Source organism: Amycolatopsis australiensis, assembly GCF_900119165.1.
Lineage (GTDB): Bacteria > Actinomycetota > Actinomycetes > Mycobacteriales > Pseudonocardiaceae > Amycolatopsis > Amycolatopsis australiensis.
Map to the genome: position 1 here is coordinate 2,420,761 of NZ_FPJG01000006.1, position 110,646 is coordinate 2,531,406.

Annotated in this window: 114 protein-coding genes and 4 pseudogenes (2 of these 118 cut by a window edge); 58 read left to right on the top strand and 60 right to left on the bottom strand. The window is 70.9% G+C overall.

Features of this window, described 5'->3' with window-relative positions; translation table 11 throughout:
• The 4 genes from BT341_RS12870 to ald form a co-directional block, all read right to left on the bottom strand.
• On the bottom strand, positions 1-104 hold the beginning of the coding sequence (locus BT341_RS12870; protein ID WP_072476516.1) for an ABC transporter ATP-binding protein. Its footprint begins 3,646 nt before the window's first position; only the first 104 of its 3,750 coding nucleotides appear in the window; the start codon lies at positions 102-104; its stop codon lies off the left edge, out of view.
• Between the two features lie 96 nt (positions 105-200).
• Positions 201-1,082, bottom strand: coding sequence for an ABC transporter permease subunit (locus BT341_RS12875; protein WP_072476517.1), 882 nt, complete (start codon positions 1,080-1,082; stop codon positions 201-203).
• Positions 1,082-2,134 (bottom strand): ABC transporter ATP-binding protein, encoded by a 1,053-nt coding sequence (locus BT341_RS12880; RefSeq protein ID WP_072476518.1) that lies wholly within the window; start codon positions 2,132-2,134, stop codon positions 1,082-1,084. Before BT341_RS12880 ends, BT341_RS12875 begins: the two co-directional genes overlap by 1 nt.
• Positions 2,135-2,620: 486 nt before the next feature.
• Entirely contained in the window at positions 2,621-3,736 is a 1,116-nt protein-coding gene (gene ald, locus BT341_RS12885; protein ID WP_072476519.1) for an alanine dehydrogenase, read from the bottom strand.
• Between the two features lie 158 nt (positions 3,737-3,894).
• On the opposite strand from ald, the gene BT341_RS12890 reads away from it, so the two are divergent.
• The gene (locus BT341_RS12890) at positions 3,895-4,830 is read left to right on the top strand and encodes a zinc-binding dehydrogenase (RefSeq protein ID WP_072476520.1); all 936 of its coding nucleotides are present in this window, start codon (positions 3,895-3,897) and stop codon (positions 4,828-4,830) included.
• 62 nt (positions 4,831-4,892) lie between these two features.
• Here the strand turns inward: BT341_RS12890 and BT341_RS12895 are convergent, their stop codons facing one another.
• The 3 genes from BT341_RS12895 to rdmE all read right to left on the bottom strand — a co-directional run bounded on the left by BT341_RS12895 (position 4,893) and on the right by rdmE (position 9,092).
• Positions 4,893-5,804 carry a zinc metalloprotease gene (locus BT341_RS12895; RefSeq protein ID WP_072476521.1) on the bottom strand — a complete coding sequence of 304 codons (912 nt, stop codon included), beginning with the start codon at positions 5,802-5,804 and terminating at the stop codon, positions 4,893-4,895.
• A 153-nt stretch (positions 5,805-5,957) separates the two neighbouring features.
• The gene (locus BT341_RS12900) at positions 5,958-7,508 is read right to left on the bottom strand and encodes a PucR family transcriptional regulator (RefSeq protein WP_072476522.1); all 1,551 of its coding nucleotides are present in this window, start codon (positions 7,506-7,508) and stop codon (positions 5,958-5,960) included.
• A gap of 45 nt (positions 7,509-7,553) precedes the next feature.
• Positions 7,554-9,092: an aklavinone 12-hydroxylase RdmE gene (gene rdmE / locus BT341_RS12905; RefSeq protein ID WP_072476523.1), complete on the bottom strand. Its 1,539-nt coding sequence runs from the start codon at positions 9,090-9,092 to the stop codon at positions 7,554-7,556.
• A gap of 166 nt (positions 9,093-9,258) precedes the next feature.
• On the opposite strand from rdmE, the gene BT341_RS12910 reads away from it, so the two are divergent.
• The 3 genes from BT341_RS12910 to BT341_RS12920 all read left to right on the top strand — a co-directional run bounded on the left by BT341_RS12910 (position 9,259) and on the right by BT341_RS12920 (position 12,383).
• The gene (locus BT341_RS12910; RefSeq protein ID WP_072476524.1) at positions 9,259-10,569 is read left to right on the top strand and encodes a bifunctional o-acetylhomoserine/o-acetylserine sulfhydrylase; all 1,311 of its coding nucleotides are present in this window, start codon (positions 9,259-9,261) and stop codon (positions 10,567-10,569) included.
• Positions 10,566-11,684: a homoserine O-acetyltransferase MetX gene (gene metX / locus BT341_RS12915; protein WP_072476525.1), complete on the top strand. Its 1,119-nt coding sequence runs from the start codon at positions 10,566-10,568 to the stop codon at positions 11,682-11,684. The genes BT341_RS12910 and metX overlap by 4 nt, the downstream gene beginning before the upstream one ends.
• A 75-nt stretch (positions 11,685-11,759) precedes the next feature.
• Entirely contained in the window at positions 11,760-12,383 is a 624-nt protein-coding gene (locus BT341_RS12920) for a DUF2306 domain-containing protein (RefSeq protein ID WP_072476526.1), read from the top strand.
• Between the two features lie 30 nt (positions 12,384-12,413).
• Here BT341_RS12920 and BT341_RS12925 read toward each other — a convergent pair whose 3' ends face one another.
• A complete protein-coding gene (locus BT341_RS12925) occupies positions 12,414-12,914 on the bottom strand; it encodes a hypothetical protein (protein ID WP_072476527.1) in 501 nt (166 codons plus the stop codon).
• Positions 12,915-12,960: 46 nt separating this feature from the next.
• A complete protein-coding gene (locus BT341_RS12930) occupies positions 12,961-13,551 on the bottom strand; it encodes an SACE_7040 family transcriptional regulator (RefSeq protein ID WP_072476528.1) in 591 nt (196 codons plus the stop codon).
• Between the two features lie 195 nt (positions 13,552-13,746).
• On the opposite strand from BT341_RS12930, the gene BT341_RS12935 reads away from it, so the two are divergent.
• From BT341_RS12935 to BT341_RS12950, 4 genes are all read left to right on the top strand, one after another.
• Positions 13,747-14,517 (top strand): SGNH/GDSL hydrolase family protein, encoded by a 771-nt coding sequence (locus BT341_RS12935; RefSeq protein ID WP_072476529.1) that lies wholly within the window; start codon positions 13,747-13,749, stop codon positions 14,515-14,517.
• Between the two features lie 131 nt (positions 14,518-14,648).
• Positions 14,649-16,262 carry a carboxyl transferase domain-containing protein gene (locus BT341_RS12940; protein WP_072476530.1) on the top strand — a complete coding sequence of 538 codons (1,614 nt, stop codon included), beginning with the start codon at positions 14,649-14,651 and terminating at the stop codon, positions 16,260-16,262.
• 5 nt (positions 16,263-16,267) lie between these two features.
• Positions 16,268-18,253: an acetyl-CoA carboxylase biotin carboxylase subunit gene (locus BT341_RS12945; protein WP_072476531.1), complete on the top strand. Its 1,986-nt coding sequence runs from the start codon at positions 16,268-16,270 to the stop codon at positions 18,251-18,253.
• Complete coding sequence (locus BT341_RS12950) at positions 18,250-19,404, top strand: acyl-CoA dehydrogenase family protein (protein ID WP_072476532.1); 1,155 nt, start codon at positions 18,250-18,252, stop codon at positions 19,402-19,404. The genes BT341_RS12945 and BT341_RS12950 overlap by 4 nt, the downstream gene beginning before the upstream one ends.
• Positions 19,405-19,429: 25 nt before the next feature.
• Here the strand turns inward: BT341_RS12950 and BT341_RS45255 are convergent, their stop codons facing one another.
• From BT341_RS45255 to BT341_RS12965, 3 genes are read right to left on the bottom strand one after another with little or no spacing between them, the layout of a single operon-like run.
• A complete protein-coding gene (locus BT341_RS45255) occupies positions 19,430-20,872 on the bottom strand; it encodes a WXG100 family type VII secretion target (protein WP_072476533.1) in 1,443 nt (480 codons plus the stop codon).
• On the bottom strand, positions 20,869-21,174 hold the full coding sequence (locus BT341_RS12960; RefSeq protein ID WP_072476534.1) for a type VII secretion target: 306 nt from the start codon (positions 21,172-21,174) through the stop codon (positions 20,869-20,871). Before BT341_RS12960 ends, BT341_RS45255 begins: the two co-directional genes overlap by 4 nt.
• Positions 21,171-21,653: a YbaB/EbfC family nucleoid-associated protein gene (locus tag BT341_RS12965; RefSeq protein WP_072476535.1), complete on the bottom strand. Its 483-nt coding sequence runs from the start codon at positions 21,651-21,653 to the stop codon at positions 21,171-21,173. Before BT341_RS12965 ends, BT341_RS12960 begins: the two co-directional genes overlap by 4 nt.
• A gap of 107 nt (positions 21,654-21,760) precedes the next feature.
• Between BT341_RS12965 and BT341_RS12970 the strand changes: the two genes are divergently transcribed.
• From BT341_RS12970 to BT341_RS44240, 5 genes are all read left to right on the top strand, one after another.
• Positions 21,761-22,273, top strand: coding sequence for a GNAT family N-acetyltransferase (locus BT341_RS12970; protein WP_072476536.1), 513 nt, complete (start codon positions 21,761-21,763; stop codon positions 22,271-22,273).
• 59 nt (positions 22,274-22,332) lie between these two features.
• Complete coding sequence (locus BT341_RS12975; protein WP_072476537.1) at positions 22,333-23,178, top strand: SDR family oxidoreductase; 846 nt, start codon at positions 22,333-22,335, stop codon at positions 23,176-23,178.
• Between the two features lie 116 nt (positions 23,179-23,294).
• Positions 23,295-24,350, top strand: a complete 1,056-nt coding sequence (locus BT341_RS12980; protein WP_072476538.1) for an alpha/beta fold hydrolase — start codon at positions 23,295-23,297, stop codon at positions 24,348-24,350.
• A 686-nt stretch (positions 24,351-25,036) separates the two neighbouring features.
• Positions 25,037-25,963, top strand: coding sequence for a hypothetical protein (locus tag BT341_RS44235; protein ID WP_143168542.1), 927 nt, complete (start codon positions 25,037-25,039; stop codon positions 25,961-25,963).
• 75 nt (positions 25,964-26,038) lie between these two features.
• Positions 26,039-26,617, top strand: a complete 579-nt coding sequence (locus BT341_RS44240; protein WP_143168543.1) for a hypothetical protein — start codon at positions 26,039-26,041, stop codon at positions 26,615-26,617.
• Here the strand turns inward: BT341_RS44240 and BT341_RS12995 are convergent.
• Positions 26,605-27,075 (bottom strand): NUDIX hydrolase, encoded by a 471-nt coding sequence (locus BT341_RS12995; RefSeq protein ID WP_072476540.1) that lies wholly within the window; start codon positions 27,073-27,075, stop codon positions 26,605-26,607. The genes BT341_RS44240 and BT341_RS12995 overlap by 13 nt on opposite strands.
• A gap of 8 nt (positions 27,076-27,083) precedes the next feature.
• A complete protein-coding gene (locus BT341_RS13000) occupies positions 27,084-27,827 on the bottom strand; it encodes a DUF5919 domain-containing protein (RefSeq protein WP_072476541.1) in 744 nt (247 codons plus the stop codon).
• Positions 27,828-28,064: 237 nt separating this feature from the next.
• Between BT341_RS13000 and BT341_RS13005 the strand changes: the two genes are divergently transcribed.
• The 9 genes from BT341_RS13005 (at position 28,065) to BT341_RS13045 (ending at position 34,831) form a co-directional block, all read left to right on the top strand.
• Positions 28,065-28,289 (top strand): hypothetical protein, encoded by a 225-nt coding sequence (locus BT341_RS13005; RefSeq protein WP_072476542.1) that lies wholly within the window; start codon positions 28,065-28,067, stop codon positions 28,287-28,289.
• Between the two features lie 22 nt (positions 28,290-28,311).
• Positions 28,312-28,764 carry a hypothetical protein gene (locus BT341_RS13010; RefSeq protein ID WP_072476543.1) on the top strand — a complete coding sequence of 151 codons (453 nt, stop codon included), beginning with the start codon at positions 28,312-28,314 and terminating at the stop codon, positions 28,762-28,764.
• A gap of 246 nt (positions 28,765-29,010) precedes the next feature.
• On the top strand, positions 29,011-29,277 hold the full coding sequence (locus BT341_RS13015) for a hypothetical protein (protein ID WP_072476544.1): 267 nt from the start codon (positions 29,011-29,013) through the stop codon (positions 29,275-29,277).
• Positions 29,258-29,509, top strand: coding sequence for an AMED_5909 family protein (locus tag BT341_RS13020; RefSeq protein ID WP_072476545.1), 252 nt, complete (start codon positions 29,258-29,260; stop codon positions 29,507-29,509). The genes BT341_RS13015 and BT341_RS13020 overlap by 20 nt, the downstream gene beginning before the upstream one ends.
• 335 nt (positions 29,510-29,844) lie before the next feature.
• Positions 29,845-31,398, top strand: a complete 1,554-nt coding sequence (locus BT341_RS13025; RefSeq protein ID WP_072476546.1) for an FtsK/SpoIIIE domain-containing protein — start codon at positions 29,845-29,847, stop codon at positions 31,396-31,398.
• Positions 31,395-31,781, top strand: coding sequence for a hypothetical protein (locus BT341_RS13030; RefSeq protein ID WP_072476547.1), 387 nt, complete (start codon positions 31,395-31,397; stop codon positions 31,779-31,781). The genes BT341_RS13025 and BT341_RS13030 overlap by 4 nt, the downstream gene beginning before the upstream one ends.
• Entirely contained in the window at positions 31,781-33,376 is a 1,596-nt protein-coding gene (locus BT341_RS13035; RefSeq protein ID WP_072476548.1) for a replication initiator, read from the top strand. The genes BT341_RS13030 and BT341_RS13035 overlap by 1 nt, the downstream gene beginning before the upstream one ends.
• A gap of 16 nt (positions 33,377-33,392) precedes the next feature.
• Positions 33,393-33,581, top strand: coding sequence for a helix-turn-helix transcriptional regulator (locus BT341_RS13040; RefSeq protein WP_072476549.1), 189 nt, complete (start codon positions 33,393-33,395; stop codon positions 33,579-33,581).
• Complete coding sequence (locus BT341_RS13045) at positions 33,581-34,831, top strand: tyrosine-type recombinase/integrase (protein WP_072476550.1); 1,251 nt, start codon at positions 33,581-33,583, stop codon at positions 34,829-34,831. The genes BT341_RS13040 and BT341_RS13045 overlap by 1 nt, the downstream gene beginning before the upstream one ends.
• Positions 34,832-34,923: 92 nt before the next feature.
• Here the strand turns inward: BT341_RS13045 and BT341_RS13050 are convergent, their stop codons facing one another.
• The 3 genes from BT341_RS13050 to BT341_RS13060 form a co-directional block, all read right to left on the bottom strand.
• Entirely contained in the window at positions 34,924-36,129 is a 1,206-nt protein-coding gene (locus BT341_RS13050) for an acyl-CoA dehydrogenase family protein (protein WP_072476551.1), read from the bottom strand.
• Positions 36,130-36,149: 20 nt separating this feature from the next.
• On the bottom strand, positions 36,150-37,445 hold the full coding sequence (locus BT341_RS13055) for an acyl-CoA dehydrogenase family protein (protein WP_072476552.1): 1,296 nt from the start codon (positions 37,443-37,445) through the stop codon (positions 36,150-36,152).
• A gap of 126 nt (positions 37,446-37,571) precedes the next feature.
• Entirely contained in the window at positions 37,572-38,342 is a 771-nt protein-coding gene (locus BT341_RS13060) for an SDR family NAD(P)-dependent oxidoreductase (protein WP_072476553.1), read from the bottom strand.
• 100 nt (positions 38,343-38,442) lie between these two features.
• Between BT341_RS13060 and BT341_RS13065 the strand changes: the two genes are divergently transcribed.
• Positions 38,443-39,267, top strand: a complete 825-nt coding sequence (locus BT341_RS13065) for a helix-turn-helix transcriptional regulator (RefSeq protein WP_072476554.1) — start codon at positions 38,443-38,445, stop codon at positions 39,265-39,267.
• Here the strand turns inward: BT341_RS13065 and BT341_RS13070 are convergent.
• Positions 39,262-40,467, bottom strand: a complete 1,206-nt coding sequence (locus BT341_RS13070) for a low temperature requirement protein A (RefSeq protein WP_072476555.1) — start codon at positions 40,465-40,467, stop codon at positions 39,262-39,264. The two genes, BT341_RS13065 and BT341_RS13070, sit on opposite strands and share 6 nt — an antisense overlap.
• 120 nt (positions 40,468-40,587) lie before the next feature.
• Here BT341_RS13070 and BT341_RS13075 point away from each other — a divergent pair, with 120 nt between their 5' ends.
• On the top strand, positions 40,588-41,481 hold the full coding sequence (locus tag BT341_RS13075) for an effector-associated domain 2-containing protein (protein ID WP_072476556.1): 894 nt from the start codon (positions 40,588-40,590) through the stop codon (positions 41,479-41,481).
• A 7-nt stretch (positions 41,482-41,488) separates the two neighbouring features.
• Here BT341_RS13075 and BT341_RS13080 read toward each other — a convergent pair whose 3' ends face one another.
• On the bottom strand, positions 41,489-42,667 hold the full coding sequence (locus BT341_RS13080) for a TetR/AcrR family transcriptional regulator (RefSeq protein ID WP_072476557.1): 1,179 nt from the start codon (positions 42,665-42,667) through the stop codon (positions 41,489-41,491).
• 149 nt (positions 42,668-42,816) lie between these two features.
• Here BT341_RS13080 and BT341_RS13085 point away from each other — a divergent pair, with 149 nt between their 5' ends.
• On the top strand, positions 42,817-44,028 hold the full coding sequence (locus tag BT341_RS13085; protein WP_072476558.1) for an acetyl-CoA C-acetyltransferase: 1,212 nt from the start codon (positions 42,817-42,819) through the stop codon (positions 44,026-44,028).
• An 8-nt stretch (positions 44,029-44,036) separates the two neighbouring features.
• Complete coding sequence (locus BT341_RS13090; protein ID WP_072476559.1) at positions 44,037-46,208, top strand: 3-hydroxyacyl-CoA dehydrogenase NAD-binding domain-containing protein; 2,172 nt, start codon at positions 44,037-44,039, stop codon at positions 46,206-46,208.
• A gap of 42 nt (positions 46,209-46,250) precedes the next feature.
• On the opposite strand, the gene BT341_RS13095 is transcribed toward BT341_RS13090, so the two are convergent.
• Positions 46,251-46,838: a flavin reductase family protein gene (locus tag BT341_RS13095; protein WP_072476560.1), complete on the bottom strand. Its 588-nt coding sequence runs from the start codon at positions 46,836-46,838 to the stop codon at positions 46,251-46,253.
• A 110-nt stretch (positions 46,839-46,948) separates the two neighbouring features.
• Here BT341_RS13095 and BT341_RS13100 point away from each other — a divergent pair, with 110 nt between their 5' ends.
• Positions 46,949-49,282 carry a GH92 family glycosyl hydrolase gene (locus tag BT341_RS13100; RefSeq protein WP_072476561.1) on the top strand — a complete coding sequence of 778 codons (2,334 nt, stop codon included), beginning with the start codon at positions 46,949-46,951 and terminating at the stop codon, positions 49,280-49,282.
• Here the strand turns inward: BT341_RS13100 and BT341_RS13105 are convergent.
• From BT341_RS13105 to BT341_RS13115, 3 genes are all read right to left on the bottom strand, one after another.
• Positions 49,279-51,330, bottom strand: a complete 2,052-nt coding sequence (locus tag BT341_RS13105; protein ID WP_072476562.1) for an MMPL family transporter — start codon at positions 51,328-51,330, stop codon at positions 49,279-49,281. The genes BT341_RS13100 and BT341_RS13105 overlap by 4 nt on opposite strands.
• A 114-nt stretch (positions 51,331-51,444) precedes the next feature.
• Positions 51,445-52,113 carry a response regulator gene (locus BT341_RS13110; RefSeq protein WP_072476563.1) on the bottom strand — a complete coding sequence of 223 codons (669 nt, stop codon included), beginning with the start codon at positions 52,111-52,113 and terminating at the stop codon, positions 51,445-51,447.
• Between the two features lie 7 nt (positions 52,114-52,120).
• Positions 52,121-53,188 (bottom strand): sensor histidine kinase, encoded by a 1,068-nt coding sequence (locus tag BT341_RS13115; protein ID WP_072476564.1) that lies wholly within the window; start codon positions 53,186-53,188, stop codon positions 52,121-52,123.
• Positions 53,189-53,267: 79 nt separating this feature from the next.
• Here BT341_RS13115 and BT341_RS13120 point away from each other — a divergent pair, with 79 nt between their 5' ends.
• The 4 genes from BT341_RS13120 to BT341_RS47270 all read left to right on the top strand — a co-directional run bounded on the left by BT341_RS13120 (position 53,268) and on the right by BT341_RS47270 (position 55,705).
• Complete coding sequence (locus tag BT341_RS13120) at positions 53,268-53,720, top strand: DUF3761 domain-containing protein (protein ID WP_072476565.1); 453 nt, start codon at positions 53,268-53,270, stop codon at positions 53,718-53,720.
• Between the two features lie 91 nt (positions 53,721-53,811).
• A complete protein-coding gene (locus BT341_RS13125) occupies positions 53,812-55,218 on the top strand; it encodes an MFS transporter (RefSeq protein ID WP_072476566.1) in 1,407 nt (468 codons plus the stop codon).
• Positions 55,218-55,532, top strand: coding sequence for an NUDIX domain-containing protein (locus tag BT341_RS13130; RefSeq protein WP_072476567.1), 315 nt, complete (start codon positions 55,218-55,220; stop codon positions 55,530-55,532). The genes BT341_RS13125 and BT341_RS13130 overlap by 1 nt, the downstream gene beginning before the upstream one ends.
• Before the next feature lie 44 nt (positions 55,533-55,576).
• Entirely contained in the window at positions 55,577-55,705 is a 129-nt protein-coding gene (locus BT341_RS47270) for a hypothetical protein (protein WP_281255980.1), read from the top strand.
• Here the strand turns inward: BT341_RS47270 and BT341_RS13140 are convergent.
• The 4 genes from BT341_RS13140 to BT341_RS13155 are packed head-to-tail and all read right to left on the bottom strand — an operon-like array spanning position 55,702 to position 60,351.
• Positions 55,702-56,508 (bottom strand): SAM-dependent methyltransferase, encoded by an 807-nt coding sequence (locus BT341_RS13140; RefSeq protein WP_072476569.1) that lies wholly within the window; start codon positions 56,506-56,508, stop codon positions 55,702-55,704. The genes BT341_RS47270 and BT341_RS13140 overlap by 4 nt on opposite strands.
• A gap of 40 nt (positions 56,509-56,548) precedes the next feature.
• Entirely contained in the window at positions 56,549-57,364 is an 816-nt protein-coding gene (locus tag BT341_RS13145; protein ID WP_072476570.1) for an SAM-dependent methyltransferase, read from the bottom strand.
• Between the two features lie 42 nt (positions 57,365-57,406).
• Positions 57,407-58,960, bottom strand: a complete 1,554-nt coding sequence (locus BT341_RS13150) for an acetolactate synthase large subunit (RefSeq protein WP_177329054.1) — start codon at positions 58,958-58,960, stop codon at positions 57,407-57,409.
• A gap of 5 nt (positions 58,961-58,965) precedes the next feature.
• The gene (locus BT341_RS13155) at positions 58,966-60,351 is read right to left on the bottom strand and encodes an FAD-binding oxidoreductase (RefSeq protein WP_072481925.1); all 1,386 of its coding nucleotides are present in this window, start codon (positions 60,349-60,351) and stop codon (positions 58,966-58,968) included.
• A 96-nt stretch (positions 60,352-60,447) separates the two neighbouring features.
• On the opposite strand from BT341_RS13155, the gene BT341_RS13160 reads away from it, so the two are divergent.
• Positions 60,448-61,299 carry a LysR substrate-binding domain-containing protein gene (locus BT341_RS13160; protein WP_084742844.1) on the top strand — a complete coding sequence of 284 codons (852 nt, stop codon included), beginning with the start codon at positions 60,448-60,450 and terminating at the stop codon, positions 61,297-61,299.
• On the opposite strand, the gene BT341_RS13165 is transcribed toward BT341_RS13160, so the two are convergent.
• A complete protein-coding gene (locus tag BT341_RS13165; protein ID WP_084742845.1) occupies positions 61,191-61,949 on the bottom strand; it encodes a PE-PPE domain-containing protein in 759 nt (252 codons plus the stop codon). The two genes, BT341_RS13160 and BT341_RS13165, sit on opposite strands and share 109 nt — an antisense overlap.
• Positions 61,950-62,102: 153 nt before the next feature.
• Here BT341_RS13165 and BT341_RS13170 point away from each other — a divergent pair, with 153 nt between their 5' ends.
• Entirely contained in the window at positions 62,103-62,924 is an 822-nt protein-coding gene (locus tag BT341_RS13170) for an aldo/keto reductase (RefSeq protein ID WP_072481927.1), read from the top strand.
• A 537-nt stretch (positions 62,925-63,461) separates the two neighbouring features.
• Here the strand turns inward: BT341_RS13170 and BT341_RS13175 are convergent.
• Complete coding sequence (locus BT341_RS13175; protein ID WP_072476572.1) at positions 63,462-63,959, bottom strand: DUF3830 family protein; 498 nt, start codon at positions 63,957-63,959, stop codon at positions 63,462-63,464.
• 2 nt (positions 63,960-63,961) lie between these two features.
• Positions 63,962-65,218, bottom strand: coding sequence for an aspartate aminotransferase family protein (locus BT341_RS13180; protein ID WP_072476573.1), 1,257 nt, complete (start codon positions 65,216-65,218; stop codon positions 63,962-63,964).
• A 92-nt stretch (positions 65,219-65,310) separates the two neighbouring features.
• Between BT341_RS13180 and BT341_RS13185 the strand changes: the two genes are divergently transcribed.
• The 3 genes from BT341_RS13185 to BT341_RS13195 are packed head-to-tail and all read left to right on the top strand — an operon-like array spanning position 65,311 to position 68,354.
• On the top strand, positions 65,311-66,774 hold the full coding sequence (locus BT341_RS13185; protein ID WP_072476574.1) for an NAD-dependent succinate-semialdehyde dehydrogenase: 1,464 nt from the start codon (positions 65,311-65,313) through the stop codon (positions 66,772-66,774).
• On the top strand, positions 66,771-67,829 hold the full coding sequence (locus tag BT341_RS13190; RefSeq protein ID WP_072476575.1) for a tartrate dehydrogenase: 1,059 nt from the start codon (positions 66,771-66,773) through the stop codon (positions 67,827-67,829). The genes BT341_RS13185 and BT341_RS13190 overlap by 4 nt, the downstream gene beginning before the upstream one ends.
• 60 nt (positions 67,830-67,889) lie before the next feature.
• The gene (locus BT341_RS13195; protein ID WP_072476576.1) at positions 67,890-68,354 is read left to right on the top strand and encodes a DUF4262 domain-containing protein; all 465 of its coding nucleotides are present in this window, start codon (positions 67,890-67,892) and stop codon (positions 68,352-68,354) included.
• 226 nt (positions 68,355-68,580) lie between these two features.
• On the opposite strand, the gene BT341_RS13200 is transcribed toward BT341_RS13195, so the two are convergent.
• From BT341_RS13200 to BT341_RS13210, 3 genes are read right to left on the bottom strand one after another with little or no spacing between them, the layout of a single operon-like run.
• Positions 68,581-69,300, bottom strand: coding sequence for a GntR family transcriptional regulator (locus tag BT341_RS13200; protein ID WP_072476577.1), 720 nt, complete (start codon positions 69,298-69,300; stop codon positions 68,581-68,583).
• 1 nt (position 69,301) lies between these two features.
• Positions 69,302-70,048 (bottom strand): maleate cis-trans isomerase family protein, encoded by a 747-nt coding sequence (locus BT341_RS13205; RefSeq protein ID WP_072476578.1) that lies wholly within the window; start codon positions 70,046-70,048, stop codon positions 69,302-69,304.
• 59 nt (positions 70,049-70,107) lie between these two features.
• The gene (locus tag BT341_RS13210) at positions 70,108-70,848 is read right to left on the bottom strand and encodes a maleate cis-trans isomerase family protein (protein ID WP_072476579.1); all 741 of its coding nucleotides are present in this window, start codon (positions 70,846-70,848) and stop codon (positions 70,108-70,110) included.
• A 101-nt stretch (positions 70,849-70,949) separates the two neighbouring features.
• Here BT341_RS13210 and BT341_RS13215 point away from each other — a divergent pair, with 101 nt between their 5' ends.
• The 3 genes from BT341_RS13215 to BT341_RS13225 are packed head-to-tail and all read left to right on the top strand — an operon-like array spanning position 70,950 to position 73,670.
• Entirely contained in the window at positions 70,950-71,948 is a 999-nt protein-coding gene (locus BT341_RS13215) for a D-2-hydroxyacid dehydrogenase (protein ID WP_072476580.1), read from the top strand.
• On the top strand, positions 71,945-73,327 hold the full coding sequence (locus tag BT341_RS13220; protein ID WP_072476581.1) for an amidase: 1,383 nt from the start codon (positions 71,945-71,947) through the stop codon (positions 73,325-73,327). The genes BT341_RS13215 and BT341_RS13220 overlap by 4 nt, the downstream gene beginning before the upstream one ends.
• Positions 73,328-73,385: 58 nt before the next feature.
• Positions 73,386-73,670, top strand: a complete 285-nt coding sequence (locus tag BT341_RS13225; protein ID WP_072476582.1) for a hypothetical protein — start codon at positions 73,386-73,388, stop codon at positions 73,668-73,670.
• Between the two features lie 7 nt (positions 73,671-73,677).
• Here the strand turns inward: BT341_RS13225 and BT341_RS13230 are convergent, their stop codons facing one another.
• Entirely contained in the window at positions 73,678-74,355 is a 678-nt protein-coding gene (locus BT341_RS13230) for an ArsR/SmtB family transcription factor (protein WP_072476583.1), read from the bottom strand.
• Between the two features lie 57 nt (positions 74,356-74,412).
• Between BT341_RS13230 and BT341_RS13235 the strand changes: the two genes are divergently transcribed.
• On the top strand, positions 74,413-74,865 hold the full coding sequence (locus tag BT341_RS13235) for a MaoC family dehydratase (protein WP_072476584.1): 453 nt from the start codon (positions 74,413-74,415) through the stop codon (positions 74,863-74,865).
• Here BT341_RS13235 and BT341_RS13240 read toward each other — a convergent pair.
• The 8 genes from BT341_RS13240 to BT341_RS13275 form a co-directional block, all read right to left on the bottom strand.
• Complete coding sequence (locus BT341_RS13240; protein ID WP_072476585.1) at positions 74,843-76,075, bottom strand: MFS transporter; 1,233 nt, start codon at positions 76,073-76,075, stop codon at positions 74,843-74,845. The two genes, BT341_RS13235 and BT341_RS13240, sit on opposite strands and share 23 nt — an antisense overlap.
• Before the next feature lie 222 nt (positions 76,076-76,297).
• Positions 76,298-76,828 (bottom strand): ArsR/SmtB family transcription factor, encoded by a 531-nt coding sequence (locus BT341_RS13245; RefSeq protein WP_072476586.1) that lies wholly within the window; start codon positions 76,826-76,828, stop codon positions 76,298-76,300.
• A gap of 42 nt (positions 76,829-76,870) precedes the next feature.
• On the bottom strand, positions 76,871-77,707 hold the full coding sequence (pqqB, locus tag BT341_RS13250; protein ID WP_072476587.1) for a pyrroloquinoline quinone biosynthesis protein PqqB: 837 nt from the start codon (positions 77,705-77,707) through the stop codon (positions 76,871-76,873).
• A complete protein-coding gene (gene pqqE, locus BT341_RS13255) occupies positions 77,704-78,768 on the bottom strand; it encodes a pyrroloquinoline quinone biosynthesis protein PqqE (RefSeq protein WP_072476588.1) in 1,065 nt (354 codons plus the stop codon). Before pqqE ends, pqqB begins: the two co-directional genes overlap by 4 nt.
• Entirely contained in the window at positions 78,759-79,025 is a 267-nt protein-coding gene (pqqD, locus tag BT341_RS13260) for a pyrroloquinoline quinone biosynthesis peptide chaperone PqqD (RefSeq protein ID WP_072476589.1), read from the bottom strand. Before pqqD ends, pqqE begins: the two co-directional genes overlap by 10 nt.
• Positions 79,022-79,711, bottom strand: a complete 690-nt coding sequence (gene pqqC, locus BT341_RS13265; RefSeq protein WP_072476590.1) for a pyrroloquinoline-quinone synthase PqqC — start codon at positions 79,709-79,711, stop codon at positions 79,022-79,024. Before pqqC ends, pqqD begins: the two co-directional genes overlap by 4 nt.
• Positions 79,712-79,713: 2 nt before the next feature.
• Positions 79,714-79,809 carry a pyrroloquinoline quinone precursor peptide PqqA gene (pqqA, locus tag BT341_RS13270; protein ID WP_072476591.1) on the bottom strand — a complete coding sequence of 32 codons (96 nt, stop codon included), beginning with the start codon at positions 79,807-79,809 and terminating at the stop codon, positions 79,714-79,716.
• A 115-nt stretch (positions 79,810-79,924) separates the two neighbouring features.
• Positions 79,925-81,289, bottom strand: coding sequence for a WS/DGAT/MGAT family O-acyltransferase (locus tag BT341_RS13275; protein WP_072476592.1), 1,365 nt, complete (start codon positions 81,287-81,289; stop codon positions 79,925-79,927).
• A 246-nt stretch (positions 81,290-81,535) separates the two neighbouring features.
• On the opposite strand from BT341_RS13275, the gene BT341_RS13280 reads away from it, so the two are divergent.
• The 3 genes from BT341_RS13280 to BT341_RS13290 are packed head-to-tail and all read left to right on the top strand — an operon-like array spanning position 81,536 to position 84,643.
• Positions 81,536-83,158, top strand: coding sequence for a thiamine pyrophosphate-binding protein (locus BT341_RS13280; protein ID WP_177328794.1), 1,623 nt, complete (start codon positions 81,536-81,538; stop codon positions 83,156-83,158).
• 17 nt (positions 83,159-83,175) lie between these two features.
• Complete coding sequence (locus BT341_RS13285; protein WP_072476594.1) at positions 83,176-83,961, top strand: SDR family NAD(P)-dependent oxidoreductase; 786 nt, start codon at positions 83,176-83,178, stop codon at positions 83,959-83,961.
• Positions 83,962-83,965: 4 nt separating this feature from the next.
• A complete protein-coding gene (locus tag BT341_RS13290; protein ID WP_072476595.1) occupies positions 83,966-84,643 on the top strand; it encodes a GntR family transcriptional regulator in 678 nt (225 codons plus the stop codon).
• Here the strand turns inward: BT341_RS13290 and BT341_RS13295 are convergent.
• The 4 genes and pseudogenes from BT341_RS13295 to BT341_RS47850 all read right to left on the bottom strand — a co-directional run.
• Positions 84,633-86,549 carry an NPCBM/NEW2 domain-containing protein gene (locus BT341_RS13295; RefSeq protein WP_072476596.1) on the bottom strand — a complete coding sequence of 639 codons (1,917 nt, stop codon included), beginning with the start codon at positions 86,547-86,549 and terminating at the stop codon, positions 84,633-84,635. The two genes, BT341_RS13290 and BT341_RS13295, sit on opposite strands and share 11 nt — an antisense overlap.
• A gap of 128 nt (positions 86,550-86,677) precedes the next feature.
• A pseudogene (locus BT341_RS46365) lies at positions 86,678-87,246 on the bottom strand (NPCBM/NEW2 domain-containing protein).
• A gap of 45 nt (positions 87,247-87,291) precedes the next feature.
• On the bottom strand, positions 87,292-87,525 hold the full coding sequence (locus BT341_RS47845) for a hypothetical protein (RefSeq protein ID WP_425426475.1): 234 nt from the start codon (positions 87,523-87,525) through the stop codon (positions 87,292-87,294).
• Positions 87,526-87,971 (bottom strand): annotated as a pseudogene (locus BT341_RS47850) (glycoside hydrolase family 27 protein); the annotation flags it as partial.
• A gap of 249 nt (positions 87,972-88,220) precedes the next feature.
• Here BT341_RS47850 and BT341_RS13315 point away from each other — a divergent pair.
• Positions 88,221-89,417 carry a CaiB/BaiF CoA transferase family protein gene (locus BT341_RS13315; RefSeq protein WP_072481928.1) on the top strand — a complete coding sequence of 399 codons (1,197 nt, stop codon included), beginning with the start codon at positions 88,221-88,223 and terminating at the stop codon, positions 89,415-89,417.
• Between the two features lie 93 nt (positions 89,418-89,510).
• The gene (locus BT341_RS13320; protein WP_072476599.1) at positions 89,511-90,779 is read left to right on the top strand and encodes an aminotransferase family protein; all 1,269 of its coding nucleotides are present in this window, start codon (positions 89,511-89,513) and stop codon (positions 90,777-90,779) included.
• Positions 90,780-90,867: 88 nt separating this feature from the next.
• Here BT341_RS13320 and BT341_RS13325 read toward each other — a convergent pair whose 3' ends face one another.
• From BT341_RS13325 to BT341_RS13355, 7 genes are all read right to left on the bottom strand, one after another.
• A complete protein-coding gene (locus tag BT341_RS13325; RefSeq protein WP_177328795.1) occupies positions 90,868-91,305 on the bottom strand; it encodes a VOC family protein in 438 nt (145 codons plus the stop codon).
• Positions 91,284-91,481: a hypothetical protein gene (locus BT341_RS13330; protein WP_072476601.1), complete on the bottom strand. Its 198-nt coding sequence runs from the start codon at positions 91,479-91,481 to the stop codon at positions 91,284-91,286. Before BT341_RS13330 ends, BT341_RS13325 begins: the two co-directional genes overlap by 22 nt.
• Before the next feature lie 122 nt (positions 91,482-91,603).
• On the bottom strand, positions 91,604-92,107 hold the full coding sequence (locus tag BT341_RS13335; protein ID WP_245804952.1) for a GNAT family N-acetyltransferase: 504 nt from the start codon (positions 92,105-92,107) through the stop codon (positions 91,604-91,606).
• Positions 92,108-92,138: 31 nt separating this feature from the next.
• Entirely contained in the window at positions 92,139-92,924 is a 786-nt protein-coding gene (locus BT341_RS13340; RefSeq protein ID WP_072481930.1) for an IclR family transcriptional regulator, read from the bottom strand.
• 120 nt (positions 92,925-93,044) lie between these two features.
• Positions 93,045-93,740, bottom strand: coding sequence for a 3-keto-alpha-glucoside-1,2-lyase-like domain-containing protein (locus BT341_RS13345; protein ID WP_072476602.1), 696 nt, complete (start codon positions 93,738-93,740; stop codon positions 93,045-93,047).
• A gap of 79 nt (positions 93,741-93,819) precedes the next feature.
• Entirely contained in the window at positions 93,820-95,352 is a 1,533-nt protein-coding gene (locus BT341_RS13350) for a PH domain-containing protein (RefSeq protein ID WP_072476603.1), read from the bottom strand.
• Entirely contained in the window at positions 95,349-95,861 is a 513-nt protein-coding gene (locus tag BT341_RS13355; protein ID WP_143168544.1) for a PH domain-containing protein, read from the bottom strand. Before BT341_RS13355 ends, BT341_RS13350 begins: the two co-directional genes overlap by 4 nt.
• Before the next feature lie 180 nt (positions 95,862-96,041).
• Here BT341_RS13355 and BT341_RS13360 point away from each other — a divergent pair, with 180 nt between their 5' ends.
• Both BT341_RS13360 and BT341_RS13365 read left to right on the top strand, forming a co-directional pair.
• Positions 96,042-96,959 carry a proteasome assembly chaperone family protein gene (locus BT341_RS13360; protein WP_072476605.1) on the top strand — a complete coding sequence of 306 codons (918 nt, stop codon included), beginning with the start codon at positions 96,042-96,044 and terminating at the stop codon, positions 96,957-96,959.
• The gene (locus BT341_RS13365) at positions 96,959-97,690 is read left to right on the top strand and encodes a class I SAM-dependent methyltransferase (RefSeq protein WP_072476606.1); all 732 of its coding nucleotides are present in this window, start codon (positions 96,959-96,961) and stop codon (positions 97,688-97,690) included. The genes BT341_RS13360 and BT341_RS13365 overlap by 1 nt, the downstream gene beginning before the upstream one ends.
• On the opposite strand, the gene BT341_RS47275 is transcribed toward BT341_RS13365, so the two are convergent.
• Complete coding sequence (locus tag BT341_RS47275; protein ID WP_072481931.1) at positions 97,677-98,114, bottom strand: MarR family winged helix-turn-helix transcriptional regulator; 438 nt, start codon at positions 98,112-98,114, stop codon at positions 97,677-97,679. The two genes, BT341_RS13365 and BT341_RS47275, sit on opposite strands and share 14 nt — an antisense overlap.
• A gap of 64 nt (positions 98,115-98,178) precedes the next feature.
• Between BT341_RS47275 and BT341_RS13375 the strand changes: the two genes are divergently transcribed.
• Positions 98,179-98,595, top strand: coding sequence for a PaaI family thioesterase (locus BT341_RS13375; RefSeq protein WP_072476607.1), 417 nt, complete (start codon positions 98,179-98,181; stop codon positions 98,593-98,595).
• Here the strand turns inward: BT341_RS13375 and BT341_RS13380 are convergent.
• The 3 genes from BT341_RS13380 to BT341_RS13390 form a co-directional block, all read right to left on the bottom strand.
• Positions 98,582-98,929 (bottom strand): YciI family protein, encoded by a 348-nt coding sequence (locus BT341_RS13380; protein ID WP_072476608.1) that lies wholly within the window; start codon positions 98,927-98,929, stop codon positions 98,582-98,584. The two genes, BT341_RS13375 and BT341_RS13380, sit on opposite strands and share 14 nt — an antisense overlap.
• A gap of 23 nt (positions 98,930-98,952) precedes the next feature.
• Positions 98,953-99,939 (bottom strand): MCE family protein, encoded by a 987-nt coding sequence (locus BT341_RS13385; protein WP_072476609.1) that lies wholly within the window; start codon positions 99,937-99,939, stop codon positions 98,953-98,955.
• Positions 99,940-100,009: 70 nt separating this feature from the next.
• Positions 100,010-101,200: an FAD-dependent monooxygenase gene (locus BT341_RS13390; protein WP_072476610.1), complete on the bottom strand. Its 1,191-nt coding sequence runs from the start codon at positions 101,198-101,200 to the stop codon at positions 100,010-100,012.
• A gap of 118 nt (positions 101,201-101,318) precedes the next feature.
• Between BT341_RS13390 and BT341_RS13395 the strand changes: the two genes are divergently transcribed.
• Complete coding sequence (locus BT341_RS13395; protein ID WP_072476611.1) at positions 101,319-101,972, top strand: TetR/AcrR family transcriptional regulator; 654 nt, start codon at positions 101,319-101,321, stop codon at positions 101,970-101,972.
• Here the strand turns inward: BT341_RS13395 and BT341_RS13400 are convergent.
• Both BT341_RS13400 and BT341_RS13405 read right to left on the bottom strand, forming a co-directional pair.
• Complete coding sequence (locus BT341_RS13400; protein WP_072476612.1) at positions 101,969-102,244, bottom strand: YggT family protein; 276 nt, start codon at positions 102,242-102,244, stop codon at positions 101,969-101,971. The genes BT341_RS13395 and BT341_RS13400 overlap by 4 nt on opposite strands.
• 65 nt (positions 102,245-102,309) lie before the next feature.
• On the bottom strand, positions 102,310-103,275 hold the full coding sequence (locus BT341_RS13405; RefSeq protein ID WP_218177730.1) for a GlxA family transcriptional regulator: 966 nt from the start codon (positions 103,273-103,275) through the stop codon (positions 102,310-102,312).
• 114 nt (positions 103,276-103,389) lie between these two features.
• Here BT341_RS13405 and BT341_RS13410 point away from each other — a divergent pair, with 114 nt between their 5' ends.
• Both BT341_RS13410 and BT341_RS45265 read left to right on the top strand, forming a co-directional pair.
• Positions 103,390-104,295 (top strand): NmrA/HSCARG family protein, encoded by a 906-nt coding sequence (locus tag BT341_RS13410; protein ID WP_072476614.1) that lies wholly within the window; start codon positions 103,390-103,392, stop codon positions 104,293-104,295.
• A gap of 59 nt (positions 104,296-104,354) precedes the next feature.
• Positions 104,355-104,507 (top strand): hypothetical protein, encoded by a 153-nt coding sequence (locus tag BT341_RS45265; RefSeq protein ID WP_177328796.1) that lies wholly within the window; start codon positions 104,355-104,357, stop codon positions 104,505-104,507.
• A 1-nt stretch (position 104,508) separates the two neighbouring features.
• Here the strand turns inward: BT341_RS45265 and BT341_RS13415 are convergent, their stop codons facing one another.
• Positions 104,509-105,105 carry an NAD(P)-dependent oxidoreductase gene (locus tag BT341_RS13415; protein ID WP_072476615.1) on the bottom strand — a complete coding sequence of 199 codons (597 nt, stop codon included), beginning with the start codon at positions 105,103-105,105 and terminating at the stop codon, positions 104,509-104,511.
• Between the two features lie 232 nt (positions 105,106-105,337).
• Between BT341_RS13415 and BT341_RS13420 the strand changes: the two genes are divergently transcribed.
• From BT341_RS13420 to BT341_RS46395, 7 genes and pseudogenes are all read left to right on the top strand, one after another.
• Complete coding sequence (locus tag BT341_RS13420; protein WP_072476616.1) at positions 105,338-106,249, top strand: NAD-dependent epimerase/dehydratase family protein; 912 nt, start codon at positions 105,338-105,340, stop codon at positions 106,247-106,249.
• An 11-nt stretch (positions 106,250-106,260) separates the two neighbouring features.
• Positions 106,261-106,428, top strand: a complete 168-nt coding sequence (locus tag BT341_RS45270; protein WP_177328797.1) for a helix-turn-helix domain-containing protein — start codon at positions 106,261-106,263, stop codon at positions 106,426-106,428.
• Positions 106,398-106,772, top strand: a complete 375-nt coding sequence (locus tag BT341_RS47855) for an AfsR/SARP family transcriptional regulator (protein WP_084742849.1) — start codon at positions 106,398-106,400, stop codon at positions 106,770-106,772. The genes BT341_RS45270 and BT341_RS47855 overlap by 31 nt, the downstream gene beginning before the upstream one ends.
• Positions 106,715-106,843 (top strand): annotated as a pseudogene (locus BT341_RS47860) (BTAD domain-containing putative transcriptional regulator); the annotation flags it as partial. The gene BT341_RS47855 and the pseudogene BT341_RS47860, both read left to right, overlap by 58 nt.
• A 1,330-nt stretch (positions 106,844-108,173) precedes the next feature.
• A pseudogene (locus tag BT341_RS47865) lies at positions 108,174-108,656 on the top strand (tetratricopeptide repeat protein); the annotation flags it as partial.
• 709 nt (positions 108,657-109,365) lie between these two features.
• Positions 109,366-109,833 carry a cupin domain-containing protein gene (locus BT341_RS46390; RefSeq protein ID WP_245804955.1) on the top strand — a complete coding sequence of 156 codons (468 nt, stop codon included), beginning with the start codon at positions 109,366-109,368 and terminating at the stop codon, positions 109,831-109,833.
• 5 nt (positions 109,834-109,838) lie between these two features.
• Positions 109,839-110,646 carry the 5' portion of an MFS transporter gene (locus BT341_RS46395; RefSeq protein ID WP_245804956.1) on the top strand. It continues 431 nt past the right edge of the window, so the window shows 808 of its 1,239 coding nt (coding positions 1-808); its start codon is at positions 109,839-109,841; its stop codon lies off the right edge, out of view.

Genomic DNA, 110,646 nt, shown 5'->3' on the forward strand with positions numbered 1-110,646 from the left:
AGCGCGCGGTGCTCCCACGCCGCGGCCGACAACCGGCGGACCCAGCCGACGGGTGTCTCAGCGCGTGGGAGCTCTTGACGGGAGCGGGGCGGAGCGATGGTCACGTTCCAACACTAAGCGCCACCACCGACAGAATATTTCCCGGAAAGCCGTGAAGGCCGCCGCGGAGTCTCCGAGACGACCTCCACGAACAGGTGAACCTAGGTGATGTCGCGCTTCTGGTTGCCCGCCCAGCCCAGGCCGAAGAACAGCATGGTCCACGCGAAGAAGATCAACGCCGACGCCCACCACGAGATGACGCCCGGCGCGCCCGCCGCGAGCTGCAGGCCCAGCGCCGACCAGTGGTCGACACCGCCGGGCAGGTTGAGGGAGTTGATCCCGAACGCGTCCGCCGCGATCCCGCCGACGATCCCGTTCGCGGTGCCGTTCGGCAGGATCCCGCCCAGGATGTCGGCCGGCCCCCACAGCGCGATCACCAGGACGTTCTCCACGATCAGGAACCACACCAGCAGCAGCACCACCGCCAGCGGCACACTGCGCAGCACCGCGCCGAACCCGATGCCGAACAGCGTCACCAGCACCGAAGCCAGGATCGTCCCGCCCAGCGCGGCCAGCCACTGGCCCGCGCTCGGCCACCGGCCCGAGTCGACCGACGCCATCACCGCGACCGCCGAAACACCGAAGCTCACCAGGCCGTAGATCGCGCCCCACGCCACGTAGGTGAGCATCTTCGCGGTCAACGCCGAGATCCGGTTCGGGGCGGTGAGGAACGTCGTCGTGATCGTCTTGCTGCGGTACTCACCGGCCAGCGCGAACACCCCGAACAACGCCGGCACCAGCTGCGCGATGTTCACGCCGTGCGCGAACGCCAGCAGCCCCACCGGCAGCTTGCTCGCGTCCAGCCCGACCGCGCCCGCGACCTCGCGCGCATCACTCGAACCGATGAAATCGGCGAAGTCGTTGGTGATCTTGCCCCACACGAACGTCAGCCAGAACGCCACCAGCACCAGCGGGATCAGCAGCACCCACCACGTGTTCAGCGACAGCGTCTTGCGGAACTCCGCCTTGATCAGGTTGCCCATCACTGCTGCGGACCTCCCCAGTACTGCTGCTGCTGTTGCTGCTGCGGACCCGGCGGCGGGCCCTGCTGGTAGTGCTGCTGCGGCGGATACCCCGGCGGCGGCCCCTGGTACTGCGGCTGCGGCGGGTACCCGGGCTGGCCACCGGCGTACTGGCCCTGCGTCAGCTGGAAGAACATCCGCTCCAGATCCGCGTGCTCCTCCTGCATCCCGTAGACCGCGATCCCCGCCTTCGCGGCGATGTCGCCGATCTGCTGCACACTCGACCCGGCGACCGCGACCCGGCCGTCCGGCGTCGGCGAAACCCCGGTGATGCCGTTCTCCTGCAACGCCTTCACCAGCGCCGACGGATCCGCCGGCTGCACCAGCACCCGCGACTGCTGGCTCCGGCGCAACTGCTCCAGCGGGCCGAAGTACCGCGTCACACCCTGGCTGATGATCACCACCTGGTCGATCAGCTGCTCGACCTCGTTCAGCAGATGGCTCGACACCAGCACCGTCCGGCCCTGCTCCCGCGCGTACGAGCGCAGGAAGTTCCGCAGCCACAGAATGCCCTCGGGGTCGAGACCGTTCGTCGGCTCGTCCAGCACCAGCACCTGCGGATCACCGAGCAACGCCGTCGCCAGCGCCAGCCGCTGCCGCATGCCGAGCGAGAACCCGCCCGCCTTCCGGTCCGCGGCACTGCCCAGCCCCACCAGGCCCAGCACCTCGTCCGCCCGCCGGTCCGGCACCCCGATCGCCGCCGCGTACACCCGCAGGTGGTTGCGCGCCGTCCGGCTCGGATGGAACCCCTCGTTCTCCAGCACCGAGCCCACCACCCGCGCCGGATTCCCCAGCTGCGAGTGCGGCCGCCCGTTGATCGTCGCGATCCCCGAAGTCGGCGTCACCAACCCCAGCAGCATCCGCAACGTCGTCGTCTTCCCGGCACCGTTCGGCCCCAGAAAACCGGTCACCGAACCCGGCTCCACCGTGAAACTGAGGTTCTGCACGGCGTTCACCGCACCGAACTGCTTGCTCAGGTTCTGCACCACAATCCGGCCACTGCCGTCGTGCATACCGTCCCCTAACGTTCCCGCTGATGCGGCGTCATCCTGCCCTACCCGCGCCACCCGCGCGCACGGAACGCCCCAACCCGCGAAGAGCGACCTTCGTCACGTTCCGCTACCACCCCCGGTGGCCCTCCGTGCTCACCAAACCCCGCTGACCTCGGAGTTCACGACCGTGCCCCGCCCGTCCGTCAGATCATGTTGATAAAGAATTCGTTCGACTTCCCGACCCGGTGGAGCAAACTCCCGCGCGGCCCTCTAAGCTAGGAACCGGCGACCCGCTCCCAGTGACCCCCAGGCTGGTTGAGCGGGTCGCCCTTTCGCTTCTGCTTCGGGCTTCGCCCATCGCCCAGCTCATTCGTGTTGCCCGGGGGGCCGAGCCCCCCGGACCCCCACGGTGCGTCATCCGCCGGTCCCAGCGTGGTCGCGTCGCTGGTCGGCGTCGTTGTTGCACGAAACGGGCCCCTGCTGGTGCAGGGGCCCGCTTCGTTCTTGTCACGCCAGGACTTTGTCCAAGGGCGTGTGGTCCAGGTTGTGGGCCGTTGCCACCGGGGCGTTCGTCAGGGCTCCGTCGTGGGTGTTCAGGCCCTTGGCCAGTGCTGCGTCCGCCTGCAGTGCCTTCTTCCAGCCGTGGTCCGCCAGCTGCACCGCGTACGGCAGCGTCACGTTCGTCAGGCCGTAGGTCGACGTGCGCGGGACCGCTCCCGGCATGTTCGCCACGCAGTAGAACACCGACTCGTGCACCTTGTACGTCGGGTCGTCGTGCGTTGTCGGGCGCGAGTCCGCGAAACAGCCGCCCTGGTCGATCGCGATGTCCACCAGCACACTGCCCGGCTTCATCCGCGACACCAGCTCGTTCGACACCAGCTTCGGCGCCTTCGCGCCCGGCACCAGCACCGCGCCGATCACCAGGTCCGCCTGCAGCACCGACTCCTCCACCGACAGCCGGTTCGACGTCACCGTGCGGATCCGGCCCCCGTACTCCTGGTCGATCTGCCGCAACCGGTCCACGTTCGTGTCCAGGATCTCCACGTCCGAACCCAGTCCCAACGCGACCCGAGCGGCGTTCAGGCCCGCCACCCCACCGCCGATCACCACGACCCGCGCCGGGTGCACACCCGGAATCCCGCCCGGCAACACCCCGCGCCCGCCACTCGGCTTCATCAGCGAGAACGCGCCGACCTGCGGCGCCAGCCGGCCCGCCACCTCCGACATCGGCGCCAGCAGCGGCAACGCGCCGTTCGCGGTCTGCACCGTCTCGTACGCGATCGCGGTCGTGCCGGCAGCCAGCAACGCGTCGGTCAGCGGCCGGTCCGCGGCGATGTGCAGGTAGGTGAACAGCACCTGGTCCCGCCGCAGTCGCGGGTACTCCTCGGCGATCGGTTCCTTCACCTTCAGCACCAGCTCGCCCTCCGCCCACGTCTCGTCGGCGGTCGCGAGCACCTTCGCGCCCGCGGCGACGTACTCCTCGTCGCTGATCGACGAACCGACGCCGGCACCCGTCTCGACGAAGACGTCATGCCCGCGCCCGACCAGCTCGTGGACCCCCGCCGGGGTCAGCGCGACCCGGTATTCGTGCCTCTTGATCTCACGGGGAACAGCGATGCGCACGGTCGGCCTCCTGGGTCGGTCTGGCGGTGGTGCCACTCACCGTGAACCACCCGGACGGCGGTGTCATCGTGCTGTGCGGACATTTCTCTGCCGCAATCATGGTGCCGGGCGAACAAGCTGTTGACCTCGACCGGACTGGAGGTTGCAGCGTGTGGGACATGCGTGCGGTGTGGTTGCGAGAGTTCGGCGGGCCCGAGGTGCTGGTCCCGGGAGACGCGCCGGACCCGGTCCCGGGGCCCGGGCAGGTACTGGTCGAGGTGGCGTTCGCGAACATCACGTTCGTCGAGACGCAGTTCCGGGCGGGACGGCCGGGGCCGTTCCGGGCGGAGCCGCCGCTGATCCCCGGCAACGGCGTCGGCGGCGTGATCAGCGCGGTCGGCGACGGCGTCGACACGGGGCTGGCCGGGCAGCGGGTGGTGACGTCGACCGGCGGCTCCGGCGGGTACGCCGAGCGCGTCGCGGTGGACGCGGCGGCCGTGTTCCCGGTGCCCGACGGGCTCGGCCTCGACGCGGCGGTGGCGCTGCTCGCCGACGGCCGGACGGCGACGGGCCTGATCCGCGCGACGCGGGTCCGGCCCGGCGAGCGCGTCCTGGTCGAAGCGGCGGCCGGCGGCGTGGGCAGCCTGCTGGTGCAGCTGGCGAAGGCCGCGGGCGCTTCGGTGGTCGGCGCGGTGGGCGGGCAGGCGAAGCTGGCGCGCGTGCCGGGGGCCGACACCGTCGTCGACTACCTGGCGCCGGACTGGACGTCGTCGGTGGGCGAGGTGGACGTCGTCTTCGACGGCGTGGGCGGGGAGATCGGCACGGCGGCGTTCGGGCTGCTGCGCCCGGGCGGCCGGATGGCGGTGTACGGGCTGGCCGGCGGTTCGTGGGCGGAAGTGTCCGAAGAGGACGCTGCCGCGCGCGGCGTCACGCTCGTGCGGTCGCTCGGGAGCCCGGCGGACATGCGGGCGTTCACGGAGTCCGCGCTGGCGGAAGGTGCGGCGGGCCGCCTGGTTCCGGTGATCGGCCAGCGGTACCCGTTGGAGAAGGCCGCGGACGCGCACGCGGCCATCGAGTCCCGCACCACGGTCGGCAAGACCCTGCTGATCGTCTGAAAGCCGTGCGTGCCCCGTTCACGGACACTGGGTCCCTGAACGGGGCACGCGCGGCCGTGGGGTCAGGCGCGGTAGGCCGTCCAAGAGCTGTTCATCCGCGTGGCCTGGCCCGCGGTGAACTCGTACATGCAGCTGTCGTAGCTGTAGTCCATGAAGTTGTGCACCGGGTCCTTGCCCGTCGACGTGCAGGTGTCCTTGTTCGCCGGGCAGCCCGACGTCGCCGTCGCCTCGGCCGGGGTGTCCGACACGTAGTCGCCCGAACCGGAGCAGCCGCCCTGGAACGTGTGGTAGAGGCCCATCCAGTGGCCGACCTCGTGGGTGGCCGTGTCGCCCTCGTTGTAGTTCGTCGCCGAGCGGCCCGGGAGGGACTCGTCGAGGACCACCACGCCGTCCATCTTCGGCTGCGAGTTGTAGTTCCACGGGAACGTCGCCCAGCCGAGCAGGCTGTCGCCGAGGTTGGCGGTGTAGACGTTGAGCGCGTTCTTGCCGCCCTTGCGCAACGCGTTCTTCATGTTGCGCTCGGCCGACGTGCCGTCGGTGATGCCGTTGTACCAGGTGGAGTTGTTCGTGTAGTCCGTGCTCACCAGCGTGAAGCTGAAGCCGCTGGACGCGTACGCGCTGTTCAGCACCGAGATCTGCTTGCTGATCGTCGACGCCGGCAGGTTGCCGGTCGAGCCGCTGGTGATCACGTGGAAGTACACCGGGATCGACACCGCCGCCGCGGCCCTGCCGGTCAGCGCCGTGCGCTTGCCGGCGAGCTTGCTCTGCATGTCCGCCTCGACGCGTGCCGCCTCGGCCGGCGAGACGCTGTCGGCGTGGCCGTCCTTGCTGCGGTCCGCGCTGTGGGTGGGGGTGAAGCAGTCGGCGGACGGCGCCGCCACGGCGCTGCCGGTCGCGCTACCCGGGACGACCAGCGCGGCTACGGAGAGCGCGGACACCGCACCCAGTTTGACGGCCCTGCGGAACCTGCTCATGGACACTCCTCTGCGACGACCCGGCCACCGCGGGTGGTGAAGAGAAAATGCGGCACCCGAACCGCCGAATCCACCATCTTTCGGCGGGAAAGGACAATTCGACCGTTCGGCGTAGACCGAGTGAATTAACGTTAACTAACCCGAACGGCGCAGTCAGCTCCAGCGCAGCGCGACCAGCTGGGTGAGCAGCGCCAGCCGGACGTCGGGGTCGTCGAGGTCCAGCGGCACCAGCTCGAGGAGCTTGCGCATCCGGTACCGCAGCGTGTTGGGGTGGATCCGCAGCTCGCGCGCCGCCGCGCGCGGGTCGCCGGGGTGCCGCAGCCACTCGTAGAGCGTCTCGACGTACCCGGCCTTGCCCGACTCGTCGTGGGCGCGCAGCGCACCGAGCGGGCCGAGCTCCGCGACCTTCGCCGCGGCCGCCGCCGTCGCGCCGCGGTGCAGCGTCAGCGCCGTCCAGGCTTCGTCGAAGGCGATCACGCGCTCGGCGACGAGCTCGGCGCGCAGCAGGCCGAGCGCTTCGTCGGCCTGCAGCCGCGACGCCGAGAGGTCGCCGATCTCGCCGGGCGCGCCGGCCGCCGCCCGCGGGGCGCCGCCGCGCCGCGACGCGGGCTGCGCGGCCAGCGCCTGCCGCAGCTCGGCCCAGCCGCCGGGACCCGGCCGGTCCGGCACGACCGCGTAGAGCAGGCCGGCCAGCTCGGTCGTCACCGGGCGGCGCCCGATGCCCTGCGAAATCCGTTCGAGCAGGGCGAGCCGCAGGCCTTCGGCGTCGCGGCCGTCGCCGCCGGTGACCTCGATGACGACCACCCGGTGCGGCTCGTCCGACAGGTCGAGCTCGGCCATCGCCTTCCGCGGGTTCGCCCGGCCTTCGAGCACCGCGCGCAGCAGCTCGGCCGACGCGCGGCGCTGCGCGTCGGTGTGCGCGCGGCGCCGCAGCAGGTGCAGCGCGACGACCGGGGCGGCGTCGGCGAAGGCGGCGGCGCGCTCGTCGGACACCGGCCCGGCGACCACGGCCCACATCGACCCGAGCAGCTCGCCGCCCATCCGGATCGGCACGATCAGCCGCGGCAGCGTGCCGTCGCGCTGGGCGGGGACGAAGATCGTCTGCCGCCCGCGCGACAGCTCGCGGAACACCCCGCGCGAGCGGAACCGCGCGAGGACGTCGTCCGGGATCCGGCGGCCCATGATCGTGGCCACCCGCGCGGGGTCGGTGAGGTCCTGGCGCGCGGAGTAGGCGAGCACGCGCGAGTTGGTGTCCTCGATCGTCACCGGCGCGTCGACCACGGCCGCGACGGCGTCGGCGAGCCGGAACAGGTCCCCGGAGCCGGGGTCGAGGTCCTCGGACTCGTCGGCGAAGGCGTCGAGGACGGTGCGCAGCAGCCACACGAGCTGAGCCCACGACGTCGCGGCGTGCACCTGGACGAGCGCGATCCCGCTGGCCTTCGCGGCCCGCTTCACGGCGGGCTTCGCGGCGAGCGGCGGCTTCAGCAGCACGGCGGCGGCGCCCTGCTCGGCACTCTGCTTGACCAGCCGGGCCGCGTCCTCGGGCCCGGTCGTGGCGACGCCGAGCACGAGGTCGCCGGCCGCGACGGCGCCGCCGGGCTCGGCGATCACGACGTCGGCGACCGCGGGGGAGTCCTCGGGCACCTGGAGCGCGTGGAGCAGCGTCGGCCCCACCCGGTCGACCACGCTGCGCACCGAGACCACCCGGTCATTCTCGCCGAGGAAGCGGTGGCCCGCCCGGCAGGCCGCCTAGCGCGACAGCACCGCGTCCAGGACCTGCCGCAGCGTGCCCGCCGGGTCCTCGACCGGCTCCTTCGCCCGCCACGCGACGACGCCGTCCGGGCGCACGAGCGACGCGCCGCCCTTCGCCAGGCCGTAGCGCGACGCGAACACGTCGTCGTCGACGACGTGGCAGTCGACGCGGAGGCCGGCCGAGGCCGCGGCCGGTTCCCAGCGCGACCCGTCGCCCGCGCAGAGCAGCACCCACGAGTGGCCCAGGAGGTCCACAGTGGACGCCAGACCCGGTGCCCGGAAGCCGGGCCGCCCGGTGGGCGCGTGGACGTCCTCGACGCGCTCGCCGTCGTCCGGCTCCTCCGCCAGCACCGCGGTCGAGCGGTAGCGGAAGCCGAGGGCGATGCCCAGCGGGTCCTCCGCCTTCGTGATCCCCGAGACGTCGAGGCCGGGGTGCATCCGCTGCTTCATGTTGTGCAGCGACGTGTCGACGACCATCCGCGCGTACGGCCGCCGCTCGGCTTCGTAGGTGTCCAGCAGCGCGTCGCCCGCTTCGCCGCGCAGTACCGCGGCGAGCTTCCACGCGATGTCCGCGCCGTCGCCGATCGCCGTGTTGCCGCCCATCCCGCCCGTCGGCGGCGTCACCTTCGCCGCGTCGCCGACCAGGAAGACCCGGCCGCTGCGGAAGCGGTCCGCCAGGCGCGCGGCCACCTCCCACGAACCGGTCCAGACGATCTCCGGGCGCAGGTCCGGCAGGTCGGTGGCGGCACGGATCATCGCCACCAGCCGGTCGTGATCGAAGTCGGCCGGGGTTTCGCCCTTCTCCGGGAAGTAGTCCGGCGCGAAGACGTACCGGTTCGGCACGTCGGTGTTGACGAACCCGGCGGTGAAGTCGCCGTGCTGCAGGTAGAACAGGTCGGTCACGCCGGGCTGCACGCGATCGCCGAGGTCGGCGTCGAACACCACGCCGAGGCAGTGGCTCAGCGCGTCCATCCCGGTGGTGCCGATGCCCAGCCGCTGCCGGACGCCGCTGCGCCCGCCGTCGGCCGCGACGACGTAGTCCGCGCGCACCACAGACCGCTCGCCGGTGTCGCGGTGCCGCAGCGTCGCGGTGACGCCGTCCGCGTCCTGTTCGAGATCGACCAGTTCGGTGCGGAACCGGACGCGCGCGCCGGCCTTCTCCGCGTGCGCCAGCATGATCGGCTCGACGACGTCCTGCCCGGCCATGCCGGCGGGCAGTGTCGTCGTGGCCGAGACGTCGAACTCGCTGCCGTCCTCCACCAGCCGGTGCAGGACGCGGCCCGCCAGGCTGGTCGCGACGGTGATCCGCAGGCCCTGCGAAGCCCGTGGGCTCACCGCGAGGACCTCCCGGTCGATTCCCGCCCAGTGGAACAACTCCATCGTGCGCCAGTTCTGCCCCGCGGCCCTCGGGTGGATCGACGTCCCCGCGTGCCGCTCGACCGTCAGCACCTCCACACCCGCCTGCGCCAGGAACAGCGACGCCGACAATCCGCCCAGCCCGGCTCCCACGACCAGGACCTGCACCCGCTCCGTCATGACTACCTCCATGCCTGTGAATCTCCCTGTATGAATATCTTAGACAGAGAGATATTTGTTTGGCAAGGAGGCTGGTCTCTCAAGTCGTGGGAACGGTTGGGTGCCCCGTCCGGCCCACGTAGCTTCGACCGCGGACGATCCCCCTTGAGCCGCAAGGAGAAACCGAATGAGCGCGGACGACACCTCGGCGTGGTCCTTCGAGACCAAGCAGATCCACGCGGGCGCCGCGCCGGATCCCGCGACAGGCGCGCGGGCGACGCCGATCTACCAGACGACGTCGTACGTCTTCCGCGACAGCCAGCACGGCGCCGACCTGTTCAGCCTCGCCGAGCCCGGCAACATCTACACGCGGATCATGAACCCGACCCAGGACGTCCTCGAGCAGCGCGTCGCCGCGCTCGAAGGCGGTGTCGCGGCATTGGCGTTCGCCTCCGGCTCGGCGGCGACCACGGCCGCCATCCTGAACCTCGCGGGCGCGGGCGACCACTTCGTCTCCAGCCCGTCGCTCTACGGCGGGACGTACAACCTCTTCCACTACACGCTGCCGAAGCTCGGCGTCGAGGTCACCTTCATCGAGGACCAGGACGACCTCGAACAGTGGCGCGCCGCCGTCCGGCCGAACACGAAGTTCTTCTTCGCCGAGACGCTGGCCAACCCGGGCAGCAACGTCCTCGACATCCGCGCGGTCGCCGACGTCGCGCACGAAGCCGGCGTCCCGCTGCTGGTCGACAACACGATCCCGACGCCGTACCTGGTTCGCCCGATCGAGCACGGCGCCGACGTCGTCATCCACTCGGCCACCAAGTACCTCGGCGGCCACGGCACGACGATCGCCGGCGTGCTGGTCGACGGCGGCACGTTCGACTTCGGCAAGGACCCCGCGCGGTTCCCGGGCTTCACCGAGCCGGACCCGAGCTACCACGGCCTGAAGTACTGGGAGGCGCTCGGCCCGGGCGCGTACGCGGCGAAGGCGCGCGTCCAGCTGCTGCGCGACACCGGCGCGGCCATCGCGCCGCTCAACAGCTTCCTGATCCTGCAGGGCATCGAGACGCTGTCGCTGCGCATCGAGCGGCACGTGCAGAACGCGCAGGCGCTCGCCGAATGGCTCGAGCAGCGTGACGAGGTCGAGAAGGTGTACTACGCCGGCCTGCCGTCGAGCCCCTACCACCAGGCCGCGCAGAAGTACCTGCCGCGCGGCGCGGGCGCGGTGCTCTCGTTCGACCTGCGCGGCGGCGTCGAGGCGGGCCGGAAGTTCGTCGACGGCACCGAGCTGCACAGCCAGCTGGTGAACCTCGGCGATGTCCGCAGCCTGATCGTGCACCCGGCCTCGACCACGCACAGCCAGCTCACCCCGGAGGAGCAGCTGGCCAGCGGCGTCACGCCGGGCCTGGTCCGGCTCGCCGTGGGGCTGGAGGGCATCGAGGACCTCAAGGCCGACCTGGAGGCCGGATTCCGGGCGGCCAAGGCCGCACTGTGACGGCTGCGCCCGTCACCGGCGCCTGGCGGGCCGGCGACCCGCCGGGCCGCCGGAAGTTCGTCACCGGCCCCGGCGCGCTCGCGCTGGAGGCCGGTGGCGTGCTGCCGTCGTTCACTCTTGCGTATGAAACCTGGGGGACGCTGAACTCCGACGCGTCCAACGCGGTCCTCGTCGAGCACGCGCTGACCGGCGACAGCCACGCGGCCGGACCCGCCGGACCCGGGCACCCCGGCCCCGGCTGGTGGGACGGCCTGATCGGGCCGGGGAAGGCGCTGGACACCGGCGAATTCTTCGTCGTGGTCCCGAACGTGCTCGGCGGGTGCCAGGGATCCACCGGGCCGTCGTCGCCCCATCCGGACGGACGCCCGTGGGGCAGCCGGTTTCCCGTGGTGACGGTCCGGGACCAGGTGGCCGCCGAAGCGGCGCTGGCCGACGCGCTCGGGATCTCCCGCTGGGCGGCCGTGCTCGGCGGGTCCATGGGAGGCATGCGGGCGCTGGAGTGGGCGGTGTCGCTGCCCTCGCGGGTGGCGTCGGTGCTGGTGCTCGCCTCGACGGCGCGGGCGTCGGCCGAGCAGATCGCCTGGGCGTCACCGCAGCTGCACGCGATCCGCAGCGACCCGGACTTCCACGGCGGCGACTACTACTCGGCGACGGCGGGCCCCCACCGCGGGCTGGGCATCGCCCGGCGGATCGCGCACGTCACCTACCGCAGCGAGCCCGAGCTGGCCCAGCGGTTCGGCCGGGCGTACCAGGGCGCGGAAGACCCGCTGCGCGGCGGCCGGTTCGCCGTGGAGTCCTATTTGGACCACCACGCCGCCAAGCTCGTCCACCGGTTCGACGCGAACAGCTACCTGGTGCTGACCGAGTCGATGAACACCCACGACGTCGGCCGCGACCGCGGCGGCGTGGCGGCGGCCCTGCGCCGGGTGACGGCGCGCGCGGTGATCGCCGGCGTGGACAGCGACCGGCTCTACCCGCTGTACCAGTCGGCGGAGATCGCCGCGGGAATCCCCGGCGCGCCGGAGCCTTCGGTCGTGTCGTCGCCGTACGGGCACGACTCGTTCCTCATCGAGACCGGCCAGATCTCGGCGCTGGTGAAGGGCCTGCTGGGCTAGTACGTCCCCGGACGTACGAACGCGAGCCGCCTCGCGGCGGACGACCGGGCCGCCCCGCCGCGAAATCATCGCCGCATGCGGAAACCAGCGTGGCTGCTCGTCGTCGCGATCGGGTTCGCGGCGGTGCTCACGTACCCCTACCTGGGCCTCGACATCGCCGACAGCCGCCTCCCGGTGCGCGGCGGCCTGCAGTACGCGGTGCTCGTGACGCACATCTTCACCGCCGCCGTGGCGCTCGTGCTCGGGCCCCTGCAGTTCATGCCGAAGGTGCGAGCGAGACGGCGGCTGCACCGGACGCTCGGCCGGATCTACCTCCTCGCCGGCGTCCTGCCGGCGGCGGTGGCCACGGTCCCGGTCGCGCTGTGGTCAGGCCGCCTCCTGACGCAGATCAGCCTGACCACCGCGGCCGTCCTGTGGCTGGTCACCGGCGTCCTCGCGTACCGGGCGGCGCGCCGGCGTGACTTCGCCGCGCACCGGGCGTGGATGCTGCGCAACTACGCGCTGACGTTCCTCGCCGTCACTTCGCGCATCCTGGTGCCGGTGCTCCTGCTGGCCCAGCTGCCCTTCGGCCGAGTCGACCCGGCGAGCGCGCTCACGCTGATCCCGGCCGGGCAGACACTGGGCTGGCTGGTCAACCTGGCGGTGGTGGAAGTGCTCATCCGGCGACGCGGGCGGCCTGTGCCGCCTTCCCCGGCCTAGCCGAGCAGCCGAAGCGGGCTCGGGCCGGGATCAGTCCGAGACGGCTTCCGAGATCCACGGCGCCACCGGCAGGTCGCGGTCCAGGCACTCCACCGACAGCCGGATCGTCCAGCGCAGCGCCTGCAGCACCAGGCTGTCGACCTCGTCCGGCGCCGCGTTCGCCAGGGCGATCTCGACCTGCTCCTGCGCCGCCTCCGTGTTGCCGTGGACCTCCGCCAGCAGCGTCCGGACCGCCGTCCGCACCGGCGGGTCGGCCTGGTCGATCGAGACCTCTTCGCCGTCTTCGTCGAAGACCTGGACCTTGACCGGCGCGCTGCCGCCGTCGCCGAGGGTGGCGACCATCGCGCTGCACTCCCCGAACAGCAGCAGCATCAACGCCTTCGTCTCGTCCGCGCGGGCCTGCGGTTCGACGGCCGTCGGCGCGACCTCGACGAGGGCTTCGGCGTCGTCACCGAGGCTCAGCGCGGTCAGCGCGCGCTGAGCCTTCTCGACGAGCTCCTGCTCGTTCCAGTCCGCATCCACGTGCCCCATCAAACACCAGCGACGGCGCTCGTGGGGATACCTTGATCCGGGTCGGTCATCCGGCGGCGCGGAGGGCACCCAGCGCGAGCCGGGCGAGCAGTTCGGCGAGTTCGCTGTCACCGAGATGGCGGTTGTACGGCGTCGAGTTGATCAGCCCGAACACGGCGTGCGCCGCCGACCGGGCCTCCAGTTCTCCCAGGCCGGGGACCGCTTCGCGGATCACGCGCACCCACACCTCGACGTACTGGCGCTGCAGCGCGCGAACCTGCTTGCGGTCGGCGTCGGTGAGGTTCGCGAGGTTCCGCTCCTGAACGGTGATCAACGACGGATGGTTGAGCGCGAAGCCGACGTGGAACGCCACGAGCCCGGCCAGCCTGTTGTCCGCATCGCCCGGCCGGGCCGCCCACCGCCTGCCGCCGTCGAGCAGGTAGCGGCTGATCGAGTTCAGCATCTCGCCGAGGATGGCGTCCTTGCTGCGGAAGTGGCGGTAGAGCGCGGGGCCGGAGATGCCGACCGCGGCGCCGATGTCGTCGATGCCGACGCCGTGGAACCCGTGGTGGGCGAACAGCTCGGCGGCCGCGGCCAGGATCTGCTCGCGTCTGTTCGCCTTCTCGCCGTTCACCAGGGGTGTGGGGTTGGCCGCCATCCGGCCATATTAGAGCGGGAAGTTAGCGACCGCTAACACCGTTCCCGTCTTCCGGCGTGAGCCGAGTGGGTTACCTACAGGTAGCTAGGGGTTCCTTGTGGGGCTTCCACCTGGTGTGCTTTCCAGGTCGGCTCTGTCACAAAGGAGTGGCCCATGGGGGTTCCGATCCGTCTGTCGCGACGGTTGCTAGTGAGGTTGAGCACGGCTCTCGGGGCCGTCGTCCTGTCCACTCTCGGCGTCACGGGCCTCGCCCAGGCCGCCGGGACCGTCTACGCCGCACTCGGCGACTCCTACTCCTCCGGGGTCGGGGCCGGCAGCTACGGCAGTTCCGGGAGCTGCTACCGCAGCTCCAACGCCTACCCGCAACTGTGGGCCAACGCGCACAGCGGCACGTCGTTCAGCTTCCTGGCCTGCTCCGGCGCCCGCACGGGCGACGTGATCAACCAGGCGAACTCCATCCCCTCCAACGCGACCCTGGTCACGGTCACCGTGGGCGGCAACGACGCCGGCTTCAGCGACGTGATCCAGACCTGCACCCTCGGCAGCGACACGGACTGCACCAACCGCGTCAACACCGCCAAGACCTACGTCAACAACACCCTGCCCCCGCTGCTGACCAACACCTACAACGCGATCAAGGCGAAGGCACCCGGTGCGCGCCTCGTCGTCCTGTCCTACCCGCGCTTCTACACCGTTCCCGGCTCCTGCTGGGTCGGGTTGAGCGACACCAAGCGCTCGGCGATCAACTCCGGCGCCGACACCCTGGCGTCGGTCATCCAGCAGCGCGCGTCGGCCGCCGGGGCGACGTTCGTCGACGTGCGGCCGGCGTTCGTCGGGCACAACATCTGCTCGTCGGCCGACGACTACCTGCACAGCCTGACCTGGCCGGTGATCGAGTCGTACCACCCGACGGTGGCCGGCCAGTCCGGCGGCTACTACGCCCCGCTCCGGGGCGCGATCGGCTGACGCCGCGATCGCACGGAGGCCATCCCGGTCCGCCGGGGTGGCCTTCTCGGCCTTCCGGCCCACTGGACACCCCGGTTAGCGGTCGCTAACATCGGAGCGGAGGTTAACGCCTGCTAACTTCGAGGGAGCCCATGGACACGCCGGTACTGGGGACTTCCGCCGCCCCGGACAGCGAGGCCTACGCCCGCAACGCCACGTCCCACGCGGAGCTGGTCGAGGACCTCCGCAAACGTTTGGCCGCGGCGCGGCTCGGCGGGCCGGAGAAGGCCCGCACGCGGCACGTCGAGCGCGGCAAGCTGCTGCCGCGCGACCGCGTCGACACGCTGCTCGACCCGGGATCGCCGTTTCTCGAGCTGTCGCCGCTGGCCGCGAACGGGCTGTACGACGACGAGGCGCCGTCCGCCGGGATCATCACCGGGATCGGGCGTGTCTCCGGCCGCGAGTGCGTGGTCGTCGCCAACGACGCCACGGTCAAGGGCGGTACGTACTACCCGATGACGGTGAAGAAGCACCTGCGCGCCCAGGAGGTCGCGCTGCACAACAACCTGCCGTGCGTCTACCTGGTGGACTCCGGCGGCGCGTTCCTGCCCCGGCAGGACGAGGTCTTCCCGGATCGTGAACACTTCGGCCGGATCTTCTACAACCAGGCGACGATGTCCGCGCGCGGCATCCCGCAGATCGCCGCGGTGCTCGGGTCGTGCACCGCGGGCGGCGCGTACGTCCCGGCGATGAGCGACGAGGCCGTCATCGTCCGGAACCAGGGCACGATCTTCCTCGGCGGGCCGCCGCTGGTGAAGGCCGCGACCGGCGAGGTCGTCACGGCCGAGGAGCTGGGTGGCGGCGACGTCCACGCGCGCCAGTCCGGCGTCACCGACCACCTGGCCGACGACGACGCGCACGCGCTGCGGATCGTTCGCTCGATCGTGTCGACTTTGGGCCCCCGCACTCCGCGGCCGTGGGACGTGCTGCCGACCGAGGAGCCGGTGGTCGACCCGGCCGAGCTGTACGGCGTCGTGCCGACCGACCCGCGCGTGCCCTACGACGTGCGCGAGGTGATCGCGCGGATCGTCGACGGCAGCCGGTTCGGCGAGTTCAAGAAGGAGTACGGCGCGACGCTGGTCACCGGGTTCGCCCGGATCCACGGCCACCCGGTCGGCATCGTCGCGAACAACGGCGTGCTGTTCGCCGAGTCCGCGATGAAGGGCGCGCACTTCATCGAGCTGTGCGACAAGCGCTCGATCCCGCTGCTGTTCCTGCAGAACATCACCGGCTTCATGGTCGGGCGCGCGTACGAGGCGGGCGGCATCGCCAAGCACGGCGCGAAGATGGTCACCGCGGTGGCCTGCGCGCGGGTGCCGAAGTTAACCGTCGTTATCGGGGGCTCGTTCGGCGCCGGCAACTACTCGATGTGCGGCCGGGCGTACTCGCCGCGGTTCCTGTGGATGTGGCCGAACGCGCGGATCTCGGTGATGGGCGGGGAGCAGGCGGCGTCCGTGCTGTCGACGGTCCGCCGCGACTCGATCGAAAGCCGTGGCGGCGAGTGGTCCGCCGAGGACGAAGAGGCGTTCAAGGCCCCGATCCGCGAGCAGTACGAGGTGCAGGGCAGCCCGTACTACTCGACCGCGCGGCTGTGGGACGACGGCGTCATCGACCCGGCGGACACCCGCACGGTGCTCGGCCTCGCGCTCTCGGCCGCGGCCAACGCCCCCCTGGGTGAAGTCAACTACGGCGTCTTCCGGATGTGAGGCAGATGTTCGACTCAGTGCTGGTGGCGAACCGGGGCGAGATCGCGGTGCGGGTCATCCGCACGCTGCGGGACCTCGGGATCCGCGCCGTGGCGGTGTACAGCGACGCGGACGCGGACGCGCGGCACGTCCGCGAGGCGCACACGGCGGTCCGCATCGGGCCGGCGGAGGCCGCCAAGAGCTACCTGTCCATTCCGGCGATCGTGGACGCGGCCGTGTCGTCGGGCGCGCAGGCCGTGCATCCGGGCTACGGCTTCCTGGCCGAGAACGCCGAGTTCGCGCGGGCCTGCGAGGCCGCCGGGCTCGTGTTCATCGGCCCGCCGCCGTCGGCGATCGACGCCATGGGCGACAAGATCCGCGCCAAGGCGACCGTGTCGAAGGCCGGTGTGCCGGTCGTGCCCGGAGCGTCGGACGCGGACATCCCGGACGGCGGCTTCGCGGCGGCCGCCGCCAAGGTCGGCTACCCGCTGCTGCTCAAGCCGTCCGCCGGCGGCGGCGGCAAGGGCATGCGGCTGGTGCACGCCGAGGCCGAGCTGGACGCGGCGATCGAGTCGGCGCGGCGTGAGGCCAAGGGATCGTTCGGCGACGACACGCTCCTGATGGAACGGTTCGTCACGACGCCGCGGCACATCGAGATCCAGGTGCTGGCCGACCGGCACGGGAACGTCCTGCACCTCGGCGAGCGCGAGTGCAGCCTGCAGCGGCGGCACCAGAAGATCATCGAGGAAGCGCCGTCGGTGCTGCTGGACCCCGCGACCCGCGAAAAGATGGGCTCGGCGGCGGCCGAAGCCGCGCGCTCGGTGGGTTACGTCGGCGCCGGGACGGTCGAGTTCATCATGTCGGCGCACGACCCGGACGAGTTCTTCTTCATGGAGATGAACACCCGGCTGCAGGTCGAGCACCCGGTCACCGAGCTGGTCACCGGCCTCGACCTGGTCGAGTGGCAGGTCCGGGTCGCCGCCGGCGAAGAGCTGACCCTCACCCAGCAGGACGTCTCGCTGCGCGGGCACGCCGTCGAGGCGCGCGTGTACGCCGAGGACCCGGCACGCGGGTTCATCCCGACCGGCGGGACGGTGCTGGCCGTGCACGAGCCGTCCGGCGACGGCGTCCGCGTCGACTCGTGGATGACACCGGGCGCGGTGGTCGGCTCGAACTACGACCCGATGCTGGCCAAGGTCATCGCCTGGGGCCCGGACCGCGCGGCGGCGCTGCACCGGCTCGACCGGGCGCTGGCCGACACGGCGCTGCTGGGTCTCGGCACGAACACCGCGTTCCTGCGGGCGCTGCTGGCCGACGAGGACGTCCGCGCCGGCCGGCTCGACACGGAGCTGGTCGACCGGCGGCTGTCCGAGCTGGTCTCTTCCGACGTGCCGGCCGAGTTCTTCGTCGCGGCCGCGCTGGACCGGTTCCTCGAGCTGCAGCCGTCGGGGTCCATTGTGGACCCATGGGACGTGCCGGACGGCTGGCGCATGGGCGGCTCCGGCGGCGTGACGTTCCGGCTGAAGTCCGGCACCGCGCGCGCGGTGGTCCGGGTGCAGGGCACGCCGTCGGCCGCGACGGTGTTCGTGGACGACGCCGAGCCGGTCGAGGTGTCGGCCCGCCGTGACGGTGACGTCCTGGAAATCCGGCACGCCGGCGGCTTCCACCGGTACCGCCAGGCGTGCGGTCCCGATCGGACGGTCTGGCTGGCCCGCGACGGGCTGAGCTTCCCGTTCGGGGAGCAGGAGTTCGTGCTGTCATCACGCGGCGAGGCCGCCGGTGCCGGGCCGGTCACCAGCCCGATGCCGGGCACCGTGCTCGTGGTCAAGGTCGCCGCGGGCGACGTCGTGCGCGCCGGGACGCCGTTGCTGGTCGTGGAAGCGATGAAGATGGAGCACACCGTCACCGCGCCGATCGACGGCGTGGTCAGCGAACTGCCCGTCCGGGCCGGCCAGCAGGTCGCGCTGGACGAAACCCTTGCCGTTGTCACGCCCCCCGAGGAGCAGCCGTGATCGACTTCCGCCTGGACGAGGAGTACGAGTCCCTCCGCAAGACCGTCGAGGACTTCGCGCACGCCGAGGTCGCGCCCGTGATCGGCGAGCTGTACGAGAAGGAGGAGTTCCCGTACGCCATCGTCGCGAAGATGGGCGAGATGGGCCTGTTCGGGCTGCCGTTCCCCGAGAAGTTCGGCGGCATGGGCGGCGACTACTTCGCGCTGTGCCTGGCGCTGGAGGAGCTGGCCCGCGTCGATTCGTCGGTGGCGATCACGCTCGAGGCCGGCGTTTCGCTCGGCGCGATGCCGATTTACCGCTTCGGGACGCAGGAGCAGCAGGAGGAATGGCTCCCGCCGCTCTGCGCGGGCACCGCGCTGGGCGGCTTCGGCCTGACCGAGCCGGGCGGCGGCTCGGACGCGGGCGCGACGCGCACCCGGGCCACTTTGGACGGTGACTCCTGGGTCATCAACGGCAGCAAGGCGTTCATCACGAACTCGGGCACGGACATCACGCGCCTGGTCACGGTGACGGCCGTGACGGACGTGATGGAGAACGGCCGCAAGGAGATCTCGGCGATCATCGTCCCGTCCGGCACGCCGGGCTTCGAAGTGGCGCCGAAGTACTCGAAGGTCGGCTGGAACTGCTCGGACACCCACGAACTGTCCTTTTCGGACGTCCGCGTCCCGGCCGAGAACCTGGTCGGGCAGCGCGGCCGCGGCTACGCCCAGTTCCTGTCCATTTTGGACGAGGGCAGGGTCGCGATCGCCGCGCTGTCGGTGGGCCTGGCGCAGGGCTGCGTCGACGAGTGCCTCAAGTACGTGAAGGACCGCGTCGCGTTCGGCAAGCGGATCGGCGAGTACCAGGCGATCCAGTTCAAGATCGCGGACATGGAGGTCCGCACGCACACCGCGCGCCTGGCGTACTACCAGGCGGCGGCGAAGATGCTGCGCGGAGAGCCGTTCAAGAAGGAGGCGTCGATCGCGAAGCTGGTGGCCTCGAACGCGGCGATGGACAACGCCCGCGACGCGACCCAGATCTTCGGCGGCTACGGGTTCATGAACGAGTTCCCGGTGAGCCGCTTCTACCGCGACGCGAAGATCCTGGAGATCGGCGAGGGCACCAGCGAGGTGCAGAAGATGCTGATCTCGCGGCACCTGGGCGTGGCCTGAGTCCGTGGGGGCGGTGCCCCCACGGCTACTCGTTCGCGGCCGCCCAGCCGGTCTCGGCGGTCTTCTGGATGTCGAGCATCTGCTTGATGATCTCCTGGCTGCCCTTGACCGGCCAGGCCCACAGCTCCTTGGCGCTGTCGGAGTCGGCGACCCAGTTCTTCAGGAGGTTGAAGGCCTTGGGGTCGTGCTCCTTCAGCCACGTCTCGTTCCGCTTGTACAAGGCGTAGGCGTCGGGCTGGTGCTGCTTGAGCCAGTCCTCGTGCTTCTTGGTCCACGGCGAGGTGGACGGCGGGTTCTCGTTCGCCGTGTGGTAGCTCGACGCGTCGTCGTCCTCGCGCGGCGGTGGGGTGCCCGCGTCCTCGCGGGGCGGGTTCTCGTTCGCGGTGTGGAAGCTGGCGTCGTCGTCGTCCCGCGCCGGGCTCGGCGGCGGGGTGTCTTCGTTGGCCGTGTGGTAGCTCGACGCGTCATCGTCTTCGCGCGGTGGTGGGGTGCCCGCGTCGTCTTCGCGGGGTGGTGGGGTGCCCGCGTCGTCTTCGCGGGGTGGTGGGGTGCCCGCGTCGTCTTCGCGGGGTGGCGGAGTGCCTTCGCGCGGTGGCGGTCCCTCGACCCGTGGCGGCGGTGGCGCGACGTCGTCGGCGCCGCGACCGGCGCCGGCGGCCCCGCTCGCTTCCGGGCGGGTCTTCAGCATCTTCGTGATGTCGCCGATCCGGCCTGCCGACCGGACCGCCTGCGCGAGCACCGCGGCCAGCTTCGAGGCCAGCGAAGTCGCCGTCATCGTCGCCTGCGTGACGCACCACGTGACGCCGGCGACGATCGACGTGCCGAACGTGATCGCCGCCGTCGCCAGCGCGATCAGCATCGTCGAGATGATGTCGCCGAGCACCGTCGTGATCAGGTCGCGGAACAGGCTGCGCACCGCGGCGATGATCGCCATGTTCGTCTGGATGAGGTAGCCGACGATGTCGGTGCCGTGCGCCTTGCTCTCCAGGTCGGCCGCCAGTTCCTTCATGCGGTCGTTGAACGCCTTCGCGCCGTCGCCTTCCCAGTGCGAGATCTCGCCGGTCAGCGACGCCGTCTGGTCGTCGGCGATCTTGCGGATCGACTCGGCGATCGTGTGCACTTCCTGGCTGAGCAGCTGGATCTGGTCCGGGTCGCCCATCAGCATGTCGAGCGGCTCGCGCAGGAAGCTGATGTGCTCGATCAGCCAGCCGAGTCCCGCCGAGATGAGGCTGCCGAGCGGGTTCAGCGCGAACTTCACCGTGTCGACCACGGTCGCGACCGCGCCGAGCCCGATCGCCACGCCCAGCGCGGCCTTGTCGGCGTCGTCGGCCTTCTGGATGTCCTGGCAGCTCTTGATCAGGAACGTGTACGAGTCCAGGAACCCCGCGCCGGAGAACTTGTTCGAGTCGGTGATCACCACGCCGGCGCCGAAGTCGGGCGCCGCCGTCGGGTTGAACGTCTCGGTCACTTCGCGAACACCGCCGCGTGGTCGGCCTCGGTGGCGCTGTACTTCTGCGCCGCGGTCCGGACGTTCGCCGCCTGGTCGGTCATCGCCTTCGCCGCCGACTTGATCTGGTCGTGCAGCACGGCCAGCGCGATCCGCGTCGGCACGCCGAGCGCCTGGCCGACCAGCACGCCGAACGCGTTGATGTCGGCGCCGTTCACGGACTGGACCTTGTCCGCGGCCGCCGTGACGCGGTTCGCGCGGTCGTCGAGGCCGCTCGCGTACGTGTTCAGCACCTCCGGGGTGACGCTGTAGCCGCCGCTCACCAGGGGTTCAACTCCTCGCCGTCGTCGTCCGGACGCCGCCGCGGTGGCGCGGGCGGAGATGGTGGGGGTGCCGGACGCCCCTGTGGTGGCCGCGGGGGCGCCGCGGGCGGTGGTGGCGGCGGAGGCGGGGGCTCGTCCGGCACCGGCAGGAACCGCTCGACGACCCGCATCATCTCCGTGCCGCCGGCGATCGGCTCCAGCGCGGCCGCGACGTCCTTCGACACCTGCCGCTGTGCCTTGCCGTAGGCCTCCATCAGCAACGCGGTGAGCTGCCGCCCGCCGCCGGGCAGCCGCAGCGCGCGGTCGTCGATGCGGAGGTTCTTCAGCGCCCCGTTCGGTGCCACGGTCACCGCCACCAGGCCCTGCGCGGCCTCCGCGGTGCCTTCGGCGTGGGTGATCTTCTCCTGCAGCACCTGCGACTTGGCGCGCATCTCGTCGACCCGCCGCTGGAAGCCGGCGAGCCAGTCCTGTTCGTCCACGGCGTCCTTTCAGCCGTCCCGCTGAGCAACGCCGCGAGGTTAGCCAGCCGCAGTGAACGGAAAGTGGCCGCGGGACGACGAACACGCGGTTGCGGTAAACAGAGGGAATGGACAACATCGTCATCCGATCGGGTGATTCTGGGGATGTGGACACGCTGCTGGGCTTCTTCGACGAGGCCGTCGGCTGGCTCGTCGCCCGCGGCAGCTCGAAGCAGTGGGGGACCGAGCCGTGGAGCCGCGTGCCGAAGCGCGTCGAACGGGTCAAGGGCATGGCCGCGGACCCCGGGCTGCGCGTCGCGGTGGTCGGCGGCGAGCCGGCCGGCGCGCTGATCGTCTCCGAGGAGCACGACCCGCACGTGCCGCCGGTCGACGAGCGTGAGCTGTACATCCGGCTGCTGATCACGTCGCGGCGGTTCGCCGGGCGGCGCGTCGGCGGGCGGCTGATCGAGTACGCGCTCGACGAGGCGCGCCGGCGCGGCATCTCCCTCGTGCGCGTCGACTGCTGGGCCGGCGGCGACGGCGACCTGCAGCGGTACTACGAGAGCCATGGCTTCGAGCCGACCGTCCGGTTCACCGTCGGCGACTGGGTCGGGCAGGTCCTCGAGCAACGCGTGGGGTAGCGCGATCGCGGGCGGCGAGCGACACTGTTGACGCGTTGCCAACAGACGGAGGAGTCGCCATGGCCGAGGAGCTCGCGGGCAAGGTCGTCGTCATCACCGGCGGCGGGCAGGGGATCGGCGCGGCGACCGCGTCGGCACTGTCCCGCCTGGGCGCGCGGGTGGTGATCGGCGACCTCGACCAGGTCCGGGCCGAGAAGACCGCCGCCGGGCTGGGCGCCGAGGCGCTGCCGCTGGACGTCACCGACATCCGCGCGTTCACGGCGTTCCTCGACGAGGTCGAGCGCCGCCACGGCCGCATCGACGTCCTCGTCAACAACGCGGGGATCATGCCGCTCGGCGAGCTGGAGCGGGAGAGCGACGCGACGACGCGGCGGCAGCTGGAGATCAACCTGCACGCGGTCATCCACGGCACCCGCGAAGCGATCAAGCGGATGCGGCCGCGCCGGTCCGGGCACATCGTCAACGTCGCGTCGTTCGCCGGCAAGGCGGGCTTCCCGGGCGCGGCGACCTACTGCGCCACCAAGCACGCCGTCGTCGGGCTGTCCGAAGCGGTGCACCTGGAGCTGCACGGGTCCGGTGTGCACGTTTCGTGCGTGATGCCCGCCATCGTCCGGACGGAGCTGGCGAGCGGGCTCGGCGAGGCGAAGCTGTTCAAGTCCTCGCGCCCGGAAGATGTGGCCGACGCCATCGTATCCACGCTGCGCAAGCCTCGTTTCGACGTCTACGTCCCGCGTTCGGTGGGAACTATGGGCAAGCTCACCCGGCTGCTGCCGCGACGGGCGGGCGAAGCGCTCTCCCGCGCGTTGAAAGCGGACCGGCTTTTGGCTTCAGCGGCCCATTCCCCGGCTCGCGCGGAGTACGAGGCGCGGGCCGCCGAGAGCGCTCCCGGAGCCGTCCCGGAGTAACTCGGACGGCCTAGCGACTGTCCGATTTGGACGTGGCCGGTATTGAGTCCACCGGCCGCACCCGGCAAGATTGGGCGGAGGTGTCCGCCGGGGGACGTCCAGGAGGCTCGAGGAAGATGGTTTCACCGCCCGCACGGCTGGCCGCCGCGGCGTCGAACGTGGTCGGCAAGGTGCTGCACGGCGGAGTCGCCGACCTGCGCCCGATGCCGCGGGTGCTGATCGACCAGGGACCCAACCGCTCGCTGTACCGGATGACGCACAGCAGCCGCCCGGTGTCCGGGCCGCCGATCCTGCTGGTGCCGCCGCTGGCCGCGCCGGCGATCTGCTTCGACCTGCGGCGCGGCTGCAGCCTCATCGAGCACCTGGTGGACGCCGGGCGCAACGCCTACCTCGTCGACTACGGCATGGTCGCGTTCTCCGACCGGCGTCTGGGCATCGAGCACTGGATCGACGAGGTGCTGCCGCGGGCGATCCGCAAGGTGAGCGCCGACGCCGGCGGGCAGCCGGTGCACCTGGTGTCGTGGTCGCTGGGCGGGATCTTCTCGCTGCTGGTGAACGCCGACCAGCCGGAGCTGCCGATCGCGTCGATCACGGCGATCGGCTCGCCGGTGGACTTCACGGCGATCCCGATCGTGGCGCCGTTCCGCCCGCTGGTCGACCTGACGCGCGGCCACCTGCTGACCCCGATCTACCGCGCGTTCGGCGGCGCACCGTCCTATTTGGTCAGCCGCGTCTTCCGCGCGACGGGCATCAGCAAGGAGATCACGAAGCCGATCGCGATCCTGTCACACCTCGATGATCGCGACTACCTGGCGCAGATCGAGGCGGTCGACCACTTCATGAGCAACATGTACGCCTACCCGGGCCGCACGTTCGGCCAGCTGTACCACCGCCTGTTCCGCACGAACGACCTGGCGGAGGGCAAGGTGGACCTGAACGGCCGGATCATCTCGCTGTCGGCGGTCCGCGTCCCGACCCTGGTGGTGGCGGGCGAGAACGACACGATCGCCCCGAGGCCGTCGGTGGAGCGCGTGGTGGAGCTGCTGGACAAGGCCCCGGAGGTCCGCTTCAAGACGGCACCGGGCGGCCACCTGGGCGTCCTGACGGGCCGCAAGGCCCGCGACACGACATGGCGCTACCTGGACGAATTCCTGGACGACCAGATTTCTTGAGCGCGCTGAGGGCCACCCCGGATCGGAGTGGCCCTCAGTCGTTCACTTGAGTTCGGCGCTCGTCTTGCCGAGGATCCGACGAGCCACGATGAGCTGCTGGATCTGCTGCGTCCCCTCGAAGATGTCCAGAATTTCTCAGCTGGATTTCGTCGACCTCGCTCGTTTCGCCGTAAACGGCCTCTGAGCTGCGCTGATGTGTCTCGTTAATTCTCGTCGTCTGTCGCTGCTCCCGAGCCTCTGACGGCCTGGAGACGGCCTGGCGGGCCCCCGCCACACCCTGCCCTGCATCCCGATACGAAGCCTCCACGCGGCCGGTGGTGCCGGGTCAAGACACGCTTCATCGTCTTGACGCGGTGCTACCGGCCGTTGTCACGATCAGGCGTCGGGATGGAGGTCCCCCACGACGGAGCGTAACGGAGATCGAGTCACGAACGACTGGTCCGTCACCACCGCATGTAGAGGGAGGTCGACGTTGGCTCAGGGGACACGTGTGCCGCCGCCGCGCGGCGCTACGCCAGGTGCCCCGCTGGCGGCCGCACCGCCCGGCCGGCGGGCGGAGCGGAGCGGCAGCCCGCCGTGTCGGAGGCGGATGCGGTCGCCCAGGCGAGGGGCTACGTAGGCGACAGTCGCGCCGCCATCGGCGGCGTGGCCCTTGATCCCATAGAGCGAAGTTCGGCAATCACCAGATGTGCGTGTTCGAGAGGGGGCCGATTGTGGCAACCAGGCAAAGGAAGAAGACTGTCCAGTTCTTCGAGGTGGTCAATTCCGATGGCAGTAGGATCGAAAATGGGTCCCTTGACTGGCAGGAGATTCTATTCGATCTTTCGAGGCAGCATATCCGTGACCGTCGGCACCGGATTGGCGGAATTGATCATTGGGGCCAAATATATCCATATAACGGGGATGAGCACTTCATTCTTGCAAAGAACCGTGAGGATGGAGTTTCTTCTTTTGATATCGAGAACGAAGAGTTCATTGACTCGGAAACTCAGGCTGGCAATCCGTATGTAGAGCTTACGATCATAAAGTTCATCCCCGGTACGAATCGATTCGGTCTCGTGTTAGGGTCGGGTGCTTCGTCGAGGGCTGGCACGTTTCAGATATGGCTTAACGAACATCGCGTATTTGCTGAAGAGATTTCGGTCAAGCCTCTTGTGAGTAACCGCGTCCTTGAGAAGATTCAAGGTGCCCAGCAGGCGAAGTTGTTGAACGTTCGGTTGGAGCGTGATCAGGCGGCTGCCGTCAGTGAGGCCAATGGCCTATATGGCGCCGTGCGGGCAATAACTGCCGTACATGGAAGCGTGGATGTCGAACTGATCCTTCGGGTTAAGGGTCAAGTTGATAGTCGTCATGATGACGAGCGAATTAGCATTTTGAATACGGCGCGATCTGTGATCAATACGCAATTCTCGAAAGCCATGGTCGAGCTCGTGCAATTTGATCAAGAGGGAAAGCCGGAAACCGAAACGGTCAACTTCGTGAATGATCTTCTTTCGAAGAAGATGAAGGTTAGCGTGACCGACGAGGAGGGTCACCCGGTCCGCATCCCGTCGGCTATAGCTGCCATAGATCGAGCTATTGACGATCTGCAGTCGGAGTTTGACGCTCTGTAGTGGCTCAAAACTGTCGGTGCCCCCGGGTAGATTGCAGGAGGAGAATGACCGGGTGGTCGGGCGGGAGGACGAGTCATGGTTGACGAGGGTGAAGAGTCGGTCGGTGGTCGGGTTCTCAACTTCTGGTCGAACCATCCGCTGGTTGATCTCGCCGCTGTCGTGGCAGTGTTCGGGCTGCATATCTGGATCGTTGTCAAGTTCGGAATAGGCAAGATGCTCCCGTGGTCTGACTCGCCACAGCGTTTGTCTGTCTACGGTGCTGGCGCCGGGATGATGTCTCTGATCGCGGGTTTCGCTGGAACTGCGGTGGCGCTGTATGCCAGTTCGTCGGGGCCTATGGCTGTGCGGTTGCGTAAGAAATTTGCTAGAGTGATTAGGAGAAGCTGGGTAAGTATACTAAGTTGGCTGCTTGCGGGTGCACTTCTCTGCATATTTGCGATGACTATAGAATCTAAGGATTCGTCTAACTTTTCGCAGTGGATTTTTGAGTTCTCTTCGTTGATTGCCGTTACGAAATTTGCCAGATTGATACTCTTATTCAATATGGCTTTGGGGGTCTCGGATAGTGATGCTGCGAAGGCTGATGTAAAGAGTAAGAAGACGCCTCAATGGTTGCCGAGGGCTCCGGGTCAATCTTCGGATCAGGAGAAGTAAGTCTTTTCTCCCTTGGTGGTGGCATGCTCAATCCTGATTAGAATTGATGGATGAACCTTCATCTCGAAGACGCGATGGATGGGGATCCAGAGTACTTCTTTACTTTCACTACTAGTAGTTTCGGTTCCGCCGGTCGCCTGAGCTCGGAAGCAGATGGAGAACTCCTGGCGTACCTCGCCATCGTCGTAGGCGATCACGTGTTTAGGGTTGGAATACACGCCGATCACCTCAGTTACCTGGCATTCTATGCCGGTCTCCTCGCGAACCTCTCGGACCGCTGCTTCGGCCAGGGTCTCGCCGAGTTCCAGTTGGCCGCCCGGGATCGAGTACAGGTCGTTGTCCGTGCGCCTGATCATGAGGATGCGATCTTCGTCGTCCTGGATGAACGCGGACACTGCTACTGCGATGCTGTTGGCTTTGGGGGCGTTCGGGTCGTTGTAGTAGTCGACGCGGGTCATGCTGCCTCCTAGAAGGTGGCTGGCTTGGCGAGGTTCCAGACTGACTCGAAGCTCTCTGAGTAGGTCTCGAAGAGGTCCCCGGCGGAGAGTCTCCGCAGGTGGAGGGACGGGGCGTGGGCTCCCTGGAACCCGTACACGTGCGTGTTGATGATCATTTCGTCGTCGAAGCGGAAGATCGAGTTGTAGAGCGTGGTGTTGTGGAACCGCATCTCCGCCCCGTCGACGCCGACCAGCGGCCGGTAAGACGCTAGGGCGTTGCGGATGCGCGCTGCGAGCGTCCCGTCGCCGAGTTGTTCTTCCTCGCCGCGCAGGGCGACGCTGTCCCCCTCGGGGTCTCCGAACGCGAGCCGGATTCGAGTGCCGGCTGCTGCCTTGGCTGTCAGGTCCTTGATGAACCGTGGGCGTTCGACCAGGAACAGTGCCGCGTGTACCAGGATCTCGACGGTCTCCGATGCTTCCTTGATCAGCCGGTCCCACAGCTCGACGGGGACGGCGTTGCGGTGCGGGAAGACCTGCACAAGCTCGGCGGCGGCCGTCTCGGCCTTGCGCTCCGGGGCGACGGAGTCGGGCCACAGGTAGGTCTCTGACTCGCGCGCCATGGCGGCGATCTTGTGCCGGTGCTTGGGGTAGGGCGTCCGGTTCTTGGTGATCCAGCGTTCAACGGTCTTCTGGTCGACCCCGACGGCCTTGGCGACCTGCTCCAACGTCAGGCCGTTGCGCAGTAGCGCGTCACGCAGGCGTTCGTTCGGCATCGTCACCCCTTGGGACGTGTAGGGACGTCTTCGACGGTACCAGGGACGTCCCAAGATGTCCCGCCACGTGGTGATCACGTCCCGCGTTTTGGCGGAGTCTTGGTGTCAGGTTGCCGGGGCAGGCCCGGTGGCCAGGACACCGAGGAGGTAGGCGTGACCATTGAAACCGCCGTCCGGCCGGCTGGCTTGGACAAGCGGGCGGTACCTCGCCGACGTGCGGCGTAGGCGCGGCGTGGCATGCGCGACACGGTTCAGATCCACGTCACGGCTGATCTGCCGATTCGTGTCCGGGCACTGACGTACGCAAACCGCGCGGAAGTCCGGTTCGGCAAGGCGTTCCCGGTGGTCCTGCTCGTGGACTCCGACGCCATCGCCGTACTGCGGAGGGAACTGGACGAGGTGAGCGCGGCACTGGACGCCGCAGCGGCACGAGGCGGAGAACCGCCCGAAGAAACCAACTAACAGACGACACAAGGGATTCAGCATGGCTATCGACAAGGGACACCGGTTCGGGATCGACTTCGACGACGCGTTTCCGCAGGGCTTGGTGATGGTGGGCGAGGTGTCGCCGGACAACGAGTACCAGTCGCGTGAGGACCGGGCTGCCAATCGCCCGGTGCGGCAGCGGGTCGACGAGGTGACCGGCAAGCGGCAGTGGAAGGTGATGGTCACCGACCCGGCCGAGACGCGCGCGAAGCGGGCCTCCTTCGAGATCACGCTTCTCGCCGACGTCCAGCCGGTGCCGACCACCTCGGAGGCGTTGCCGGGGATGCGCCCGATCGAGCTGGACGGCCTGACGGCGGAACCGCGTGTGGCTGGGCAGGGTGAGTTCAAGTACCAGTCCTACGTGTTCCGCGCGACCGGCTTCAAGCAGGCCACCAGCAACGCGAAGCCGTCTCGGTCCGGCGGGGCGAGTGAGACGGCGAAGGCGGCGTGAGAGGGATGGGCTTCCGCGAGCGGGTCGAGGCGTGGGAGCAGGCGTATCGGGACTACATGGCCGCGTGGGAGCACGGCCGTGCGGTGCTGTCGCCGGTGAGTGCGACGAACACGGCGAATGCTGCTCGGCGGGTGTCGCGGGCGTGGCACGAGCTGGCGCAGGTGCGCGGGTTGCCGTGGTGGTGTGTGGCGGCGCTGGAGTCGGCGGCCGAGGGGTTCGCCGACCTGGCCCGGGAATGGGAACGACATGACGGCGACGTGGGACGGGCTGGGACTCCGCTGGACGGTCGGCGCGGGGACCGAGGTGACGGTGGAGGAGACCGGGACGGGCGCGTCACATCCGCCGGTCCTGGTGCTGGCTGGTGGGCTGTGCGTGGTGACGCTGGTGCCGCCGGAGGACCAGACCGCGTGGACGGGATGCGCGGTGTTCCTGCGCCGGCTCCGCGACCACGCCGAGGAACTGGCGGCGCTGCTGGAAGCCCGCGCGGAGAGGCGTGACCGTGCGCAGGGGTGAGCCGAAGACGCTGCGGGACGCCCACGAGGTCGTGATGGACCGCCGGCCACCCAACGACGCCAACCCGTCGGTCTGGCTGGCGTTCCGCCTCGGCAACGCGCGGCTGTACAAGGCGATCGCGGACGTCGACCGGGGTCACCACCACGAAGCGCTGTACTGGGCCGGATACGAGGAACGGAAGGCGGGTGAGATCTCGGCGGAACTCCAGGCGGGAGGGACGCCTGCTGATTAGTCGCATGTAGACAAGCAAAAAGTCAACAATAGTAGCGAAAAACGCACGCGATGACGTGCGGCGATGAAGCACGTCCTGTTGCCGGTGCGTGTGATCCGTTAAGGCGCAGAAGCGGAACCTGGCTACCAACCTTGCCGCTCCTGCGCTGTCCACAACCAGCGGAAGTGAACAATGACAACGCTAAACGACGACAACCGGCGAGCGTCAACGGGGGTCACCCGAACGCGCTGCGCCTCCTGCAAACGATTCGCCAAACTCCTGCCTGGCGAGACCCAGTGCGCTCCCTGCTTGGGAATGCTGCCGCTGGACCTCCGTGTAAAGCGGGGTGATCGGTGATGTCGGCAGGCTTCGCGGTAGTGGCCCTCGCTGGGCTGGGGCTCGGTGTGTGGTTGCTGCACAAGATCGGCCGCGCCCTAGCGTCCGTGGTCGAAGGTCTGGCTGCGGCGGCCGTGGTGTTCGTAGCCCTGTGGTGGCTGTGCAAGGCCGTCGTGTGGATGCTCGCGCAGGTCGTAACCCGGTGGCGGACGAGTCTCGTCGTGGTCGCGGTCTACGCCTGGTGTGAGCTGTTCGGCTGGCTCTCCCTCGCACTGACCCTGGGCGGTGTCGCTGCGGTTCTGCTGACGTGGTGGGCGATCGACGCGGTCTCGTTCGACCAGTGGTGCTGGCGGTTCCTGCGCTCGTGGTGGGCTCGGTGGGCGCTCTATGGCCGGAAGCTGCCGGAGTGGCTGCACGCTTGCGGCTTGTCAGTGCGGGATGAGGCGCTGCCGGTGGTGGTGAACGTGAACCTGGTCGGTCGTCGACGCGCGCTGTCTCGGTCGACGTCGAACCGGGCGAACGCGCGGATGCCGAAGGTGCTCGGCGTTCGGTCCGGTGCCTCGTGGGATGAGGTGCGCGTGGAGCTGGTGGCCGGGCAGAAGCCGGAGGACTTCGACGACGCCGCCCGTGCCTTGGCCGTGGCGCGGAAGGTCGCTCGCTGCCAGGTCCGCGAGCTGGCCCCCAACGTGGTCTCGATCGACTTCCAGCGGCGTGACCTCCTCGCCGGAGGTGTGGCCGGCCCAGAGGTTCCGGTCGGCGTCGACTCGACGGGGGTGGACCTGCGCAACGTCTGGGCCGGTCGGACCGAGTACGGCCGTGACTGGCGGGTGCCGCTGCTGGGCTCGGGTGCGCACTGCCTGACCGCCGGTGCCTCAGGCGCGGGCAAGAACAGCGTGATGTGGTGCCCACTGGTCGCTGCTGCTCCGGCGATCCGGGCCGGGGTGGTGCGCATGTCCGGGATCGACCCCAAGGGCATGGAACTGGCCTACGGGCGCGGCATCTTCTCCCGCTACGCGGTCGGCGGCAAGGACGCCATCGAGCTGCTTGACGGCCTGGTGGAGGAGATGGAATCCCGCAAGCGCGCGTTCGCCGGTCGGTTGCGGACGATTCCGGTGTCGACGGAGTATCCGTTGGAGCTGCTGGAGTTCGACGAGATCGGTGCGCTCACGAAGTACACCGACCGTAAGACCCGTGAGGCCATTGTGGAACGCGTCGCGCTGCTGACCACCCAAGGGCGGGCGCTGGGGGTCTCGGTCCGTGGCTACGTGCAGGAGCCGACCAAGGACACCGTGCCGGTGCGGGAGCTGTTCACCCGGCGGGTGTGCCTGCGAGTGACGTCCAAGACGCACGTCGGGATGGTGCTCGGTGACGGGGCGTACGAGCGCGGGGCGTGGGCGAACCGGATCGGCGACTCGGAGGCCGGTGTGGGCTATGTCTGGGGTGAGGGCATCCGCGAGCCGCTGCGCGTCCGTGCTGGGTGGGTCTCTGACAGCACCGTGAAGGCGATGGAGCAGTACGTCACCAACGGAGGTGTCGCGGATCTGCGACACGGCGGTGAGGGGGTGGCCGCGTGAACCGGCTGATGATCTTCCTCGACGCGATCCGCGATCACCTGGACTCGTATCAGCTGCCGCCGGTCGCGACGGTCGACATTAACGCCTGGTCGAGCCCGATCAAGGTCCAGCTCGATGCGGATGGCCTGTCCGAGGTGTCGCGGGCACTGCTGGTCTGGGCGCATACGCTCGACGACGTCTCGGCCCAGTTGTGGCGGCTGCGGGACGGGAGGTGGGTGCACCTGTCGATCACCGGTCGGACACCCTGCGGCATCCCGGTCCGCGTCTTCGGCGTGGTTTCGTTCGAGCCGAGCACGTTCCCCGACCTCCCGGCCGGGGCGAAGCAGGACATGCCCGTCTATCTGCTGCGTGGCTGGTCGACACCCGGGGAGGTGGCAGCCTGATGAGCGAGACACGCGCGGAACGGATGCGGACCCCGCTGGCAGCTGACGTGATCCGGGCGACGGCGGAGAAGCACGGCGTCTGCGTCCGGCCGTTCACGATGGAGGTCGGCGACACCACGACCGGCGAACTGCGCTACGTGCCGGTCCCGTGCGGGTCCACGGTGGAGTCGGTGTGTCTGCCGTGTGCGCGGAAGGCGAAGGCGCTGCGGCAGGCCCAGTGCCGCGAGGGCTGGCACCTGACCGAAGAGCCTGTCCTCACCGCCGAGCCGCCGTCGGAGGATTACAAGGAGCTGCTGACCTACCGCGCTGATCTGGTGGCGGCGTACCGGGACGTGATCGAGCACGACCAGGCGGAGGCGGAGGAGTTGCGGGATGAGGTCGCCGGGGTCGATGCGGAACTTCGGCAACTCGGGATGCGGGGCCGGCTGCCCGCCCTCGACGTCCCGGCCAAGCGGGCGATGAAGCGGTCGACGAAGCGGAGGCAGGATGCTCCGAACCTGCCTCGCCGGAAGGTCGCGAAGACGACGGTTGGGCGGGAGTACGCCGGACGTTTCCGGCCGTCGATGTTCGTGACCCTGACCTGCGACACCTACGGGCCGGTCCGTGGTGACGGCTCGCCGGTCGACCCGTCCCGGTATGACTACCGGCGGGCGGCCCGGGACGCGGTGCACTTCTCCGCGCTGGTGGACCGGTGGTGGCAGAACCTGCGCCGGGTCGTCGGCTGGGACGCGCAGTACTTCGCCACGGTCGAGCCGCAGCGTCGGGCCGCTCCACACCTGCACGCCGCGATCCGGGGCTCAGTGCCGCACGACGTGATTCGCCAGGTCACCGAAGCCACCTATCACCAGGTCTGGTGGCCCGCGCATGACGAGATCGTCTACGCCGATCGCCTGCCGGTCTGGGACGGCCCTGACACCGGCTTCGTTGATCCGGAGACGCGCGAGCCGCTGACTCGCTGGGACGACGCGGTCGAGGCAGTCGAGGATCCGGCGCACGTCGTCACCTTCGGACGGCAAGTCCACTCGAAGGGCATCCTTGGCGGCACCGAAGAGGCCGGCCGCCACATCGGCTACCTGACCAAGTACCTCACCAAGTCCACCGGTGAGGTGGTCGAGGCAGACAGCGCGGCCCAGGCCGATCACCACGACCGACTCCACGCCGAGCTGTCGGTCACGCCGTGCTCGCCGCGCTGCGCGGTCTGGCTGCTCTACGGCATCCAACCCAAGGGCGTCACGGGCAAGACCACCCCGGGGCACTGCAAGGGACGGGCTCACCGCCGGACCACGCTCGGCCTGCCCGGCCGCCGTGTCCTGGTCTCGCGGAAGTGGTCGGGCAAGACGCTCGTGGACCACAAGGCCGACCGGCGGGCCTTCGTGCTCCAGGCGCTCGCGGCGGTCGGGATCGAGAAGCCGGAGGTCGACCGGTCACAGCAGGTGTGGCGGAAGGTCGAGCCCGGAGACCCGCAGGTCCCGCCCCGGCCACACCTGGTCATGCGCGCCATCGCGGAGCGGATCACGTGGAAGGCCGAGTACGACCGGGCGCTACTGGCAGCGGAGAGACCTCCAGAAACTTCGGCAACTGGACTCGCGGCCTGATCAAAAGGGGGAGCACATGAACAACGTCAGCAAGATCGATCGGCTCTGGACCGTCGAGGACGTCTCCGACTACCTCGGCGTCCCGGTGAAGACGCTCTACCAGTGGAAATGGCGCGGGGAGGGCCCGCCGGTGAAGAAGATCGGCCGGCACCTGCGCTATGACCCGGCCAAGCTGCGCGCCTGGGTCGACGCGGAGGCGGCCTGATGGGGCACATTCAAGACCGCTGGTTTCGCCCCGCGCGGGATGCGGTGACCGGAAAGGTCATCCTCAACGCGCGGGGCAAGCCCGTCATGGAACGGACCGAGCTGTACGGCATCGGGCTGCGGTACAAGGTCCGCTACCTCGACCCGGACAACAACGAACGCTCGAAGTCGTTCGCGGACAAGCAGAAGAAGCGCGCTGAGGACTTCCTCATCGGCGTCGAGTCCGACAAGCGCGAAGACAAGTACATCGATCCGCGGGCCTCGATGACGACGTTCCGCCAGCAGGCGGAGAGCTGGTTGAAGAGCCAGTCTCCGGATCCGGGCACACGGTCGACCATCCTCAGTCGGCTCGAAAGCCAGATCTACCCGGTCTTCGAGACCAAGAAGGTCGGGCAGATCAAGCCGTCGACTATTCGTGACTGGGTCGGCTCGATGGAAGAGCGCAAGCTCTCGGACAACTACCAGGCGGTCTTGTTCAACACCGTCTCCGGCGTGATGGATTCGGCCGTGGACGACCGCCGGATTCGTGAGAACCCGTGCCACGCGAAGACCGTGCGGCGACCGGTCGCGAGTAGCCCGCCGATCGTCGTTTGGCCGGAGGAACGTGTTCAAGCCGTGCGGTCGGGGCTGGCGGAGCGGTTCAAGATCGCGGTTCCGCTCGGTGCCGGTTTCGGTCTGCGGCAGGGTGAGATTCTGGGCTTCTCGCCGGACGACGTCGACCGGACCGCGATGACCGTGCGGATTCGACGACAGATCAAGACGGTCAGGGGCGTGATGATGTTCGCGCTCCCCAAACGGGGCAAGGAGCGGACCATCCCGCTGTCGGCCGCCATGCTGGCCGAGATCGACGACCACGAGGACCGGTTCCCGTCCGTGGCCGTCACGCTGCCCTGGCAGAGCGCTGACGGTGACCCGGTGACGGCACGGCTGCTGATGACGGCGGAAGGGGGCCGGCTGTACTCCGGGGACCTGTTCACCAAGGTCGTCTGGCACGGAGCGTTCCGGGCAGCCGGGATCAAGTACCGAGGTCGCGCGGACGGGATGCATGCGCTCCGTCACTTCTACGCGTCGACGCTCTTGGCCCGTGCGGTGTCGATTACGGAGCTGGCCGACTATCTTGGCCATGCGGACCCGGGCTTCACGCTCCGGACGTACACGCACCTCGTGCCGTCGAGCCACCAGCGGGCGCGGGAAGCGGTCGACGCGGTGTTCGGACGGCCTGCCCTCGATGACGGCCTGGAGGCGGCCTGATCATGAAACCGTGTCCCCGCCGACGCGAAAGCCGCCCGGTCGCACAGCCCCACGAAGGGCAAGCGACCGGGCGGCTTTCCGTTACACCACAACTACTTCAGCTCGGCGGAAGTCTTCCCGAGGATCCGGCGGGCGACGATCAACTGCTGAATCTGTTGCGTACCCTCGAAAATGTCCAGAATCTTCGCGTCCCGCGCCCACTTCTCCAGCAATGACTCCTCGCCGTACGCTCCGGTCAGCTCGACGCACTTCAGCGCGATCTCCACCACCGACCGGCCCGCCTTGGCCTTCGCCATCGACGCCTGCAACGAGTTCGGCTTGCGGTTGTCCGCCATCCACGCCGATTCCAGCGTCAGCAGGTACGCCGACTCGTAATCCGCTTCCAGGCGCAGGAATTCCGCTGCCGCCGCGTGCTGGGTGTTCGCCGGGCGGTCGTAGTCGATCTCGATTCCCGCTTCGGAAAGGATGCGGCGTGTCTCGTCCAGTGCCGCGCGGGCCACGCCGATCGCCATGGCCGCCACCAGGGGGCGCGTGTTGTCGAACGTCTGCATGACGCCCGCGAAGCCCTTTTTCGTGTCGATCTCCGGTGACCCCAGGAGGTTCTCCTTGGGGACGCGGCAGTTCTCGAAGCGCAGCACCGCCGTGTCCGAAGCGCGGATGCCGAGCTTGTGCTCGACGCGCACCACCTCGAAGCCCGGCGTGCCCTTCTCCACCACGAACGACTTGATCGCCGCGCGACCCTTCGACTTGTCCAGCGTCGCCCACACGACCACCGCGTCCGCGCGCTCGCCCGACGTCACGAAGATCTTCTCGCCGTTCAGCACGTAGTGGTCGCCGTCGAGGCGGGCCGTCGCCGTGATGGCCGCCGAGTCCGAGCCGCACGACGGCTCGGTGATCGCCATCGCCGCCCACATGCCGGAGAAGCGCTCCAGCTGCTCGTCGGTCGCCACCGAGCTGATCGCCGCGTTGCCGAGGCCCTGGCGCGGCATCGACAGCAGCAGCCCGACGTCACCCCAGCACATCTCGATCGTGCCGAGCACCACGTTCAGGTTGGCGCCGTTGCGGTTGCCCTTCTCCTCCTTGCCGGAGTCCGAGCGCCGCACGCCCGCCGCGCCCGCGCCGCCCTCGCCGGACGAGTTGAGCCCGTCCAGCAGCGCCGCAAACATGTCCAGCTCGGCCGGGTACGTGTGCTCCGCGCGGTCGTACTTGCGCGAGATCGGCCGGAACACCTCGGCCGCGGCCTGGTACGCCTGGTTGATCAGCGCGCCGGCCTTCTTGGGGACTTCCAGGTTAATCATCGTTAACGCCTTTCCGAGGCCTAGAGAAGGACGGCGCCTTCCATGACGCCGATGGCGCGCAGGTCGCGGTACCAGCGCTCGACCGGGTGCTCCTTGACGAAGCCGTGCCCGCCGAGCAGCTGCACGCCCGCGCTGCCGATCTGCATGCCCTTGTCCGTGGCCAGCTTCCGGGCCAGCGCGACCTCCCGCGCGTACGGCTTGCCCTGCTCGGCCCGCGCCGCCGCGCGCAGTGTCACCAGCCGCAGGCCCTCCAGCTCGATCGCGATGTCCGCGACCGAGAACGCGACCGCCTGGCGGTGGCTGATCGGCTCGCCGAACGCGGTCCGCTCGTTGACGTAGGGCACGACGTAGTCGAGGACGGCCTTCGCGGTGCCGGCCGCCAGCGCCGCCCAGCCCAGCCGCGACAGCCGCACGACCTCGGTGAAGACGTCCGCTTTCCCGCCGCCGAGCAACGCGCCCGCGGGCAGCGCCACCTTCTCCAGGTGCAGCTTGCCGGTCGCCGCGCCGCGCAGGCCCATCGCCGGCTCGGCCTCGATGGAGACCCCGGCGTTCGACGACTCGACGAGGAACAGCGCCGGCCCGCGGCCCTCGAGGTCGGCCGACACGATGAACAGCTCGGCCTGCGCCGCGCGCGGGACCAGCGACTTCACGCCGTCGAGCTGGTAACCCTTCGGCGTGCGACGCGCCTTCGTGGCGGGTTTGAACGGGTCGTAGAGCGCCTTCTGTTCCTGCAGCGCCAGCGCCGCTGCGGGCACGTTCTCGCCGACGAACGCGGGCAGGTAGTCGGCCTGCTGCTGCTCGTCACCCCAGCTGACCAGCGCGGTGCTCACCGCGGACGGCGCCAGCACGGCCACGGCCAGGCCGAGGTCGCCGTGCGCGAGCGCTTCCGCGACGAGCGCGTTGGTGACCACCGAACGCTCGGTGCCGACGCCGCCGAGCTCTTCGGGGATGCCGACCAGGCTGATGCCCAGCTCGGCGGCCCTGGCCAGCAGTCCTTCGGGTGCGGCGAGCTTGGCGTCGGCGTCCGCCGCGGCGGGCCGCAGCTGCTCGGCGGCGAACTCGGTGACCGTTTCGACGATGAGCTGCTGGTCCTCGGTCGGCGTGAGGTCGAACAGCCCGGTGTCGGGGCTCGGCGCGAGCCGGGCGGGCTTGCCCAGCTTCTGCACCGACTTGAACGACCGGGTCGCCGCGCCGGCGACGCGGAAGCCGTTGCGGGTCCCCGCGGTGACCAGGCCCTCGATGGGCTTGCGCAGCCCCGCCCGGTCGACGACCTTGCTCCCGGCCAGCCGGGTCAGCGCGGAAAGGCCCCAGCCCATCGCGTCCCGTTTCCTTGGCGCAGCCATGTGGCCCTCCATCCCGTTACCTACTCGCCAGTAGGTTAACGTGCGGGACGGCGTCGCGCCAGTGTGGGGTCAGTTACGAGTGAGCTGGGCCGAGATCTCTCACAGTTCGCGGGCGGCGCCGGGATCGGTCCGGCGTCGCTCGAGCCGGGGCCGGCCACCCGACCGGCCGCCGGGGCCGATGTAGGCGTCACCCGGGATGTCTCCGGTCGCGGCGAACAGGATCGGCAGCGCGCCGTACTCCGCCTTCTTCTGCGCGATGACCGGGTAAAGCGCTTTCAGCGCGAAGGCCCGGACGCCGCTGTAGTGCCGGTCGAGCCCGGTGCGCGCGACGCCGGGATGGGCGGCGACGGCGAGCACGTCGCGACCGGCCTCGGTGAGACGCCGCTGGAGCTCCTCGGTGAACAGCAGGTTCGCCAGCTTCGACTGGCCGTACGCCCGCGCCGGCGAGTAGCGGCGGCGTTCCCAGTTCAGGTCGTCGAGCCGGAGCTTCCCCAGCCGGGCGAGGTTCGACGAGACCGTGACGACCCGGCCGGTGACGTGCGGCAGCAGCAGGTTCGTCAGCAGGAACGGGCCGAAGTGGTTGACCGCCATGTGGGTTTCGAAGCCGTCCCGCGTCCTGCCGTACGGCACGGCCATGACACCGGCGTTGTTGATCAGGACGTCGAGGCCGCCGGACCAGCCGGCGGCGAACTCGCGCACCGAGGCGAGATCGGCGAGGTCGAGCCGCCGGACTTCGGTGTCGCCCGGCGGCGGGGTGACGCGGGCGGGGTCGCGCACGGCGAGGACGACGCGAGCGCCGGTGGCGGCCAGCTCGCGGGCGGTGATGGCGCCGAGGCCGCCGCCGGCCCCGGTGATGAGGTAGGTGGTCATGCGCTCAGCGTCGCCGGGTCGCCGGCGACGTGGCAGAGCGCGCCGATCGGGGGATCGCCGATCCCTGGCTCCGGCTGGCGCGGCCCCGATAATCGAGGACGTGGACCGCGCCGAGCTCGCCGACTTCCTCCGCCGCCGTCGCGAGGCCCTGCGCCCGGAGGACGTCGGCCTGCCGGCCGGGCAGCGCCGTCGCACGGCCGGGCTGCGCCGCGAGGAGGTCGCGACGCTGGCGGACATGTCCGCCGACTACTACACGCGGCTGGAGCAGCGACGCGGACCGCGGCCGTCGGAGCAGATGCTCGCCGCGATCGCGCGCGGGCTGCGGCTGAGCCTGGACGAGCGCGACCACCTGTTCCGGCTGGCCGGCCACACCGCGCCGACCCGCGTTTCGCGCGCCGACCACGTCAGCCCGGCGCTGATGCGCGTCCTCGACCGGTTGCACGACACTCCGGCGCAGGTGATGTCCCATCTCGGCGAAACGCTCGTGCAGAACCCACCGGCCCGGGCGCTGCTCGGGAACGAAACCGGCCACACCGGGCCCGCGCGCAGTGCCGCCTACCGCTGGTTCACCGACCCGGCGGAGCGCCTGCTGTATCCGCCGGCGGATCGCGCGCGGCACGGCCGGTTCCTGGTGGCGAGCCTGCGCGCGGCTTCGGGCCGGGACACGCGAGCCACGGAGCTGGCGCGGCTGCTGGCGGTGGAAAGCGCGGAGTTCGCCGAGCTGTGGGCGGCGCACGAAGTCGCGGTGCCGTTCGAGCGCCGCAAGACCATCGTGCACCCGTCGTTCGGCGAGATCGCGCTCGACTGCCAGCTGCTCCACACCGACGACCTCGCGCAGGTGCTGCTGGTGTTCACCGCCACGCCCGGCACCGAAGACGCCGAGAAGCTGCAGCTGCTGTCCGTCGTCGGGCCGGAGCTGTCATGAGTGCCGGGCGTGCACCTCACGACGCCACGCGGCGAACCGGAGCCGTTCGAACGTGATGAGGCCCAGCACCACCGCGGCCACGATCAGCAGCAGCACGGCGGCGGGCACGTGCTCCAGCAGCGGCGTCGCCGCGAGCAGCAGCACGCCGAGCACCAGGCGCTGGTGGTTCCAGCTGCCGAGGTTGCGCTTGCGCAGGGAGCTGAGCGCGACGAGGTAGAGCGCGAGGCCGCCGGTCAGCGTCCAGATCGGCACGCCGTGCACGGCTTCGGCGGCCGTGTGGTGCTCGGTGTCGGCGATGTAGAGGAACGCCTTCTTCAACCCGAGCGCGACGAGCACGATCCCGGCGATCAGCGGCAGGTGCAGGAACGTGTAGGAGTCGGTGGCGAGCTTGGCGCGCTCGACCCCGGTCGCCTGGGTGAGCCGGTGTTCCGACACGCGCGCGACGACGTCGAAGTACGTCCACCACATGCCCGCGGCCAGCGCCAGCCCGCACACGGCCGCGCCCGCGACCAGCCACGACATCGGCAGCGCGCCGATCCCGATGCCGATCGCGACGATCGACTCGCCGAGCGCGATGATCACGATCAGCCCGAACCGCTCGGCGAAGTGCGCGGGCGCGTTCAGCCGCCAGCCCTCCGGACCGGTGAGGTAGACGTTGAGGTAGTCGGCCAGCAGCGCGACGCCCCACAGCGCCAGCTGCCACGGCCCGCTCAGCGACGACGCGACGCCGAGCAGCACGACACTGGGCAGCAACCCGGCGAACATCCGCAGCAGCACCCGGCGCAAGCCCGGATCGTGCCGCGCGGCACCGAGGTACGCGACGAGGTGCAGCAACCGCACGAGCGCGTAGCAGACGACGAACAACACGGGCGCGAAGAGCCCGCCCGGATGGTCGACGAAGGCTTCGGGAATGGTCAGCGACACGAGGAACATCACGGCCATCGCGCCGAACATGGCCAGCCGCGCGATGCCGTGGTCGACGTGGATGGTGTTCCCGAGCCAGGCGTAACTGCACCAGCACCACCAGAGGACGGCGAGCATGGCCAGCCCCTGCCCGACGCCGAGGAGGCTCAGGTGGTCGGCCATCAGCTGGGTGGTCTGGGTGATGGCGTAGACGAAGACCAGGTCGAAGAACAGCTCGATGGTCGAGACGCGGTGGTCCTCTTCCGCGCTCACCAGGTGCAGGCGTCTCGTGGGCACGCCGAATTATGGACGAAGGCGCTTCCGGCGGCCCCGGATTCGCCGTCACGCCCTGCGCGAACATGGCCGAGCGTGCATGGGTCTGGGACAATGGGAGCCGGGACGTGGGGAGGTGTCGTCGTGCATCCGCATCCGGCCGCGCACCACAAGACGATCATGGCGGTGGACATCGCCGGCTACAACGATCCTAAGCGGACCATGGTGCACCTGCGCGAGGTCCACGACGGTCTCTGGTCCGTCCTCAAGAGCACGTTCGCCGAAACGGGAATCCCGTGGGACGCCTGCTTCGTCGAAAACACCGGAGACGGCGCGATGATCCTGCTGCCGCCCGAAGTCGCGAAGGCGGATCTCGCCGCGCACCTGCCGGAGCGCTTGCACGCCGAACTGCGCCGGTACAACGCCGTGCACTCCGAAGGCGCGCGGATCCAGCTGCGGGTGGCGCTGAACGCCGGTGAAGTCCAGCAGGCGGGGCACGGTTCGGTCAGCAAGGCCATCAGCTTCACGTTCCGCGTTCTCGATGCCCCGGCGGCGAAGGCCGCGCAGAAAGCCACCGGAGCCGACTTGGTGCTCCTGGCGTCCGACACGTTCTACACCGACGTGGTGGCCGAGGACCCGGCCGCGGCGCCCGGCGAATACGCGCGGATTCCCGTGTCCGTCAAGGAAACCAGGACGGTCGCGTGGCTGCGCCTGATGGGTGGTCCGGACGTCCGCCGCCCGGCGTCCCGCGAGCCGGCCGATTTCACCGAACTCGTCGAAGCACTCATGGACGTCCCGTGGGTGCGTAACGGCGACAGCCGGCGGCTGGTGCTGGAAATGCTGCCCCGGCGGGAAATCGCCGCGCAGGTCGCTTACCACCCGCAGGACCGGCTGCACGTGATCGCCTTGGCGAAGACGTGTCTCCGCTTCGACGGCGGCCTGCGGTGCCTGCTCGACGCGGTGCGGACGATCGACCCCGATTCCCCGGAGGTCACGCGGCTGGCCGAGCTGGTCGACCGGTGGCCGGAGGAGCGCTGACCTGGGCTCAGGAAACGCCGAGCACGGTGTGCAGCAACGTCGTCAGCTCCGCCTCGAAGTGCGGGCGGCTCGCGACCCGGCGGGTGCGGGCCAGGTCGTTGGCGATGGTCAGCGCCGCGTGGACGGTGATCTTCGCTTCGCGCGGGGGCAGCTCCGGACGTACCGCCGACAGCAGCGTCACCCACTGGGCGACGTAGTCACGCTGGACGCGCAGCAAGTCCGCCTTGTCGCGGTCCGGCATCGTCACGCGGTCCGCCGAGAACGAGACCAGCAGCTCCGGCGTGTGCAGGATCGTGTGCACGTACGACGCCGCCAGGCGGCGCAGGCCGTCCGTTTCGTCCGACGTCTGCAGGGCCCGCTCGGCCGCCAGCGCCAGCCGGTCCGCCGCGCGATGGCCGATCGCCACCATCAGGGCCGCCTTGCTCGGGAAGTGGCGGTAGACGCTCGGGCCCGCGATGCCCGCCGCCGCGCCGATGTCCTCCATGCTCACGTCGTGGAAGCCGCGCTGGGCGAACAGCCGCGTCGCCGCCGCCAGCACCTGTTCGCGGCGGGACGGCGTGCCCAGGCCCGCGACCGGCTCCGGCGGCACGTCCGGCGGCGTCGGGAGTGTGGTGTCGAGCACATCGAGGGCCAGGTCGACCAGCAGTTGCGCGAACCGGCGGCGCGCCACCGACGTGTGGTGGACCGACACGCTGCCGAACACCGACAGCGCCGCCCAGCACAGCAGCTCGGCGTCCTCGGCCGCCAGTTCCGGCCGCCGCGCCAGCAGTGCCTTCGACCACGCCGTCAGCGCCAGCGCCGAACGGCGGGCGATCTCCCGCTGGTCCTCCTTCGGCAGGTGCCGTCCTTCCCAGCGCCACAGCGCGGCTATTTCCCGGCGCTCGACGGCCTGGGTCGCGAGCAGCCCCAGCAGCTGTTCCAGCTGGTCAGCGGGCGGAACCGCGTCCGACAGCGCCTCCGCGGTCGCCGCCTCCAAGTCTTCGAAGCCGCTCAGGACGACGTACGCCAGGATCGCCTGCTTGTCCGCGAAGTGCCGGTACAGCGCCGGCCCGGTGACGCCCGCCGCGTCCGCGATGTCTTTGATGCCGACGCCCGGGAAGCCGCGCGCGCGGAACAGCTCCGCCGCCACCGCGGCCAGCTGGGCCTTGCGGTCGCGGGGGCGCGTGGCGCGCTCGACGTCGGTCATGGTGAGTGAACGATAGCGGCTAACGGCACACCCGCAACCCATTGACACCATGGGGTTATCCGGCGATATGTTAATGGGCATTAGCCCTACTGGCCGGTATCATCGGTCACGGTACGACGACGTCCGACACGCTCGCGAGGAGTTGTTCAGTGAGTAGCGAGGCCTACATCTACGAGGCGATCCGCACGCCTCGCGGCAAGAACAAGGGCGGTGCCCTGCACGGCACCAAGCCGGTCGACCTGGTGGTCGGCCTGATCGAAGAGCTGAAGGTCCGCCACCCGAACCTCGACCCGCAGGCGATCGACGACATCGTGCTCGGCGTCGTCTCCCCGGTCGGCGAGCAGGGCGCGGTCATCGCGCGCACCGCCGCGCTGAACGCGGGCCTGCCCGAGACCGTCGCCGGCGTGCAGCTCAACCGCTTCTGCGCGTCCGGCCTGGAGGCCACCAACACCGCCGCGCAGAAGATCCGCTCCGGCTGGGACAACCTGGTCATCGCCGGCGGCGTCGAGTCGATGTCGCGCGTGCCGATGGGCTCCGACGGCGGCGCGCTGTTCATGGACCCGGCCACCGCGTACGACAACTACATCGTCCCGCAGGGCATCGGCGCCGACCTGATCGCGACCATCGAGGGCTTCTCCCGCGAGGACGTCGACCGCTGGGCGGTCCGCTCGCAGGAGCGCGCCGAGGCGGCGTGGTCCGGCGGCTACTTCGCGAAGTCGGTCGTGCCGGTGAAGGACATCAACGGCGTCACGATCCTCGACCACGACGAGCACCGCCGTCCCGGCACCACCGTCGAGGGCCTGGCCAAGCTGAAGCCCGCCTTCACCACGATCGGCGACATGGGCGGCTTCGACGCCGTCGCGCTGCAGAAGTACCACTCGGTCGAGAAGATCAACCACGTCCACACCGGCGGCAACTCCTCCGGCATCGTCGACGGCGCCGCGCTCGTGCTCGTCGGCTCGGAGCAGGTCGGCAAGACCTTCGGGCTGACCCCGCGCGCCCGGATCGTGGCCACCGCGACCATCGGCTCCGAGCCGACGATCATGCTCACCGGCCCCACCCCGGCCACCGAGAAGGTGCTGAAGACCGCGGGCCTCGGTCCCGAGGACATCGACCTGTGGGAGCTCAACGAGGCGTTCGCGTCCGTCGTGCTCAAGTGGATCAAGGACCTGCACCTCGACGAGGAGAAGGTCAACGTCAACGGCGGCGCGATCGCCATGGGCCACCCGCTCGGCGCCACCGGCGCGATGCTGGTCGGCACGGTCGTCGACGAGCTGGAACGCCGCCAGGCGCGCCGCGCGCTGGTGACCCTGTGCATCGGCGGCGGCATGGGCGTCGCGACCATCATCGAGCGGGTGTGAGGAAACCAATGGCCGAGAGCAAGACCATCCGCTGGGAGCAGGACTCCGACGGGATCGTCACCCTGACCCTCGACGACCCGAAGCAGTCGGCGAACACGATGAACGCCGACTTCCGCGAGTCGCTCGGCGTCGTCGTCGACCGTCTCGAGGCGGAGAAGGACGACATCACCGGTGTCGTCATCACGTCCGCGAAGAAGACGTTCTTCGCCGGCGGCGACCTGAACGACCTCATCCAGGCGAAGCCCGAGCACGCGGTCGAGCTGACCGAGGGCAGCGCACTGATGAAGGGCCAGATGCGCCGCATCGAGCAGCTCGGCAAGCCGGTCGTCGCGGCGATCAACGGCGCCGCGCTCGGCGGCGGCCTCGAGATCGCGCTGGCGACGCACCACCGCATCGCCGCGGACGTCAAGGGCAGCCAGATCGGCCTGCCCGAGGTGACGCTCGGCCTGCTGCCCGGCGGCGGCGGCGTCGTGCGCACTGTCCGGTTGCTGGGCATCCAGAGCGCGCTGCTGAACGTCCTGCTGCAGGGCCAGCGCCACCGCCCGCGCAAGGCCCTGGAGCTGGGCCTGGTGCACGAGGTCGTCGACACCGTCGAGGAGCTGATCCCGGCCGCGAAGGCGTGGATCAAGGCCAACCCCGAGGGCGGCGTGCAGCCGTGGGACGTCAAGGGCTACAAGATCCCGGGCGGCACCCCGTCGAACCCGAGCTTCGCGGCCAACCTGCCGGCGTTCCCGGCGAACCTGCGCAAGCAGATCAAGGGCGCGAACATGCCGGCGCCGCGGGCGATCCTGGCCGCGGCGATCGAGGGCGCGCAGGTCGACTTCGACACCGCGCTGCAGATCGAGACGCGCTACTTCATCCACCTGGCCACCGGCCAGGTCGCGAAGAACATGACGAAGGCGTTCTTCTTCGACCTGCAGACCATCAATTCGGGTGGTTCCCGGCCGGACGGCTTCGAGAAGTACACCGCGAAGAAGGTCGGCGTGATCGGCGCCGGGATGATGGGCGCCGCGATCGCCTACGTCTCGGCGAAGGCGGGCATCGACGTCGTCCTCAAGGACGTCACGCTCGAAGCGGCCGAGAAGGGCAAGGGCTACGCGGAGAAGCTGGAACAGAAGGCCCTCTCGCGCGGCAAGACCACGCAGGAGAAGTCGGACGCGCTGCTGGCGAAGATCAAGCCGACCGACAAGGCGGAGGACTTCGCCGGCGTCGACTTCGTGATCGAGGCCGTGTTCGAGAGCGTCGAGCTCAAGCACAAGGTGTTCCAGGAGATCGAGAGCGTCGTCAACCCGGACGCGGTGCTCGGCTCGAACACCTCGACCCTGCCGATCACCACGCTCGCCGAGGGCGTGCAGCGGACCGAGGACTTCATCGGGATCCACTTCTTCTCGCCGGTGGACAAGATGCCGCTGGTCGAGATCATCTGCGGCGAGAAGACGTCCCCGGCGACGCTGGCCAAGGTCTTCGACTACACGCTGCAGATCAAGAAGACCCCGATCGTCGTCAACGACAGCCGCGGCTTCTTCACCTCCCGCGTGATCGGCACGTTCATCAACGAGGCCGTCGCCGCGCTGAGCGAGGGTGTCGAGCCGGCGTCGATCGAGCAGGCGGGCGCGCAGGCCGGCTACCCGGCGCCGCCGCTGCAGCTGATGGACGAGCTGACGCTGACGCTGCCGCGCAAGATCCGCCAGGAGTCCCGCGAGGCGATCGAGGCCGCGGGCGGCACGTGGAAGGCGCACGCGTCCGAGGCCGTCATCGACCGGATGGTCGAGGAGTTCGACCGCAAGGGCCGCTCGTCCGGTGCGGGCTTCTACGACTACGACGAGAACGGCAAGCGCGTCGGCCTGTGGCCGGGGCTGCGTGACGCGTTCAAGTCCGGCTCGGCGGAGGTGCCGTTCGAGGACCTCAAGGAGCGGATGCTGTTCGCCGAGGCACTCGAGACGGTGAAGTGCTTCGACGAGGGCGTGCTGCGCTCGGTGGCGGACGCCAACATCGGCTCGATCTTCGGCATCGGCTTCCCGGCGTGGACCGGCGGCGTCATCCAGTACATCAACCAGTACGAGGGTGGCCTGCAGGGCTTCGTCGACCGCGCCCGCGAGCTCGCGGCCCGGTACGGCGACCACTTCGAGCCGCCGCAGTCGCTCGTGGAGAAGGCCGCCAAGGGTGAGATTTACGAATAAGGCCCACTGACTGAAGGGGCCTCCCCAGCCGGGGAGGCCCCTTCAGCGCGTTTCGGACCGGAAGCTGTGGCCGAGTTCTGCGCCCAGGCCGAAGTAGTGGCGGAAGTTGTAGATCAGCGGCTGCCACACCGACGGGTCGACGTGCTCGGTGCCGGGCACGACCAGCTCCGGAGCCGCGTGCACCGCGAGCACCCGCGCTTCGACGATCGAAAACATTCCGGAGATGTCCGATTGCACGCTCGCCGCCCGCGCCTCCAGCTGCAACGGACACTCCGCGACACGCGGCGGCCGCACCTGCCGCGACGGCTCCGGCGTCAGCCCCGCGGCTTCGAACTTCGCGCGTTCGTGCCGGAACTGCGGCTTGCTCGCCGGGACGGGATCGCGGCCGGTCAGCGGCGCCAGCCGTTCCACCGCCTCCCACTGGTGCGGACCGGGCAGGTTGATGACGACGTCGGGACGCGCGCGGAGGTTGTGCGCGGTCTGGCCGTCGGCCCCGACACCGAGCACGACCGTCCAGCCGAGCGCCCACGCCGAGGACATCGGGGCCAGGTTCGGGCTGCCGTCGTCGTTCTCGGTGCTCAGCAGCACGACAGGGGTGCCGAAGTACAGGATGCGCGGCTTGATCTCCATGGCCGCGAAGGTAGGCACCGGAGCCTTCGGCAGGCGGCGAAGCGTCTGTCCGGAAAGCTGTCCACCCGGAGTTCGCCGAGACGCCACCACGGCCGGTTAATCTCCGGCTCATGCGCCGTCCCGTCACGGTGGCACTGGCCGCCGTCCTGCTCGCTTCCGGGTTGACAACGATGTCGGCCGCCGCCGTCCCGAGTCCCGCCGACTTCGTCGATCCGCTGATCGGGTCGGCCGGGGACGGCAACACCTATCCGGGCGCGACCGCGCCGTTCGGCATGCTCGCTTGGAGCCCGACCAGCACTCGCGGCGACCAGACGTCGACGGGAGCCGCCAACGGCTACCAGTACGACACGACCCGGCTCCGCGGCTTCAGCCTCACCCACGTCAACGGCGCGGGCTGCAACCCGGGCGCGGCGGGCGACGTCCCGATCCTGCCCTTCGCCGGCGACGTGACGTCTTCGCCGACCGCCGACACCACCGACGCGGTGTACGCGAGCAACTTCAGCCACGCCGACGAAGCCGCGACGCCCGGCCGCTACCGCCTGGGCCTGGCCGACGGGGTGACGACCGACTTCGCCGCGTCCGAACGCACCGTGATCGGCACCATCGGCTTCCCGGCGGGCAAACCGGCGAGCCTGCTCTTCCGGACGTCCAACTCCCTCAACGGCAGCGAGGACGCCGAAACGCACCTCGATCCGGCGCACCGGAAGGTCACCGGGTCGGTGCTGACCGGAGCGTTCTGCGGCCGCCGCGCGAACGGCGGGATCAACAACCGCAAGTCCTACTACCGCCTGTACTTCACCGCGCGGTTCGACCAGCCGGTCACGGGCACCGGCACCTGGCGGGACGCGACCCTCCAGCCCGGCGGCACCGACCAGACCGGCGGCGAGGGATACGCGACCGGCAAAGACCGCGCCGGACGCGGCTCCGGCGGGTACGTCACCTTCGCGCCCGGCAGCAAGGTGACGGTGCGGATCGCGATCTCCTACGTCTCGCTCGAAGGGGCGGAAATCAACCTGCGCGCCGAGCAATCGGACACCGCCAGTGTGGACAGCATCGCGGCGCGGACCAAACGCGCGTGGAACACCGAGCTGAACCGCGTGCAGGTGACCGGCGGGACGACCGCGCAGCGGACCGTCTTCACCACCGCGCTCTACCACAGCCTGCAGCAGCCGAACCTCGTCAGCGACGTTAACGGCCGTTATCTCGGGATGGACCGGAGAGTCCACCGCGTCGAACCGGGGCAGGACGCGCAGTATTCGAACTTCTCAGGCTGGGACCAGTACCGCGCGCAGGTGCAGCTGCTCGCGTTGCTGGAGCCGCGGGTCGCCGGGAACTTCGCGCAGTCGCTCTACAACTACGCGAAGCAGAACGACGGAGTCTGGGATCGCTGGGTGCACGTCAACGGCGCGACGCACGTCATGACCGGCGACCCTTCGGCGGCGACACTCGCGACGTTCTACGCGATGGGCGTGCGCAACTTCGACTACCGCGGCGCGTTCGACTCGCTGTACCGGCAGGCGACCGTGCCGCGGCCGGAGGGACTGCAGGACGCCGGCTGCCCCGGCCAGTGCGTCGGCCAGCGGCCGAACCTCGCGCAGTACCTGACGTCGCACTACGCGCCGAACGACGTCTGCCACTGCTGGGGTGGCGCCGCGGAGACGCTGGAAGACTCCGTCGCCGACTTCGCAATCGGACATTTCGCAGAGTTGCTGGGCCGCACTCGCGAAGCTGCAGAGCTGCGCGCGCGGGGCGCGTACTGGCGCAACGTCTTCAATCCCGGGACCGGCTACATGCAAGCCCGGAATGCCGACGGCAGCTGGGTGACACCGTTCGACCCGGCGAGCGACCGCGGGTTCGCGCAGGGCAGCGCGGCGGCCTACACCTGGATGGTTCCACAGGACGTCGCCGGCCTGGCCGACGCGATGGGCGGCAAGGCGGCCGCCGTCACCCGGCTCGACGGCTTCTTCCACGACAGCGCCGGGAACTGGCAACTGCGCGGCGGCGGCCCGCTCAAGTACGACCCGACGAACGAGCCCGACATCCACGCGCCCTGGCTGTACAACGAGCTGGGACAGCCGTGGAAGACGCAGGAGACCGTGCGGCAGCTGGTGAACTCCGTCTACACGACGGGGCCGTCCGGCCTTCCCGGCAACGACGACCTCGGCACCATGTCTGCCTGGTACGTCTTCGCCGCGCTCGGCATCTACCCGCGCACACCCGGATCGGGTGAACTCCTGCTGTCGAGCCCGCTGTTCTCGAGCGCCGTGATCCGGCCCTCGGCGGGCGCGCCGATCCGGATCACGACCTCGGGCAGCGGGAAGTACGTCCAGGACGTCCGCCGGAACGGCCGCCCGCAGACGGGCTGGAAGCTCGACGCGGGGTTCCTGCGCGGCGGCCGGCTGGATGTCCGATTGTCGGAAACGCCCACGTCGTGGGGCAGTTAGCTCTCGAGCGCAAGATGCGGGAGACGGCGGTCCAGCCATTCCGGCAGCCACCACGCCCGCGCTCCCAGCAGGCGCATGATCGCCGGGACGAGCAGGCAGCGGATCACCAGCGCGTCCAGCAGCACCGCGACCGCCAGGCCGAGCCCGAACTGCGCGAGCATCCGCGACGGATCGAGCAGGAACGCGCCGAACACGAGCACCATGATCGCGGCCGCCGCGGTGATCACCCCGCCGGTCGCGGCGAGGCCTTCGCGCACCGCGAGGCGCGCGTCGCCGGTGCGGCGCCATTCCTCGTGCATCCGCGACACGAGGAACACCTCGTAGTCCATCGACAGCCCGAACACGATCGCGAAGATCATCACCGGCACGAACGCCTCGATCGGGCCGGGCTGCGCGCCGAACCAGCCGTCGCCGAACACCAGTGTCATCACGCCGAGCGAGGCGCCGATGCTCAGCAGGTTCAGCACCGCGGCCTTGAGCGGGACGAGGATCGACCGGAACACGACCATGAGCAGCAGCGCGGACAGCCCGACGACGACCAGCACGAACAACGGCAGCCGGTCGGCGACGGCGTCGGCGAAGTCCGTCGCGGCCGCGACCGGCCCGCCGACGAGGTAGTGGCCGGGCAGCGTCGGCAGGACGTCGGTGCGCAGGCGCGTCACCAGCTCGGCGGTCGCCGCGTCCTGCGGAGACGTCGTCGGGAACGCGAGGACGACCGGACCCGTCGACGGCAGTACTCGGGCGATCCCCGGCGTCGACGCGAGCTTCTGCTGCAGCGCGATGCCGTCGCCGTCCTCGGTGACGATCGCCAGCGGCCCGCTGAATCCTGGCCCGAAGCCTTCGGCCAGCAGGTCGTACGCCTGTCGCGTTGTCGATCCTGCGGGGTCGGTGCTCGCGTCGGCGAACCCGAGCCGCATGCCCGCGGCCGGAATGGACAGTCCGAGCAGCACGAGCAGCCCGATCGCCAGGGGTGCCGCGGGACGGCGCTGCACACCGTCCGCGAGCCGGCGCCACACCCTGCCGTGGTCACGCTTGGCGGCGTGACGGCGGATCCCGCGTTCCAGCCGCTTGCCGAACAACGACAGCAGCGCGGGCAGGAGCGTGACGGACGCGAGCATCGTCATCAGGACGGTCAGCGCGACCGACAACGCGACCCCGCGCAGCCCGCCGAGACCGAGCGCGAGCAGGCCCAGCAGCGCGATGATCACGGTCGTCCCGGCGAACAGCACCGAGCGGCCCGCGGTGTCGAGCGCCCGCCGCGCGGCGGTGTCCCGGTCGTGGCCGGCGAGGATCTCCGCCCGGTAGCGGGAGAAGATCAGTAGCGCGTAGTCGACGCCGACACCGAACCCGACCAGCATCATCAGCGGCGACGTGTAACTCGCTATGTCGACGAAGTGGGAGACGAGCGTGATCACGCCCAGCGTGCTGCCGACCGCGAACACCGCGGTGATGACCGGCAGCCCGGCCGCGAGCAGCGAGCGGAACAGGAACACGAGAATGACGAGCGCGGCGAGCAGCCCGACCCCCTCCGCGGGACCGCCGCTTTTCGAGATTCGCTCGATCGGGTCGCCGGCCAAAGCTACCTCGACCGGACCGGCCTGCTTTGCGGTGTCGGCGAACTTCACGATGTCGTCGTAGGGCAGGTCGGTCGAGGCAGCGTCGAACGTGACGGTGGCGTAGCCGATGCGCCCGTCGGGCGAGAGCGTCTCGAACGGTCCCGTCACCGAGCGCACGTGCGGCTGCAATCGGACATTTCCCAGAGTGTTTTCGATCTGCGCGCGGTGTGCGGCGAGCCCGTTGTCGGCCTTGAGCACGATCTGCGCGCTCCCACCGGACCGCGCGGTCTTCTCCAGCATGTCGACGACCTGCTGCGACTCCGTGCCGGGCAGCGAGTTGTCGTCGTGGAACGCGCTCCCGGCGAGGCGGGAAGTGAACGTGACGCCGAGCAGAACCAGCGCCCAGAGTGCGACGGCGAGCCACCGGTGGCGCTGCGCCCAGCCGGCCACGCGCGCCAGGCTTCCCCCGGTGGGGCGAGTGATGGTGTCCATGGTGGACAAGGATTCGCCGCGTGGGCCCTGCTCCGCGTCGCGCGGCGGAGGACACTTCGCCTGCTCCCGGCGGTGTCCCTTAGGGCGTTTCCCGTACTCCCGCGGGTGTAGGGGTTAGGGGTTCAGCCAGCGCGGCGTCACCGCGCCGGACTCGTAGGCGAGGACGACCAGCTGCGCCCGGTCGCGCACGCCCGTCTTGGTCATGATGCGGCTGACGTGCGTCTTCGCCGTCGCCGGGCTGAGCGTCAGCTGGCGGGCGATCTCGTCGTTCGACAGTCCCGCGGCGACCAGGGACAGCACTTCGCGCTCGCGCTCGGTGAGCCGGTCCAGAGCCGGCGCCGGCGCCGGACGCGTGACGCGCGCGGCGAACTCCGAGATCAGCCGCCGCGTGATCGACGGCGCCAGCAGCGCGTCGCCGCGGGCGACCACGCGCACGGCGTGGATCAGCTCTTCGGGCTCGGTGTCCTTGACCAAGAACCCGCTCGCGCCCGCGCGCAGGGCGCCGTAGACGTCCTCGTCGAGGTCGAACGTCGTGAGGATGACGACCTTGGTGCCCGCCAGCGCCGGGTCTTCGAGCACGTGACGGGTGGCGGCGAGGCCGTCGAGCACCGGCATCCGGATGTCCATCAGCACGACGTCCGGACGGTGCTCGTGCGCGACCCGGAGGGCTTCGCGCCCATCGGCGGCTTCGGCCACCACGGTGATGTCGTCCTCGCCGTCCAAAATAGACCGGAAGCCGGCGCGGACCAGCCGCTGGTCGTCGACGAGCAGGACCCGGATCATCGGCCCATCATCGCACCGGCAGCCGGGCGCGCACCCGGTAACCGCCGTCCTCGCGGGGCGCGGCCGTCACTTCGCCGCCGAGCGCCCGCGCGCGTTCGGCCATGCCGCGGATCCCGTTGCCCGGCGGGGCGTCGCCGCCGCGGCCGTCGTCGTCAACCTGCACGGACAGCGCGTCGGTGCCGTAGCCGAGCCGGACGACGACGGTCTTCGCACCGGCGTGCTTGGCGACGTTCGTCAGCGCCTCCTGCACCACGCGGAACGCGGCGTGCTCGACGTCCGGCGGCAGGTCACGGGCGTCGCCCTCGATCTCGGTGCGCACGGTCAGCCCGGACGCGCCGACCGACTCGGCCAGCTCCGCGACCCGCTCCAGCGCGGGCCGGTCGGCCTGGCGGAGCATGCCGAGCGTCGTGCGCAACTCCCGGAGTGCGGTCTTGCTGGCGTCCTTGATGGTGCCGAGCGCCTCCTCGGCCTGCCCGGGGTCACGCCGGTGCAGCGCGGCGCCGGCCTGGACGTTGATCAGCGCGAGGTGGTGGCCGAGGACGTCGTGCAGCTCGCGGGCGATGCGGAGACGTTCGTCGGTGGCGCGCGCCCGGGCTTCGGCCTCCTTGGTGCGTTCGGCTTCGGCGCGGTAGTGCGCGACCGCGCCGCCGGCGACCAGCGCGACGAACCAGCCCGTCATCAGGAAGAACGCGAAGTTGTCGACATGCCGACCCGTGCGCGAGCTGATCTCGCCGACGGCGACACCGGCCATCGCGGCGACGACGAGCAGTGCGGCCCCGCGGATGCGCCCGGCCGCGGCGGCGTTGTAGAGCGCGTACGCGAAGGCCAGCAGGACCAGGCCGTCCGGATCGGTCAGCGGGTAGTACAGCGCGCAGCCGACGAGCGTCAACCCGGCGACGCTCAGCGGGTGTCGCCGCCGGAGGAAGAGCGCGACGCAGCACAGCACGGTCAGGACCCAGCCGAAGACGGCGTGGTGGGCGGGCTTGGCGCCGTCGTCGAGCACGGTCAACAGCGATCCGGCGAGCACCGCGACGGAGACCGCCAGCTCGGGCGCGTACCGCCGGAACCAGGACATGCCGTGAGTTTAGGCGCGTAACAAACGCAGTCGGGCCGGCGACTACGGCGGCATTGATTCGGGTAGCCAAGGAGTCTCCGTGGGAAAGAAACTGGGGTTGATCCTGACCGCCGGCCTGCTGGTCGCGGGCTGTGGCGTCGGCGCGGTGCCGCCGAAGGACGCGGGAAGTGTGGGCCTCCTCGAAACTTCGACCTCCACTTCCTCGACGCCGACGTATTCCGTTCCGGAAACGACGCCGGCTTCCGAGACGCCGGTCGTCACGACGACGCCGGCCGAAGCGCCGGCCGTCGCGCCGCCGCCCGTGACGAGCGCGGCCAAGCCCAAGACCGCGCCGAAGACCACCGCGCAGGCCGTGCCGAAGCCGGCCGAGTGCGGCGCCGACTACTACCGCAACTCCGCCGGCAACTGCGTCCACCGGCCCAGCGACAACCCCGCCGGCGCCACCGCGCAGTGCAAGGACGGCACCTACAGCTACAGCCAGCACCGGTCCGGCACCTGTTCCGGGCACGGAGGCGTGCGCACCTGGCTGTGACGAGAGCACCAAACGAGTCGGAAACCCCCACCGCGTAGGTACAGTGCATGAAGTTGCATGACGCGTACTAACTACACACCGTGGGGGTGCTGTGTCCCGTCCCGGACGCTCCGGCCGCGCGATCGTCGTCGTGCTCGCCTCGTGCGGGCTGGTCGCGTCGTTCATGCAGACGCTGGTCGTGCCGCTCATCCCGGTGTTCCCGCGGCTGCTGAACGCGTCGGCGGCCGACGCGTCCTGGGTGGTCACCGTGACGCTGCTGGCGGCGTCGGTCATCACGCCGGTGAGCGGACGGCTCGGCGACCTCTACGGCAAGCGGCGGATGATCCTGGTCAGCCTCGCGCTGCTGATCGCCGGCTCGGTGGTCTCCGCGACGACGAGCGCGCTCGCGTTCCAGATCCTCGGCCGCGGGCTGCAGGGCTGCGCGATGGGCGTGATCCCGCTCGGCATCAGCATCATGCGCGACGAGCTCCCACCGGAACGCGTCGGCGGGGCGATCTCGCTGATGAGCGCGACGCTCGGCGTCGGCGGCGCGATCGGGCTGCCCGTCGCGGCCCTCGTCGCCGAGAACGCCGACTGGCACGCGCTCTTCTGGACCGCCGCCGGGCTGGGACTGGCGTGCGCGCTGCTGATCCTCACCGTCGTGCCGGAGTCGCCGCTGCGCACGCCCGCGCCGTTCGACTCCTTCGGCGCGTTCGGCCTGGCCGCAGGGTTGCTGTGCCTGCTGCTGCCGGTCGTCAAGGGCGGCACGTGGGGCTGGACCAGCACACCGACGCTCGGCCTGGCCGCGGCGGCCGTCGTCATCCTGCTCGGCTGGGGCGCCTACCAGCTGCGCCGCCGCGACCCGCTGGTCGACCTGCGGGTGTCCGCGCGCCGCCCGGTGCTGTTCACGAACCTCGCGTCGATCATGGTCGGCTTCGCGTTGTACGCGATGGCGCTGTCGTTCCCGCAGCTGCTGCAGGCGCCGGCGTCGACGGGATACGGGCTGGGCCAGTCGATGGTGGAGTCGGGACTGTCGCTGGCGCCGAACGGCCTGGTGATGATGCTGCTCTCGCCGGTGTCGGCACGCCTGATCGCGCGGTTCGGGCCGCGTCCGACGCTGATGAGCGGCGCGCTGGTGATCGCGGTGGGCTACGCATTCGCGATCGTGCTGATGGACAACGCGTTCGAGCTGATCACGGCGTCGGTGATCATCGGCGCCGGCGTCGGGATCGCGTACGCGGCGATGCCGGCGCTGATCATGGGCTCGGTCCCGGTCACCGAAACGGCGTCGGCGAACGGCCTGAACTCCCTCATGCGCTCGGTGGGCACGGCGATCTCGAGCGCGGTGATGGCGGCGATGCTGGCCCAGCTGACGATCAGCGTCGGCGGCCTGCCGGTGCCGTCGCTGCTGGGCTTCCGGGCGACGTTCGCGGTGGCGGCGTCGGCGGCGCTGGCGGGCGTGCTGCTGGCGGCGCTGGTCCCGAAGACGAAGGCGGCGCGCGAACTGGTCGTCGTCTAGTGCGGGTCCGCGAGTCCGCGCGCGGCGTGGTCTTCGATCCGGACGGCCGCGTCGTCCTGCTGCGGCACGAAGACGCGGCGCCGGTCGACCCCCGCGATCCCGGCTTGCTCGTGTATTGGGGCCCGCCCGGCGGTGGGATCGAGCCCGGCGAGACCGCCGAAAAGGCGCTCGCGCGGGAGCTGTTCGAGGAAACCGGCCTCACGGACGTCGAAATCGGCCCGTGCGTCTGGCGTCGCGAGGGCGAGTTCCGGCTGCCGGATCCGGTCCTGGCTCGCGAGCGCTATTTCGTGTGCCGGACCCGGAAACCCGGCTGAGCCGCGCGAACCTGACGGCCGCCGAGCGTCGCGTGGTCCGGGACATGGCTTGGTGGACGCCGGACCGGCTGGCCTCGTCCGGCGAAGTGTTCCGGCCGCCGGGTTTCGTCGGGCTGCTCGGACAGCTGCGCACCGCCGGACCGCCGGCCGAGCCGATCGTGATCGATGCCTAGTTCTTGCGCGCCACCAGGGCGAGCCCGCCGCTTTCCGCCGGTTCCGCGGGGACGTCCGCCGGGTCGTCGGGGCGCCACTCCGGGATGAACACGATACCGGGATCGACGATCTCGAAGCCGTCCACGAGCGCGCGCAGCTCGGCGGCCGAGCGCGGCGTCACCGGGTTGGCGCTCTTCTGGTACATCGCGACCGCGCGCGCCGTGCCCGCGCTCTGCTGCTCGTACGTCGCGGACGACATCGCCAGGTAGCTGCCCGGCGCGAGCGCGTCGCGGTAGGCGGCGATCAGCCGGGCCGGTTTGCGCTCGTCCGGGATGAAGTGCACGAACAGCGCCATCACGACCATCACCGGCTGGTCGAGGTCCAGCAGCATCTCGGTGATCTCGTGTTCGAGGACGTCGTCGGGGAACTCGGCGTCGGCGTGCACCATCGCGGCGTTCTCGTTGTTCTCCAGCACGATCTCGCTGTGCGCGACCGCGACCGGCTCGTTGTCGACGTACACGACACGCGCGGTGGGGTCGATCGCCTGCGCGACTTCGTGCACGTGCCCGACCGTCGGCATGCCGGAGCCGATGTCGAGGAACTGCCGGATGCCCTGGTCCATCCCGAACCGGATGACCCGCCGCAGCCACTGCCGGTTCAGCCGGGCCCGCTCGCGCGCGTTCGGCTGCGCGGCCAGCACCTGGTCGGCGAACATCCGGTCGACGGCGTAGTTCAGCTGGCCGCCGAGGATGTAGTCGTACACGCGCGCGGGATTCGGCTTGTCGAGGTCGATACCGCGCCGCGCGTACTCGTCTTCACTCATCGCCGCTCCATCGTCCGGTGGTGACGGCGAGGATAGCCGGTCACCCGACGCGGACGTTCTTTCGCGCCACCAGGGCCAGCTGGCTCGCCTGCTCCGGATGCCCGCCGACCTCGGACGGGTCGTCCGGCCGCCACTCCGGCGTGAACACGATTCCCGGCGGCACGAGTTCGAAGCCCTCGACCAGCGCACGCAGTTCGTCGCGGGAGCGCGCAACGACGTCGGTGCCGCTCTTCTGGTACAGCGCCGCAGCTCGGCGGGCTTCTTCGCCCTGTCCCTCGAACGTGCCAGACGACAGCGCGAGATAGCTGCCCGGTGCGACGGCGTCGCGGTAGGCGGCGATCAGCCCGGCCGGGTTCCGCGAGTCCGGAATGAAGTGGATGAACGCCGCCATGATCACCATGACCGGCTCGTCGAAGTCCAGCAGCCGCTCGGTCGTCGGGTGCTGCAGAACGTCAGCCGGGTACTCCGCGTCCGCGTGCACCATCGCGGCGTTGTCGTTGTCCTTCAGCACGATCTCGCTGTGCGCGACGGCGACCGGCTCGTTGTCGACGTACACCACGCGCGCGGCCGGATCGATCGCCTGGACCACCTCGTGCACGTGCCCGACGGTCGGCATGCCGGAGCCGATGTCGAGGAACTGCCGGATCCCCTGCTCCGCGCCGAAGCGGACGGCCCGCCGCAGCCAGCGCCGGTTCAGCAGCGCCAGCTCCCGCGCCTCCGGCCGCACCTCGAGGATCTGCTCGGCGAACATCCGGTCGATGGCGTAGTTCAGCTTGCCGCCGATCAGGTAGTCGTACACGCGCGCCGCGTTCGGCTTGTCGAAGTCGATCCCGCGCGTCGCGTGTTCGTCGGTCATCGCCGCTCCCCGCCGTCGGTGTGACGGCGAGGATAGCGCCGGTCACAGCAGTGGCGGCACCACCGCGTCGATGAGGTGCGGGCCCGGCTCGGCGAAGGCGCGCTGCAGCTGGTCGGCCAGTTCCTCGGCCGTGGTCGCGCGGGTCGCCGGGACGCCCATGCCTTCCGCGATCTTCACGAAGTCCATGTCCGGCCGTGAAAGATCGAGCAGCGCGTTCGCCTTCGGACCGCCCGACGCCGCTCCGACGCGCTGCAGCTCCATCCGCAGAATCGCGTACGCGCGGTTGTTGAGCAGCACCGTCGTGACGTTCAGGCTTTCCCGCGCCTGCGTCCACAGCGCCGAGATCGTGTACAACGCGCTGCCGTCCGATTGCAGGTTCAGCACCGGCCGGTCCGGCGCCGCGACGGCCGCCCCGGTCGCCACCGGCATGCCGTAGCCGATCGCGCCGCCGGTCAGCGTCAGGACGTCGTGGCGGGGCGCGCCCGCCGTCGCCGCCGGCAGCAGGAGACCGGACGTGTTGGCCTCGTCGGCGATGATCGCGTTCTCCGGCAGCAGCGCGCCGATGACCTCGACCCAGTTCTGCGGGGTCAGCGGGCCGCTGGGCAGCGCGGGCCGCTGGGCCTGCTGCAGCACGGGTTCGGTGTCCGCCGCGACGATGTCGGCGACCTCGTTCAGCGCGCGGGTGACGTCCTGGCCGACCGACGCGAGCGTGTGCACCTGCGCGCCGTCCGGCACCAGGTCGCTCGGCTTGCCCGGGTAGGCGAAGAACGACACCGGCGCCTTCGTGCCCGCGACGACGACGTGCTCGATCCCGCCGAGCTGGTAGGTGACCTGTTCGGCGAGGTAACCGAGCCGCTCGATGTTGGGCAGGCCGGCGCCGCGCTCCAGGCGTGCGGGGAACGTCTCGACGAACACCTTCGCGCCGGTCGCGGCGGCGATCCGGCTGGCGGCGCGCAGCCCGTCTTCACGGCACGCGCTGCCGCCGATCAGCAGCGCGACCGGCTCGCCCGCACCGAAGACGGCGGCGACGTCCTTGACGGTCGTGGCGTCCACAGTCTGCGGCACCCGCGGCGGGATCGGTGCGCACGTCTCGCCGCCTTCGCCCCACGACGCGTCCGCAGGCAGGATGAGCGTCGCAACGCGGCCAGGAGCGTCCTGCGCTGCGGCGACCGCTGCGGCGGCGTCCGCTCCGACGTCCTTGGTGTGCTCCGAGCGGCGCACCCAGCCTTCCAGCGAGCCCGCGACAGCCTCGATGTCCGATTCGAGCGGTGCGTCGTATTGCTTGTGGTAGGTCGCGTGGTCGCCGACGACGTTGACGATCGGAGTGTGCGCGCGCCGCGCGTTGTGCAGGTTCGCCAGGCCGTTGCCCAGTCCCGGACCGAGGTGCAGCAGCGTCGCGGCGGGCTTGCCCGCGATGCGCGCGTAGCCGTCGGCGGCGCCGGTGACGACACCTTCGAACAGCGCGAGCACACCCCGCATCTCCGGGACGGTGTCGAGCGCGGCGACGAAGTGCATCTCCGACGTGCCGGGGTTGGCGAAGCACACCTCGACACCGGCGTCGACCAGCGTGCGGATCAGGGACTGGGCGCCGTTCATCTCGCTCATACGGTTCCTTCGGGGAAGAGAACGCCGGGGTTGAGGATCCCGGCGGGGTCGAAGCTCTGCTTGATCCGGCGCATCAGCTCGATCTTCGCCGGGTCTTCGAGTTGCTGGTGGTAGCTCGCCTTGGTGCGGCCGAGGCCGTGCTCGCCGGAGATCGCGCCGCCGAGTTCCATCGCGTACGAGAAGATGTCGGTGAGCAGACGTTTACGCCGGTCCGCGTCCTTGCAGAAGATCCCGAGATGGACGTTGCCGTCGCCGGCGTGGCCGCAGCCGAGCGCGCCACCGCCCGCGGCCATCGCGAGTTCGCGTGCCTTCGAGATGAACTGCGGCATCGCGGTCCGCGGCACGACGACGTCGATCACGTCGTCGGCGCCCGCCGCCTTCGCGGTCCAGAAGGCCTTCTCGCGGGCTTCGATGAGCTTGCGCGCGGCGCCGCCTTCGAGGACGTAGACGTCGGTCGCGCCGAGTTCGCCGAGCAGCTCGCCGACCTGCTCGACGTCTTCCTGGAGACGTCCGCTCTCGCGGTTTTCCAGCGCGACGACGAGGTAGGCCTCGCTGGTCTCGCGGATGTGGTCCGGGACGCCGAGTTCGAGCTTCTCGTTGTAGACGATGGCGGCCATCGTGAGGTTGTCGATGTACTCGAGGATGTGCGGCGCGAGCCCGCTGGAGACGACCGCCGGCACCGCGGCCATCACCTGCCCGAAGTCGCCGAAGGGGGCGAGCACCGTGGCGCCGTGGGACAGCCGCGGGTGCAGCTTGACGGTGATCTCGGTGGCCAGTGCGAGAGTGCCTTCGGAGCCGATGATCAGCTGGGTGAGGTCGTAGCCGGTGGAGATCTTCGACGTCTTGCCGCCGGTCCGGATGATCTCGCCGGTTGGCAGCACGGCCTGGAGGCCGAGGACGTTGTTGCGGGTGACGCCGTACTTGATCGCGCGCATGCCGCCGGCGTTGGTGCCGACGTTCCCGCCGACGCTCGCGCTCAGCTCACCGGGATAGACGGTGTAGCTGAGCCCGGCTTCGGCGGTCTTGGCATCGAGTTCGGCGAGCGTGACCCCGGGCTGGACGACGGCGACGTGGTTCCCGGTGTCGACTTCGAGGACGGCGTTCATTCTTTCGAAGGAGATCAGCAGGCCGTCTGCCCTGGGCCGCGCTGCGCCGGAGAGCCCGCTGCCGGACCCGCGCGCGGTCACGGGCACGTTGTTCTCCGAAGCGACCTTCAGCAGCTCCGCGACTTCTTCGGCGGTTGCGGGCTTCGCGACGTACGCAGGCTTCTGCGGCTCCGCGGTCAACGCCTCGTCGTGCGCGTAGTCCTCGGAGATCGCGCCGCCGGTCAGCAGGTTCTTGTCCCCGACGATCTCGGCCAGCCGTGCCGCCACGTCGCCCATCGACAGCCTCTCCTCCGCGCCGGTGCTGTGGTTACCGCAGCGTAGTACGTACCGCCGGTACGCCGCCATGAAGGTTTTTCACGTTCACTTCAGACCGTGCTCAACCGGTTCGGCACCGGCTTCCTGCGCCGGGTCGATCGCGTACTGCGGGAACTCGAGGACGCGCGCCGCGAACTTGCTGACACCGCCGGTCTCGACCACGGCAGCGTCGCCGTCGCCGCGGAAACGCTGCTCACACTCACCGGCGTGGTCAAGAAGTTCCGCGTCGCGCACCCCGGCGTCGACATCCGGCTCTACCAGTCGTCCGCGACCGAGATGGCCAACCAGCTGCGCGCCGGAGAGGTCGATCTCTGCTTCGCCTCCCAGCCGCTGCCGGGCCCGGACCTGCAGACGCGGGAGCTGCTGCGGGAGGAGGTGCTGCTCGCCGTGCCGGTCGGGCACCGGCTCGTCGATCGGAAGCGGGTCCGGCTCGAGGACCTGGCCGGCGAACCCTTCGTCACGACCCGCCCCGGCTACTGGCCGCACGAGCTGGCCGACCGGCTCTTCGCCGCGGCGGGCATCCGTCCTGAGTACGCCTGCGAGAGTGACGAACCGGGTACCACCGGCGACCTCATCGGCGCGGGTCTCGGCATCGGGCTGGTCCCCGCGTACTCCCGCGGCGCCACCCACATCCCGGGCGTCTGGCTGCACGTCGACGCGCCGGACTGTCACCGCACGCTGAGCCTGGTCCGTCGCCAAGACGCGTACCTTTCCGTCGCGGCTCGACGTCTTTTCCGACTTCGCGGCCGCATACTTCGGCCGCCGGTAGGGCGGGCGCGGGAGCGCCCGCCCTGGCCAGCTCAGCCGATCGGCCACGGCGGACGGCAGTTCTGGCGTGGCAGCTCGATCGACGAGTTCGTGTACACGCCGTCGGCCAGCGTGTCGGCCATGATCGGGTTCTGCCAGTAGCACTGGTGCTGGGCGAAGTACCCGCCCGCCGCTTCGATCGTGTCGAAGTGGCAGACGCCGTCGGTCTGGATGCAGTAGCGGATGTACGGGATGCCGCCGAAGTCCGTCCGGCCCGGGCCGAACGAAACGTATCCGCCGAACGGCGACGGCGCGCCGGCACCGGCCGGGATCACCGCGCTGATGCCGCGCCCCGGCGGCCCGACCGGCTGCATCGGGTCCGCGTACAGCTTCGCGTTGAAGTGGTTCTTGTCGACGTCGACGACGCCATCGGCGATGTCGTTGAGCAGAAAGTTCGCGACGATCGCGCCCTGGGAGTACCCGACGACGGTGAATTCGCCGCCCGGGTCTTCGTTGAACGCGTCCTGGGCGACGCGCTTCGCCTCTTCGCGGCCGATCGCGACACTTCGGTCCATCGGCGTCTGACCGCAGGGACCCGGCAGCCCGGACGCGCCCGCCGGGTAGTTCACGACCTTGCGGATCCCGCCGCGCAGCCAAGCTTCCTGGTACTGGTCGGCGTTCCCGTTGCACGTCCCGCCGATCAGGATGTAGTAGTGCGCGCCTTCGGCGTGGGCCGCGGGTACGCCGACGAATCCGGTGACGAGCGCGGCCACCGCCGCGCCGATCAGCGAAAGCCGTTTCAGATTTTTCACTTCGCAGTCCCCTCCGTGAGTTGATCACTGCGCCGCGGACGTTAGGGAGGGGCGATGAAATCCGGATGAAACCTGTGATCACCCGGTTACGGACGAGATTTAGCTCAGGCTGAATCTCTGGTGGGTGGCGGCCGGCCGGGTGAAGCTTCCGGCATGACATCGACGTACACCTTCGAAGACGGCCTTTCCGTGCGGCGGCTGGGTTTCGGTGCCATGCGGCTCACCGAGTGGGACTACGTTCCGGTCGGCGCGGCGGCGGTCGCCCGGCGGGCGGCCGAGCTGGGCGTGACGTTCTTCGACACCGCCGACGCCTACGACCTGGGGTTGAACGAAGAACTCCTCGCCGACGTGCTTCACCCGTACGAGGGGCTCTGCATCGCGACGAAGTGCGGGCACGCACGCCCGAGCCGAAGTGAATGGGTGCCCCTCGGACGTCCCGAATACCTCCGTCAGCAGGCGGAACTCTCGTTGCGGCGCCTGCGTGTCGAGCGGCTCGACCTGCTGCAGCTGCACCGAGTCGACCCGCAGGTGCCGCTCGCCGACCAGATCGGGGTGCTGGCCCGGCTGCGGGATGAGGGCAAGGTCGCCCGGATCGGGTTGTCCGAGGTCAGCGTGGCGCAGCTCGCCGAGGCGCGGGCCATCGCGCCGATCGCGAGCGTGCAGAACCGGTACAACCTCACGGACCGCGCGTCCGAAGGCGTCCTCGACTACTGCGAGCGCGAGAGGATCGCGTTCATCCCTTGGCTGCCGATCGCAAATGGTCACCATGCGACGGCGGGCGGCGTGATCGGAAAGGTCGCAGCCGGCCTCGGCGCGACACCCGCCCAGGTGTCCCTCGGCTGGCTGTTGCGCCGGTCCCCGGTCGTCATTCCGATTCCCGGGACGTCCTCGCTCGCGCACCTCGAAGAAAACTGCGCTGCGGCGGAAATCGTGCTTTCTGATGACGATATCGCGCGCCTCGGCGAACTGGCATGAAAACGGCCCGGCCGCGGGTTTCCCGCGGCCGGACGTCGGTTCCTGCTGTTCTCAGACGAGCCAGCCGAGGAAGTGCGCCAGGTGCGCCAGCGCGCCCGAGATGATGTCGTGGCAGTAGTGCGCGTGCTGGGCGAACGTCTGCATGAAAGGCTCCTTGCCGATTGAACAATGATTTCCCTGGAGATGCTCTCGCGAGAGCGGAGTCATGTTTTCACCGTGCTGGCGGGCTGTCAAAGAGCCATTTCCGGAAGGTTCCGGTCCGGCGGAATCTTCCCATCCTAAACATGTAATCCCTTCGTGTTTGAGGCCGGGGTGCCCGGTTCGGCGGTCAGCCACTCTGGGTAACACTAAGGGCGATCATCACCCTCGGTGACCCCGGTCTTGATCCGGTGACTCGGGCATGCCGTAACTCGATCCGGTGATCATCGGCCACGAAAGGTGAATTCGCGACGATCACTCTTCCGGGTGGTCCGGGCGGCAAAAAGGGGACGCCGGATGCGATGACCGCAACCGGCGTCCCCTTGCCGGGTAAGGGATTCAGGCCCGCGCGAACGAGAGCGTCTCGCCTTCGACCCCGCGCAGCCAGAGGTCCTGCGCGGCGGCCGCCATCTCGGCCAGGCCCTCCTCGATCGTGGCGAACACGTTGCCGGGTACCCAGCCCGCGTCGCCGTTGATCAGCAGGTTGTTGCGTCCGTAGAAGATCGCGAGGTCGGTCGCGCCCTGGTCGCTGTGGGCTTCGCTGCCTTCGTCGTAGCCGTACGCGGGGTTGCCGATCTCCCAGGCTTCGAAGCCGAAGTACACGACGTCACCGGGAATCGGCGTGATCGTCGGGTTTTCCCGCCCGGGTTTCGGGTCCGCGAAGGGCGGCACGAGCGTGTAGACCTCGTTGCGCGCGTACTTCGCGTGGTAGGCCGAACCGCTCTGCGGCAACGCGTCCCACACGGCTTTGCAAGTGCGCGGTGCTTCGTCGTCGAGCAACCGGGCGCGGCAGGACACTCCGCGCTTGTCCAGCGTGATCGTGATGTAGCGGGCCATGCTCAGCCTCCCGTGACCGAAGCGACGACGTCTCCCCAGATCCGCAGCGCGTCGTCGACCTGTTCGGCGGAGACGACCAGCGGCGGCACCATGCGGACGACGTTCATGTACGGCCCGCAGGTGAGCAGCAGCAGGCCGTTCTTCGCGGCAGTCTGCTGAGCGGCCTGCGCGGTCGCGGTGTCCGGCTCGCCGTCGGCAGTGGTGAACTCCGACCCGACGAGCAGCCCCAGGCCGCGCACCTCGCCGATCGCCGGCGTCTTGTCCGCGATCACCCGCGCGCCCTCGAGAAGCTGGCGGCCGCGCTCGGCGGCGTTCTCGACGAGGTTCTCCTGCTGGATGACCTCGAGCGTCGCGATCGCCGCCGCGCACGAGACCGCGTTGCCGCCGTACGTGCCGCCCTGCGACCCCGGGAACGCTTTCGCCATCAGCTCCTGCGAAGCGGCGATGCCCGACAACGGGAAGCCGCTGGCCAGGCCCTTCGCAATGAGCACGATGTCGGGGGAGACGTCGAAGTGGTCGTGGCCCCAGAACTTGCCCGTGCGGCCGAAGCCGGTCTGGATCTCGTCGACGACGAGCAGGATGCCGTGCCGGTCCGCGCGCTCGCGCAGCCCGGCCATGAACTTGGTGTTCGCCGGGACGTACCCACCCTCGCCGAGCACGGGCTCGACGAAGAACGCGGCGGTCTCGTTCGGCGCGCTGACTGTCTGGAACAGGTAGTCCAGCTCGCGCAGCGCGAATTTCGTCGCGGTCTGCTCGTCCCAGCCGTAGTGGTAGGCGTAGGGGAACGGCGCGACGTGCACGCCCGCCATCAGCGGGCCGATGCCGGCGCTGAACCGCGTCCCGGACGTCGTCATGCTCGCCGCCGCGACAGTCCGGCCGTGGAAGCCGCCCTGGAAGACGATGACGTTCGGACGCTTCGTCGCCTGCCGCGAAAGCCGCAACGCCGCTTCGACAGCTTCGCTGCCCGAGTTCGCGTAGAAGAGTGAGTCGAGCCCGCTCGGCAGGACGTCGCCGAGCCGTTTCGTCAGCTCGAGCAACGGCTTGTGCATCACCGTCGTGTACTGCCCGTGGACGAGCTTGCCGATCTGCTCCTGCGCGGCCCGCACGACGTGCGGATGGCAGTGCCCGGTGCTCGTGACGCCGATCCCGGCGGTGAAGTCGAGGTGGCGTTTGCCGTCGACGTCGTAGAGGTAAACCCCTTCACCGTGGTCGACCACGACGGGCGTTGCCTGCTTGAGCAGCGGAGATAGCTGGGCCATGGCAGCGTGCTCCTAGGTCGGTCGAATGGGTTGTCGATTGTTGACAATATCCATAGCATGGCCCTCGGGACAACACGTGAGGAGCAGTCGGGATGAGCGCGAGCACCGAAGCCGGCGTCGTCGAGGCGGTCGGCAAGGAACTGTTCATCGGCGGCAAGTGGGTGGCCGCCGAGTCCGGGAGGACGTTCCCGGTGGTCGACCCGGCCACCGGCAAGGAGCTGTGCCAGGTCGCCGACGCCTCGCCGGCGGACGGTGTCACCGCGCTGGACGCTGCGGTCGCCGCGCAATCGGACTTCGCGAAGATGGCGCCCCGCGAGCGCGGCGAGATCCTGCGCCGGGCGTTCGAGCTGCTGATGCAGCGCCAGGACGAGCTGGCCCTGCTGATGACACTGGAGATGGGCAAGCCGCTCGCCGAGTCGAAGGGCGAGATCGCCTACGCCGCCGAGTTCTTCCGCTGGTTCGCCGAGGAGGCCGTCCGCATCGACGGCGGCTACGCGACCGCGCCCAACGGCTCGGGCCGGTTCCTCATCACGAAGCAGCCGGTCGGGCCGACGATCCTGATCACGCCGTGGAACTTCCCGATGGCCATGGGCACGCGCAAGATCGGCCCGGCCGTTGCCGCGGGCTGCACGATGGTGATCAAGCCGGCTGCGCAGACGCCGCTGTCGATGCTCGCACTGGCGGGCATCCTCGCGGAGGCGGGCCTGCCCGAGGGCGTGCTCAACGTCGTGACGACCACCGACTCCGGCGGGGTCATGGAGCCCCTGATCCGCGACGGCCGCGCTCGTAAACTCTCGTTCACCGGCTCGACCGGCGTCGGCCGGAAGCTGCTGGAGCAGTGCGCCGACAAGATCCTGCGCACGTCGATGGAGCTGGGCGGCAACGCACCGTTCCTGGTCTTCGACGACGCAGACATGGACGCGGCCATCGACGGCGCGATGCAGGCGAAGATGCGCAACATCGGCGAAGCGTGCACCGCGGCGAACCGCTTCTACGTGCAGCGTGGAGTCGTGGAGGAGTTCTCGCGGCGGCTGACCGAGCGCATGCAGGCCCTGCCGATGGGCCGCGGCACCGAGAAGGACGTCGTGGTCGGCCCGCTGATCGATGACAAGGCCGTCGACAAGGTCACCGAGCTGGTCAAGGACGCCACCGACCGCGGCGCGCGGGTGCTGACCGGCGGGTCCGGTGTCGACGGTCCGGGCCACTTCTACCAGGCGACCGTGCTCACCGACGTCCCGCAGGAGGCGCGGCTCAACCACGAGGAGATCTTCGGGCCGGTCGCCCCGATCACGCCGTTCGACACCGAGGAAGAGGCAGTGGCGAAGGCGAACGACACCGAGTTCGGCCTGGTTTCCTACGTCTACACCAGCGATCTGAAGCGGGCGCTGCGCGTCTGTGAGGCCCTCGAAGCCGGCATGATCGGCCTCAACCAGGGTATCGTGTCCAACCCGGCGGCGCCGTTCGGCGGGATCAAGCAGTCCGGGCTCGGCCGCGAGGGCGGCTCGGTCGGCATCGATGAGTTTCTCGAGACCAAGTACATCGCGGTGGCCCTGTGACGGTCTACCGCCTGGCGAGCATCCCCGGCGACGGGATCGGCGTGGACGTCACGGTCGAGGCCCGCAAGGTCCTCGACCGGGCTTCCGCTCTCTTCGGCTTTTCGCTGGAGTGGACGGAGTTCGACTGGAGCTGCGAGCGGTACGCCCGCGTCGGCGCGATGATGCCGGAGGACGGCGTCGAGCAGTTGTCGGAGTTCGACGGCATCCTGCTCGGCGCGGTCGGTTTCCCCGGCGTACCGGACCACGTTTCGCTGTGGGGCCTGCTGATCCCGTTGCGGCGCGCGTTCCAGCAGTACGTCAACCTGCGTCCGGTGCGGCTGCTGCCGGGCACGACGTCTGTGCTGGCCGGACGGAAGGCCGAGGAGCTGGAGCTGGTCATCGTCCGCGAGAACTCCGAAGGCGAGTACTCGGCGATCGGCGGACGGCACAACGCCGGACGGCCCGACGAGTTCGTGCTGCAGGAGTCGGTCTTTACGCGCGTCGGTGTATCGCGGATCATCCGGTATGCGTTCGAGCTGGCGCGGAAGCGGTCCTTGCGCGTGTGCTCGGCGACGAAGTCCAACGGGCTCATCCACTCGATGCCGTTCTGGGACGAGATCTTCGCCGAGGTCGCGGCCGAGTTCCCGGATGTCCACAGTGAACAGATGCACGTGGACGCGCTTGCCGCGCGGATGGTGCAGGCACCCGACCGGCTCGACGTGATAGTGGCGTCCAACCTCTTCGGCGACATCCTGAGCGATCTCGCGGCCGCGATCACCGGCGGCCTCGGCATGGCGCCATCCGGCAACATCAACCCATCAGGTGAACATCCGTCGATGTTCGAAGCGGTTCACGGGAGCGCTCCGGACATCGCGGGGCAGGGAATCGCGAACCCCGTGGCGCAGATCCTGGCGGCCGCGATGCTGATCGAACATCTCGGCGAAACCGTTGCGGCACAAGCGATCCGCACCGCGGTGGATCGGGTGCTCGACGACGGACGCGTGCGCACTCCCGACCTCGGCGGCACCGATACCACAGAACGACTCGGCACGGCAGTGGCCGAAACACTGGGCTGAGTTTTTGTCGGTGCCCTCCGGCACGGTGGACGGCGAGCCCACCAGGGGGAGGAGACACCGATGTGCCGGCAGTGCGAAGACCCGGACAGATCCGGGTACGTGGAGCGGCTACGCGAGGGCGTGGCCGACCGGGGCTGGCTCGTGCAGGGCGTGGAGGGCGCGCCGCTGTACCCGCCATGGGCCTACACGATCGGCCTGAGCGGATACGGCCTGCCCGAGCTGGTCGTGACCGGTCTGCCCGTGCTCGCGGCGGCAGACCTGCTCAACGAAATGGCCGCGCACGTACTACACGCGTCACCGCCCGAGCCGGGGGAACGGGTGCCGTTGCGAGGCGGCCCGCTGATCGAAGTGGTGCCGCTGGCCGAGCCGTCGGCGCACCTGGTGTTCGCCGTGGCGTTGTACGGCACGGAAATCCGGGCGCTGCAACTGGTCCACGCGGACGAGCGCGGCCGCTGGCCGTGGTCGCCGGACTACCGGGACGGCCGAGGCGGCCAGCCCGTGCTGGGAGCCCGTCATGAGCACTGACTGTGGTTGCGTTCCGCCGGTGAACTGCTTCCCGGCCCCCGTGCCGGCTGTCCACGTACGCCTGCCGTATTCGCCGATCCGCGACTCGTCCAGTCGGAAACGCGAGCGCTCCTTTCCGCAGGAGCGCGAGTCGTCCGTCCGGGTGCGCCTGGCGGCTCTTCGATCCCGCGTGTCGGGCTTCCGGTCACGCCTGTCGGCCCGGGGACCGCTCGGACCGGAATTCCGGTCACGCGTTGCCCGGCACCGGCGGGGCTTCCCCGTCCCTGAGGCTCGTGCCCGGCGCGAGCCGCTGCACCGCGTCCTCCATGTGCGCCTCGAGCAGAGCGAGCGCGGTCTCCTCGTCCCCGTCACGCAGCGCCTGGATGAGCTTCGTGTGCTCCTCCACACGCTCCTCGACCCGCTGGTAAGTGCTCTGCAGCGCGGTGAGGCACATCCGCGTCTCGATGAGGAGAGTCCGAGCCATCCGCACGAGCCGTTTGCTGCCGGAGGCGTTGATGAGTGCCTCGTGGAACCTGAGGTCGGCGGTGGAGAGGGCGCTCGGGTCATCTTCGCTTGCGGCGGTCGCCATCTCGGCGACGGTCTGCTCGAGGAGGTCGGCGATCCGGTTTCGGTCCCCGCCGCGCAGGGCGCGGAGCATGGCGGCGCGCTCGATCGCCGAGCGCGCCGCGTAGATGTCGTAGACGTCGCCGGGCTCGAGGTCGATCACGAAGAGCCCGCGGTGCCGCTCGCTGCGCAACAGTCCCTCGGATACGAGGTGCTGCATTGCTTCCCGGAGTGGCCCCCGTGACACCTGGAACCGGGAGGCCAGCTCGGTCTCGCCGAGCTGGGTCCCGGGCGGGAGGGCACCGGTCATGATCGCGTCACGCAGCTGACGCGCGATGACTGCGGCTGTCGACTCGCGGCTGACTGGCTCGATCTCGGGCAGCATGCCCGGTGGCAAGGCCATGTCAGGCACTCCCGTCCGGAAGATGCCGGAACAGGGCCCCGAGCGAGCGGACGAGCCGGTGCCGGCCGGTCAGGCGCAGGCCCTCCCAGACGGTCACCTGGTTCGCGGTCAGCACGGGCTTGCCGAGGGCCGCCTCGATGGCGTTGATCTCGCCGAGGGTGCGCATGGCGGTGTCCGGCACGAGCACCGCATCCGCGTCCCGGTGGTCGTGGCGCACGGCGAGCTCGACGACGGCTTCCGGCGACAGCGCTCCGACCTCGGCCGCCGTGATGATGTCGGCGCTGGCCATCGCGACGACCTCGATTCCGCCCGCCTTGAGGAAGTCGACGAACAGCCGGGCGATGTCGTCCGGGTAGCTGGCGGCGACGGCGACCCGCTTGACGCCCAGGGCACGCGCGGCGTGCACGAACGCGAAGGAGGTGCTGGAGGCCGGCACTCCGGCGACGGCGCCGAGCCGGTCGGTCTGGTCGCGGGCGCCGTCCCAGCCGTAGACGAAGCTGCCGCTGGTGCAGGCCCAGATGACCGCGTCCGGCTCGTGCTTGGCGAGCAAGGCGGCGCCGTCGGCGAGGCGGCTCTCGCTGCCGAGGTCCAGCAGTTCGGCGACCGCGTGCTTGTCGGTGCCGTAGATGTGCTCGACCGCCAGCCGGATGTCGCCCTCGTCGACGGCCGTACCGCCGAGCAGCTGCTCGGCGAGCGGGTAGTCGTCTTCGGCCGCGTGGTCGGGGTAGATGAAGCCGATGGTGGTCACGGAACCTCCGGAGGGACGCAAATTGTCGACAATCCTAGAGGGATGGTCAAGGAAAACCTTCACGACACGTCACGAAGCCACTTCCCGGGTCCGACGATGGGGAGATCCATCCGGCGCAGGCACGCCCACATGGTCAGCTGGTTCGCGGTGAGCACCGGCTTGCCGAGCGCGGCTTCCAGAGGCTCGATCAGGTCGTAGGTGGGGAGGTTGGTGCAGCTGACGAAGATCGCTTCGGCGTCGCCGTGGTCGGCGGCGAGGATGCGTTCGGCGATGGTCCGGTAGCTGACCTTCCAGATGCCGCCGCCCAAGCCGAGGTGGTCGCTGGCGACGGTCTCGACGTTCAGCTCGGCCAGGAAGTCGTGCAGGGCGCGGGTGAGGTCGGCGTCGTAGGGCGTCAGCACCGAGACGCGGTGCAGGTCGAGCTGGTGCAGCACCTCGGCCAGCGCGCCCGAGGTGGTGACGGCATCCGGTGCGCCGGCGTCGCAGATCGCCTTGGTGAGGGAGCGCTCGTAGTCGACACCGTTGACGAAGCTGCCCGACGTGCAGAGGTAGGCGACGACCTCGGGCTCGACGTGCAGCACGTCGCGGGTCGCGCTCGCGAGGTGGTGGCTGTCGCTGACGAGGCGGGCCATCTCCATGCTGACCGGCACCGGCTCGTACGGCGTCCGGGCCAGGTGGAGGGAGACCTCCATCGGTACCCACCGCCAGAGCTCGCGCTCCAGCGCGAGGTCGAACGGGGCGATGACGCCGATGCCGCGCTGGGCGAGCGGGCCCTCGAACGCCAGGAAGTCGAAATCCAAGGCTCAGCCTCCGGAATACGTCTGTGCTTGACACGTCCGGTGCTCCGGGGGTCGTTCCTCGGATTGTTGACAATCATACGAGTGACTTTTACCGTGTCAACGTGATCGCCTCGGAAGACCGGGAACCTCCCGTCCTGGCAGTGCTCTGCGGCGAGTCCCGCCCACCGGACATGCGTGCTGTCGAATCCGGGGCGGTCGTGCGTTACACGGACGCGGCGGGACTGGCCGAAGCGTTGTCCGGCGCCGACGCCCTCTTCGTCTATGACTTCCTCTCCACGGCCGTGCCGGGAGCGTGGCATGCGGCCGACCGCCTGCGCTGGCTGCACATCGCGAGCGCGGGTGTCGACCCGGTGCTGTTTCCCGGACTCATCGAGAGCGACGTCGTCCTGACCAACTCGCGGGGTGTCTTCGACGACGCCATTGCGGAGTACGTGCTGGGTGTCGTCCTGGCGTTCGCGAAAGACTTCGCGCGGTCGCACGACCTGCAGCGCGAGGCTCGCTGGCAGCATCGCGAGACCGAACGGATCGCCGGACGCGAGGTACTGGTCGTCGGCACCGGGCCGATCGGCCGGGCCATCGCGCGGCTGCTGCGCGCCGCCGGCATGCGGGTCAGCGGCGCCGGACGCAGGGAACGCACCGGCGATCCGGACTTTGGCGTTGTGCACGAGTCCGCGCGGCTCACCGAGGTCCTGTCACACGCCGACTACGTCGTCGCTGTCGCGCCCCTGACCGAGCACACCAAGGGCATGTTCGACGCTCGCGCGTTCGCTGCCATGAAGCCGTCGGCGCGGTTCGTCAACGTCGGGCGGGGCGAGCTGGTCGTGACGTCCGACCTGGTGGAGGCGCTGGCCACCAAGTCCATCGCCGGAGCCGCGCTCGATGTGTTCGACACCGAGCCGCTGCCGGGCGACAGTCCGCTGTGGAGCATCCCCGACGTGCTGATCTCGCCGCACATGTCCGGTGACTTCGTCGGCTGGCGGAACACGCTCGTCGAAGTCTTCACCGAGAACTTCCGCCGCTGGCAGGCTGGGGAGCCGCTGCGCAATGTCGTCGACAAGACGCTCGGCTACGTGCCGTCGGGGAACCAGGGAGCCGGATGAACGACAGGATGCTGACCGCCAGCGAGCTCGTCGCCGCCTACTCGACCGGTGAGCTCTCACCGATCGAGGCGACGCAGAACGCGCTGCAGGTCATCGAAGCCCGCGACGGCGAGTGCAATGCCTACTGCCTCGTCGACGCCGACCGGGCGCTGGAGCAGGCGAAAGCGTCGGAGATCCGCTGGCGGGACGGCAACCCGATCGGCTGGCTCGACGGCGTGCCGTCCTCGATCAAGGACATGTTCCTCACGCAGGGCTGGCCGACCGTCCGCGGCTCGAAGAGCATCAGCCCGGACCAGCCGTGGGACGTCGACAGCCCGGTTGCCGCGCGGATGCGCGAGGCCGGCCTGGTCGTGCTCGGCAAGACGACCACTCCCGAGATCGCGTGGAAGGGTGTCACCGACAGCCCGTTGTGCGGCATCACGCGCAACCCCGTCGACCCGGCGAAGACTGCGGGCGGCTCGAGCGGCGGGAGCGCCGCGGCCGTCGCAGCGGGGATGGGCGAGCTGTCCGTCGGCACCGACGGTGGCGGCTCGGTGCGGATTCCGGCGTCGTTCTGCGGGATCGTCGGGCTCAAGCCGACCCACGGCCGGATCCCGCTGTACCCGGCGAGCCCGTTCGGCCCGCTCTCGCACGCCGGTCCGATGGCGCGTTCCGTGGACGACACCGCGCTGCTCCTGGACGTCCTGTCGATGCCCGACCACCGCGACCCCACCGCGCTCGCGCCGCCGGTGGCGTCGTTCCGCGAGGCAGTGCGGCGGGACGTGCGCGGCCTGATCGCGGCGTTCTCGCCGACGCTCGGCTACGTCGACGTCGACCCCGAGGTGGCGGCGATCGTCGCCGACGCGGTACGCGCGCTGGGCGATGCGGGCCTGCACATCGAGGAAACCGATCCCGGGTTCGCCGACCCGAAGCCGGCGTTCGACATCCTGTGGTCGTCGGGCGCGGCGAAGCTGCTCGACACGTTCCCGCCCGGCTCCGAGGCGCACACCGACCCCGGGCTGCGCAAAGTCTGGGAGCTCGGCAAGACGTGGTCGGCGAGCGACTACCTCGACGCGACCGCCGAGCGTGCCGCGCTCGGCATCCGGATGGGTGAGTTCCACACGCGCTACGACGTGCTGATCACGCCGACCGTCCCGATCCCCGCGTTCGAAGCCGGGCACGACGTGCCGCCGGGCAGCGGGCTGAGCGAGTGGCCGGAGTGGACGCCGTTCACGTACCCGTTCAACATGACCCAGCAGCCGGCGATCAGCGTCCCGGCGGGCCGCACGTCGGCGGGGTTGCCGGTGGGCCTGCAGATCGTCGGCCCGCGGCACTCGGACGACCTCGTGCTGGCGGTGGCGAAGCTGCTGGAGGAAGTCCGCCCCTGGGCGTCCGCCTGACCACACTTGAGGGTGAAACCCGGGCCGAGGCGGCGGAAGCTGTGCCACTGTCGGCCGAGTGAACGCTGAAGGCTGGCGGTACGAGCGCAGCATCCCGACTGTCGACCCCGCGGGCGATCCGGCCCGGGTGGTGGTCGGGCTGGTGGAGCAGGGCGACCGCTTGGCGGCCGCGATGCGCGTGGACGACGGCAAGGCGGCCCTGCTCCCCCTGGAAACGGGCGGCGAGCTGCTGAAGGTGTTGCGGGAGACGCTGGAGAGCTGGTGGCGTCTCGAGGGCCACCGCGATCTCACGCCGGTACCCCGCGCAGACCAGGAGGACAGGCGCGCGGTGGACAGCCGCTGAGAGCGCGTCAGCCGAGGCCGAACTCGGCGAACCGTTGCCGCCCTATCTCGGTCACGCGCAACGCCCGGCCGCCTGGCCGGCGGCGGACCCAGGCTTCTTCCAGCAACGCTGTCAGCAGTGCGGTTCCCAGCGCGCCGGCCAGGTGAACCGTCTCGTGGGACCAGTCCAAGCACGCCCGCACCGCCGGTCCCGGCCCGGGCAGCTCCGTCACACCGAGCGCGGCCAGCAGCGGGTGGTCGAAAGTGCGCACCACACCTGTCGAGCCGGGTGCCATGTCCTCGACGACGCCGTCCTTGCGCAGGAGCGTCGCCACGTCGATGCCCAGCTGTCCCGCCAGATGCCCGTAACACGCGCGCGCGTGCAGCAGCGGTCCCGCCGGTGTGGAAGGCTGCATTCGCGGGGGCAGCCGTGGCGGGGCGAGCACCGCCAGCGCCTCCACGAGCTGCGCCACCTCCGGTTTCGCGAGGCGGTGCAGGCGCCGGCGGCCCGCCTCGGCCGCGATCACCAAGCCCGCGTCGCACAGGCGGCGCAAGTGGGAGCTCGCCGTGGACGGTGCGATCCCGGCCGCGGTCGCCAGTGCGCGGGCGGAATGGGCGTCGCCGTCCATCAGCTGCAGGAGCATCGCCGCCCGGGCCGGTTCGCCGATCGCCTGGGCTACCGCGGCGATGTCGGGCTCGGCGACCATGCCGTCAGCGTAACCATTCGCTCCGGATCGAAGGGTTTCTGTGGCACCCTGCTCGCCATGACGAAGGATCGCTACTTCGAGGACTACGTCCCCGGCGTCACCTACGACCTCGGCAGCGTCGAGGTCACGGAGACCGACATTCTCGAGTTCGCCCGCCGCTACGACCCGCAGCCCTTCCACGTCGACGCGGCGGCTGCCGCGGACGGACCGTTCGGCGGGCTGATCGCCAGCGGCTGGCACACCGCGAGCCTCATGATGCGGCTCTACGCCGACCACTACCTGTCCGCGGTGTCGAGCCTGGGCAGCCCGGGTGTCGACGAGCTGCGGTGGCCACGCCCGGTGCGGCCCGGCGCAGTGTTGCGGCTGCGGGCCACCGTGGTCGAAGCGCGGCTTTCCCGCTCGAAGCACGACCGCGGGGTGGTGCGTACGCGCGTGGAGCTCGTCGACGTCGCCGACGAGGTCGTCTTCAGCGCGAGCCTGCTGAACCTCATCCTGGTGCGCCCGGGCTGATGGGTGCGCGGCGGACCAGCCCGCGCACCTGCGGGTTGGTCAGCACGACCGCGGTCGCGGCGACGATCAGGACTGCGCCACCGGCGAGCGTCGCCGACCGGCCGGCGTGCTCGGCCACGGGACCGGCGGCGACCTGGCCGAGCGGCATCGCGAGGAACGAACCGAGCATGTCGTAGGAGTAGACGCGCGCGAGTTTCGCGGGCGGGACGTTCTCCTGCAGCGACACGTCCCAGGCGACCGCGAACTGCTCGAGCGCGACGCCGGAAAGGAACATCGCGAACAGCAGCGGCAGCAGGTACGGCGTCTCGCCGAGGGTCAGCATCGGCAGCGCGTCGACCATCACCAGCGCGACGCCGATCAGCAGCATCCGCCGCGGTTGCCAGTGCGCGGCGATGACGCCGCCGAGCAGGGAGCCGGCGGTCTGCGCGGCCAGCGCGATGCCCCAGCCGGTGCGGCCGAACGTGTCGTCGGCGACCAGCGGGCCGATCACCAGCAGCGCGCCCGCGTTCACCGCGTTAACGATCGTGAACTGCAAGACCACCAGCCACACCCACGACCGCGCGCGGAACTCCCGCCAGCCTTCGGCGAGGTCGGCGAACGGGCGCCGGCCCGGGATCCGCTCGCCGCGCGGCAGCCGGATCCGGCGGTAGGCGACGGCGGCCGCGAGGAACAGGACGGCGTTCCCGCCGAGCGCCCAGCCGGATCCGGCGAATGCGACGAGGACCCCGGCGAGCCCGGCCCCGGCGATGCGGCCGGCGTTGGAGAGCAGCCGGACCAGTGCGTTCGCCTGGGCGAGCATCGCGGCGGGCACGGTCAACGGCGTGAGGGACGCGGCCGCGGGCAGCGAGATGGCCGAGACGGCGCCGTTGACCAGGCTGAGCCCGACGAGCAGCGGGATCGAAGCGAAACCGCAGAGGACGCCGGCGGCGATCGCGGCCTGCGTGAGCGCGGCGGCGGTCTCGGTGCCCTGCAGGATCACCGACCGCGGCAGCCGGTCGGCGAGCATCCCGCCGAAGAGCACGAGCAGCACGTTGGCGAGCGACCGGGCCCCGACGACGATCCCGAGATCGACAGCCGAACCCGTCAGGTCGACGACGGCGAAGGCCAGCGCGAAGGGCGCGACGGCGTTGGCGAAGTCGGCGAAGGTCCGGCCGGTGACGAGGGCGCGGAACGGCCGCTCCCGAAGCGGGGTGAAGAGTGGATTGCTCACAGTCGGCTCCGGCGGGGGTTGGGACGCTGGTGAGGAGAGTGCGGCGACCGCGGGGCTCGGGAGAGTCGGGCGATCGCGCGGACGCTGGTGAGTGGGGCGATCGCGGGGACGCGGCTTCGGCGGTGGTGGGGTGCTGACCGGAGCGGCTTCGGCAGAAGATGTGAGCGAACGTTAACTGCGCGGCAGCGGACGCGGCGAGGCTGCAACTCCGGCGACGCACGCTCACGGAGGCTCGTCCGGTCCCGCCGCGCGAGGGTCTGCCAACTTGAACAGGGCCACACTCGCGCTCACCCGCACCGTTCCCGGGGTCCGCGGGGGCTGGGCCGCCTCGTGCAGATCCTTGCTCAACGCCGATGCCTGGGCCACTGCGCTCGCCCACACCTGCGGGTCCACCCACAGCTCCGCGTCCGTCAACGATGCCGGGCCCGGGGCCCGCTCGTCCGCCCGGCGGAGCAGCTCCGCCGCGATCGCGTTCGTCAGCAGGTGCTCCTCGGCCGGGTCTCGGGCCGTCAGGCGGCGTCCCGACTCCGGTGGGTGGCGGTAGCGCTTGGCGCGGCCGCCGCGGATGGTCACTTCCTCCGCTACCTCCAGCAAGCCCGCTTCGTGCAGGCGGCGGATGTGGTAGCTCACGTTCGCCTGCGTGTCGCCCAGCTCGCGGGCCGCCTCCGCCGCGCTCAGGGCCGTTCCCGTCAGCAGTGACAGCAGCCGCATGCGCAGGGGGTGGGCCAGTACGCGCAGGTTGTCGTGAGGCATCAGCCCAGTCTGACGCGACTGTCAAAGGGTTATTTGGGTGTTCTACAGCACGTAGGTGGTGCCGTCCGGTGGGAGTGACGCTCCGGCGGCCAGTACTGCCGCGTGTTCCGGTGACGACGGGTCGAGCACCGGGTTCGTGTTGTTCAGATGCGTGAACGCCCAGTGCGGCCCGGCGCGTCCGGGTAGCCGGGTCAGGGTCTCCGTGATCGGCAGGTGTCCCATGGCCGGCTGGTCCGGGCCGCCGACGCCCGCCATCTCGTCCGGGGCGAAGAACGTGCCGTCCAGCAGGACCAGCGAGGCGCCTTCCACGAACGCGCCGAATCCCGCGGGCCAGCTCTTCAGGCACGGCGCGTACACCAGCACTCCGCCGGTCACGACGTCCTCGATCCGGTAGGCCATCACCCAGGGACCGTCCTGGGCCGACGTCACGTACTTCGGCTTTTTGTCGCTGACCGGCAGCACCTGCACTCGCAGTCCGGGAAGGTCCACCGGCGATGACCACGTCCATCCGCCGTAGCCGTCGATGATGGCGCGGAACGGAGACAACGCCTGCAGCACCGCGTCCGGTGCCCACACCGGCAGGCCGCCCGCCTCGCGCAGCATCAGCAGGCCCAGCGTGTGGTCCAGCTCTGCGTCGGTGAGCAACACTCCGCGCAGCGGAATGTCACGCGGTCCCGGCCCGGCACGCAATTCCGGTGTCGCGAGGATCTGCGCGCGGATGTCGGGCGAGCAGTTGAGCAGGTACCACCCGGCCCCGTCCGCGCTGATCGCGACGCAGTCCTGGCTGCGCGGCTCCAGCCCGGCCGTGCACAACGCGCACGCGCAGTTCCACTGCGGACAGCCGCCGCCCGCGGCGGTGCCCAGGAGGATCACTTTCACCGGCGCATGACCAGGTCCGGTGTGCCGGGTGCGGTCAGGATCAGGTCGACGACGTCCCGGTGCGGCGAGCGTGAGCACACCGGGTCGGTCGCCGCCGCGTCGCCGGTCAGCAGGAACGCCTGGCAGCGGCAGCCGCCGAAGTCGCGGCCGCGGCGGTCGCACGTGCGGCACGGCTCGCGCATCCAGTCTTCGCCGCGGTAGGCGGTGAACGACTCCGAGCGGTACCAGATGTCGGACAGCGACGCCTCTCGCACCGAGGACAGCCGCAACGTCGAGATCGCCGATGCCGCCGGGCACGGCAGCACGGTTCCGTCCGGCGCCACCGTCAGCTGCCGCGCGCCCCAGCCGTGCATGCACGGCTTCGGGTACGGCTCGTAGTAGTCAGCGACGACGTAGACGATCTCCATCTTGCCCCGCAACCGCGCGATGGCCGCCCGGACGATCGGCTCGGCGGCCGCGAGCTGCGCGCGGGTCGGCATCAGCGCGTCGCGGTTCCGCAGCGCCCAGCCGTAGTACTGCGTGTTCGCCAGCTCGAGACGGTCCGCGCCCATCCGCTCGGCCAGTGCGATGATCTCGGCCAGCTGGTCGTGGTTGCGGCGATGCAGCACCACGTTCAGCGTCAACGGCAGCCCGGACTCCTTCACCAGCGCGGCCGCGGCGAGCTTGTGGTCGAACGCCCGCGCGCCGGCCAGCAAGTCGGCGCGCTCCCGCGTCGCACCCTGCGCCGACAGCTGGACGTGCGCCAGCCCGCGCTCGACGAGGTCTTCGAGCCGCGGCCGGGTCAGGCCGAGCCCGGAGGTGACGAGGTTGACGTAGCAGCCGAGCCCGCTCGCGTGCGCCACCAGCTGCGGCAGGTCCGGCCGGGCCAGCGGCTCGCCGCCGGACAGGTGCACCTGCAGCACGCCCAGCTCGCGCGCCTGCGAGAGCACCGAGAACCAGTCCGCTGTGGACAGTTCCGACTCGCGTGACGCGAGTTCCAGCGGGTTCGAGCAGTAAGGACAGTGCAGCGGGCACCGGTGGGTCAGCTCGGCGAGCAGGCCGAGCGGCGGGCTCACGTCCACGCGACGACCCGCCGTTCGCCCAGCCGGGACAGCACGTCGAGAACGTCCTGCTCCCGGACCCCGGTGTACTGCTCCGCGAGCGCCGCCGCTATTCCGGAGATTGTCCGATTGCCGTCGCACAGCCGCAGCACCGCGGCCGCCGTCGCGTTCGGCACCAGGACCCCTTCGGGGAAGAGCAGCACGTGCGTGTCCCGGACGTGGTCGAAGGACAATCGGACACCGCGCCGGAGCTGCGGGACGGAGGCGGTGGTGATCATGCTGCCGCCCGCTCGATCGCGTCGAGCATCGACCACAGGACGTCGCACTTGAACGCCAGCGCGGCGATCGCGCGGTCCTGCTGCTCGCGCGTCACGCAGTGGCGGACCACGATGTCGAGCGTGTCCTTGCCTTCGCCGGAAACCTTGTCGATCCGGTTGGTGAAGTAGGCGAGGTCTTCGCGCGCGATCCACGAGTAGTGCGCGAGCATGTCCGCGACGCGCTGCTGCATCAGGTGCCCGGCGAACATCTCCGTGAGCCCCGACGCCACGGCCTCCCACCACGGCTTCGTCCGCGCGAAGTTCACGTAGGCGTCGACGGCGAACCGGACGCCGGGCACGACGTGCCGCTCGTCGAGGACCTCGGCCCGGTCCAGGCCGACCGCCTCGCAGAGCCGCAGCCAGCGTTCGAGGCCGCCGGTGCCGGCCTGCGCGCCGTCGTGGTAGACGATCCGGTCGAGCCACTGGCGGCGGATCTCCGGCAGCGGGCAGTTGCTGATGATCGCCGCGTCCTTCTGCGGCAGCAGGCACTGGTAGTACCACCGGTTCGCCGCCCAGACCCGCAGCCCGCGCGCGTCGAGCTCCCCCGCATGCAGCCGCCGGTGGAACGGATGCGAACCCCAGTACCGGCTCGAAAGGCCGCGCAGCGCCTCGATGAATGCGCTTTCCGGCAGTGGCTCGACCGGCATCTTCAGTCCGCCATGCGGGCCGCGTAGGCGGTGACCTCCATGGGCGTTTCGTACTCGACGAAGTCGGGTGTCGTCCACACCTCGGGGGATTCGGTCATTTCCTGCTCCTCTCCGTGAGCTGATCGCCGCCACCCTAAGAGCGTGCGAAGGCGGCAGACCAGCGAGTTCGGAAAGATTCCTTCCGATGGGGGAGCGGGCGTTTCGGTGAGCGGGCTACCTTACCGCAGCTTCGAGTTCCACCAAAGCCGTGTCGAGGTGCGTCAGGATGCGCTGCAGGTGCGGCACACTGCGCCGGCAGCCGGTCACGCCGAAGTCGAGGTTGTCGCCGTTGCTGGTCAGCGTGATGTTCACGGCCTGGCCGTCGAGCAGCACCGACGCCGGGTAGATGCCGTCGAGCCGGGCGCCGTTCCAGTACATCTGCTTGCGCGGGCCCGGCACGTTCGAGATCACCAGGTTGAACGGCGGCCGCGTGTTGTTGACGATGCCCGGGATGGGCGAGGCGCCGAGCTGCGCGACGTTAACGGCCGATAACAACAGTGTCTGCAACGGCGTCAGCTCCGAGAACAGCCGCTTGCCATTGCGCATCGACTGGTGGATAGTGACCAGCCGCTTACCCGCGTCCGGCAGGTCGGTGGCCAGATTGCAGAGCAACGCGCCGATGTTGTTGCCGGCCGCTTCGCCGGGGTCGTTCTGCCGGCGCAGCGACACCGGCACCATCGCGATCAGCGGCGCGTCCGGCAGCGCGCGCTGCTCGATCAGGTAGTCGCGCAGGGCGCCCGAGCACATCGCGAGCACGACGTCGTTGCGCGACACCCCGGCGGCCGTGGCCACCTGCCGGACGCGGTCCAGCGGCCACGACTGCGCCGCGAACCGCCGCGCGCCGCCGATCGGCACGTTCAGCATCGTCCGCGGCGCTTGTCCCGGCAGGGTCAGGGTGTGTTCGCCGAACGCCTCCCGCGCGACCTTCATCGCGGCCGGCGCCAGGCTCGCGAGCTGGTTGGCGGTCCGTCGAGCCGTCCGCAGCAACGACCGCGGCCGCTTCTCGCGCTCTTCGCCGGTCTTGCGCCGCGTGCCCCACCACGGCGGGCAGTCCAGGTCGGCCGGGTCGTCCGACAGCGTGCCCTGCAGGTGGCGCAGTGCCGAGACGCCGTCCATCAGTGCGTGGTGGACCTTGGTGTAGACGGCGAACCGGCCGTCGGCCAGTCCTTCGATGAGGTGCGTCTCCCACAGCGGCCGGTGCCGGTCGAGCAGCGTGCTGTGCCAGCGTCCGGTCAGCTCCAGCAGCTCGCGGACGCGGCCCGGCTGCGGCAGGGCCGAGTGCCGGAAGTGGTAGTCGAGCTCGAGATCGGCGTCGGTCGCCCAGGCGACGTGGCCCAGCGTGTTGACCGGGCGGGCCGGGCGGCGCCGGAACACCGGGCGCATGTTGCCCGATTCCAGCAGCGAAGTGCGGATGTCACGCAGGTAGTCCGGACCGGCGCCGTCGGGTTTGCGGAACAGCTGCAGGCCGCCCACGTGCATCGGATGCTCGCGCGTTTCGACGAGGAGGAACATCGAGTCGGTCACGGGCATCATCGCCATGGGACATCACCTTCCGCACTCGGCACGCCGACTCTACGCGCTCGGCGGCCGCGGGTGGATCACGTTCTCTCCCGCGAGGATGACCGGCGACGGCCGGCGGGAAACGTGCGTACCACCGATGGCCGAGCGCAACCGGACCGCCGCGTGCGCGTCCTGTGTTCGGGGCCGCCGATACCGCATGCGTGACGACGACGGCGTCCAGGGGCTGATTGCCAGATCGTTCAACGATCTGGCAGTATCCGCGCCGTGGCTGTGAGTGGGGCTCGGGAGCTGGTCGACGCGCTGGAAGCGCTGGGGACGGAGATCGTTTTCGGCCTTCCGGGCGTGCACAACCTGCCGTTGTGGGAGGCGCTCGCCGAGACCCGGATCAAGGTCGTCGGGGTTCGCCACGAGCAGACGGCCGGCTACGCCGCCGACGGTTACGCGCGCGCCACCGGGAAGCTCGGCGTCGCCCTCGTCACCACCGGCCCGGGCGCGGCGAACACGCTCGGCGCGGTCGGCGAGGCGATGGCGTCCGCCGCTCCGGTGCTGGTCATCGCCACCGACATCCCTTCGACGCTGCGGCGGCCGGGTGTCGTGCGCGGGGCGTTGCACGAGACGTCCGACCAGCAGGCGATGTTCGCGCCGGTCACCAAGGGCGGCTTCACCGTGCGCGCGGCCGACCAGATCGGCACCACCGTGCACCGCGCGGCCCGGCTCGCGCTGCAGCCGCAGAGCGGCCCGGTCTACTTCGGCGTGCCCACCGACTACCTGCGCGAGACGGTGCCGCACCGCCGGCCGCCCGCGCCGCACCGCAAGCCGGACGTCGACGTGCCCGACCTCGCGCGGGCCGAGGCGCTGCTGTCCGAGGCGGACCGGCCGCTGATCTGGGCCGGCGGCGGCGCGCTGCGGTCCGGGGCCGGCGACGCCATCGGCGCGCTCGCCGAGAAGATCGCCGCGCCGGTGATCACCACCTTCGGTGCCCGCGGCCTGCTCCCGCTCGACCACCCGTGCCTCGCGCCGAACCCGGTGCACACGCCGGAGGTCGGCGAGCTGTGGGACGAGGCCGACGTCGTGCTCGCCGTCGGCACCGACTTCGACGGCCTGATGACCCAGAACTGGCGGATGCCGAAGCCGCCCAAGCTGATCGCGGTCAACGTCGACGCCGGCGACGCCGCCAAGAACTACCCGCCCGACCTGACGCTGGTCGGCGACGCGCGCGCGATCGTCGAGCGGCTGCTGCCGAAGGAGCGGCCGGGCCTGGACGACCTCACGCTGCGGCTGGCCGGCATCGGCCGCCGGGTGCGCCGCCGGATCCGCGAAGAGGAGCCGCAGGCCTACGACCTGCTGTCCACTTTGGACGAGGTACTGCCGACGGACGCGGTGATCGTGTCCGACATGTGCGTCGCCGGCTACTGGGTCGGCGGCTTCCACCGGGTGCGGGCGCCGCGCAAGCTCGCCTACCCGATGGGCTGGGGCACCCTCGGCTACGGCTTCCCGGCCTCGCTCGGCGCGGCGGCGGCCGGCGCCGGCCGGGCCATCTGCATCACCGGCGACGGCGGTTTCCTCTACGGCTGCGGGGATCTGGCGACGCTCGCGCAGGAGCAGCTGCCGGTCACCGTCGTGCTGGTCGACGACGGCGGCTACGGGATGCTGCGCTTCGACCAGGACCGCGAGGGCGTGCCGCACCGCGGGGTCGACTGGGACAGCCCGGACTTCGTCGGGCTCGCGCGGTCCTTCGGCGTGCACGCCGACCGCGTGTCCGGCTTCGGGCGCGCGTTCCGGCGGCTGCTCGGCGAATTCGTCGAATCGGATGAACCGAACGTGCTCGTGGTGCGGGCCCGGCTGCAGCCGCCGCTGAACACCTCGCCGCGGTGGTACCGGACATGAGAGAGCGGGTAAGGGACATGGGTCGGTTGGCCGGCAAGGTGGCGGTCGTCTTCGGCGGCGCGCGGGGCATCGGCCTCGCCACGGTGAAGGAGTTCATCGCCGAAGGCGCGACGGTGTTCGCTTCCGACATCCGCGAGCCCGCCGAGGAAATACCCGGCTACCGCCACGAGCTGGTGGACGCCACCGACGAGGACGCCGTCGCCGCGTTCGTCGACGGCGTCGTCGCCGAAGCCGGGCGCATCGACGTGCTGTTCAACAACGTCGGCACCCACCTCGGCAAGCCGCTCGTCGACACCACACTGGCCGAGTTCGACCAGATCTTCGCGCTCAACGTGCGCGCCGCCTTCCTCGGTACCCGCGCCGTGCTGCCGCACATGATCGCCCGGAACAGCGGCAGCATCATCACCACGTCCTCCAACGGCGGCGTGATGGGCCGCCCCGGCGACCCGGTCTACAACGCCACCAAGCACGCGCTGGTCGGGCTGACGAAGTCGATCGCCGTCGCGCACGCGCACCAGGGCATTCGCGCCAACACCGTGAACCCCGGCGCGATCGACACCGACATGCTGCGCGCGACCTTGAACTCACCGGAGGAGTTCGAAACGAAGCAGCACCAGCTCGTCGCGAGCACGCCCGCCGCGCGCGTCGGCGAGGCGTGGGAGGTCGCGAAGGCCGTGGTGTTCCTGGCGAGCGACGAATCGCGGTTCGTCAACGGCGTCGCGCTGCCGATCGACGGCGCGAAGGCCGCGGGCGCGATGCCGGGCAACCGGTACAGCCTCGATTTCGAGCTCGGCGTCAGGTAGCGCCTTGTCCGTCGACGCCTCGGGGCTTTCCGGCGAACGGCACCAGCTGGAGCGCAGCGGCACCGCCGAACGCGTCGCCGCGATCCTGCGCCAGTACATCACCGACGGCGTCTTCGCCCCCGGCGAACGGCTGTCCGAGCCGGTGATCAGCGCGGCGCTCGGCGTCTCGCGCAACACGCTGCGCGAGTCGTTCCAGCTGCTGGCCCACGAACGGCTGGCCGTGCACGAGCTGAACCGCGGCGTGTTCGTGCGCCAGGTGACCGCGGCGGACATCGAAGACCTCTACGTCGTCCGCCGCGCCACCGAATGCGGTGCCCTGCGGCGGGCCGCGGAACTGTCCACTGTGGACCTGTCGGCTGTGGAGCGGGCACTGCGTGACGGGCGGGCGGCGGCGGAGACCGGCGACTGGCCGGCCGTCGGGACCGCGAGCATCCACTTCCACCAGGCGCTGGCCGACCTGGCGGGCAGCGAGCGCATCTCGGCGACGATGCGCCAGGTGCTCGCCGAAACGCGGTTGTTCTTCGTGCTGGCCGAGGACACGCGCGAGTTCTACGAGCCGTTCCTGGACTGCCACGAGCGGATCCTGGCCTGCCTGCGCCGCGGCCGCTTCGCCGCCGCGGAGGCCGCGCTGGACCGCTACCTCCGCGACGCCGAAGCCCGCCTGCTCGACCTCAGCAGCTGACGTTCGGGGCGATCCAGTCGGCGTACTCGCCCGCCGAACCGTCGCCGCCGTCGTCGACCGCGATGGCCAGCTGCTGGACGCCGGCGACCGGGACCGTCAGCTTCTGCGCCTTCGCGCCCCGGCCGACGACGCCCGTGGCGAACAGCTCGCGGCCGTCGCCCAGCACCCGGAAGGCCACGGTGGCCTGTGGGCTCGCCGCGTCGTCGACGCCGTACTGCGTCGTGAACGACTTGCACGCCCCGCCGAGGTACAGCCGGATCACCGACGGCGCGTGCACGCCGATCCCGCTGTTCGGCGCGTACCCGGTCCCGCCGATCGACATCCGCGCGCCGTTGGCGACGCTGCCGCGTTCCACCGGGCCGAGCCCGTTCTCCGAATACGGCCACGGCCGCGTGTCCAGGTACGTCGTGCCGGTTCCGGGCGCGGTCACCAGCGGGCTCTCGGCCGAACCCGCCGCGGTGCGGGCTCCGGCCTCCGTGGTGTAGGTGCCGGCCGCCGTGAGCAGCACTTTGGCCGCCGGTGCCGTCGCCGGGCGCAGCGTGATCTCCTGCGTCACCGTGCTGCCCGGCGAGACGCGGGGGACGTCGATCTGCGCGGGCCCGTCGAGCTGCCACCCGGCCGGCGCCGTGATCGCGTAGCGCGCGTCGGTGACCGGGGTGTCGCCGTCGTTCGTCAGGGTCACCGTGCCGGTGACCGGCTGTCCCGCCAGGAACCCTTCGGGCAGCTGCACGCCCAGCGTCACCAGCGGTTCGGCCGGCGACGGCTGCCCCGGCCACACGCGCAGGAAGACCCCGGACAGCGCGGGTACCGACGCCCGCAACGTCCCGGTGCTGGTCAGCTCGGCGCCCGTCCACAGGTTGCGGACGCGGTAGGCCGGCGCGGCCGCGATGCCGGATTCCGCGAGGTCGAAGGGGATCGTCCGGGCGTACGCGCCGCGGTTGAGCAGCAGCACCGCGACCGAGCCGTCGGACATCGGCTTCGCCCAGATCTCGCCTTCGCTGAGGTCGCGGACCTTGCGGCCCGGCGTGCCCGACCAGTCCTGGTCGACGGCGATGACCTCGGCGTTGCCCATCGTGTCGGCCGGGAAGGTCTCGTTCACGAACAGCGGCGCGTTCATCAGCGCCCACAGCGAGAACTGCGCCTGCCGCGTCGCCGCTGTCTGGTAGCCGAACTGGAGCAGGCCCGGATCGCTCCAGCCGCCCGGCCCGGTGTGCCCGGCGAGCGGGATCTGGCTGTCCAGCACCGTGTTCGTGACGAAGAAGTTGTCGTCGAGCCACGGGTTGACCTGCCAGGTGTGCGCGCCGGCCGCCGGCGCCCACTCCCACTGGCGGTGGTTCGAGATCAGGTCGAGCGCGGCCAGGACGATCGGCCGTCCCGTGCGCGTGAGCGCGTCGCTCATCTTCTTGACGGCGTCGCCCGCGCCGGTCTCGCCGCCGCAGGTGTCGTATTCGAGGTAGTCGACGCCCCAGCCGGCGAACGTCTGCGCGTCGACGTCTTCGCGATCGCGTGACCCGGGCATGAAACTGCCGCAGACGACCGTGCCGGTGCCGCTGTGCAGGCCGAACTTCAGCCCGTTGCCGTGCGCGTAGGCGATCAGGCCCGGCAGGTCCGGGAACTTCGCCGCGTCCGGCTGCAACGTCCCGTCCGCGGCGCGGGTCTTCGCCGCCCAGCAGTTACCGATGTTGACGTAGCGGTAGCCCGCGTCGCGCAGCCCGCTGGTGACCAGCATGTCGATCGCGGCGCGGACCTTCGCGTCGTCGATCCGCGGGCACTGGTTCCAGCCACGGGACCAGGAGATCCCCATCGGCGGAGTCGCGGCGACGACCGGTTCGGCGGCCGCGGCGGGCGCGACGACCGCGGCCGTGAGGCCGAGCAAGCTGAGCAGCAGGACGCAGAACCGGCGCATGAGTCCCTCCCCGGGGCCGCCGTGGGCAAGAGCCCCAGGCTGCCGCTCGGGCAAAACCGGCATCAGGGCAGAAATGCCGCCCCCGGACGAGTGGCCGGGGACGGCCGGTGGTGCGTGAATTCCCGTATTCAGCAGGTGATCGTGGCGTTCGCCCGGTCGGCGCGGTCGGAGTCGGTGCCGTCGCCGCCGTCGGTGACGACCAGGTCGAGCACCCGCACGCCGCCGAGGTCCGCGGTCAGCTGCCGGGCGAGCAGGCCTGCGGTCATGACGCCGGTACCGGCCAGCTCCTTGCCGTCGCCGAGCACCTGGAACGCGACGCGCCGAACGCCGTGCAGGCACCGCCGAGGTAGAACCGGACGCGGGACGGCGCGTGCACGCCGAGGCCGTCGTCGTAGCCGACACCGCCGATGGTGATCCGGTGCCCGTCCCCGGCCTTGGACTCGCCGTTGCTCGTGCCGCCTTCGACCGGGCCGTAGCCGTTCTCCGCGGACAGCCACCCCGCCTTCGAAAGCGGCGTCACGGCGGGAGCGGGCGGCGACACGATCGGCGCGCCGCCGTCGGCGGTTAACGAGCGTTCACCCCAGACTGCCGTCCGGTAGGTCGCCGTCGCGGTCAGGACCGCGCGGTCGCCGGCGGGCGAAACCGGCTGCACGGTCCAGGAGCGCTGCCGCGACCGACCCGGCGGCACGACGGGCACGACGGCGTCGGGACGGCCGTCGAGCTGCCGGCCGGCCCGGCCCGGTCAACGCGACCCACGCGCCTCCGGCAGCCGCAGTTCGGCCGCCGTCGCGGACATCGGCGCCGCGGTGAGGCCGCGGTCGAAGAGCGCGACCGCGGCCGAGCCGTCCGACATCGGCTTGGTCCAGACCTCGGTGTCGCCGTCGTCGCGCGGCTTGTAGCCCTGCTTGCCCGCCCAGTCCTGGTCGAGCGCGATGATTTCCTCGTTGGCCAGGATCTGCTTCGTGGTGCCGGTCATCGAACGCAGGTCGTTGCCGGCGAGCAGCGGCGCGTTCACCAGCGCCCACAACGCGAAGTGCGCCTGGTACCCGGTGGTCGTCATCTTGCCGTTGCCGGCTTCCAGCATGTCCGGGTCGTTCCAGCCGCCCGGGCCGGAACAGCCGGCGAGCGGGACCTGCTTGTCCAGGATCCCGGTCATGCTGCTCCAGCTGTCGCTGATGTCGCCGGTGGTACGCCACACCTGGGCGCCGGCGTCTTCGCCCCACAGCCACGGCTGGTTCTGGCCCCACTCGCACAGCGTGTAGAGGATCGGGCGGCCGGACTTCTTGAGCGCTTCGCCCATCTTGGTGTAGCGCTCGATCGCCGGGCGGCTCTGGTTGTTGCAGTTTCGTACTTGAGGTAGTCGACACCCCAGTCCGCGAACGTCCGCGCGGCGACGTCCTCGTGGTCGAGTGCGCCGGGCATGGTTTCTGGCGGGTCAGCGTTGTTCCAGCTGTTCCAGCGGATCGGCCTGTGCGGCTACGAGAGACGCGATCGCGGCGGCCACGACGGCGGCCGCGAGTCCGACAAGAAGACGCATGGTCCCTCCAGGAGTGCGCAACTCTGCACAAACTCACCCGACCACAAACCTCCCGAGACATCGGATGTCTGCGGCCGTTAGGAGGAACACCTTGCGAAACCCCGGCCGGTGGGAGAGAAAGGGCCGTGACCTCGATGCCTGCTGACCGCGCCGGATTCCGCCCGTTGGACGGGATCAAGGTCGTCGACCTCTCCCGTATCCTCGCCGGCCCGTACTGCACCCAGTACCTCGGCGAGATGGGTGCCGACGTGGTGAAGGTCGAGCCGCCGGGGCACGGTGACGACACCCGTGGCTGGGGGCCGCCGTTCGTCGGTGAGAGCCGCGAGGCCGTGTACTACCTCGCCGCGAACCGGAACAAGCGCGGGATCGTGCTCGACCTCAAAAGCGACCGTGGACAGGAAGCCCTCCGACGTCTGGTGGCCGACGCGGACGTGCTCGTCGAGAACTTCCGGCCGGGGACGCTCGAGAAGTGGGGGCTCGGGTACGCGTCGCTGGCCGAGCTGAACCCGCGGCTGATCCACGTGTCGATCACCGGGTTCGGGCAGACCGGGCCCTACCGCGACCGCGCGGGCTACGACCTGGTCGCCCAGGCCCTCGGCGGCGTGATGTCGCTGACCGGCGAGCCCGACGGCGCGCCGGCGAAGGTCGGGCTGCCCGTCGCGGACCTGAACGCGGGGACGTGGGCGATCATCGCCGTGCTGATGGCGCTGCAGGCGCGGCACACGACCGGCCGCGGCCAGTACCTCGACGTGTCTCTTCTGGACAGTCAGCTGGCCTGGCACGTCTACGCCGCGGGCGCGTACTTCTACGACGCGCCGCGGCCGCGCCGGATGGGCTCGGCGCACCCGAGCATCGTCCCGTACCAGGCCTACCACGTCGCGGACGGCTGGCTGATCATCGCCGTGGGCAGCGAAAAGCTGTGGCACGCGTTCTGCGGCGTGCTGGAGCTGGACATCGCCACGGACCCGCGGTTCGCGTCGAACGCGCTGCGGGCCGCCCACCGCGACGAGCTGAACGCGGTGCTCGAACCGGTGCTGCGGACGCGCCCGGCGGCGGAGTGGATGACATCCTTCGACGCGGCGGGCATCCCGGCGGCGCCGATCAACGAGATCGACGACGTCTACGCGGACCCGTGGACGGCCGCGCGCGAGCAGGTGGTGCGGCTGCCGCACCCGACGGTGGGAACGTACGTCGGGACGGGCTTCCCGGTGAAGGCGTCCGGCACTCCCGCGCGGCCGACGTCGGCGCCGCCGACCCTCGGCCAGCACACCGCGGAAGTCCTCGCCGAGCTGGGGTACTCGCCGGAGGAGATCGCGGAGTTCCTGGACTGACTGTCCAGGCCGGTGTCCCGGACTGTGCACGATGGAGTGTTCGCGTCCGCCGCCGCGCCCTGGTAGGGATGGGGGCGGGACTGAGGAGGACCGATGTCAGCACAGCACGCCCTTTGGCACCCGTTCGCCGACATGGGGGCGGTCGACGGCGACCGGATGGTCATCACGCGCGGCGAGGGCTCCTACGTCTGGGACGACGCGGGCCGCCGGTACTTCGACGCGACGGCGTCGCTCTGGTACGCGAACTTCGGCCACGGACGGCCCGAGATCACCGCAGCCGTCACGAGGCAGCTCCAGACGCTCGACTCGTACAACCTGTTCGGCTACAACGCCAACCAGCCGGCGATCGAGCTGGCGGACCGCGTCGCCGAGCTGGCGCCGACACCGGGGTCGAAGGTGTTCTTCGGCTCGGGCGGCGGCGACGTCATCGACACGGCGGTCAAGCTCGCGCGGGCGTACTTCGCCCAGACCGGGCGGCCGGAGAAGGTGCACGTGATCGGCCGGGCGCAGGGCTACCACGGCACGCACGGCTTCGGTACGGCCGTCGGCGGCATCCCGGCCAACGCGGCGGGCGTGGGACCGCAGCCACCGGAGTTCTCGCACGTGCCGTACGACAGCGCGGCGGCGCTGGAGGCGGAGATCGCCCGGGTGGGCGCGTCGCGGGTGGCGGCGTTCTTCTGCGAACCCGTGATCGGCGCGGGCGGGGTGCTGCTGCCGCCGGAGGGTTACCTCGAGGAGGTGGCGGCGATCTGCCGCCGTCACGAGGTGCTGTTCGTGGCGGACTGCGTGATCGCCGCGTGGGGCCGGCTCGGGACGTGGTTCGGCATCGACCGCTGGGCGGTGGAGCCGGACCTGATCACGACGGCCAAGGGCATCACCGGCGGCACGATCCCGCTGGGCGCGCTGATCGTGGCCCCGAAGGTGGCGGAGCCGTTCTTCACGGGGAAGCCGGGAGCCCCGGTCTTCCGCCACGGCGCGACGTACGCGGGTCACCCGGTGGCGTGCGCCGCGGGCCTGGCGACACTGGACATCTACGAGCGCGACGGCCTGATCCCCCGCGGCCGCGAGCTGGAGAAACCTCTGGCGGACGCGGTGTCGGGAGTGGTGGAACACCCGCTGGTGGCCGAGGTCCGCGCGGGCCTGGGCTTCCTCGCGGCGGTGGAGCTGACACCGGAGGTGCTGGACGCGGACCCGGGAGCGCCGGTGAAGCTGCAGCGGGCATGCCGGGACGAAGGGGTGATCGTGCGGAACCTGGGCCGCGGGGTCGCGGTTTCGCCGCCGCTGATCGCGGAGGAGGCCGAGCTGGACCTGCTGGCATCGGCACTGCCGCGAGCGCTGGACCGCCTGGCGGCTTCACGCTGAGCCGCGGCCGATGCCGGGAACGGCTCTTTCCTGTCCTCCGACGGCAGGAAAGAGCCGTTCGCCACGAGCGAACCGGCCGGGCGCGGCCTCAGGAGATGCAGAACTCGTTGCCCTCCGGGTCGGCCATCGTCACCCAGCTGTGCGGACCCTGCCGCCCGCGCCACAGGAACTTCGCCCCGCGCGCGGTCAGCTTCTCCATCGTCGCCTCGACGTTGTCCGCCCCCACCCACACGTCGATGTGCAGGCGGTTCTTCACCGTCTTCGGCTCCGGGACCTCCTGGAACAGGATGCGCCGGGGCGGGCCGTCGGGCGGCGAGTCCGGGTGGCGGATCGCCGCTCCCGTGCGCCAGACCAGCTTGCCCCGGTAGGTCCGCGTCTCCTCCTCCTTCGCGTATCCCTTCGCGACCATCTCGCGGACGAAGTCCTCGTCCGTCGGCTCCACCGGCCAGCCGAGCGTCTCCGCCCACCAGCCGGCCAGCTCGTGCGGGTCCGCCGTGTCCACCACTACCTGGAAGTCATGCGCCATACCGGCACGTTAACGACCGAGTCCGACATTTTCCGGAGCGCCGGATCCTCGGGCACGACCGTGAACCGCCACTTGTCCACGCCGCCGCCCATGATCTCCGCGTAGCGGCGGGCGCCGTCGGCGTTGGCGAACCGGACCTGCTGGCCGTTCGTCAGGTGGGTGATCTTGACCGCCATGGCAACCTCCCGAAGTCTGTGGGCCGGCCCGCGGAGCTTCCCCCTCCGGGACCGGCGAGCACAGTAGAACACATGTTCGACTGCCAGCGCCAGTCGATCCCCCGCACAGGGGAAGTGCCAGCTCAGAGCGGCCGGATCAGCGCCACGCGCGGCCAGGCGCCGAGGCCGCGGGCCGCCTCGGCGCGGCGGATCGCCCGCAGTCCGTCGCCCAGCTCGGCGTCCGCCATGACCCGGAACCCCAGCCGCTGGTAGTACGGCGCGTTCCACGGCACCGCGGCGAACGTCGTGAGCGTCAATGCCGGCAGCCCGCGGGCCCGCGCCCACGCCGCCAGCGTCTCGATCAGCGCGCGGCCCAGCCCGCGCCGCGCGTGGCCGGGCCGGACCGAGACCTGGTCGATGTGCGCGTGCCCGTCGACGACCGCCGCGAGCAGGTACGCCACCGGCCGGTCGCCTTCGTCGACGCTCACCCACGCGCGGCCGTCCGCCTGGTACCCCGCCAGCTCCGCCACCGACCCCGGGTCGTCGTCGGCGATCGCGGCCATGCCGACGTCCCGGAAGCGGCTGCCCGCCTCGCGTTCGACGTCGATCAGCGCGGGCAGGTCGCCGGGACGCGCGAGCCGGATCACCCGCGTATTCCTACCCGCCCGCGCGGGATTTTCACAGCGAATAAGACGAGATCGTCCGCTCGATGCGCGTCGCGTACTCCTGCAGCGCCGTGATCGCCGTGCGCCGGGCCTCTTCGGTGATCCGCGCGGCCGGTCCCGCCATGCTGAGCACGGTCGGCCGCCGCCCGTAGGCGTACACCGGTACCGAACACGCCCAGACACCCTCGTCGATCTCCCCGGAGCTGACCGAATACCGGTTCTCCAGCGCGTGCTTGAGCTCGTCGCGCACCACGGTCCCGCGCCGCTCGACGACCGGCGCCAGCCGCCGGTCGCGCTCGATCTCCGGCAGCAGCGCGAGCAGCATCTTGCCGGACGCGCCGACCCCGAGCGGCACCGAATGCCCCGGCTCGAAGGTGAACCGCATGGCGCGGTCGCACTCGACGCGGTCCGCGCACACCGCGGCGTCGCCGAACTGCTGGAACAGCAGCACCGTTTCGCCCAGCTCGCGCGCGGCCTCTTCCATGGCCGGCCTGGCCAGCCGCACGAGGTCGTTCGCCAGCTGCGCGGCCCGCGCCAGCGGCATCACCTGGCTCGTCAGGTGGTAGTGCCCCGCCCGGCCCTCCTCGAGCAGCTGCAGCTCCTTGAGCAGCGCCACGTAGCGGTAGGTCGTCGCCACCGGGGTGCCGATCGTCGCGGCGAGCTCGGCGACGCTCGCCTCCCACCGCCGTTCCGAAAACGCGAGCAGCAGCTGGAGGACCTTGCGGGAACTGCTGGCGCCGGGCGTCCGGCGCGGGGCGGTGGTGGCGGAACCGTCGACGGCACTGACGGCAGGCGTCATCATGACCTCTCGATGGGAGAAAAACGACCTCGCTATCACACGGGGTGAATAAATTAGCACGGTGTGTTAAACGAAGGCCAGCATTTCGCCGACGGCCCCGCCTTTCGGGAAAAAACCGGGTCACATCGTGAGGAACGCGCCCGGTTTCGTCACCACCGGTGACTCGACGTAGAGGCCGCGGTACTCGTCCTGGATCCCCGAGTTGTGCACCTGCAGCGCGAGCGGCCCGACGCGCCCGGCGGTCCGGTCGGTGAACCGCAGGACCTCGACGCCCTTGCAGGTCGCGGCCGTCCCGGTGAGCGGGCAGCACGCCATCCGCGCGACGCCGGTGGCCAGGTCGCCGATCAGCTCGCACTGGGCCCACTTCTTGACGTCGATCGTCGTGTGCGGCAGCTGCTGGAACAGTTTCCCGCCGCCGTCGTTGTGGCCCGGGCGGTAGTCCCAGTGGCCGCCGTTCGGCGGCTGGAACTGGATGGCGCTCAGCGCGTCGCGGATCGGGTCGGTGGTGCCCCAGATCAGCACGGTCGGTTTGTGGTTGCCCTTGACCTGCCGGACATTGAATATCCACCGGAACGTGCCGACCTGCTGTTTGTTGTAGTACAACCAGCCGCGCGCGGTGCCGTTGCCGTGGATCACGCCGTTCTTCGCCGACCACAGGCCGGGCTTCGACGACGTCCACGCGCTCAGGTCGGAGCCGTCGAACATCGGGACCAGGTTCGGGTCGCCGTAGGGGTTTTCGGCGGCGGCCGCCGCGGGCGCGGCCGCCGAGGCCGCGACGATTCCCGCGGCCAGCACGCCGAGGAGCTTCCGGAACATCCTGCCGTCCTTTCCTGCACGCGATGGGCCTTGCGTCCGGACGGCGGATTTTCACGCTACGAGCAGCGCCGGTGAGGCGTCAACCGCGGTCCCGCTGACCGGTCAGGAACGGCGTCAGCAGTCCCGGAACGGCCCGGTCGGCCAGCGCGAGCCCGTCGGGCTCGCCGACGTCGAGCACCCGGTAGTGCCCCTTGCCCGCGGCGACCGGCGCGATCACCGTGACCAGCCCGGCCCGGCGCTGGAAGTACGAGCGCTCGACGACCACGCCGGTCATCCCGTCGCAGCGCACGGCCGCGGTGCCGCGGTCCAGCGAGCCCGAGCGCGTCACCAGGTAGCGGCCGGTGAACGCGTGCCCGAGGCCGCGGTAGCGGTCCCAGCCGACGAGCGCGGCGAACGGCAGCAGCAGGAGCGCGACCTGCCACGGCCAGTCCGGCAGCGGGCCGAGCCGGGCCAGGGCGAACAGCGCCGCGGCGAGCAGCAGCACCCCGGTGACCGCCCGGGACAGGCGCCGGTACAGCGCGCGGCGCGGGTGCCGCGTCAGCGGTGTCGCGGCCGGGTCTTCGCCGAGCACCTCCGCGACCACCTCGTGCGCCCGCGCGAGCGGGGCGGGCGGCAGCAGGAGGCCGCCGCCCTTGTCCGCGCCCTTGCCCTCGCGCAGCCCGGCGGCGATGGCGACGCAGCGGGCGCCGCCGGCCAGCCGCAGCGGCAGCGGCTCGCGGATCTCCACGCCGCGCAGGCGTTCCTCCTCGATCGACACCGAGCGGGTCGTGATCAGCCCGCGCCGGACGTGCAGCGTGCCGGCGGGTTCGCGGGTGAGCCGGAAGTTCCAGAACGACAGCACGTACCCGGCGACCGACAGCAGCGACACGACCACCAGCAGCCCCACGGCGGCCAGCGCCAGGCTCAGCCACGCCGGCGTCTCGGCGAAGTGCCCGACGACCGCCTGGACCAGCGAGAACCGCACCGGGTCGAAGTGCAGTTCGTGCGCGAAGTGGTACACGGTGCCGACGGCCGCTCCGACCACCGCGAGCCCGGAAAGCGTGAACGGCGCGTACCGCAGCCACTTCTTGTCGACCGCGGCCACGAGCTGCTCCGGCGGCGTGGCGGCCGCCGCCGGCGCCTCGACCTCCTTGCGGTGCAGCAGGAGCGTCCGCAGCCGCTGCGCTTCGGCGATGGTGACGGCGTCGAGGACCAGCTCGTCCTTGTGCCGGCTTCCGGTGTTCGAGTGCCGCCCGGTGCCGATCCGCGCGGCCGCCAGCGAGAACAGCCGGTGCTTCGGCTCGGACGTGACGTCGACCGTGCGGATCCGGTCGCGCGGGATGGCCCGCTGCTTGCGCAGCAGCAGCCCGGTGTGCCACTCGACCTGCGTCGCGGTGATCCGGTAGCGCGAGGTCAGCACGTGCGAGACGCCCGTGCACACGGCGATCGCCGTGAAGGCCAGGCCGACCCACTGCCACGATTCGCCGTGGCCGAACAGCAGCGCGCCGAGCAGCACCGGCAGCGAGCGCACCAGGTCCAGCACCGGCCGGATCAGCAGCATCCGCCGGTCGAGGCGGTGCCACGGCGCGTCCTGCGTGCCTTCGGCGGGCGGCAGCGCGACCTCGGTGCTCACGTGGCGTCCCCTCGGGCGGCCTGCGTCGTCTTCGTCAGCTCGTCGGCGAGCGCGAGCGCGCGGTCGTGCGCCAGGCCCGAGATGCGCAGGGGCCCCGCCGCCGACGCCGTCGTCACGGTGAGCTTCGCCAGCCCGAACAGCTGCTCCACCGGGTCGCGCTCGATGTCGACGGTCTGGATCCGCGAGACCGGCGCGATCCGCCACTGCTGCTTCAGCCAGCCCGCCTGCGTGTAGACGGCCTCGCCGGTGACCTCCCAGCGGTGCACCCGGTACCGCCACTGGGGCATCACGAGCAGGTGCAGCGGCCCGGCGATCGCGGACACCACGAGCGTCACGGTGAGGAACGCCGGTGGATCGTCGCTGGTCACGACGATGACCACCTGGATCGCGACGAGCACGGCCCAGAAGACGGCCGCGGTCGCCGTCCAGTAGCCGATGGCGCGGCGGCTGACCCGGTTGGCGGGCGGCCGCAGCCGCAGCGCGGCTGTGTTCGTGCTGTGTTCGCTCACCCTGCAAGCGTGCCCGATCGGCGACTTGCGCGCCCACGACAAGTGTCACGATGCCGATCCGGTCCGGCCTCGATCGCTTGCCGTTACGATCGGCGACACCGTCGGAGGAATGGAATGCCCTTCGAGGTGTGTTGTGCTTGAAGGATTGACGCGTCGGCTAGCAGCTAGCAGGAGGATCCGGTGGGATTCGATCCCGACGATCTGTACGAGGTGGACTCGGACGTCCCCGATCTGACGGGGGCGGTGCTGCTGCACCACTTCGAAGGGTTCATGGACGCCGGCTCGGCGGGGCGCCTGCTGGCCGAGCACCTCCTCGGCGGCGAGCACCGGGTGATCGCCCGCTTCGACGTCGACCGGCTCATCGACTACCGCTCGCGCCGCCCGGCGATGACCTACGCGGTGGACCACTGGGAGGACTACGACGCGCCGGAACTGGTCGTGCACCTGCTGCACGACGCCGACGGCACGCCGTTCCTGCTGCTGTCCGGCCCGGAACCGGACCACGACTGGGAGCGGTTCTGCGTCGCGGTCCGCAACCTCGTCGAGCGCTGGGGCGTCCGGCTGACCGCGGGCTTCCACGGCATCCCGATGGGCGCGCCGCACACGCGCCCGCTCGGCGTCACCGCGCACGCCACCCGCAAGGACCTGGTCGGCGACCACCAGCCGCTGCCGAACCGGCTGCAGGTGCCGGGCAGCCTCGCCGCGCTGCTGGAGTACCGGCTCGGCGAATGGGGCCACGACGCCATCGGGTTCGCCGCGCACGTGCCGCACTACCTCGCGCAGTCGACGTACCCGGCGGCGTCGCTGATCGTGCTGGACGCGCTGAGCCGCGCGACCGGGCTGAGCCTGCCCGAAGGCGAACTGCGCGCGGCGGCCGAGCTCGCCGACGCCGAGATCAACCGCCAGGTCGCCGAGTCCGACGAGATCGCCGACGTCGTCCGCGCGCTGGAGCGGCAGTACGACACGTTCATCGAGGCGTCCGAGCGCGGCAGCCTGCTCGCGGAGACGGTGGAGCACATGCCGACCGCGGAAGAGCTCGGCTCGCAGTTCGAGCGGTTCCTGGCCGAGCAGAACGGCGGCGACGGCGCCGAGCGCTGATGGCGCGCTACGACGAGATCGGCGTCGGCTACGCGCTCGGGCGGCGGACCGACCCGCGCTGGCTTGCGCCGGTGCTGGACGCGCTCGCCGGTGCGCGTTCGGTGGTCGACGTCGGTTCGGGCACCGGGTCGTACGAGCCGCCGTCGCGGCGCGTCGTCGCGGTCGAGCCGTCGGCGGAGATGATCCGGCAACGCCCGGCCGGCGCGGCGCCGGTCGTGCGCGCGGTCGCGGAGGCGCTGCCGTTCGGCTCCTCGGCGTTCGACGCGGCGCTCGCGGTGCTGACCGTGCACCACTGGCCCGACTGGCGGCGCGGCCTCACCGAACTGCGCCGGGTTTCCCGCCGCCAGGTCGTCCTGGCCTACGACACGCGGCTGCACAACGACTTCTGGCTGGTGCGCGAGTACGTGCCGGAGGTCGCCGCGCTCGAACGCTCGCGGCCGTCGGCGCACGACATCGCCGAGTTCCTCGGCGCGTCCTCGGTGGCCGAGCTGCCGGTGCCGTGGGACTTCACCGACGGCGTCTTCCCGGCGTACTGGCGGCGTCCGGCGGCCTACCTCGACCCGGCGGTGCGGCGGTCGTGCTCGGCGCTGGCGCAGACGCCACCCGACGCGGTCGCGCGGGGCATGGCCCGGCTGCGCGCGGACCTGGCGTCCGGGCGGTGGCAGGAAAACCACGCCGACCTGCTGACCCTGCCCGAGTGGGACGCGGGCTTCCGGCTCATCGTGTCGTGAGCGGGTCCGGCCACGCGGCCAGCTTGCCCACGGCTTCGGCGGTCCGCCGGAAGCCTTCTTCACCCAGTACCGCGCGCAGCTGCGCGTTGAACTCCTCGACTTCCGGTGCGACGCGGGCCAGCGCCTCCTCGCCCGCCGCCGTCAGCTCCAGGACCACCGCGCGGTGCTCGCGCGGGTGGGCGCTGCGGCCCACCAGACCCGCGTCCACCAGGCGCGTCACCATCGCCGTCACCGCCGATTCGCGCTGACCCAGCCGGGCCGCCAGTTCCCGCTGCGTCAGGCCGCCTTCGCGGACCGCGAACAGCGCTCCGAGCTGGGCCGACGTGATGCCGGCCGCGGCCAGGCAGCGGCGGTCGGCCGCCACGCGCAGGCGGTGGGCGGCCTGCTGGAGCAGGAAGAACAGGCGCTGGTCGGGTTCGGGCACGGCCCGATCTTGACAGGCCGCCGCCCGGAGCGCCATTCTCACTTCACTAGTGAAGTGAGGGATCATGCTGGATTTCGATGCCGCGAGCGCCGGATTGGCGAGCCAGCCGTTCAGCCGCCTGCTCGGCGCGCGCCTGACCGCGTTCGGCGACGGCGCGGCCACGCTGGAGCTGGACATCCGCGACGAGCTGAAGCAGCAGAACGGTTTCCTGCACGGTGGTGTCCTCGCCTACGCCGCCGACAACGCGCTGACCTTCGCCGCCGGCACCGTCCTCGGGCCCCCACTGCTGACCGCCGGGTTCACGATCGACTACCTCCGCCCGGCGGTCGGCGTCACGCTGCGGGCCGACGCCGTCGTCGTGCAGGCCGGGCGGTCGCGAGCCACCTGCCGCTGTGAGGTGTACACAGTGGACGGTGACGGCGGGTCGACGCTGTGCGCGGCGGCGCAGGGGAACGCCCGGGTGAAGCTCACGGCTCCGTAGGCGGCCCGACGATCTCGCGCAGCTCCAGCGTGCCGGCCTCGGCCCACGGATGCCGGGACGCCACCTCGACCGCCGTCGGACGATCCGGGCAGTCGAGGACGACGTACCCGCCGATCTGCTCCTTCGTCTCGGCGAACGGGCCGTCGGTCAGCAGCACCGCGCCGTCGCGCACCCGGACCGTCTTAGCTTCGGCGGGTGGCCGCAGGCCCGTGCCGGCCTGCCGGACGCCGCGCCGCTCGGCTTCGGCGGCCCAGTCGTGGCAGCGCCGCGCCATTTCGGGACCCGCGAGCGAGGCCGCGTTCTCGTCACCGCACAGCAGGAGCAGGTAGCGCACGGCGCCAGCATGCCACGCGGGGTTCAGCCGTGGCAGCCTTCCGCGTTGAGCGGCCCGAACGACGGCAGGATCAGCCCGCACAGGTAGCCGTCGATGAACCGGCCGCTGCCGGCGATGTTGGTGCCGAGCCGGACCAGCGGCGCAAACGCCTTGACGCCCGCGGCGAGCGCGTCCTGGTTGCGCTGCAGCATCGACGTCAGCCGGTCGAGCTGGGTGAGCAGCGGATCCACCTGCGCGGCGTTGTCGCTGACCAGGCCGGACACCTCGGTGGCCAGCTGCCGCGAGCCGTCGAGCAGGGTGCTGATCGCTTGTTCCCGGTCGCTGACTTCGGCGAGTAGCTGGTTGCCGTCCTGGAGAAGCCGCCGTACGGCGGTGTCGCGGTCGACGAGCGTCTGCGAGACAACCCGCGTGTTGCCGAGCAGAGTGGCGAGCTGGTGGTCGCGCGTGGCGAGTGTGTCCGACAGCCGCGACAGGCCGGTGAGCGCGGCGCGGACACTCCGCGGAGTGTTCGCCAGCGTCGCCGACAACGTGTCGAAGCTCTTCGCCAGCCGCGCGGTGTCAATCTTGTCCACAGTGGACGACAGCGTGCCGAACGCCGCGAGGATGTCGTACGGCACGCTGGTGCGCGAGCGCGGGATGGGCGTGCCGGGATCGAGGGTTCCTTCGCCCCGCGGATCGAGCGCGAGGTACTTCTGACCGAGCACGGTCTTCAGGCGGATCGCCGCGCCCGTCGCGTCCCCCAGCCACGCGCCCTTGACCCGGAAGGAAACGAGCACGTGGTCGCCGCGCAACGCGACGTCCGAGACGCGGCCCACCGCAACCCCGGCGACGCGGACGTCGTTGCCTTCGGACAGGCCGGCCGCTTCGCTGAATTCGGCCGCGTACGTCGTGCCGTCGCCGATCAGCGGAAGGGAACGCGCGTTGATGGCCGTCAGCACGCCGAGCGTCAGCACGGCCAGCCCGGCGAGCGCCGTCCTGACCGGAGTGTCGGCGGCCCGGCGTATTGACATGACGTAAAGAGTGACCCACGCCACGCCGGGCCGCCAGCCGAGTCCCCCGAAGAGCGGAAGATCGGGCGCGTCACGCCGGAGTCGGCGTCGGGTACTCACGATATTCCAGCGCGTTCGCCGCCCGGTCGGTCATCCAGGTGAACACCTTGCCGAACAACGGCTTGCTCAGCATCCGGTAGGCGCGGTTGCGGCTGCGGAGCTTCGCGGCGGTGGGCGGGGCGAGGAAGTTGCCGGAGCCCTTGCCGTTCTTCTGCCCGACCGTGGCCGGCTTGCGCAGCCGCTGCTCGTACTTCGCGAACGCCGTCACGTGGTCGCCGCCCGCGGCCGCCAGCTCACCGGCCAGCACCTGGGCGCCCATCATCGCCAGCCCCGTGCCGGAGCCGCCGGGCCCGGCGCACCAGGCGGCGTCGCCGAGCAGCACCACCCGGCCCGCCGACCAGCGGCCGAGGTGGATCTGGCTGATCGAATCGACGTACAGGTCGCTCGCCGCCGGCAGGGCCTCGAGCAGCTGCGGCACCTCCCAGCCGGTGTTCGCGAAGAGCCGCGCGAGCAACGCGCGCTGCTCGTCGGGAGTGCTGCGGTTCAGGTCGGCGCCGTCGGCGGCGAAGACCAGGCTCACGTGCAGCCGGTCCGGCAGCCGGTGGCTGCCCACGGTCACGCCGCGGCCCGGCTCGTTGTACATCACGCTGGTGTGGTCGAGGCCGAGGTGGTTGGGCGCGGTGAAGCCCGCGATGCCGAAGCCGAGATCCCGCCGGAACCGCTCCTCGGGGCCGAACGCGGCCGCCCGCACCCCGGAGTGCACGCCGTCCGCGCCCACCACCAGGCCGAACGTGCGGGGCGCGCCGTGGCGGAAGGTGACTTCGACGCCGTCGCCGGTCTCGGTGAGGCTCGTGACGCGGTCGCCGAAGACGTACTCGGTGTGGTCCTTGGTGTGGTCGTAGAGGATCCGGGCGAGGTCGCCGCGGAGGATCTCGACCTCCCCGCTCCAGGCGGCGCCGGGCACGGTCAGCAGCGGCCGCGCGCCGGGGCCGAGCAGAGTCTGGTCGCCCATCGCCGTCTCGTGGCGGCGGACGTCGTCGAGCAGGCCCATCGCCCGCAGCAGCTTCACCTGCTCGCCGCGGAAGTCGACCGCCTGGCCGCCGGGCCGCAGCGCGGGCGCGGTTTCGACGACGGTCACGCGGTAGCCGTGGCGGTGCAGCCACCAGGCGGCGGCCGGGCCGGCGATGCCGGCCCCGGAGACGAGCACGGTCCTGTCGGTCATCGGAGGTTCCTCTCGGATCGGTGGACGACCCGAGCGTGTCCGGCGGCGCTGACGGTCCGCGCACGATCCGCTGACCGTTCGGCCGGTGCCGGCCCACCTCGGTCGCTAACATGGCGCGGTGGACCGCTCCGCCGCAGGCCGGATCCCACGGGACGGCGAGGAAGCCGTCGTCGAGACGCGCATCCTCAACGCCGCCGCGCACCTCATCGCCGAAGAGGGGTTCGGCAGGCTGAAGCTCGGCGCCGTCTGCGCCCGGTCCGGGTATGCGCGGTCGGTGGTCTACCAGCACTTCGGCGACAAGGACGGGCTCGGGCAGCGGCTCGTCGAGCACGCCGTCGCCGAGTTCACCGACGCCTACAGCGAGGCCGTCGCGGCCCGGACCGGCGCGGCGACCGCGACCCCGATGGACATGCTGCGCGCGCTGCTGGACATCATCTTCGAGCTGATCCGCACGATGCCGACGCTCAACCAGGCGTTCCTCGCCCTCTGGGGCGACGGCGCGGCGGAGTACTCGGCGTTGCGCGGCGCGCTGACCGAGGCCGACCGCCGGTTCCGGTTCGCCATCGCCCAGACCGTCGCCAGCGGCGTCGCGGACGGGTCGATCACCGGCGTCCGCGACGCGGATTCCTACGCTTCGGCCCTGCTCGCGCAGCTGCGGGGGATCTCGATGCAGGCGCTCATCGACCCCGACGGCGTCGACCTCCGTGGCGTCCGTGCCGAGCTGGAGCGCGGCATCGACCGGCTGTCGGCGGGCTTCCGCGGCGGCCGTTAGAGCGCGAAGGCGATTCCCCGCAGCACGACCACGCCGACGAAGACGAGCGTGAAGGCGAGGTCGAGTGAGATCCCGCCGAGCCGGACCGGCCGCACGACGCGCCGCACCGGGCCGATGACCGGTTCGGTGGCCGCGTGGGCGAGGCTGCGGGCGCGCCGCGCCCACGGCGGGGTGGCGGCCACCATCCCGACCCAGTCCAGCACCATCCGCGCGATCAGCACCAGCAGGTACAGGCTCAGCGCGAAGCCGAGCAACGTCCCCAAGGCACCCATGGTTCCTCCGTTCTCCCTGCCCGGAGAACGCGGGGGAGCCAGGCGGAGTGCCGGTTCTGTCCGATTCACAGGGTTTCAACAGGTTCGGCGCGGTGCGGGTACTGCCGGAAGGCCCGCCGGTAGTCACGCGGGGCGACGCCGCGGCGGGCGGCGAACTGCTCGCGGAACACCGTCGCGCTGGTGTAGCCGACGCGGCGCGCGACCTCCTCGATCGGCAGGCCCGTCGTCTCCAGCAGCTGCTCGGCGCGGTCCAGCCGCTGGGTCAGCAGCCACGCGTGCGGGCTGGCGCCGGTGGCGGCCTTGAACGCGCGGGCGAACGTGCGGCGGCTCATCAGGGCCCGTGCCGCCAGGTCGGCCACGGGCACGCGGTGGTGCAGGTTGTCGCGGGCCCAGGCGATGACGTCGGCGAGCCGCCGGTCGTCGCCGTCGCCGGGCACCGGCGCGCTGATGTACTGCGTCTGGCCGCCGTCCCGGTGCGGCGGCGTCACGAGGCCGCGCGCGACGCGGTTGGCGAGCGCGGCGCCGTGCTCGCGCCGCAGCAGGTGCAGGCACAGGTCGAACCCGGCGGCCGCGCCCGCGCCGGTGGCCACGCTCCCGTGGTCGACGTACAGCGCGTCCGGCCGCACCCGCACCGCCGGGTACCGGGCCGCCAGCTCGTCGGCGAACTGCCAGTGCGTCGTCGCCTCGAGGCCGTCCAGCACGCCGGTGGCGGCGAGCAGGAACACCCCGGTGCAGTGCGCGGCCACGACGGCCCCCGCCGCGTGGGCGGCCCGCAGCGCGTCCAGGACCACGGCGGACGGCTCGGCGCGGAAGCCGTCACCGGGCAGGACCAGCACCAGGTCCGCGCCGGCGAGCGCGTCGGCACCGTGCCCGACCCGCAGGGGCAGGCCGAGCTCGGTGCGCAGCTCGCCCGGCCGTTCGGCGCAGATCACCGTCTCGAACGGCTCGTCGCGGAACACCCCGCTCACGATGCCCAGCGCCAGGGCGGTCACGCCGTCCGGCGCGTACGCGGCGATCCGCTGGAAGCCCACGCCCGCCATCATGGCACGAAACCCGCGATGGTCGGCACTTCGGCCACTGTCGCGCGGCCGGCCGCCCGGCCAGGCTCGTCCCGGACGTCGGGCACGCGGAAAGGGCGGCACGCCATGGAGCACATCGGCAACAAGGTCATCCTGGTCACCGGGGCCACGGGACGGCAGGGCGGCGCGGTCGCGGCGCGCCTGCTCGTCGACGGGTGGCGGGTGCGCGCCCTCACCCGGTCCCCGGACTCGCCGCGCGCCCGGGAACTCGCCGCGGAGGGCGCGCGGCTCGTGCCGGACCGCCCCGGCGACCGCGCGGCGCTGGAGACGGCGATGGCCGGCGTCCACGGCGTGTTCAGCGTCCAGGCGGGCATCCTGGGCGCCGAGCCGGTGCCGTACGACGCCGAGATCGCGCGGGGACGTCTCATCGCCGACGTCGCCCTGAGCGCGGGCGTGGCCCACCTGGTGTTCTCGTCGGTGGCGGGCGCGCCGCGGAGCGCGGGGGTGCGCGCGTTCGAGCCGAAGCTGCGGATCGAAGAGCACCTCCGCCGCATCGGCGCGCCGGCGACGATCCTGCGGCCGGTGTCGTTCATGGAGAACTACGCCGATCCCGCGTTCGGGCTCGGCACCGGCGCACTGGCGACGCCGCTGGCCGCCGGCGTTCCGGAACAGCTCATCGCGCTGGCCGACATCGGCGCGTTCGCCGCGCTGGCGTTCGGCGATCCGGAACGTCACCTCGGCCAGGCCGTCGACATCGCCGGCGACGAGGCCGCCCCGCCGGAGATCGCGCGGGCGCTGAGCGACGCGCTCGGCCGCGACGTTCCGTATGTGCCGATCCCGGTGGAAGCCGTCCGGGCGCAGAACCCGGCGTTCGCCGAGGCGGTGGAGTTCCTCAACCGCAGCGGCGGCTACGGCGCGGACGTCGCCCGCACGCGGGAACTTCACCCGGACGTGTCGACCTTCGAGCGCTGGCTGGCCACCGGCGGCGCCGCGCGGATCGCGGCCCTGCCGGGCGCGCGTTCCGCCGGTTAGCCGGTCCCGGGGCCGGCGCGGGCAGGCTTTCCCGGCGGGGACCGGCCAGGGTGGCGGCCGTGGCGCAGCTGAAGCGCGAGGCCGGCGGGGAGATCGTCGTCCACGCCAGCGGCCACCGCGTCTTCGGCAAGACCGCCGTCCGTCTCGTCGGCACGCGAACCGTCGGCAAGAGCCTGGTCTCCGTGCGCTACGAGATCGTCCACGGCCGCTGAGTCAGTCCTTGCCGAAGGCCTCCTGCCGGATCAGCCGGAGCATGCTCGGGGTGTCCTGGGTGGTCGTCACGCTGACGACCTTCCCGGCGAGCGTGGGATCACCGGCGATCCGCAGGAGGCTCGCGGCGAGGTCGGCCCGCGCGGTGAACCGGTGGTCCGAGTGGCCTTCGACGAGCTCGTAATCGGTGACGCCGGGCAGGTCGAACAGCCCGGACGGCCGCACGATCGTCCAGTCCACATCGGACTCCCGGACCAGCGCTTCCATCCGGCGCATGTCGTCGTACACCGTCTTGCCGAGCACCCGGGTGACGAACGGCTGCAGCACGCGGTTGAACAGCACGCCGGCGCCGGGGTAGGCGACCGGCTCGACCGCGCTCGAGGTGACCACGGCCAGCCGGCGCACGCCGCGGCGGGTCATGGCCTGGTCGACCGCGCCGGCGTCGTGGACGTCGGCTTCGGCCACCGTCAGGCGGTCGTGCCGCAGGGGGAAGTCACGGGGACGACGGGTGACCGCGGTGACCGGGTGGCCCGCTTCGACGGCCTGGCTGGTGAGCAGACGCCCGGTGGGGCCGTTCGCTCCGAAGACGGCTACGCGCATCGGCGATTCCTCGGGTTCTCGGGATGTGCTGCCCACCCTAGGAACGCGGGCGTCGCCGCCGTGCGCCGATTTCGCCCGGGAGGAGCTGCGGGAGTACGGAAGGAGTACGGATTCCGGCCCGCGGCGCCGAAGTGGCCGTTTTCTCCGGATACCTGGCGTTCTGGCCACTGGTGGGCCCGCCCGATTCGGCGAAGAGTGAGCCGCGGCAAGCACCACAAGGGAAAGGACGGCCATGTCGGTCGCAGTCGTGGTCGGCGCCGGAGGCACCGGCGTCACCACCGCATCGCTCCTCGCCGAGGCGGGGCACGACGTCCGCCTGATCACCCGCCGGGGCAGCGGACCCCGGCACCCCCGGATCGAGCGGATCGCCGCCGACGCGTCCGACGCCGGGCGGCTGAGCGAGCTCAGCGCCGGCGCGCGGACGATCGTCAACTGCGCGGCGCCGCCGTACCACCGCTGGGCCGCGGAATTCCCGCCACTGGCCGCGGCCGTGCTGAAGGCCGCCGAGACGTCCGGCGCGGACTACGTGCTGCTCGACAACCTGTACGCCTACGGGCCGGTCGACCGGCCCATGACCGAAGCCACGCCGTTGGCGCCCACCAGCGCGAAAGGCGCGATCCGGGCGCGGTTGTGGAACGACGCCCTCGCCGCGCACCGTGCGGGCCGCGTCCGCGTCACGACCGTCCGGGCCAGCGACTTCATCGGCAGCGGCGCGGTCTCGGTGTTCACGCTGACGGTCGTGCCGAAGGTGCTCGCCGGGAAGCCTGCCATGGTGCCCGCCGCGCTGGACCTGCCGCACAGCTGGACCGGCACCCGGGACGCCGCCCGTGCGCTGGTCGCCGTCAGCCGGGACGACCGCGCGTGGGGCCGCGTCTGGCACGCGCCGACGAACCGGGCCGTGTCGGTGCGGGAACTGGCGAACCGGCTCGCCGCCGTGGCCGGAGCATGGGAGCCGAAGCTGCGCTCGATGCCGATGTGGCTGCTCAAGGCGGCCGGCCTCACCTCGCCGATGATCCGGGAGCTGCCCGAGATGCAGTACCAGTTCCGGCGGCCGTTCCTGATGGACTCCTCGGCCACCGAGCAGACCTTCGACCTCAAGCCCACCCTGCTCGACGACCTCCTGCGGGAGAACGTCACCGGCTGAAAGGAGACGCGGTGGCACCCAGCCGGGCGGGCAGGCTGCTCAAGGCCTACCGGCAGCGGAGCGGCCTCTCCCAGCGGGAGGCCGCCGACGCGGCGGGAATCAGCCTCGGCGGCCTGCGCGACATCGAGCGCGCGCGCAGCTCCGCGCAATGTCCTCAGTGGACGATCCGGGTCTGCTGAGGACGGTGTCCGGCGGTTACGTTCTCGCCGTGCCCGAAGAGCAGCACGACCTCGTGGTGTTCCGCGGACTCGTGAAACAGGCGCGCCGAGCGCGGGACGACGGCCAGGCGGAAGCGGCTCGCGCGCTGTTCGCCCAGGCGGTGGCGCTCTGGCGCGGCGCGGTCGTGGAGGGCTCGGGACGCTGCAGTCGCACCCGTCCGTCGTCGCCGTGGCGATGGAACACACCGCGGCCGTCGTGGAGTACGCGCTCGCCGCGGAAACCGGCCGAGCGGGCGAGGTGGTGCCGGTGTTGCGGCGGCTCGCGGAGGCCGACCCGCTCGACGAGGTCGTCAACGCCCGGCTGATGCTCGCGTTGGCCGCCAGTGGCAGGCAGGCCGCCGCGCTGCGCGTGTTCGACAGCGTGCGCCGGCACCTGCGCGACGAACTGGGCGCCGATCCCGGCCGGGAGCTGGCCACGGCGTACCACCGGATCCTCCGCCAGGAGCTGCCGGGTCCGACGGCACCGACGTCCGGTCCCCGCCTGCTGCCGCCCGACACCGCCGACTTCGGCGGCCGGGAAGCGGAACTGCGGCGGCTCGCCGCGTTCCTGACCGGGACCAGCGCGACCGCCGGGCCGATCGTGACGATCACCGGGATGGGCGGTGCCGGCAAGACCCGGCTCGCCGTCCACTGGGGACACCTCCTGCGGTACGCGGGCCGGTACGCGGACTGCCAGTTGTCCGCCGACCTGCGCGCGCATTCCGGCGACGCCCCGCGGGACGCCGGTTCGGTCCTGGCCGGCTTCCTGCGCGCGCTGGGGGTGCCCGCCCGGCGGATCCCGGCGTCGCTCGAGGAAAAGGCGGCGCTGTACCGGGAAGAACTGCACGGTCGCGCCGCGTTCGTGCTGCTGGACAACGCGGGGAGCGAGGAGCAGGTGCTCCCGCTGCTGCCGGGGAGCGCGTCGGCGCTGGTGGTGATCACCTCCCGCCGCCGGCTGGTGCTGGACGGCGCCCGCGCGCTGGCGCTGGAGCCGTTCACCCACGAGGAAGCCCGTGCGCTGCTCGCCCGGGTGCTCGGGCCGGAGCGGGTCGACCGGGAGCCGGCGGCGATGGACCGGCTCATCGCCTTGTCCTGGCACCTGCCGCTGGCGCTGAGCCTGGTCGCGGCCCGGCTGCAGAGCCGGCCGGGCCGGCGACCTCGTCGCGCGGATCACCGGCGGCGGCGACCGGCTCCACGAGATCTCCGCGGGCGGCGGGCGCCTGCGTGCCCTGCTGGACGTGTCCTACCGCGCGCTGGACGAGCAGGCGCGGCAGCTGTTCCGGCTGCTGGGCCTGCACCCCGGCGACGACTTCACGATCGGCTCGGCCGCCGCGCTCACCCCGCGCCGCGCGCGGGTTCTCGTCGATCGGCTGGTCGACGACAACCTGGTGAGCGAGCTGCCCGGCGACCGGTTCCGGCTGCACGACCTGCTGGCCGAGTACGCGCGCGAGCTGCTGGGCGCCGAGAAGCGGCTCGCGCGGGAAGCGACCACCCGCGTCCTGGACTTCTACGTGCGCACGGCCGCCGCGGGAGCGGACCGGCTGCTGCCCGGAGACGCGGGCGTGCGGCCGGCCGCCGTCCACCACCTCACGTTCGGCAGCCGCGAGGAAGCCCGGTCGTGGTTCGAGGCCGAGCGGGGATGCCTGTTCGCGGCGATGGCCCTGGCCGCCGCGGAAGGCCGGACCGGGCACGCCTGGCGGCCGGCGCGGGCGCTGCGGCCGTACCTGATGCTGCACGGCGGCCACGACGAAGACTGGCTGGAAGCCGGCGAGGCGGTGCTCGCCGCGTCGGCCAAGGCGGGCGACCGGCCCGGCGAAGCGCAGGCGAGCACGGAACTCGCGGTCGTGTACCGGAACCTGGGCCGCTACGACCGGGCCGAGGTGCTGTTCACACGGGCGTGGCGGGCGCACGTGGCCCTCGGCGACCGGGCCGGGCAGATCCACGACCTGGCCGGGCACGCGGTGGCGTGCTTCCGGCTGGGCGACTTCGCGCGGGCGCGCGCGAAGCTGGAGCCGGCCCGGTCGTCGTGCGGGGACGGCGACGACTTCCTCCGTTCGGTGATCGCGCTGAACCTGGGGACGGTCGAGGCCGAGACGGGCCGCCTGGGGGCGGCACTGGCCCAGCACCGGCTCGGCCTGGAACTCGCCCGCCGGATCGGCGACCCCAACGGGGAGAGCCGCGCGCTCGCCGAACTCGGCGACGTCCTGCGGCGCCTCGGCCGGGACACCGAGGCATCGATGCATCTCGAGCGGGCGCTCGCGGTGGCCCAGGACCACCGCCTGACCGCGAAGATCGCCCAAGCACGGCACCGCCGAGGCCGGCTCTTCCGGCGGGTCCGGCAGTGGGACCTCGCCACGAAGGAGCTGGCGGAGGCTCTCCGCGTGGTCCGGACGAGCCACGACCGGACAGAGGTGACGGAGATCCTGGTCGACCTGGGAGCGGCCCGCGGCGCGGCAGCGAGCACGGCCGGGCGTTGGAGACCCTCGGCGAGGCACTGCGGCTGGCCACGGACGGGGCGAGAAGTACCAGCAGGCCCGCGCCCTCGACGAGGTGGCGGAAGTCCACCGCGCGGCGGCCCGTCCCGCCGTCGCCGAGACCCACCGGCGGCAGGCCCGGGCGCTGTTCGCGGCACTCGGGGTGGCCGGGGGTTCGGTCGCGTGAGACAGGTTTGGGAGGACGGCGCGGTGGCAGGCCGGGCACTGGCCGTGTGGCCCGGCGCGGTGGCACGCCTGGGTGCTGTCCGCGTGCGGCCCGCTCTTGCTTCCGGCCGCGACGCCGGATTACAGTCCACGCGTCAACAGATGACATCGACCGCGCGTCGCCGGCGGGCCGCAGCCTGCCACGTCGCCCCCCGTCGAGCCACCTCCCTTGACCGGTGTCGCAGCCGCGCCGCCCGTCTCACGCGTCAAGGGAGATGCGATGTCGATTCACGTGCCCGGCGACCGGGTCCCGGCCGAGACCGCGGACATGGGCGACACGTCGTTCACGACCCAAGCCGTCTTCGGGAACTCCTCCTCGCTGATGCTCGCGACCCGGCCCGCGGGCTACCACTCCCGGCCGCACACGCACGACTGCGAACAGCTCAACTGGCTGCGCGACGGCGAACTGTGGGTCTTCGTCGAGGACCGCGCGTTCCACCTGCGGGCCGGCGACTTCCTCCGCGTCCCGGCCGGCCGGATCCACTGGTCGTGGAACCGCACCGGGCAGCCGTGCACGCTGCTGGAGGTGCACACGCCGGGACTGCAGCACGATCCGCTGATCAAGAGCTTCGCGGTCGGGCTGCACGATCCGGGCGAGGTCCCGGAATTCCTCGGCTCTCCGGTCAACGAGTTCCTCCCGGCGGACTCGGGGTTCGACACCGCGCCGGCCGAAGCGCAGGCGAGCTGACGGCCATGAAAACCGCGTTGACCGGACGGTACCGGTGGGTCGTGCTCGGCGTCCTCTGGCTCACCCTCCTCGTGTCCTACTTCGACCGCGTCGCCCTCGGTTCGGCGCTTCCGTTCCTCAGCAAGGAAATCGGGCTGTCGCCCGCGGTCGCCGGCGTGGTTTCCGGCGCGCTGTTCCTCAGCTACACGATCGTGCAGGTGCCGGCGGGCGCGTGGACGGACCGGTTCGGGCAGCGGCGGGTCATCGCCGCGGCGATCGCGTGGTGGACCGTCTTCAGCGTGCTGACCGGCGTCGTCGCCGGCAGCCTCGCCGCGCTGCTGGTCGTCCGCCTGCTGATGGGCGCGGGGGAAGGGTTCCACGCGCCGCCGCTGTGGCGGGCGCTGTCGAACTGGTTCGAGCCGGGACGGCGTTCCCTGCCGCTGGCCCTGATGCTCACCGCGCTCACCCTGGGACCCGCGCTGGCGCCGTCGATCGCGTTCCCCCTGATCGCGACGTGGGGCTGGCGGTCGGTCTTCTACGCGACACTCGTCCCGGGCGTGCTGTGCGTCGTGCTGGTCCTCGCCGTGATGCGGGACGCGCCCGGGCGGCGGAACCTGGTGACGCGACCGGCGCCGGAAGCCGCGCGACGGCCACGGCGGTGGTGGGTTCCGCACATCTGGCTCACCTTCGGCGCGTTCTTCTGCTTCGGTTTCGTCCTGTACGGCCTGATGAACTGGCTGCCGACCTACCTGCTCACCTACCGCGGGCTGACCCTGCTGCGCGCCGGGGTCTTCTCGACGGTGCCGTTCCTCGCCGGGACGGTGGGCATGCTGC

What these genes read in the sequence shown, in the direction of transcription:
- BT341_RS12875 (WP_072476517.1), bottom strand. Translation starts at nt 1,082, where the DNA reads ATGGGCAACCTGATCAAGGCGGAGTTCCGCAAGACGCTGTCGCTGAAC.
- BT341_RS12880 (WP_072476518.1), bottom strand. Translation starts at nt 2,134, where the DNA reads ATGCACGACGGCAGTGGCCGGATTGTGGTGCAGAACCTGAGCAAGCAG.
- BT341_RS12890 (WP_072476520.1), top strand. Translation starts at nt 3,895, where the DNA reads ATGCGTGCGGTGTGGTTGCGAGAGTTCGGCGGGCCCGAGGTGCTGGTC.
- BT341_RS12895 (WP_072476521.1), bottom strand. Translation starts at nt 5,804, where the DNA reads ATGAGCAGGTTCCGCAGGGCCGTCAAACTGGGTGCGGTGTCCGCGCTC.
- rdmE (WP_072476523.1), bottom strand. Translation starts at nt 9,092, where the DNA reads ATGACGGAGCGGGTGCAGGTCCTGGTCGTGGGAGCCGGGCTGGGCGGA.
- BT341_RS12910 (WP_072476524.1), top strand. Translation starts at nt 9,259, where the DNA reads ATGAGCGCGGACGACACCTCGGCGTGGTCCTTCGAGACCAAGCAGATC.
- BT341_RS12920 (WP_072476526.1), top strand. Translation starts at nt 11,760, where the DNA reads ATGCGGAAACCAGCGTGGCTGCTCGTCGTCGCGATCGGGTTCGCGGCG.
- BT341_RS12925 (WP_072476527.1), bottom strand. Translation starts at nt 12,914, where the DNA reads ATGGGGCACGTGGATGCGGACTGGAACGAGCAGGAGCTCGTCGAGAAG.
- BT341_RS12930 (WP_072476528.1), bottom strand. Translation starts at nt 13,551, where the DNA reads ATGGCGGCCAACCCCACACCCCTGGTGAACGGCGAGAAGGCGAACAGA.
- BT341_RS12940 (WP_072476530.1), top strand. Translation starts at nt 14,649, where the DNA reads ATGGACACGCCGGTACTGGGGACTTCCGCCGCCCCGGACAGCGAGGCC.
- BT341_RS12945 (WP_072476531.1), top strand. Translation starts at nt 16,268, where the DNA reads ATGTTCGACTCAGTGCTGGTGGCGAACCGGGGCGAGATCGCGGTGCGG.
- BT341_RS12970 (WP_072476536.1), top strand. Translation starts at nt 21,761, where the DNA reads ATGGACAACATCGTCATCCGATCGGGTGATTCTGGGGATGTGGACACG.
- BT341_RS12975 (WP_072476537.1), top strand. Translation starts at nt 22,333, where the DNA reads ATGGCCGAGGAGCTCGCGGGCAAGGTCGTCGTCATCACCGGCGGCGGG.
- BT341_RS12980 (WP_072476538.1), top strand. Translation starts at nt 23,295, where the DNA reads ATGGTTTCACCGCCCGCACGGCTGGCCGCCGCGGCGTCGAACGTGGTC.
- BT341_RS44235 (WP_143168542.1), top strand. Translation starts at nt 25,037, where the DNA reads ATGTGCGTGTTCGAGAGGGGGCCGATTGTGGCAACCAGGCAAAGGAAG.
- BT341_RS44240 (WP_143168543.1), top strand. Translation starts at nt 26,039, where the DNA reads ATGGTTGACGAGGGTGAAGAGTCGGTCGGTGGTCGGGTTCTCAACTTC.
- BT341_RS12995 (WP_072476540.1), bottom strand. Translation starts at nt 27,075, where the DNA reads ATGACCCGCGTCGACTACTACAACGACCCGAACGCCCCCAAAGCCAAC.
- BT341_RS13000 (WP_072476541.1), bottom strand. Translation starts at nt 27,827, where the DNA reads ATGCCGAACGAACGCCTGCGTGACGCGCTACTGCGCAACGGCCTGACG.
- BT341_RS13005 (WP_072476542.1), top strand. Translation starts at nt 28,065, where the DNA reads ATGCGCGACACGGTTCAGATCCACGTCACGGCTGATCTGCCGATTCGT.
- BT341_RS13010 (WP_072476543.1), top strand. Translation starts at nt 28,312, where the DNA reads ATGGCTATCGACAAGGGACACCGGTTCGGGATCGACTTCGACGACGCG.
- BT341_RS13015 (WP_072476544.1), top strand. Translation starts at nt 29,011, where the DNA reads ATGACGGCGACGTGGGACGGGCTGGGACTCCGCTGGACGGTCGGCGCG.
- BT341_RS13025 (WP_072476546.1), top strand. Translation starts at nt 29,845, where the DNA reads ATGTCGGCAGGCTTCGCGGTAGTGGCCCTCGCTGGGCTGGGGCTCGGT.
- BT341_RS13035 (WP_072476548.1), top strand. Translation starts at nt 31,781, where the DNA reads ATGAGCGAGACACGCGCGGAACGGATGCGGACCCCGCTGGCAGCTGAC.
- BT341_RS13040 (WP_072476549.1), top strand. Translation starts at nt 33,393, where the DNA reads ATGAACAACGTCAGCAAGATCGATCGGCTCTGGACCGTCGAGGACGTC.
- BT341_RS13045 (WP_072476550.1), top strand. Translation starts at nt 33,581, where the DNA reads ATGGGGCACATTCAAGACCGCTGGTTTCGCCCCGCGCGGGATGCGGTG.
- BT341_RS13050 (WP_072476551.1), bottom strand. Translation starts at nt 36,129, where the DNA reads ATGATTAACCTGGAAGTCCCCAAGAAGGCCGGCGCGCTGATCAACCAG.
- BT341_RS13055 (WP_072476552.1), bottom strand. Translation starts at nt 37,445, where the DNA reads ATGGGCTGGGGCCTTTCCGCGCTGACCCGGCTGGCCGGGAGCAAGGTC.
- BT341_RS13060 (WP_072476553.1), bottom strand. Translation starts at nt 38,342, where the DNA reads ATGACCACCTACCTCATCACCGGGGCCGGCGGCGGCCTCGGCGCCATC.
- BT341_RS13080 (WP_072476557.1), bottom strand. Translation starts at nt 42,667, where the DNA reads ATGACCGACGTCGAGCGCGCCACGCGCCCCCGCGACCGCAAGGCCCAG.
- BT341_RS13090 (WP_072476559.1), top strand. Translation starts at nt 44,037, where the DNA reads ATGGCCGAGAGCAAGACCATCCGCTGGGAGCAGGACTCCGACGGGATC.
- BT341_RS13095 (WP_072476560.1), bottom strand. Translation starts at nt 46,838, where the DNA reads ATGGAGATCAAGCCGCGCATCCTGTACTTCGGCACCCCTGTCGTGCTG.
- BT341_RS13100 (WP_072476561.1), top strand. Translation starts at nt 46,949, where the DNA reads ATGCGCCGTCCCGTCACGGTGGCACTGGCCGCCGTCCTGCTCGCTTCC.
- BT341_RS13105 (WP_072476562.1), bottom strand. Translation starts at nt 51,330, where the DNA reads ATGGACACCATCACTCGCCCCACCGGGGGAAGCCTGGCGCGCGTGGCC.
- BT341_RS13110 (WP_072476563.1), bottom strand. Translation starts at nt 52,113, where the DNA reads ATGATCCGGGTCCTGCTCGTCGACGACCAGCGGCTGGTCCGCGCCGGC.
- BT341_RS13115 (WP_072476564.1), bottom strand. Translation starts at nt 53,188, where the DNA reads ATGTCCTGGTTCCGGCGGTACGCGCCCGAGCTGGCGGTCTCCGTCGCG.
- BT341_RS47270 (WP_281255980.1), top strand. Translation starts at nt 55,577, where the DNA reads ATGGCTTGGTGGACGCCGGACCGGCTGGCCTCGTCCGGCGAAGTGTTC.
- BT341_RS13140 (WP_072476569.1), bottom strand. Translation starts at nt 56,508, where the DNA reads ATGAGTGAAGACGAGTACGCGCGGCGCGGTATCGACCTCGACAAGCCG.
- BT341_RS13145 (WP_072476570.1), bottom strand. Translation starts at nt 57,364, where the DNA reads ATGACCGACGAACACGCGACGCGCGGGATCGACTTCGACAAGCCGAAC.
- BT341_RS13150 (WP_177329054.1), bottom strand. Translation starts at nt 58,960, where the DNA reads ATGAACGGCGCCCAGTCCCTGATCCGCACGCTGGTCGACGCCGGTGTC.
- BT341_RS13155 (WP_072481925.1), bottom strand. Translation starts at nt 60,351, where the DNA reads ATGGGCGACGTGGCGGCACGGCTGGCCGAGATCGTCGGGGACAAGAAC.
- BT341_RS13170 (WP_072481927.1), top strand. Translation starts at nt 62,103, where the DNA reads ATGACATCGACGTACACCTTCGAAGACGGCCTTTCCGTGCGGCGGCTG.
- BT341_RS13175 (WP_072476572.1), bottom strand. Translation starts at nt 63,959, where the DNA reads ATGGCCCGCTACATCACGATCACGCTGGACAAGCGCGGAGTGTCCTGC.
- BT341_RS13180 (WP_072476573.1), bottom strand. Translation starts at nt 65,218, where the DNA reads ATGGCCCAGCTATCTCCGCTGCTCAAGCAGGCAACGCCCGTCGTGGTC.
- BT341_RS13185 (WP_072476574.1), top strand. Translation starts at nt 65,311, where the DNA reads ATGAGCGCGAGCACCGAAGCCGGCGTCGTCGAGGCGGTCGGCAAGGAA.
- BT341_RS13195 (WP_072476576.1), top strand. Translation starts at nt 67,890, where the DNA reads ATGTGCCGGCAGTGCGAAGACCCGGACAGATCCGGGTACGTGGAGCGG.
- BT341_RS13200 (WP_072476577.1), bottom strand. Translation starts at nt 69,300, where the DNA reads ATGGCCTTGCCACCGGGCATGCTGCCCGAGATCGAGCCAGTCAGCCGC.
- BT341_RS13220 (WP_072476581.1), top strand. Translation starts at nt 71,945, where the DNA reads ATGAACGACAGGATGCTGACCGCCAGCGAGCTCGTCGCCGCCTACTCG.
- BT341_RS13230 (WP_072476583.1), bottom strand. Translation starts at nt 74,355, where the DNA reads ATGGTCGCCGAGCCCGACATCGCCGCGGTAGCCCAGGCGATCGGCGAA.
- BT341_RS13235 (WP_072476584.1), top strand. Translation starts at nt 74,413, where the DNA reads ATGACGAAGGATCGCTACTTCGAGGACTACGTCCCCGGCGTCACCTAC.
- BT341_RS13245 (WP_072476586.1), bottom strand. Translation starts at nt 76,828, where the DNA reads ATGCCTCACGACAACCTGCGCGTACTGGCCCACCCCCTGCGCATGCGG.
- pqqD (WP_072476589.1), bottom strand. Translation starts at nt 79,025, where the DNA reads ATGATCACCACCGCCTCCGTCCCGCAGCTCCGGCGCGGTGTCCGATTG.
- pqqC (WP_072476590.1), bottom strand. Translation starts at nt 79,711, where the DNA reads ATGCCGGTCGAGCCACTGCCGGAAAGCGCATTCATCGAGGCGCTGCGC.
- pqqA (WP_072476591.1), bottom strand. Translation starts at nt 79,809, where the DNA reads ATGACCGAATCCCCCGAGGTGTGGACGACACCCGACTTCGTCGAGTAC.
- BT341_RS13275 (WP_072476592.1), bottom strand. Translation starts at nt 81,289, where the DNA reads ATGGCGATGATGCCCGTGACCGACTCGATGTTCCTCCTCGTCGAAACG.
- BT341_RS13285 (WP_072476594.1), top strand. Translation starts at nt 83,176, where the DNA reads ATGGGTCGGTTGGCCGGCAAGGTGGCGGTCGTCTTCGGCGGCGCGCGG.
- BT341_RS13295 (WP_072476596.1), bottom strand. Translation starts at nt 86,549, where the DNA reads ATGCGCCGGTTCTGCGTCCTGCTGCTCAGCTTGCTCGGCCTCACGGCC.
- BT341_RS47845 (WP_425426475.1), bottom strand. Translation starts at nt 87,525, where the DNA reads ATGACCGGCACCACGAAGCAGATCCTGGCCAACGAGGAAATCATCGCG.
- BT341_RS13315 (WP_072481928.1), top strand. Translation starts at nt 88,221, where the DNA reads ATGCCTGCTGACCGCGCCGGATTCCGCCCGTTGGACGGGATCAAGGTC.
- BT341_RS13320 (WP_072476599.1), top strand. Translation starts at nt 89,511, where the DNA reads ATGTCAGCACAGCACGCCCTTTGGCACCCGTTCGCCGACATGGGGGCG.
- BT341_RS13325 (WP_177328795.1), bottom strand. Translation starts at nt 91,305, where the DNA reads ATGGCGCATGACTTCCAGGTAGTGGTGGACACGGCGGACCCGCACGAG.
- BT341_RS13330 (WP_072476601.1), bottom strand. Translation starts at nt 91,481, where the DNA reads ATGGCGGTCAAGATCACCCACCTGACGAACGGCCAGCAGGTCCGGTTC.
- BT341_RS13340 (WP_072481930.1), bottom strand. Translation starts at nt 92,924, where the DNA reads ATGACGCCTGCCGTCAGTGCCGTCGACGGTTCCGCCACCACCGCCCCG.
- BT341_RS13345 (WP_072476602.1), bottom strand. Translation starts at nt 93,740, where the DNA reads ATGTTCCGGAAGCTCCTCGGCGTGCTGGCCGCGGGAATCGTCGCGGCC.
- BT341_RS13365 (WP_072476606.1), top strand. Translation starts at nt 96,959, where the DNA reads ATGGCGCGCTACGACGAGATCGGCGTCGGCTACGCGCTCGGGCGGCGG.
- BT341_RS13375 (WP_072476607.1), top strand. Translation starts at nt 98,179, where the DNA reads ATGCTGGATTTCGATGCCGCGAGCGCCGGATTGGCGAGCCAGCCGTTC.
- BT341_RS13385 (WP_072476609.1), bottom strand. Translation starts at nt 99,939, where the DNA reads ATGTCAATACGCCGGGCCGCCGACACTCCGGTCAGGACGGCGCTCGCC.
- BT341_RS13390 (WP_072476610.1), bottom strand. Translation starts at nt 101,200, where the DNA reads ATGACCGACAGGACCGTGCTCGTCTCCGGGGCCGGCATCGCCGGCCCG.
- BT341_RS13400 (WP_072476612.1), bottom strand. Translation starts at nt 102,244, where the DNA reads ATGGGTGCCTTGGGGACGTTGCTCGGCTTCGCGCTGAGCCTGTACCTG.
- BT341_RS13410 (WP_072476614.1), top strand. Translation starts at nt 103,390, where the DNA reads ATGGAGCACATCGGCAACAAGGTCATCCTGGTCACCGGGGCCACGGGA.
- BT341_RS13415 (WP_072476615.1), bottom strand. Translation starts at nt 105,105, where the DNA reads ATGCGCGTAGCCGTCTTCGGAGCGAACGGCCCCACCGGGCGTCTGCTC.
- BT341_RS13420 (WP_072476616.1), top strand. Translation starts at nt 105,338, where the DNA reads ATGTCGGTCGCAGTCGTGGTCGGCGCCGGAGGCACCGGCGTCACCACC.
- BT341_RS47855 (WP_084742849.1), top strand. Translation starts at nt 106,398, where the DNA reads ATGTCCTCAGTGGACGATCCGGGTCTGCTGAGGACGGTGTCCGGCGGT.
- BT341_RS46390 (WP_245804955.1), top strand. Translation starts at nt 109,366, where the DNA reads ATGTCGATTCACGTGCCCGGCGACCGGGTCCCGGCCGAGACCGCGGAC.